The 115,075-nt window shown below is 60.4% G+C and carries 106 protein-coding genes (1 of these 106 cut by a window edge); 40 read left to right on the top strand and 66 right to left on the bottom strand.

Annotated features, from left to right (window positions below):
* From HGP14_RS18845 to HGP14_RS18835, 3 genes are all read left to right on the top strand, one after another.
* On the top strand, positions 1–972 hold the 3' portion of the coding sequence (locus HGP14_RS18845; protein WP_168831414.1) for a WD40 repeat domain-containing protein. 21 nt of this gene lie to the left of the window's left edge; the window shows 972 of its 993 coding nt (coding positions 22–993); its start codon lies beyond the left edge, outside the window; the stop codon is at positions 970–972.
* Between the two features lie 327 nt (positions 973–1,299).
* Positions 1,300–2,928 (top strand): phospholipase C, encoded by a 1,629-nt coding sequence (locus HGP14_RS18840; RefSeq protein ID WP_168831413.1) that lies wholly within the window; start codon positions 1,300–1,302, stop codon positions 2,926–2,928.
* A 22-nt stretch (positions 2,929–2,950) separates the two neighbouring features.
* A complete protein-coding gene (locus tag HGP14_RS18835) occupies positions 2,951–4,318 on the top strand; it encodes a cytochrome-c peroxidase (protein WP_246704507.1) in 1,368 nt (455 codons plus the stop codon).
* Positions 4,319–4,333: 15 nt separating this feature from the next.
* On the opposite strand, the gene HGP14_RS18830 is transcribed toward HGP14_RS18835, so the two are convergent.
* Positions 4,334–5,338 carry a serine hydrolase domain-containing protein gene (locus tag HGP14_RS18830; protein ID WP_168831412.1) on the bottom strand — a complete coding sequence of 335 codons (1,005 nt, stop codon included), beginning with the start codon at positions 5,336–5,338 and terminating at the stop codon, positions 4,334–4,336.
* Positions 5,339–5,478: 140 nt separating this feature from the next.
* Here HGP14_RS18830 and HGP14_RS18825 point away from each other — a divergent pair, with 140 nt between their 5' ends.
* The gene (locus tag HGP14_RS18825) at positions 5,479–6,435 is read left to right on the top strand and encodes an NAD-dependent epimerase/dehydratase family protein (RefSeq protein WP_168831411.1); all 957 of its coding nucleotides are present in this window, start codon (positions 5,479–5,481) and stop codon (positions 6,433–6,435) included.
* A 40-nt stretch (positions 6,436–6,475) separates the two neighbouring features.
* Here the strand turns inward: HGP14_RS18825 and HGP14_RS18820 are convergent, their stop codons facing one another.
* The gene (locus HGP14_RS18820; RefSeq protein WP_168831410.1) at positions 6,476–7,066 is read right to left on the bottom strand and encodes a GNAT family N-acetyltransferase; all 591 of its coding nucleotides are present in this window, start codon (positions 7,064–7,066) and stop codon (positions 6,476–6,478) included.
* A gap of 88 nt (positions 7,067–7,154) precedes the next feature.
* A complete protein-coding gene (odc2, locus tag HGP14_RS18815; RefSeq protein WP_168831409.1) occupies positions 7,155–8,288 on the bottom strand; it encodes an ornithine/lysine decarboxylase in 1,134 nt (377 codons plus the stop codon).
* Between the two features lie 532 nt (positions 8,289–8,820).
* Between odc2 and HGP14_RS18810 the strand changes: the two genes are divergently transcribed.
* The 3 genes from HGP14_RS18810 to HGP14_RS18800 all read left to right on the top strand — a co-directional run bounded on the left by HGP14_RS18810 (position 8,821) and on the right by HGP14_RS18800 (position 11,533).
* Positions 8,821–9,714 (top strand): LysR family transcriptional regulator, encoded by an 894-nt coding sequence (locus HGP14_RS18810; RefSeq protein WP_168831408.1) that lies wholly within the window; start codon positions 8,821–8,823, stop codon positions 9,712–9,714.
* Positions 9,715–9,818: 104 nt separating this feature from the next.
* Positions 9,819–10,460: a DUF1007 family protein gene (locus HGP14_RS18805; RefSeq protein WP_168831407.1), complete on the top strand. Its 642-nt coding sequence runs from the start codon at positions 9,819–9,821 to the stop codon at positions 10,458–10,460.
* On the top strand, positions 10,454–11,533 hold the full coding sequence (locus tag HGP14_RS18800) for a nickel/cobalt transporter (protein ID WP_168831406.1): 1,080 nt from the start codon (positions 10,454–10,456) through the stop codon (positions 11,531–11,533). Before HGP14_RS18805 ends, HGP14_RS18800 begins: the two co-directional genes overlap by 7 nt.
* Here the strand turns inward: HGP14_RS18800 and HGP14_RS18795 are convergent.
* The 4 genes from HGP14_RS18795 to HGP14_RS18780 all read right to left on the bottom strand — a co-directional run bounded on the left by HGP14_RS18795 (position 11,519) and on the right by HGP14_RS18780 (position 13,955).
* Positions 11,519–11,743, bottom strand: coding sequence for a hypothetical protein (locus HGP14_RS18795; RefSeq protein WP_168831405.1), 225 nt, complete (start codon positions 11,741–11,743; stop codon positions 11,519–11,521). The two genes, HGP14_RS18800 and HGP14_RS18795, sit on opposite strands and share 15 nt — an antisense overlap.
* Positions 11,740–12,429, bottom strand: coding sequence for a GNAT family N-acetyltransferase (locus HGP14_RS18790; RefSeq protein ID WP_168831404.1), 690 nt, complete (start codon positions 12,427–12,429; stop codon positions 11,740–11,742). Before HGP14_RS18790 ends, HGP14_RS18795 begins: the two co-directional genes overlap by 4 nt.
* Before the next feature lie 65 nt (positions 12,430–12,494).
* Positions 12,495–13,214 carry a tellurite resistance TerB family protein gene (locus HGP14_RS18785; protein WP_168831403.1) on the bottom strand — a complete coding sequence of 240 codons (720 nt, stop codon included), beginning with the start codon at positions 13,212–13,214 and terminating at the stop codon, positions 12,495–12,497.
* Positions 13,215–13,316: 102 nt separating this feature from the next.
* Entirely contained in the window at positions 13,317–13,955 is a 639-nt protein-coding gene (locus tag HGP14_RS18780; protein ID WP_168831402.1) for a 2-dehydro-3-deoxy-phosphogluconate aldolase, read from the bottom strand.
* Between the two features lie 152 nt (positions 13,956–14,107).
* Here HGP14_RS18780 and HGP14_RS18775 point away from each other — a divergent pair, with 152 nt between their 5' ends.
* The 3 genes from HGP14_RS18775 to HGP14_RS18765 all read left to right on the top strand — a co-directional run bounded on the left by HGP14_RS18775 (position 14,108) and on the right by HGP14_RS18765 (position 16,481).
* Positions 14,108–14,596, top strand: coding sequence for a CYTH domain-containing protein (locus HGP14_RS18775; RefSeq protein WP_168831637.1), 489 nt, complete (start codon positions 14,108–14,110; stop codon positions 14,594–14,596).
* A complete protein-coding gene (locus HGP14_RS18770; RefSeq protein ID WP_168831401.1) occupies positions 14,574–15,479 on the top strand; it encodes a CHAD domain-containing protein in 906 nt (301 codons plus the stop codon). The genes HGP14_RS18775 and HGP14_RS18770 overlap by 23 nt, the downstream gene beginning before the upstream one ends.
* A gap of 72 nt (positions 15,480–15,551) precedes the next feature.
* On the top strand, positions 15,552–16,481 hold the full coding sequence (locus HGP14_RS18765; RefSeq protein ID WP_168831400.1) for a rhodanese-related sulfurtransferase: 930 nt from the start codon (positions 15,552–15,554) through the stop codon (positions 16,479–16,481).
* Here HGP14_RS18765 and HGP14_RS18760 read toward each other — a convergent pair.
* From HGP14_RS18760 to HGP14_RS18735, 6 genes are all read right to left on the bottom strand, one after another.
* The gene (locus HGP14_RS18760) at positions 16,478–18,685 is read right to left on the bottom strand and encodes an EAL domain-containing protein (RefSeq protein WP_168831399.1); all 2,208 of its coding nucleotides are present in this window, start codon (positions 18,683–18,685) and stop codon (positions 16,478–16,480) included. The genes HGP14_RS18765 and HGP14_RS18760 overlap by 4 nt on opposite strands.
* 171 nt (positions 18,686–18,856) lie before the next feature.
* The gene (locus HGP14_RS18755; RefSeq protein WP_168831398.1) at positions 18,857–19,633 is read right to left on the bottom strand and encodes a MetQ/NlpA family ABC transporter substrate-binding protein; all 777 of its coding nucleotides are present in this window, start codon (positions 19,631–19,633) and stop codon (positions 18,857–18,859) included.
* Positions 19,634–19,703: 70 nt separating this feature from the next.
* Positions 19,704–20,372, bottom strand: coding sequence for a methionine ABC transporter permease (locus HGP14_RS18750; protein ID WP_168831397.1), 669 nt, complete (start codon positions 20,370–20,372; stop codon positions 19,704–19,706).
* The gene (locus HGP14_RS18745) at positions 20,362–21,429 is read right to left on the bottom strand and encodes a methionine ABC transporter ATP-binding protein (protein ID WP_168831396.1); all 1,068 of its coding nucleotides are present in this window, start codon (positions 21,427–21,429) and stop codon (positions 20,362–20,364) included. The genes HGP14_RS18750 and HGP14_RS18745 overlap by 11 nt, the downstream gene beginning before the upstream one ends.
* Positions 21,430–21,697: 268 nt before the next feature.
* Positions 21,698–22,246, bottom strand: a complete 549-nt coding sequence (locus tag HGP14_RS18740; RefSeq protein WP_168831395.1) for an NADPH-dependent FMN reductase — start codon at positions 22,244–22,246, stop codon at positions 21,698–21,700.
* A 48-nt stretch (positions 22,247–22,294) separates the two neighbouring features.
* Positions 22,295–23,668: a GH1 family beta-glucosidase gene (locus tag HGP14_RS18735; RefSeq protein ID WP_168831394.1), complete on the bottom strand. Its 1,374-nt coding sequence runs from the start codon at positions 23,666–23,668 to the stop codon at positions 22,295–22,297.
* 231 nt (positions 23,669–23,899) lie between these two features.
* On the opposite strand from HGP14_RS18735, the gene HGP14_RS18730 reads away from it, so the two are divergent.
* Complete coding sequence (locus tag HGP14_RS18730; RefSeq protein WP_168831393.1) at positions 23,900–24,301, top strand: DoxX family protein; 402 nt, start codon at positions 23,900–23,902, stop codon at positions 24,299–24,301.
* Between the two features lie 69 nt (positions 24,302–24,370).
* Here HGP14_RS18730 and HGP14_RS18725 read toward each other — a convergent pair whose 3' ends face one another.
* The 6 genes from HGP14_RS18725 to HGP14_RS18700 form a co-directional block, all read right to left on the bottom strand.
* Positions 24,371–24,754, bottom strand: a complete 384-nt coding sequence (locus HGP14_RS18725) for a hypothetical protein (RefSeq protein ID WP_168831392.1) — start codon at positions 24,752–24,754, stop codon at positions 24,371–24,373.
* A gap of 123 nt (positions 24,755–24,877) precedes the next feature.
* A complete protein-coding gene (locus tag HGP14_RS18720; protein ID WP_168831391.1) occupies positions 24,878–26,065 on the bottom strand; it encodes a Gfo/Idh/MocA family protein in 1,188 nt (395 codons plus the stop codon).
* 146 nt (positions 26,066–26,211) lie between these two features.
* Positions 26,212–27,264 carry a sugar phosphate isomerase/epimerase family protein gene (locus HGP14_RS18715; RefSeq protein WP_168831390.1) on the bottom strand — a complete coding sequence of 351 codons (1,053 nt, stop codon included), beginning with the start codon at positions 27,262–27,264 and terminating at the stop codon, positions 26,212–26,214.
* A 238-nt stretch (positions 27,265–27,502) separates the two neighbouring features.
* Positions 27,503–28,450 carry a substrate-binding domain-containing protein gene (locus HGP14_RS18710; protein WP_168831389.1) on the bottom strand — a complete coding sequence of 316 codons (948 nt, stop codon included), beginning with the start codon at positions 28,448–28,450 and terminating at the stop codon, positions 27,503–27,505.
* Between the two features lie 88 nt (positions 28,451–28,538).
* Positions 28,539–29,549: an ABC transporter permease gene (locus HGP14_RS18705; protein WP_168831388.1), complete on the bottom strand. Its 1,011-nt coding sequence runs from the start codon at positions 29,547–29,549 to the stop codon at positions 28,539–28,541.
* 75 nt (positions 29,550–29,624) lie between these two features.
* Positions 29,625–31,148, bottom strand: a complete 1,524-nt coding sequence (locus HGP14_RS18700; protein ID WP_168831387.1) for a sugar ABC transporter ATP-binding protein — start codon at positions 31,146–31,148, stop codon at positions 29,625–29,627.
* Between the two features lie 171 nt (positions 31,149–31,319).
* On the opposite strand from HGP14_RS18700, the gene HGP14_RS18695 reads away from it, so the two are divergent.
* Positions 31,320–32,351, top strand: coding sequence for a LacI family DNA-binding transcriptional regulator (locus HGP14_RS18695; RefSeq protein ID WP_168831386.1), 1,032 nt, complete (start codon positions 31,320–31,322; stop codon positions 32,349–32,351).
* A 153-nt stretch (positions 32,352–32,504) separates the two neighbouring features.
* Here the strand turns inward: HGP14_RS18695 and xylA are convergent, their stop codons facing one another.
* From xylA to HGP14_RS18670, 5 genes are all read right to left on the bottom strand, one after another.
* Complete coding sequence (gene xylA, locus HGP14_RS18690) at positions 32,505–33,815, bottom strand: xylose isomerase (RefSeq protein WP_168831385.1); 1,311 nt, start codon at positions 33,813–33,815, stop codon at positions 32,505–32,507.
* Positions 33,816–34,002: 187 nt separating this feature from the next.
* On the bottom strand, positions 34,003–35,457 hold the full coding sequence (xylB, locus tag HGP14_RS18685; RefSeq protein WP_168831384.1) for a xylulokinase: 1,455 nt from the start codon (positions 35,455–35,457) through the stop codon (positions 34,003–34,005).
* A gap of 17 nt (positions 35,458–35,474) precedes the next feature.
* A complete protein-coding gene (locus tag HGP14_RS18680; protein ID WP_168831383.1) occupies positions 35,475–36,500 on the bottom strand; it encodes a LacI family DNA-binding transcriptional regulator in 1,026 nt (341 codons plus the stop codon).
* A gap of 135 nt (positions 36,501–36,635) precedes the next feature.
* Positions 36,636–38,228 (bottom strand): DHA2 family efflux MFS transporter permease subunit, encoded by a 1,593-nt coding sequence (locus HGP14_RS18675; RefSeq protein WP_168831382.1) that lies wholly within the window; start codon positions 38,226–38,228, stop codon positions 36,636–36,638.
* A 22-nt stretch (positions 38,229–38,250) separates the two neighbouring features.
* Positions 38,251–39,477 carry an HlyD family secretion protein gene (locus HGP14_RS18670; protein WP_168831381.1) on the bottom strand — a complete coding sequence of 409 codons (1,227 nt, stop codon included), beginning with the start codon at positions 39,475–39,477 and terminating at the stop codon, positions 38,251–38,253.
* A gap of 149 nt (positions 39,478–39,626) precedes the next feature.
* Here HGP14_RS18670 and HGP14_RS18665 point away from each other — a divergent pair, with 149 nt between their 5' ends.
* From HGP14_RS18665 to lysS, 7 genes are all read left to right on the top strand, one after another.
* Entirely contained in the window at positions 39,627–40,304 is a 678-nt protein-coding gene (locus HGP14_RS18665; RefSeq protein WP_168831380.1) for a TetR/AcrR family transcriptional regulator, read from the top strand.
* 212 nt (positions 40,305–40,516) lie between these two features.
* The gene (locus HGP14_RS18660; RefSeq protein ID WP_168831379.1) at positions 40,517–41,266 is read left to right on the top strand and encodes a TerC family protein; all 750 of its coding nucleotides are present in this window, start codon (positions 40,517–40,519) and stop codon (positions 41,264–41,266) included.
* Between the two features lie 167 nt (positions 41,267–41,433).
* Complete coding sequence (locus HGP14_RS18655) at positions 41,434–42,192, top strand: DUF4239 domain-containing protein (RefSeq protein WP_168831378.1); 759 nt, start codon at positions 41,434–41,436, stop codon at positions 42,190–42,192.
* 103 nt (positions 42,193–42,295) lie between these two features.
* Complete coding sequence (locus tag HGP14_RS18650) at positions 42,296–44,065, top strand: SLC13 family permease (RefSeq protein WP_168831377.1); 1,770 nt, start codon at positions 42,296–42,298, stop codon at positions 44,063–44,065.
* A 72-nt stretch (positions 44,066–44,137) separates the two neighbouring features.
* On the top strand, positions 44,138–44,260 hold the full coding sequence (locus HGP14_RS36245) for a hypothetical protein (RefSeq protein WP_281408102.1): 123 nt from the start codon (positions 44,138–44,140) through the stop codon (positions 44,258–44,260).
* Positions 44,257–45,714, top strand: coding sequence for a glutamate--tRNA ligase (gene gltX, locus HGP14_RS18645; protein WP_168831376.1), 1,458 nt, complete (start codon positions 44,257–44,259; stop codon positions 45,712–45,714). The genes HGP14_RS36245 and gltX overlap by 4 nt, the downstream gene beginning before the upstream one ends.
* 15 nt (positions 45,715–45,729) lie before the next feature.
* Entirely contained in the window at positions 45,730–47,226 is a 1,497-nt protein-coding gene (lysS, locus tag HGP14_RS18640) for a lysine--tRNA ligase (protein WP_168831375.1), read from the top strand.
* A 57-nt stretch (positions 47,227–47,283) separates the two neighbouring features.
* Here the strand turns inward: lysS and HGP14_RS18635 are convergent, their stop codons facing one another.
* Entirely contained in the window at positions 47,284–47,949 is a 666-nt protein-coding gene (locus tag HGP14_RS18635) for a hypothetical protein (protein ID WP_168831374.1), read from the bottom strand.
* A gap of 178 nt (positions 47,950–48,127) precedes the next feature.
* Between HGP14_RS18635 and HGP14_RS18630 the strand changes: the two genes are divergently transcribed.
* The 7 genes from HGP14_RS18630 to HGP14_RS18600 all read left to right on the top strand — a co-directional run bounded on the left by HGP14_RS18630 (position 48,128) and on the right by HGP14_RS18600 (position 55,263).
* Positions 48,128–49,039 (top strand): LysR family transcriptional regulator, encoded by a 912-nt coding sequence (locus tag HGP14_RS18630; RefSeq protein WP_168831373.1) that lies wholly within the window; start codon positions 48,128–48,130, stop codon positions 49,037–49,039.
* A gap of 122 nt (positions 49,040–49,161) precedes the next feature.
* Entirely contained in the window at positions 49,162–50,322 is a 1,161-nt protein-coding gene (locus HGP14_RS18625) for an ABC transporter substrate-binding protein (protein WP_168831372.1), read from the top strand.
* Between the two features lie 180 nt (positions 50,323–50,502).
* Positions 50,503–51,489, top strand: a complete 987-nt coding sequence (locus HGP14_RS18620; RefSeq protein ID WP_168831371.1) for an ABC transporter ATP-binding protein — start codon at positions 50,503–50,505, stop codon at positions 51,487–51,489.
* Positions 51,486–52,454: an ABC transporter permease gene (locus HGP14_RS18615; protein WP_168831370.1), complete on the top strand. Its 969-nt coding sequence runs from the start codon at positions 51,486–51,488 to the stop codon at positions 52,452–52,454. The genes HGP14_RS18620 and HGP14_RS18615 overlap by 4 nt, the downstream gene beginning before the upstream one ends.
* Positions 52,444–53,259 (top strand): ABC transporter permease, encoded by an 816-nt coding sequence (locus HGP14_RS18610; protein WP_168831369.1) that lies wholly within the window; start codon positions 52,444–52,446, stop codon positions 53,257–53,259. The genes HGP14_RS18615 and HGP14_RS18610 overlap by 11 nt, the downstream gene beginning before the upstream one ends.
* Before the next feature lie 14 nt (positions 53,260–53,273).
* Positions 53,274–54,701 carry a gamma-aminobutyraldehyde dehydrogenase gene (locus HGP14_RS18605; protein WP_168831636.1) on the top strand — a complete coding sequence of 476 codons (1,428 nt, stop codon included), beginning with the start codon at positions 53,274–53,276 and terminating at the stop codon, positions 54,699–54,701.
* A gap of 67 nt (positions 54,702–54,768) precedes the next feature.
* Positions 54,769–55,263 (top strand): ester cyclase, encoded by a 495-nt coding sequence (locus HGP14_RS18600; RefSeq protein WP_168831368.1) that lies wholly within the window; start codon positions 54,769–54,771, stop codon positions 55,261–55,263.
* A 93-nt stretch (positions 55,264–55,356) separates the two neighbouring features.
* Here HGP14_RS18600 and HGP14_RS18595 read toward each other — a convergent pair whose 3' ends face one another.
* Positions 55,357–55,989, bottom strand: a complete 633-nt coding sequence (locus HGP14_RS18595; protein ID WP_168831367.1) for a YjbE family putative metal transport protein — start codon at positions 55,987–55,989, stop codon at positions 55,357–55,359.
* Positions 55,990–56,161: 172 nt separating this feature from the next.
* On the opposite strand from HGP14_RS18595, the gene HGP14_RS18590 reads away from it, so the two are divergent.
* Complete coding sequence (locus HGP14_RS18590; protein WP_168831366.1) at positions 56,162–56,335, top strand: DUF1328 domain-containing protein; 174 nt, start codon at positions 56,162–56,164, stop codon at positions 56,333–56,335.
* A gap of 14 nt (positions 56,336–56,349) precedes the next feature.
* Here the strand turns inward: HGP14_RS18590 and HGP14_RS18585 are convergent, their stop codons facing one another.
* Entirely contained in the window at positions 56,350–57,012 is a 663-nt protein-coding gene (locus HGP14_RS18585) for a DUF1345 domain-containing protein (protein ID WP_168831365.1), read from the bottom strand.
* A gap of 95 nt (positions 57,013–57,107) precedes the next feature.
* Positions 57,108–58,073 carry a transaldolase gene (tal, locus tag HGP14_RS18580; RefSeq protein WP_168831364.1) on the bottom strand — a complete coding sequence of 322 codons (966 nt, stop codon included), beginning with the start codon at positions 58,071–58,073 and terminating at the stop codon, positions 57,108–57,110.
* 316 nt (positions 58,074–58,389) lie between these two features.
* On the opposite strand from tal, the gene HGP14_RS18575 reads away from it, so the two are divergent.
* Positions 58,390–59,418 (top strand): sugar-binding transcriptional regulator, encoded by a 1,029-nt coding sequence (locus tag HGP14_RS18575; RefSeq protein ID WP_168831363.1) that lies wholly within the window; start codon positions 58,390–58,392, stop codon positions 59,416–59,418.
* On the opposite strand, the gene HGP14_RS18570 is transcribed toward HGP14_RS18575, so the two are convergent.
* Together HGP14_RS18570 and HGP14_RS18565 are read right to left on the bottom strand one after the other, a co-directional pair.
* Positions 59,409–60,281 carry a methylated-DNA--[protein]-cysteine S-methyltransferase gene (locus HGP14_RS18570; RefSeq protein ID WP_168831362.1) on the bottom strand — a complete coding sequence of 291 codons (873 nt, stop codon included), beginning with the start codon at positions 60,279–60,281 and terminating at the stop codon, positions 59,409–59,411. The genes HGP14_RS18575 and HGP14_RS18570 overlap by 10 nt on opposite strands.
* Before the next feature lie 69 nt (positions 60,282–60,350).
* Entirely contained in the window at positions 60,351–60,848 is a 498-nt protein-coding gene (locus tag HGP14_RS18565; protein WP_168831635.1) for a DUF2244 domain-containing protein, read from the bottom strand.
* 22 nt (positions 60,849–60,870) lie between these two features.
* On the opposite strand from HGP14_RS18565, the gene nth reads away from it, so the two are divergent.
* Entirely contained in the window at positions 60,871–61,650 is a 780-nt protein-coding gene (gene nth, locus HGP14_RS18560; RefSeq protein WP_168831361.1) for an endonuclease III, read from the top strand.
* Positions 61,651–61,669: 19 nt separating this feature from the next.
* On the opposite strand, the gene HGP14_RS18555 is transcribed toward nth, so the two are convergent.
* Entirely contained in the window at positions 61,670–62,383 is a 714-nt protein-coding gene (locus HGP14_RS18555) for a sulfate transporter family protein (protein ID WP_168831360.1), read from the bottom strand.
* A 228-nt stretch (positions 62,384–62,611) separates the two neighbouring features.
* Between HGP14_RS18555 and HGP14_RS18550 the strand changes: the two genes are divergently transcribed.
* Positions 62,612–63,466, top strand: coding sequence for a MurR/RpiR family transcriptional regulator (locus HGP14_RS18550; protein WP_168831359.1), 855 nt, complete (start codon positions 62,612–62,614; stop codon positions 63,464–63,466).
* A 9-nt stretch (positions 63,467–63,475) separates the two neighbouring features.
* Here HGP14_RS18550 and HGP14_RS18545 read toward each other — a convergent pair whose 3' ends face one another.
* The 9 genes from HGP14_RS18545 to HGP14_RS18505 form a co-directional block, all read right to left on the bottom strand.
* Positions 63,476–65,059 (bottom strand): FGGY-family carbohydrate kinase, encoded by a 1,584-nt coding sequence (locus tag HGP14_RS18545; RefSeq protein ID WP_168831634.1) that lies wholly within the window; start codon positions 65,057–65,059, stop codon positions 63,476–63,478.
* Positions 65,059–65,748, bottom strand: coding sequence for an HAD family phosphatase (locus tag HGP14_RS18540; RefSeq protein WP_168831358.1), 690 nt, complete (start codon positions 65,746–65,748; stop codon positions 65,059–65,061). The genes HGP14_RS18545 and HGP14_RS18540 overlap by 1 nt, the downstream gene beginning before the upstream one ends.
* A 92-nt stretch (positions 65,749–65,840) precedes the next feature.
* Positions 65,841–67,319, bottom strand: a complete 1,479-nt coding sequence (locus tag HGP14_RS18535; RefSeq protein WP_168831357.1) for a mannitol dehydrogenase family protein — start codon at positions 67,317–67,319, stop codon at positions 65,841–65,843.
* An 81-nt stretch (positions 67,320–67,400) separates the two neighbouring features.
* A complete protein-coding gene (locus HGP14_RS18530; RefSeq protein ID WP_168831356.1) occupies positions 67,401–68,399 on the bottom strand; it encodes an ABC transporter ATP-binding protein in 999 nt (332 codons plus the stop codon).
* 18 nt (positions 68,400–68,417) lie between these two features.
* Positions 68,418–69,248 (bottom strand): carbohydrate ABC transporter permease, encoded by an 831-nt coding sequence (locus HGP14_RS18525; protein WP_168831355.1) that lies wholly within the window; start codon positions 69,246–69,248, stop codon positions 68,418–68,420.
* A 1-nt stretch (position 69,249) separates the two neighbouring features.
* Positions 69,250–70,122 carry a carbohydrate ABC transporter permease gene (locus HGP14_RS18520; RefSeq protein WP_168831354.1) on the bottom strand — a complete coding sequence of 291 codons (873 nt, stop codon included), beginning with the start codon at positions 70,120–70,122 and terminating at the stop codon, positions 69,250–69,252.
* 137 nt (positions 70,123–70,259) lie between these two features.
* On the bottom strand, positions 70,260–71,570 hold the full coding sequence (locus tag HGP14_RS18515; protein WP_168831353.1) for an ABC transporter substrate-binding protein: 1,311 nt from the start codon (positions 71,568–71,570) through the stop codon (positions 70,260–70,262).
* Positions 71,571–71,716: 146 nt separating this feature from the next.
* Complete coding sequence (locus tag HGP14_RS18510) at positions 71,717–72,670, bottom strand: sugar-binding transcriptional regulator (protein WP_168831352.1); 954 nt, start codon at positions 72,668–72,670, stop codon at positions 71,717–71,719.
* A 137-nt stretch (positions 72,671–72,807) separates the two neighbouring features.
* Positions 72,808–73,386, bottom strand: a complete 579-nt coding sequence (locus HGP14_RS18505; RefSeq protein ID WP_246704514.1) for an exopolysaccharide biosynthesis protein — start codon at positions 73,384–73,386, stop codon at positions 72,808–72,810.
* A 262-nt stretch (positions 73,387–73,648) separates the two neighbouring features.
* Between HGP14_RS18505 and HGP14_RS18500 the strand changes: the two genes are divergently transcribed.
* Genes HGP14_RS18500 through HGP14_RS18490 form a run of 3 tightly spaced genes read left to right on the top strand, consistent with a single transcriptional unit; the run spans position 73,649 to position 76,605 of the window.
* Complete coding sequence (locus tag HGP14_RS18500; RefSeq protein WP_168831351.1) at positions 73,649–74,308, top strand: response regulator transcription factor; 660 nt, start codon at positions 73,649–73,651, stop codon at positions 74,306–74,308.
* The gene (locus tag HGP14_RS18495; protein WP_168831350.1) at positions 74,305–75,639 is read left to right on the top strand and encodes an ATP-binding protein; all 1,335 of its coding nucleotides are present in this window, start codon (positions 74,305–74,307) and stop codon (positions 75,637–75,639) included. Before HGP14_RS18500 ends, HGP14_RS18495 begins: the two co-directional genes overlap by 4 nt.
* A gap of 60 nt (positions 75,640–75,699) precedes the next feature.
* Positions 75,700–76,605: an ROK family protein gene (locus HGP14_RS18490; protein WP_168831349.1), complete on the top strand. Its 906-nt coding sequence runs from the start codon at positions 75,700–75,702 to the stop codon at positions 76,603–76,605.
* Here HGP14_RS18490 and HGP14_RS18485 read toward each other — a convergent pair.
* Positions 76,602–78,518, bottom strand: a complete 1,917-nt coding sequence (locus tag HGP14_RS18485) for a beta-N-acetylhexosaminidase (RefSeq protein WP_168831348.1) — start codon at positions 78,516–78,518, stop codon at positions 76,602–76,604. The two genes, HGP14_RS18490 and HGP14_RS18485, sit on opposite strands and share 4 nt — an antisense overlap.
* A 123-nt stretch (positions 78,519–78,641) precedes the next feature.
* On the opposite strand from HGP14_RS18485, the gene HGP14_RS18480 reads away from it, so the two are divergent.
* A complete protein-coding gene (locus HGP14_RS18480; protein ID WP_168831347.1) occupies positions 78,642–79,103 on the top strand; it encodes a hypothetical protein in 462 nt (153 codons plus the stop codon).
* Between the two features lie 38 nt (positions 79,104–79,141).
* On the opposite strand, the gene HGP14_RS18475 is transcribed toward HGP14_RS18480, so the two are convergent.
* The 4 genes from HGP14_RS18475 to HGP14_RS18460 form a co-directional block, all read right to left on the bottom strand.
* Positions 79,142–82,288 (bottom strand): efflux RND transporter permease subunit, encoded by a 3,147-nt coding sequence (locus HGP14_RS18475; RefSeq protein ID WP_168831346.1) that lies wholly within the window; start codon positions 82,286–82,288, stop codon positions 79,142–79,144.
* A gap of 27 nt (positions 82,289–82,315) precedes the next feature.
* Complete coding sequence (locus HGP14_RS18470; protein WP_168831345.1) at positions 82,316–83,455, bottom strand: efflux RND transporter periplasmic adaptor subunit; 1,140 nt, start codon at positions 83,453–83,455, stop codon at positions 82,316–82,318.
* Positions 83,456–83,493: 38 nt separating this feature from the next.
* Positions 83,494–84,111: a TetR family transcriptional regulator gene (locus HGP14_RS18465; RefSeq protein ID WP_168831344.1), complete on the bottom strand. Its 618-nt coding sequence runs from the start codon at positions 84,109–84,111 to the stop codon at positions 83,494–83,496.
* 146 nt (positions 84,112–84,257) lie between these two features.
* Positions 84,258–84,689 carry an OsmC family protein gene (locus HGP14_RS18460; protein WP_168831343.1) on the bottom strand — a complete coding sequence of 144 codons (432 nt, stop codon included), beginning with the start codon at positions 84,687–84,689 and terminating at the stop codon, positions 84,258–84,260.
* A gap of 234 nt (positions 84,690–84,923) precedes the next feature.
* Between HGP14_RS18460 and HGP14_RS18455 the strand changes: the two genes are divergently transcribed.
* Positions 84,924–85,322: a DoxX family protein gene (locus HGP14_RS18455; protein WP_168831342.1), complete on the top strand. Its 399-nt coding sequence runs from the start codon at positions 84,924–84,926 to the stop codon at positions 85,320–85,322.
* 73 nt (positions 85,323–85,395) lie between these two features.
* Here HGP14_RS18455 and HGP14_RS18450 read toward each other — a convergent pair whose 3' ends face one another.
* Entirely contained in the window at positions 85,396–86,055 is a 660-nt protein-coding gene (locus HGP14_RS18450; RefSeq protein WP_168831341.1) for an isoprenylcysteine carboxylmethyltransferase family protein, read from the bottom strand.
* 171 nt (positions 86,056–86,226) lie between these two features.
* On the opposite strand from HGP14_RS18450, the gene HGP14_RS18445 reads away from it, so the two are divergent.
* Positions 86,227–87,009: an SDR family oxidoreductase gene (locus HGP14_RS18445; RefSeq protein WP_168831340.1), complete on the top strand. Its 783-nt coding sequence runs from the start codon at positions 86,227–86,229 to the stop codon at positions 87,007–87,009.
* Here HGP14_RS18445 and HGP14_RS18440 read toward each other — a convergent pair.
* Positions 87,006–88,229 (bottom strand): adenylate/guanylate cyclase domain-containing protein, encoded by a 1,224-nt coding sequence (locus HGP14_RS18440; protein WP_168831339.1) that lies wholly within the window; start codon positions 88,227–88,229, stop codon positions 87,006–87,008. The two genes, HGP14_RS18445 and HGP14_RS18440, sit on opposite strands and share 4 nt — an antisense overlap.
* Before the next feature lie 141 nt (positions 88,230–88,370).
* On the opposite strand from HGP14_RS18440, the gene HGP14_RS18435 reads away from it, so the two are divergent.
* From HGP14_RS18435 to HGP14_RS18425, 3 genes are all read left to right on the top strand, one after another.
* The gene (locus HGP14_RS18435) at positions 88,371–89,192 is read left to right on the top strand and encodes an SDR family oxidoreductase (RefSeq protein WP_168831338.1); all 822 of its coding nucleotides are present in this window, start codon (positions 88,371–88,373) and stop codon (positions 89,190–89,192) included.
* A gap of 97 nt (positions 89,193–89,289) precedes the next feature.
* Positions 89,290–90,201, top strand: a complete 912-nt coding sequence (locus HGP14_RS18430; RefSeq protein WP_168831337.1) for an SMP-30/gluconolactonase/LRE family protein — start codon at positions 89,290–89,292, stop codon at positions 90,199–90,201.
* A 47-nt stretch (positions 90,202–90,248) separates the two neighbouring features.
* Positions 90,249–92,492, top strand: coding sequence for a glycoside hydrolase family 2 protein (locus HGP14_RS18425; protein WP_168831336.1), 2,244 nt, complete (start codon positions 90,249–90,251; stop codon positions 92,490–92,492).
* 24 nt (positions 92,493–92,516) lie between these two features.
* Here HGP14_RS18425 and HGP14_RS18420 read toward each other — a convergent pair whose 3' ends face one another.
* From HGP14_RS18420 to HGP14_RS18400, 5 genes are all read right to left on the bottom strand, one after another.
* A complete protein-coding gene (locus HGP14_RS18420; RefSeq protein WP_168831335.1) occupies positions 92,517–93,635 on the bottom strand; it encodes an ABC transporter ATP-binding protein in 1,119 nt (372 codons plus the stop codon).
* A 4-nt stretch (positions 93,636–93,639) separates the two neighbouring features.
* Positions 93,640–94,521: a carbohydrate ABC transporter permease gene (locus tag HGP14_RS18415; protein ID WP_168831334.1), complete on the bottom strand. Its 882-nt coding sequence runs from the start codon at positions 94,519–94,521 to the stop codon at positions 93,640–93,642.
* Positions 94,518–95,399 carry a carbohydrate ABC transporter permease gene (locus HGP14_RS18410; RefSeq protein ID WP_168831333.1) on the bottom strand — a complete coding sequence of 294 codons (882 nt, stop codon included), beginning with the start codon at positions 95,397–95,399 and terminating at the stop codon, positions 94,518–94,520. The genes HGP14_RS18415 and HGP14_RS18410 overlap by 4 nt, the downstream gene beginning before the upstream one ends.
* An 84-nt stretch (positions 95,400–95,483) precedes the next feature.
* Complete coding sequence (locus HGP14_RS18405; RefSeq protein WP_168831332.1) at positions 95,484–96,728, bottom strand: ABC transporter substrate-binding protein; 1,245 nt, start codon at positions 96,726–96,728, stop codon at positions 95,484–95,486.
* A gap of 365 nt (positions 96,729–97,093) precedes the next feature.
* Positions 97,094–97,864: an endonuclease/exonuclease/phosphatase family protein gene (locus tag HGP14_RS18400; RefSeq protein WP_168831331.1), complete on the bottom strand. Its 771-nt coding sequence runs from the start codon at positions 97,862–97,864 to the stop codon at positions 97,094–97,096.
* A 66-nt stretch (positions 97,865–97,930) separates the two neighbouring features.
* On the opposite strand from HGP14_RS18400, the gene HGP14_RS18395 reads away from it, so the two are divergent.
* Entirely contained in the window at positions 97,931–98,899 is a 969-nt protein-coding gene (locus tag HGP14_RS18395) for a lysylphosphatidylglycerol synthase domain-containing protein (protein ID WP_168831330.1), read from the top strand.
* On the opposite strand, the gene HGP14_RS18390 is transcribed toward HGP14_RS18395, so the two are convergent.
* The 14 genes from HGP14_RS18390 to HGP14_RS18325 form a co-directional block, all read right to left on the bottom strand.
* A complete protein-coding gene (locus HGP14_RS18390) occupies positions 98,849–100,381 on the bottom strand; it encodes a phospholipase D-like domain-containing protein (RefSeq protein ID WP_168831329.1) in 1,533 nt (510 codons plus the stop codon). The genes HGP14_RS18395 and HGP14_RS18390 overlap by 51 nt on opposite strands.
* Before the next feature lie 126 nt (positions 100,382–100,507).
* Positions 100,508–102,232, bottom strand: a complete 1,725-nt coding sequence (locus HGP14_RS18385) for an ABC transporter substrate-binding protein (protein WP_168831328.1) — start codon at positions 102,230–102,232, stop codon at positions 100,508–100,510.
* A gap of 80 nt (positions 102,233–102,312) precedes the next feature.
* The gene (locus tag HGP14_RS18380) at positions 102,313–102,594 is read right to left on the bottom strand and encodes a DUF2160 domain-containing protein (protein ID WP_168831327.1); all 282 of its coding nucleotides are present in this window, start codon (positions 102,592–102,594) and stop codon (positions 102,313–102,315) included.
* Positions 102,595–102,606: 12 nt separating this feature from the next.
* The gene (locus HGP14_RS18375) at positions 102,607–103,431 is read right to left on the bottom strand and encodes a carbohydrate ABC transporter permease (RefSeq protein ID WP_168831326.1); all 825 of its coding nucleotides are present in this window, start codon (positions 103,429–103,431) and stop codon (positions 102,607–102,609) included.
* A 14-nt stretch (positions 103,432–103,445) separates the two neighbouring features.
* Positions 103,446–104,312 carry a carbohydrate ABC transporter permease gene (locus tag HGP14_RS18370; RefSeq protein ID WP_168831325.1) on the bottom strand — a complete coding sequence of 289 codons (867 nt, stop codon included), beginning with the start codon at positions 104,310–104,312 and terminating at the stop codon, positions 103,446–103,448.
* Positions 104,313–104,314: 2 nt separating this feature from the next.
* On the bottom strand, positions 104,315–105,385 hold the full coding sequence (locus tag HGP14_RS18365; protein ID WP_168831324.1) for an ABC transporter ATP-binding protein: 1,071 nt from the start codon (positions 105,383–105,385) through the stop codon (positions 104,315–104,317).
* A gap of 8 nt (positions 105,386–105,393) precedes the next feature.
* Positions 105,394–106,473: an ABC transporter ATP-binding protein gene (locus HGP14_RS18360; protein WP_168831323.1), complete on the bottom strand. Its 1,080-nt coding sequence runs from the start codon at positions 106,471–106,473 to the stop codon at positions 105,394–105,396.
* Between the two features lie 44 nt (positions 106,474–106,517).
* A complete protein-coding gene (gene glpD, locus HGP14_RS18355) occupies positions 106,518–108,035 on the bottom strand; it encodes a glycerol-3-phosphate dehydrogenase (protein WP_168831322.1) in 1,518 nt (505 codons plus the stop codon).
* A 152-nt stretch (positions 108,036–108,187) separates the two neighbouring features.
* Positions 108,188–109,195 (bottom strand): ScyD/ScyE family protein, encoded by a 1,008-nt coding sequence (locus tag HGP14_RS18350; RefSeq protein ID WP_168831321.1) that lies wholly within the window; start codon positions 109,193–109,195, stop codon positions 108,188–108,190.
* Positions 109,174–109,851, bottom strand: coding sequence for a formylglycine-generating enzyme family protein (locus HGP14_RS18345; RefSeq protein ID WP_409527088.1), 678 nt, complete (start codon positions 109,849–109,851; stop codon positions 109,174–109,176). The genes HGP14_RS18350 and HGP14_RS18345 overlap by 22 nt, the downstream gene beginning before the upstream one ends.
* A gap of 79 nt (positions 109,852–109,930) precedes the next feature.
* On the bottom strand, positions 109,931–110,992 hold the full coding sequence (locus HGP14_RS18340; protein ID WP_168831319.1) for an ABC transporter ATP-binding protein: 1,062 nt from the start codon (positions 110,990–110,992) through the stop codon (positions 109,931–109,933).
* A gap of 5 nt (positions 110,993–110,997) precedes the next feature.
* Positions 110,998–111,855, bottom strand: a complete 858-nt coding sequence (locus HGP14_RS18335) for a carbohydrate ABC transporter permease (RefSeq protein WP_168831318.1) — start codon at positions 111,853–111,855, stop codon at positions 110,998–111,000.
* Positions 111,856–111,867: 12 nt separating this feature from the next.
* Positions 111,868–112,794 (bottom strand): carbohydrate ABC transporter permease, encoded by a 927-nt coding sequence (locus HGP14_RS18330; RefSeq protein WP_168831317.1) that lies wholly within the window; start codon positions 112,792–112,794, stop codon positions 111,868–111,870.
* 143 nt (positions 112,795–112,937) lie between these two features.
* Positions 112,938–114,200 (bottom strand): ABC transporter substrate-binding protein, encoded by a 1,263-nt coding sequence (locus HGP14_RS18325; protein WP_168831316.1) that lies wholly within the window; start codon positions 114,198–114,200, stop codon positions 112,938–112,940.
* Positions 114,201–115,075: the final 875 nt, after the last annotated feature.

Raw genomic sequence — 115,075 nt, 5'->3', positions numbered from 1 at the left:
GATCTCGACGGCCACATCCTGGCCGTCGAATTTTTAGGTGATGTTCCGTTCTTTGCGAATGCCAACGGCACGGTTCACCGGCTGGATGGCGGCGAGAAGGTTTCCGAAGCCCATCAGGGCGGCATGCTCACCTGCATCCGCGATCCCTACAGCGAAAGCCTGATTTCCGGCGGCGAAGACGGCAAGGTGCTGCGTATCGGCGCCGATGCAAGCGTCAGCGAGATTGCCAGCGCGCCGCGCAAGTGGATTTCGCAGGTCGCTGCGGGCCCTCAGGGCGCCATCGCCTATTCCTACGGCAAGAGCACATTCGTCCGTCTTTCCAACGGCGAAACGAAAGAATTCTCCGAAGAACGCACCGTCGAGGGCCTCGCTTTCGCACCGAAGGGCCTGCGCATTGCCGCAGCCCGCTATAATGGCGTTTCACTGCACTGGGTAGCGACGAGCGCCAAGCCGGTCGACCTCGAATGGAAAGGTGCCCACACCGGGGTTACGTTCTCGCCGGAGGGTAATTTCCTGGTGACGACGATGCAGGAAAATGCGCTGCACGGCTGGAAGCTCGAGGTCAAATCCAACAACGAGCCGCGCCACATGCGCATGACCGGCTATCCGGCCAAGGTGAAGTCGCTGTCCTGGTCCCCAAAGGGCAAGTGGCTTGCATCATCAGGAGCGCCGGCGGCGATCGTCTGGCCGTTCCAGGGTAAGGATGGCCCGATGGGCAAAGCTCCTCTGGAACTCGGCACGCGCGCCAACATTATGGCGACTGCGGTCAAGTTCCACCCGGCCGAAGACATCCTGGCAATCGGCTTCATCGACGGCATGATCCTTGCCGTGCGCCTCGCCGACAGCAAGGAAGCGTTGATCCGCCGGCCCGGCAAGGGCGCGATCACCTCGATGAGCTGGAGCAAGAACGGCAAGCTGCTCGCCTTCGCCTCCGAAGCCGGCGATTGCGGCGTCGTCGATATATCGGCCTGATTTCCCGGTAGCACCAACCCGGCGCGGAGTCCTCTCCGCGACGGCTTGCCCGGCCGCGGACGATTTTCCGAGGGCCTCGATGCGACATCTTGACCGATCCCGCGTGGCATAGTGTAGCACGCTGCCACCTGCGAAGGGTGCGGGAACGATGATTATTAAAATCATTTCAACCCGTTAGCCATTTCAAATCACTTGCACGCTGCTCCGCGAACAGCGCGAGGCTTTACGCAGCCGACACATGGCATTGATATCCACTGTCTGCCCGCGCCCTCCGGGACCCCCACCTGCGCGCGCGGGCTTTCGCTTTCACTGCAAGAGGATACGATAATGGTTCGATACTCGCGTCGGGTCGCGCTGGCCGCCGGCAGCGCAATAGCTCTCGTTTCGCTCTGTTCCACCGCGATCGCCGACACGGCGACGCCGAATACCGCGACCCCCATCAAGCATCTGGTCGTCATTTTCCAGGAGAACGTATCGTTCGACCACTACTTCGCGACCTATCCGAAGGCTGCGAATGTCGAGGGCGAGCCGAAGTTCGCCGCCGCCGCCGATACCCCGACGGACATCAACACGCTGGCCGCCGCCAACCTGCTCGACACCAATCCGAACAAGACCAACAGCGCGAATGGCGCCGATGCTGCAGGTCCCTTCCGTCTTGATCGGACCCAGGCCGCGACGCAATCGCAAAATCACGGCTACACTGCTGAACAGGCAGCCTATGACAATTTTGCCATGGACCTCTTCCCTGCCAATACCGGCCGCGGAACAAAGGGCGGGGCCGGCTCCTTCGGCACCAAGGGCCAGGTTATGGGCTATTATGACGGCAACACCGTCACAGCGCTCTGGAATTACGCTCAGCGCTACGCCATGAATGACAATTCCTTCTCGACCAACTTCGGCCCCTCGACGCCGGGCGCCTTGAACCTCATCTCCGGCCAGACCAACGGGGTCATCCTCCCGCCGGGCTACACGCTCGAGAAGGACGGTACCTATTCGAAGGGTAGGATCGTGCCGGACGGCAACGGCGGCTGGACCGCAATCAGCGACTTCGATCCGACGGGCGACGACTGCTCGGCCGGCCAGACGGCCCTGATGTACGGCAAGAACATCGGCGACCTCCTGAATGCCCGCAACATCACCTGGGGCTTCTTCGAGGGCGGCTTCGACCTGACCGCGACTAACAGCGACGGCACGACCGGCTGCAAACGCGCCACGACCTCGGACGTGACGAAGACGGCCAGCGCCGATTACATCCCTCACCATCAGCCGTTCCAGTACTATGCCTCGACGGCCAACCCGCAGCATAAACGGCCTTCCTCGGTCGGGGCGATCGGCACCGGCAATGACGGCGGCGCCAACCACCAGTACGACATGACCGATTTCTACGCGGCACTGAAGAACGGCAACCTGCCCGCCGTCAGCTTCCTGAAGGCTCCGGCGTACCAGGACGGCCATGCCGGCTATTCCGATCCGCTCGACGAGCAGGAATTCGTCACGACCGCCATCAACGCGGTCCAGAATTCTCCGGACTGGAAGGACACGGCGATCATCATCCTCTACGACGATTCCGACGGCTGGTACGATCACGCCCATGCCGTGGTCAATCCGTCGAATATTCCGGTGAAGGGCTATGACGTCCTGAACGACGGCGCCTGTGGCACGGGCGCCCCGCTGCCGGGCGTCGACGGCAAGCCGGCGCAGGGCCGCTGCGGCTACGGCACACGCCAGCCGCTGATCGTCATCTCACCATATGCGAAGACGAACTATATCGACCACACCCTGACGGACCAGACCTCCGTTCTGCGCTTCATCGAAGATAACTGGATGGGCGGCCAGCGCATTGGCGGCGGCTCCTTCGATGCCATTTCCGGATCGCTCGACAATATGTTCGACTGGTCTAACGGGAACGCCGCCAAGCTGATCCTCGACACGAAGACCGGCGAGCCGGCTGCCTGAAACAGAGAAGAGGAAAACGGCATTGTGCGGCATATCCTATCGACAGGCCGTTTCCCTGGTGGCGCTCGCGGGCATTTCGCTCGCGAGTGCAGCCATCGGCATGGCGAGCCAAAAGCTGGAACCGGCCGCGCAAGCCGGCGCGCCTGCACCGCTGAGTGCGGTTGCGCGGCTCGGTCAGAAAATGTTCTACGATCCGGCGCTATCGGCAAGCGGACAGATGTCCTGCGCCAGCTGCCACGACCCGACCAATCACTACGCGCCGGCAAACGATCGCGTGGTGCAGCTCGGCGGCCCTCATCTCGACCAGCCGGGACTTCGCGCGGTGCCGAGCCTGACCTACAAGGTGGCGACACCCCCCTTCTCCGTCGGGGCAGAGAGCGCTGCCGACGAAGCGGCTGAAGCTGCGCCGATGACCGAGGCATCCGGCGTATCGCTTGCCAATGCCCCCACCGCACCTGTCGGAGCCATGACTGCGCAGGCCGGCGTCAAGGCGGATTCGAGCGCCCCGGATCTGGTGCCACAGGGTGGCATGTTCTGGGATGGCAGAGCCGACTCGCTCCAAGAGCAGGCTACAGGCCCGCTGATCTCGCCCTTCGAGATGGCCAATGCGGATAAGGCTGCCCTCTACCGCAAGATCAAGAAAAGCTACGGCGACGAACTGTCTGCGCTTTTCGGGGCCGGAATTCTCGCCGATCAGGACATGGCGGTCGCCGAAGCCGGCTTCGCACTCGCGCGCTATCAGATCGAGGAGGCATCCTTCCATTCCTATTCGAGCAAGTACGACGCCTACCTGCGCGGAAAAGCCACGCTTTCCGAGGCCGAGATGCGCGGGCTGAAGCTTTTCGATGATCCGAAGAAGGGCAACTGCGCCTCATGCCATCTCGACAAGCCGACAGCCGACGGCCGCTTCCCCGATTTCACCGACTATGAATTCGAAGCGCTCGGCGCGCCGCGAAATGGAGCCATTCCAGCCAATGCCGATCCGCATTATTTCGATCTTGGCATATGCGGGCCGCTGCGCCACGACGATTATTCCGCGCAAGCGGCCAATTGCGGCCTCTTCAAGACCCCGACTCTCCGCAACGCCGCCGCGCGTCATGTCTTTTTCCACAACGGCGTCTTCCACACGCTGGACGATGTGGTCCGCTTCTACGTCAAGCGCGACACCAATCCGGAGACCATTTATCCGAAGGCTGCCGACGGAAGCGTGCTGAAATATGACGATCTGCCGGAGCAGTATCGCGCCAATGTCGACGTGATCGACGCACCGCTCGATCGCAAGCCCGGCCAGCAGCCTGCCCTTGGCGATGCGGAAATCGCGGATGTCGTCGCATTCTTGAAAACACTGACCGACGGCTACGATGCGGAGGCGCGGAAAGCAGGCAAATAGCCGGCGGTCTGCGGTTCATGTGTCCTGCACGCTGGAGATGATCTCCCCCAGAAGATCGTGCAACGCATCCCGATAGCCGTTTCGCGCCGATGGTCCGCTTTCCTGCGAGGTCATCACCACAGTCAGTTTGAGCGAAGGCACGATATAGAGCATCTGGCCGCCATAACCCCAGGCGAAATGCACGTTCTCGCCGCCGAGGCTCCGCTCGAACCAACCATAGCCGTAGGCATCACCGGAGAACCGGGAATTGGTGCGTGGCTGCCAGGACGCAACCACCCAATCGGCCGGAACGACTTGTCTTCCCTCTACTGTCTTGCCACCGTTGCGGTAGAGCTCGCCAAAGGCAAGCAGCGAGCGGGCGCTCATCGCCATCTGGTTTCCGCCAAGATAGATGCCCTGCGGATCGCGCTCCCAGGCTCCGATGCGGAAATCCGTCACCGGTCCAAGCCATTCCCTTGCCAGGGCAAGCGTTGGCTTGCCGCTTACCTTTGTGAGGATTGCAGACAGGAGATGGGTTGAAGCCGTCGAGTAAAGCATCCGCCCGCCAGGCTCGTCATCGAAAGGCTGGGAGAGTGCGAAGCGCACCCAGTTCCGGCTTGAAACCCAGCGTCCGTAGTTCGGTCCCGACATGCGGCCAAGGCCCGCCTGCATGGAGAGCAGGTTGCCGACGGTGATCTCGTTCAGCCGCGGATCGGGTGACTGCGGCAGGTCCGCCTTCAGGATCGGCGCGATCGTCTGATCCGGCCCCTCAAGCAGGCCTTTGCTGATGGCAATGCCGACAAGCGCCGAAATTATCGCCTTCGACGCCGACTTGATATTGGTCGATTCGGACGCCGTATGGCCACGATAACCGCGTTCGGCGACAACCCGCCCGTCCTTTGCAACGATGACCGTCTTCAGCGGTGTCAACGCCTGCCGCGTCTGGAGATTGTCGAGCAGTTCGCCCAGACGCTCCTCCTGCGCAATAGCGGCGAGCGGCATAAAAAAGATAACGGCGAAGACAACAAAAGTCCTGAGCATGCCCATCACCTAGTGCCGCCCAGTCGATAGATCACGGGTGGGACGAACCCTCTCACGCAGACGTGAAACTTTATCAGGCCCCTTGCAGGTGTCACCTACGGCACGACATAGTCCGGGCCGGATGAATGGAGGAAGAACCTATGGCACGCGTCGTCGTTATCGGAGCAACGGGTCACGTCGGTACCTATCTGGTCCCACGGCTCGTAGAGGCGGGGCACGACGTGATCGCGATCAGCCGCGGAAACGCCGAGCCCTATATGCCGCATGCGGCGTGGAAGAGCGTCGAGAAGAAGCAGATGGATCGTGCTGCGATGGAAAAGGACGGCAGCTTCGGACAGGCAATCCGCGCATTGAAGGCCGATATCGTCATCGACAAGATATGCTTTACGCTCGAGAGTGCGCAGCAGCTTGGGGAAGCCTTGAACGGCCATGTCGGCCATCTTTTGCACACCGGCACGATCTGGACCCACGGCCGTTCAGTTGCCGTGCCGACCCGGGAGGATGCGCCGAAGACACCGTTCGGCGAATACGGCATTCAGAAAAAGGCGATCGAAGACCATTTCCTGCGGGAGGCAAAGCTGCACGGCCTGCCCGTCACTCTGATCCATCCGGGCCACATTGTCGGTCGCGGGTGGGCACCGCTCAACCCGGCGGGGCATTTCAACCTCGCAGCCTTTGAGACCATCGCTCGCGGCGGTCAGCTCACGCTTCCCAATTTCGGGCTGGAGACGGTGCACCATGTTCATGCCGACGACATCGCCGCCCTCTTCATGGCAGCGATCGGCAACTGGCGCGCTTCAACCGGTGAAAGTTTCCACGCCGTTTCGGAGCAGGCGCTGACGCTGCGCGGCTACGCCGAGGCAATGTACCGCTGGTTCGGCCATGAACCCAATCTGGCGTTCAAGCCCTATGACGAATGGAAGAAGGATCAGACGCCGGAGGATGCGACGGCGACCTTGGAACATATTGCCCGCAGCCCGAACTGCAGCATGGAGAAGGCCCGTAATCTCCTGGATTTCCGGCCGCGCTACAGCTCGCTCGACGCGGTGCAGGACGCAGTCGGCTGGCTGATCGAGGCGGGCCGGATCGGCAGCTGAAAACAAAAGCCCCTCCCTTTGGAGGAGAGGCTTTCGCCGGTCAAGCAGCCTTCCGGGCCGGCAAGCTATGGAGCTTGCGCCCAGAGGGAACGATCATGCCCGCAGCACCGTCGAGCCAGCCTTCCGTCAGCTCAAGCGCAAGGAAACGCGCGCGCTCGAAGGGACCGGGCATGACGAGATGGCGAGCCTTGTCTGCGAAGAAGCCGAAGCGCTCGTAATAGGGCGCATCGCCGACGAGCAGGATCGCACCATGTCCACGGTTCTTGGCTTCGAGAAGCGCCGCACGCATCAGCGCCGAGCCGACACCTTTGCCTTCGAAGCTGGAATCGACGGCCAGCGGCCCAAGCAGCAGCGCATTGATCGGCGTGCCTTCGGTGTTGACGCCCGCTTCGATGTTCCAGAGGCGCACGGTACCGATGACATGACCGTCGCGATCACGTGCCACAAGTGCCAGTCCTTCTGCCGGAATGCGCCCGCGGCGGATCTTCTCCGACGACTTCTTGCGACGATGCGGCCCCATGGCACGATCGAGCAGGTTTTCACGGGCGACGACAACCGACGGCTTCTCGGAGTCGATGGTGAAGACATGAGGCGCAAAGAATGCGCGGACAGAATCAAGAACAGCGGCCATCTTGGCCTCCCGCACTCAAAACCGTTTCAGACGGTATCGACAGACTATTGTGAAGGTGCCGCCCCGGCTGGCTACGGGGCTGGCGATATCAGATGACGTAGGCCTTCAGCGGCTCGAAGCCGTTGAACGCGACGGCCGAATAAGTCGTCGTATAGGCACCGGTGCCTTCGATCAGGATCTCGTCACCGATCGAAAGGGAGATCGGCAGCGGATAAAGATTCTTCTCATAAAGCACGTCGGCCGAATCGCAGGTCGGGCCGGCGATGACGCAGGGCTCCATCTCGTCGCCGTCACGCTCGGTGCGGATCGGGTAGCGGATGGCTTCGTCCATGGTTTCGGCGAGACCGCCGAACTTGCCGATGTCGAGAAACACCCAGCGAGCAGCGTCGTTGTCCGACTTCTTCGAGATCAGCACGACTTCAGTCTTGATGACGCCGGCATTGCCGACCATGCCGCGGCCCGGCTCGATGATCGTCTTCGGGATCTGGTTGCCGAAGTGATCACGAAGGCTCTGGTTGATCGCGCGACCGTAGGCTTCTGCCGACGGAACGTCGCGCAGGTACTTGGTCGGGAAGCCGCCGCCCATGTTGACCATCTGCAGGTGGATCCCCTGCTTGGCGAGCTGGACGAAGACGCGCTTGGCATCGGCGAGGGCCGAATCCCAGGCATCGACCTTGGTCATCTGCGAACCGACGTGGAACGAGACGCCGTAGGACTCGAGGCCCAGCTGATGAGCATAGACGAGAACGTCGACGGCCATCTGCGGCACGCAGCCGAACTTGCGCGACAGCGGCCATTCAGCACCTTCGCCGTCCGTCAGAACGCGGCAGAACACGCGGGCGCCGGGAGCGGCGCGCGAGATCTTCTCGACTTCCTCATGGCTATCGACAGCAAAAAGGCTGACACCGAGCGCATGGGCGCGGGCGATATCGCGTTCCTTCTTGATCGTGTTGCCGTAGGAAATGCGGGCAGCGGTCGCACCGGCGTTGAGCGCCATTTCGATTTCAGCGACGGACGCGCAATCGAAGTTGGAGCCCATGTCGGCGAGCAGCTTCAGGACCTCAGGAGCCGGGTTTGCCTTGACTGCATAGTAGATCGCGCTGTCCGGCATCGCATGACGGAAAGCGGAGAAGTTGTCGCGCACGACGTCGAGGTCGACCACGAGGCAGGGACCGTCGGGACGTCGGGTTGCGAGAAAGTCGCGGATGCGCTGAGTGGTCATATCAATCCCTTTTCCAATTCCAGAGCTCCGGCAAAACACCGGAGGACAAAGGGCGATCAATCGCTCGCATAGGAACCAGCCGATGGAGACCCCGGAACCTTAGCAAGCGCTTGATAGCGCGAATGATGAATCAACGCCGCATAAGCGACATGGATCCGGCTTTGTCTGCCTTGGATTGGAGGGAGATTCCCAACCGCACTTCCGGCAATGAAGGTGTGCCTCTTCAGTAACCCCCGCTGATGGAAAGCAGGGAGAGAACAAAAAGGCCCGCACCGTCGTTGCTTCAGGCGTCCTCGCATTCTCCGGTTGGCCGGAATAGCGACTGGAGGGGTTAATTCCAGGTACCTTACCGATTTCCTCACCAATTCGAGGGTTCGGCGGACACCCATGGGCACGTGCGACTTTGGGCTGACCCGGAAGTAGGAATATTCGCCGTCATAATCAAGAGAAATTTTATGCTCCAACTCAAAAAAATAATTGAACGCGAATGGACAATTTGTTCAACGTTCTTCAACAGATATAGAGGATCGCCATGGACACCTTGACCCGCATACGTGCCTTCATCGATGTTGTGGAAGCAGAAGGCTTTTCCGCGGCCGCGAGGCGCACCGGCCGCTCCAAGGCGCTGCTCTCCAAATATGTGCGGGAGTTGGAGGATGACCTCGGCGCCCTGCTGCTCAACCGCACCACCCGCCAGTTCTCCATGACCGAGGCCGGTCACACCTATTACCGCACCGCCTCGGACATTCTGAAGGAGATCGACAATCTCGCCGATCTGGTCCGCGAGAACAACGCGCTGCTCAAAGGCCGGCTGAGGATTTCCGTACCGCGCACGTTCGTTGATGCGGATGTCGGGCAGTCGCTGATCGACTTTGCCAAGGAGAACCCCGACCTGCAGTTGGAAATCGCTGCTGACGACCGGTTTGTCGATCTGATCGAAGAGAGCTTCGACCTGGCAATTCGCGTCACGAAGCTCGAAGATTCAGGAATGATCGCCCGCAAGATCTCCGATTTCCGCGTGCATGTCTGCGCAACGCCTGAGTTCCTCGAGCGCTATCCGAATATCGAGCACCCGACGGACATTTCCAACGTTCCCTTCATCGTTGACACCAACTCGCGCACGCAGGCAAGCGTCCGTTTCTACAACCCGGACAGCACCTCGTTTGCGGTGGCTGTCTCGGGACCGATCGAAGTGAACAGCCCGCATGCGACATTGCGCGCGGCACTCACCGGTATCGGCATTGCGGTCATTCCGGACTTCATCGCTCGCAAGCCTATCGAGGACGGCCGCCTCGTGACGCTGTTCAATGACTACTTGCCCACGGATCGCGGGATTTACGCCGTCTACCCGCATCGGCGCTACCTGCCGGCAAAAGTCCGCATCTTCGTGGACTACCTCCAGGCCTGGTTCAAGAAGCACCCTTGAGGATCGCCTGAGGCACTTTGCCGCCTTGAGACCGGGTCCCAATTCCGTCCCATTCTCCGGCAAGAAGACACCATCCGATTTGGGCAGAGCGGTAACCCGACAAGATGAAAAAATCGATACTCCCGGTAGCCGCTCTGATCTCGCTTGCGCCGGCCGCGGCTATGGCACATCCGCATATATTCGTCGAAGCTCGGCTCGAAGTCGTTGCGGCGCCCGACGGCAGCGTCCAGGAGCTGCGGAACGTCTGGCGCTTCGACGAGATCTTCTCCTCCTCGGTCGTCATGGATTTTGACAAGAACACCGATCTGAAGCTGGAGCCGAACGAGCTCGCCGAGGTCGGCAAGACGGTCCGGGATTCACTGGCCGACTACGACTACTATATGAACCTGACAATCGACGGCAAAAACGTGACCGTGCAGAAGCCGGACATCATCCACGTCGACTACAAGGAAGGCCAGCTTCTGATGTTTTTCGCGGTGAAGCCCGCGGAGAAGATGCCTCTGAAGGGCAAGCTGACCTTCGGTGTCTACGACCCGACGCTCTATACCTCGATAGACTTTCCTACGGACAACGAACTGGTGCTGGTCGGCGACGGCTTCAAGAGCTGCAAGCAGGACGTGCTGCGCCCGGATGCGGACCAGGTGATTGCGGAGAACAAGCAGTCGCTGACGGACGCTTTCTTCAACGACCCGACCGGCACGAACATGTCCAAGCTCTTTGCCACCAGGCTGGAGGTCTCATGCTGAAACGGAGCGCCTCGCTTGCCCTTTCCGCAGCCGCGCTCGTGCTTCTTGCCATGACGAGTGTGGCGCATGCGCAGTCGCCGCTCGGCATTGGAACCGCAGAGCCGAGTTTCCAGCCGACGGGCGGGCCCCTGGCGCCGCTATTCCTCTATGTGAATTACGAACAGCAAGCTTTTTACCGTGCGCTGACAGGCGCGCTGAAAGCCATGCGCGAAGACCCGTGGCAGTTGACGTCGCTCATCGGACTTTCCTTTGCCTACGGTGTCTTCCATGCGGCCGGTCCCGGACACGGCAAGGCGGTCATCTCCTCCTACATGATCGCCAACGAGGTCGAACTGAGGCGCGGCGTGGTGATCTCCTTCATCTCCGCCTTCGTTCAAGGCGTGATGGCGGTGGCGCTCGTCGGCGGCGCCTGGCTGGTATTGCGCGGTAGCGGCATAACGCTGACAGAGGCGACGCACGCAATGGAGATCGCAAGCTTCGTGATGGTCATTGCCTTTGGCGTTTGGCTGCTCTTCCGTAAGCTGCGCTCGATGATCGGCGCTTTGCCGCAACGTCAAGCCGTGGCAACATCCGCAGGTCCGGTCAGCATGATGCTCGACTGGAAGGACAATGACAGCCGGGGCGAAGTGGACGCCTACGCCTTCGGCGAGAGCACCGCGCGCAAGGCGGGACATAAATTCATTTCCGGCATGGCCTGTGAAACCTGCGGCCGATCCCACGCGCCGGATCCGTCGCTGCTGGGAGCCGACAAGTTCAGTGTCCGGGAAGCCTGGTCGGCGATCGTTGCCGTCGGCCTTCGCCCCTGCTCCGGGGCGCTGCTCGTCATGACCTTTTCGCTGCTGAACGGACTCTATCTCGGCGGCATTCTTTCCGTGCTCGCCATGTCCCTCGGAACCGCGATCACCGTCGCGATCCTCGCAATCATTGCCGTTACCGCCAAGGGCACCGCCGTTCGCATCGCCGGCCGCGGCTCGGCAACGTCGGTCTGGATCGGCAATGCCATCGAAATTCTAGGCGCCGTGCTGGTGATATGCATGGGCGGGCTTCTGCTGGGCGCATCACTTCAGGGTTGAAGCTGAGCGCCCTTTATTGCGCTGGTAGCGAGCGCGCAGCCAGAAAATCACGAAGAAACCAAGGAGCAGGATCGCCCCGACAGCGAAGGCAAGCGCCGGCGAGTAATTACCGATCCAGAGAACGAGGGTCGGGAGGAAATAGATGACCAGGCCGGCACCCAGCAGAATGACGGCAGCAGCGATCGCCTGCGATCGGCTTTCCGGACTCATGCAAGCCTTTCCTTTTCAATGTCGGCGCGGATATCGTACAGGCGGCGTCGCTGCTTGCCTTCGCCATCGAAGTTATCCGGTGAAAGCCAGCTCTCGAAGGCCTCGTTGATCAGCGGCCACTCGCTATCGATCATGGAGAACCAAGCGGTGTCGCGGTTGCGGCGCTTGGAAAGCATGTGCTGGCGGAACACACCTTCGAAAGTGAAGCCGTAGCGCGCAGCGGTTGTCTTACTGGCCTCATTGTTGTTGTCGCACTTCCATTCGTAGCGGCGGTAGCCGAGGTCTTCGAAGACATGCTTGGCCATGAGATAGTGCGCTTCGGTCGAAAGCGGCGATCGCTTCATGTCCGCACCATGGGCCACACCGCCGACTTCGACGACGCCGTTAGCCGGATCAGCTCGCATGTAGTTGGCCATGCCGACAATCTTGCCTGCCGCATTGTCGCGGAAGACATGCGTCAGCCAGCCGCCTTTCTTGGCGTTTTCGAGCCAGGCGGCGAAATCCTCGATGCCGGTGAAATCGTCCTGCGCGAAGTAGAGGAGCAGCGGATTGATGCCCATGCCGCCGAGGCCATCCCAAAGCGCTTGAAGATGCTTCTCACGCACATAAGGCTCGACCGTTACATATCGTCCCTTCAGCGTCACATAGCCGGGCGCTGGCACCTTGAAATTCGATAGATCGCGCATGTTCACTCCCCTCTTCTCGAAGAGTGGATAGGCCAGCCGCCTTTGAAAGGCAACCGGTCACAATGTCACTGAGACAAGCTGATCTTGGCGGAGGAAACCGTTGCCTCGATATGATCCACAAGCGCATCCGCAAGGCCGAGACGGCCGGCAAGGAGATCGAGATAGCCGCGCTCGGCGCGCGATTCCGGCTCGATCGTCAGGCGCGAGGCCGTATAGAGTTCGACCTTCTGCTCCTCGGTCCTCGCGGCCGCAACCAGCGCATCGAGATTGGTCGGAGAGGCAAGTTCGCGTTCGATGAAGGATGCGGCTTCGCCGGTGACATCGGCAACCTTCATCTTGTCCATGATGAGCGCTTGCTCGGCATCGTCGATATGCCCGTCGGCCTTGGCCGCGGCGATCATTGCGCGGATCAGCACAAGGGCGAATTCGTTGCTGCCGGCGGGCGATTCCGGGCCGAAGCCGGATTCGGCGGGAGCTGACAATACGATCGGTGTCGAAGGCGAAGCCGGATCTGAAGGCTTGGCCGGCGCCTGACCTTCCTTGTAATTCTGATAGGCCTGGTAGCCAAGGCCGGCGATGGCAGCCAGCCCGCCGATCGTCAGCGCATTGCTCGCGATACCGCGGCCCGTCTTCGTTCCAAGAAGTACAGTCGCCAACGCGCCAGCCTTCCACGGATTGTCCTTGGCCAACTGGACAGCATCGCCTGCCCGGTCGCGGACGGTACCGCCGACGCCCGGAATTTGCGATCCTAGAAACTGGTCAAGAAGCTTTTTCGCGTCGAACATCCCTCGTCATCTCCCATTAGCGCCAGAGATGAAGATAGGAGGTCAGGCAGCAAATACAAATGCCGGCGGAAACCGCCGGCATCCCGGATTGAGGAAAAAATATCAGGCCTTCAATGCCGCCGCTTCGGAAGCGAGCTTCGTAATACCCGCCCAGTCGCCTGCAGCAACGAGTTCCTTCGGGGCGACCCAGGAGCCGCCGACGCAGACGACGTTTGGCAGTGACAAGTAATCATTGGCATTCTTCAGCGAAATGCCGCCAGTCGGGCAGAAGAGCGTGCCGGCAAGCGGTGAGGAGAGCGCCTTGAGATATGCGGCTCCGCCCGCCTGTTCGGCGGGGAAGAACTTCAGCACCTGATAGCCCTCTTCGCGAAGCGCCATGACTTCGCTTACCGTCGCAGCGCCCGGCAGCAGCGGAACCGACGACTGCGCCGCGGCGTCGAGCAGCTCCTGCGTGGCGCCCGGGCTGACGATGAACTTAGAGCCCGCGGCAACGGCCGCTTCCCAGTGCTGGGCGTTCAGGATCGTACCCGCGCCGACTTCAGCACCTTCGACTTCTTCCGCGACAGCGCGCACCGCATCGAGCGCCGCGGGCGTGCGCATCGTGATTTCGATTGCCTTCAGCCCACCGGCGACCAGCGCGCGCGCCAACAAAACGCCCGACTTCACGTCATCCACGATCAGGACCGGAACGACTGGCTGAAGTTTGAGGATGGAAAGGAGCTTTTCTGTCTTCTCGCCCATGGCCGGATGGTTCCTTTAAACGATTGAATTCGGGTTCCGAATACCCCCAGGAGCCATCGTTGTCGAGACAAATCGACCTCGGCAACAACACGGGTATCGCCACCGGGAAAATTACGCTACGGTACCTTCATCGTCACAAAAGGTTCACTGATATGGCGAAAGAGATCGAGCGGAAGTTTCTAGTACGCAACGACGGCTGGCATTCAAAGGCCGAGACGAGATCGATCCTCAGACAGGGTTACATCGCCTCGACGGACGATCGTTCTGTGCGGGTGCGCATTCTCGACGGAAAAAGCGCAAGATTGACGGTCAAGATCGGCCGCAGCACGGTTACCCGCGACGAATTCGAGTACGACATTCCCGTTTCCGACGCCGAGGAGCTGCTGCAAAGCGCCATCGGTTTGGTGATAGAAAAGACGCGCTACCGCGTGCCGCATGCAGGCTTCGTCTGGGAAGTCGACGTCTTTTCCGGTGCGCATCGAGGCCTCGTGATTGCGGAAGTGGAAATGAAGTCCGAAAAGGACGATCCCTCCCATCCCGCTTGGCTCGGACGCGAAGTTTCCGGCGATTTCCGCTACTCCAACCAAGCACTCGCGACCGAATTCGAGTACGATCAGGATGCCCTTTCGCATACGGCCTGACGCCGACTTCACCGATGAATTCCGCGATGCCGCCGGCAGGGAGCTGCGGCGGGCAATCGCCACGCTCGAGCAGCAGCCGGATGGCGCAGATGAGGCCATCCATGACTTCCGTAAGAATCTCAAGAAGGTGCGCTCACTCTACCGCCTCGTCGCCCGCGAGGTTCCCGATTTTCAGAAGCGCGAAAATGCGCGGCTCCGGGATGCAGCAAAATCGCTCTCCGCGATTCGCGACGCTGCCGCGCTGATCGGAACCGTGGAGTATCTGAAGGAGAAGGCGCGCAGTATGGAGGAGGCCGAAGCGCTCGGCCGCACCGTCGCCATCCTCGAAGCGCGTCGGGACTGGATGGCCGAGGCCGAAAGCGGCCTCGAGCAGAAGCTGCAGGAAACGGCGGACGTTCTGAAGGAGGCACGCGCCGCGCTCGACGACGTGTCCTTTAGCGGAAGCGGCAAGAAAGCTATCCGCCTTGTCGGCAAGGGCTGGCGGAGAACGGCCAGAAAAGCCCGTGCCGCAATTGCGAGATGTCACGACGAAGCATCCGCCGAAGCCTTTCACGAACTGCGTAAGCGCACGCAGGATTTTCGTGCTTATCACCGACTACTGACGCCGCTTTGGCCAGCTGCCATGAAAGCGCGCCGCGCAGACACGAAGGAACTTGTCGATATCCTCGGCCATGTGCACGACCTTGCGGTGCTCGGCGCACTGGTCGAAGCCGAGCCGCAGCTTTTTACACGAGACGACGACCTGTCGCGCCTGCTGGACAGCATCGCCCACCGCCAGCAGGAGGACAGGCGCGACTCACTGGTGAAAGCAGAGGCAGTCTTTGCCGGCAAGCCGGCCAAGGAAGCAAAGCACATCGAAGTGCTCTGGCGCGCTGCGGCGTGAAGCAAGCGGGGCTTCCTCCTGCGGCGCCGAAGGAGATTGCACCGCGAGACCATATTCTGTATTTCAGCGCCCATGACCGGCAGCATCAATCACACCAGTCCGTTCCTCGTGGCGGCGCTTTATCATTTTGTATCTGTGCCTCGCTTCGAGAGCCTGCGTGAGCCTTTGCAGGCGCTTTGCGAGGAAAACGGCGTGAAGGGCACGCTGCTTCTGGCGCATGAGGGCATCAACGGGACGATCGCCGGGCCGGATGCCGGCATCGACACAGTGCTTGACTATCTGCGGGCGCAGCCGGAATTTTCAGCGCTGGAGCACAAGGAAAGCCGGGCGTCCAAGATGCCGTTCCTGCGCATGAAGGTGAAGCTGAAGAAAGAGATCGTGACGATGGGTGTCGAAGATGTCGACCCCAACAAGGTCGTCGGCACCTATGTGACGCCGCAGGATTGGAATGCGCTGATCTCCGATCCCGACACCATCGTCATCGACACCCGCAACGACTACGAAACGGCGATCGGCACCTTCCGCGGCGCCGTTGACCCGAAGACGAAGACCTTTCGCGAGTTTCCCGAATGGGTGCGTCAGAACCCCGGTCTGCATAACAAGCCAAAGATCGCCATGTATTGCACCGGAGGCATCCGCTGCGAAAAGGCGACAGCCTTCATGAAGGAGCAGGGCTTCGACGAGGTATACCACCTCAAGGGCGGAATCCTGAAATATCTGGAAGAAGTTCCGCAGGAAGAAAGCCTATGGGACGGCGCCTGCTTCGTCTTCGACGAGCGCGTTTCGGTCGAGCATGGGTTGAAGGAAGGCGAGCACAAGCTTTGTCATGCCTGCCGCAATCCGATCACGGTCGAAGAGATCAGTTCGCCTCTCTTTGAAGAGGGCGTCTCCTGCAGCAACTGCTATCACACGCGCACGGAAGACGACCGGCTGCGCTACCGCCAGCGGCAGCATCAGATCGCGCTCGCCAGGAAGCGCGGGCAGAAGCACATCGGGACTTAAGCTGCGCTTGTCGCACGCCCCAAACGGTCGGGCCGACGGCCTTCTTCCAGCATCTCGGTGATCCTGTCCGCCGGCACCGGCTTGCTGAAGAAAAAGCCCTGCAGGCTATCACAGCCGAAGAGACGGACGGCAAGCGCCTGCTCTTCCGTCTCGATGCCCTCGGCTGTCACCGGAATGTTGAGTGAACGGGCAAGGGCAACTGTCGCCTGCAGCATTTCGCGCTGGCTGTCGCTTTCGGTAACGCCCTGGACCAGCGAACGGTCGATCTTGATGCGGTCGAAACCGAACTGGCGCAGATAGCCGATCGATGAAAAACCCGAACCGAAATCATCGAGCGCAATCTTGAGGCCGAGCGTCTTCAGCCGCTCGATGGACTGGCGTGTGCGCTGCGGGTTCTGGATCATATAGCCTTCAGTGATCTCCAGCGTCACGCGCTCTGCCTCGATGCCCGTCTGTTTAAGGACGTAGCGCACGTAGTCAGCAAAGGCCGGATTGCGGAACTGACCGGGGGAGACATTTACCGCCACGCGCAGTTCCGGCCATTGCTTGGCGGTCTCGCAGGCCTTGCGCAGCACGAAGAGGCCGAGCGCCTCGATAAGTCCGCTGGTTTCCGCAATCGGAATGAATATCTCTGGCGAGACCGGGCCATGGCCGGGGCGATTCCAACGCACCAGGGCTTCGACGCCATACATCTCGTGTGTGGAGGCATCGATCAGCGGCTGGTATACGAGCGTCAGATCGCCGGTGTCGATCGCCGTGCGCAGGTCGAGTTCGAGCGCATTGCGCTCCTCCCGGTCGGCATCCATGAGTGGATCGTAAAGCGTCATGCGCGCCCGGCCGGCTTCCTTTGCCTTGTACATCGCCAGATCGGCACGGCGGACCAATTCTTCGCGGCCAATCGCGCCGGCCGCAGACATCGCGATGCCGATGCTGGCGCCTACGACGACAACCCGGCGGCCAATTTCCAGTGGTTCGGCCAGGAAATCGAGTATCTGTTCCGAAAGCTGGAGAGCATCGGCGTTGCCGCCGTCGGACAGGAAAGCAATCGCGAATTCATCGCCGCCGATGCGAGCCAGAACCGCGCCTTCAGGTATCAGCATCCTGAGGCCCGCTGCAACCGCGCGGATCAACTGGTCGCCGGTGCCGTGGCCGTAGCTGTCGTTGACTTCCTTGAACCCGTCAAGATCAAGATAGAGAAGCAATACGCTCTTGCCGGTTTGCGTCGCCTCGGCAACGATCTCGTCGACGGCAAACCCGAGACCCTCGCGGTTCGAGAGCCCGCTCAGGCGATCGCGCAGCGCGTCCTCGCGAGCGCTGATTTCCTCCGCCTTGAGGCGGCGTCCGGCGAGCCAGCCAATGACGAGCAGCACGGCAAAAAACAGCCCGACAAGACCGAGCGCTTTGACAACCATTGGCCACACCTGTGCGTAGCCGATGTCGCCCGGGGAGCGGGAAACCCAAACGAGTTTGCCGAGCGCCCTTCCCGCCGCGTCATTGATTGCCACGGAATATTGCGCGTCGTACGTCGATGGCACCAGCTTCAAACCGGGGATGAGATAGGTCTCGCCGAGCGCTGCGATCTTTTTATCGGTCAGATGGCGCACAAGGATCAGATAGCGGCGCTGACCGGCTGGCACATCCAGAGTACCGAATTTCCCCCGCACGAGTGCAAGGCCAACCATGGCAACTCCGCGCTTCGTACCGACGAAGCCGACGGCCTCTGGCGACTGCAGACCGGCCGTCTTCACGCTATCGAACAGCGCCCAGAGGGACGGCGAGAAGAAATCGCTGAGCGCTTCCTTCATCGGCTGGCCGTTGCGATAGGCAATCAGCGGCTTCTTGTCGTCGCCAATGACGATCGTCATGTCGAAAAGCGGAGTGTCGGCGGACGCTTCACCGTAGTTATCGATCGTCCAAGCCATCCCATCCGCAGAATAGACATTGGCCACGGCATCGTTCCATGTCGAATAGTCGTTGAGCGTGGCGCCAAGCTGCTCCTGGACTGTCTTGATCGCGCCTGTCGTCGTCTCCCGCGAACGCTCGTCATCAAGAACGTTGGCGTTCTCGGCCACATGTGACAGCGCCGTCAGCACCATGACGGTCACCACTGCTACGATGAGCGCAAAGGAAAACAGGACACCTACGACGGTCGTATGGCGGCCGATCCCCGAATACTGGCTTTTCTGCCCAAAGAACGCAGGCATACATTGATCCTCAACCCTCGGGGACCTTGCCAGCCAAGGTTTCAAAAACGGTTAAAGCCGCAGCACGAGAATTGCTCAGCATGACTTTTTCAAATGCGAATTTTAAAAACGAAAAAGACCCTTCCCGCCAAGCGGGAAGGGTCAGATCAAGCCGGAAATTTAAGCTCTCGCTTACCAGCTGGCGATCACGGTACCCTTGAAGGTGTCAGCGATGAACTGCTTGACGGCATCGCTGTGATAAGACTCCACCAGGGTTTTGACCCAGGGCTGATCCTTGTCCTGACTGCGCACCGCAATGACGTTTGCATAGGGAGACTTTTCGCGTTCGATGGCGATCGCATCCTTCTTCGGGTTGAGGCCAGCTTCCAGCGCGTAGTTGGTGTTGATAACAGCGGCATCGACATCATCCAGCGAGCGCGGCAGCTGGGCTGCATCAAGCTCGGCAAACTCGATGTTCTTCGGGTTTTCGGTAATGTCGGCCGGGGTCACCTTCAATCCGGCATCCGGCTTCACCTTGATCAGACCCTTGGAGGCAAGGACCAGAAGAGCACGGCCGCCATTGGTCGGATCGTTCGGAATGCCGATCGTCGCGCCATCCTTCAGCTCGTCGAGGTTCTTCACCTTCTTGGAATAGACGCCCATCGGGGTGGTAATGGTGAGGCCGACGCTGACGATGTCGAAGCCGCGGTCGGCAATCTGGTTGTCTAGATACGGCTGGTGCTGGAAGGAATTGGCATTAAGTTCGCCGTCGGCCAGCGCCTGGTTCGGAACCACATAGTCGGAGAATTCGAGGATCTCGACGTCCAGGCCCTTCTTGGCTGCGATTTCCTTGACCTTCTCCATGATCTGAGCGTGCTCGCCGGGGGTCACGCCGACCTTAATGGTTTCCGCAAGCGCCGGGAAGGCGGCGAAGGCAGCGAGTGCGGCTGCGAGGATGAGCTTCTTCATGGATGTCTCCTTCAGTTATCGTTCAAACAGGTTGGCAAGCGGCCAGTCTTGGGAGGCTGGATTTCGGAAATCAGGTCTTACGGCTGCGCTTGTCGAAGCGGCGGGCGAGCGCATCGCCCGCGCTCTGGATGAGCTGGACGAGCACGATCAGCACCACGACGACAGCAAGCATCACTTCCGGCATGAAGCGCTGGTAGCCGTAGCGGATGCCGAGGTCTCCGAGGCCGCCGCCGCCAACCGCGCCGACCATGGCGGAATAACCGACCAGGCTGACCAGCGTGAGAGTGAGCGCCAGGGCAAGCCCGGGCTTGGCTTCGGCAAGCAGCACCTTGAAGACGATCTGCAGCGGTGTCGCGCCCATGGCGCGGGCAGCCTCAATCAAGCCCTTGTCCACCTCGCGGATCGCCGCCTCCGCAAGTCTCGCGACGAAAGGAATGGTCGCGATCGTAAGCGGCACGATCGCCGCATAGGTGCCTATCGAGGTGCCGGTGACGAGGCGGGTGAAGGGAATGATGGCCACGACGAGGATGATGAAGGGCGTCGAGCGCGCCGCGTTGACGATCGCGCCAATGACGCGGTTGCTGACGGGGGCCGGGAAAAGCTCGCCCTTGCCGCTGGTCGCCAGGAATACGCCGATCGGCAGGCCGATCAGCGAGCCGACGAGGCCGGAGATGGCCACCATCTGCAGCGTCTGGAGAAGCGCCTTGTAGAGCAGGTTGAAGAGCATATCAGGCGACATAGCCGAGCACCTCCGCAATGAGGCCATTCATTTCGAAGAATCTGTCCGCTTTCGCGGTGGTCGCATCATCGGCCGAATAGGCGATGATGAGCGAGCCATAGGGCTCTCCGCCGATCTCATCGACCGTGCCGGCGATGATATTGATGTCCGAACCCAATGTTTGAATAAGCTGCGAGATCAGCGGCTGTTCCGCGGTCGCGCCGAAGAAAGTGACACGCACGGCAACGCGCCCGCCCGCCGCCTTTTGCGGCTGCAGGCTGGATGCGAGCGCTGTCGGAAGCTTCGAGCCCGGGAGGCCGGCAAGAAGCGCCCGCGTCGTCGCATGTTGCGGCCGTGTGAATACATCGAAGGTGCGGCCGCGCTCGACGATAACGCCCCGGTCGATTACGGCGACGTCGCTTGTAACGGCTTTGACGACTTCCATCTCGTGCGTGATCAGAAGCACGGTAAGGCCGAGCTCGGCATTGATGCGCTTCAGCAGTTCGAGGATCGACTGGGTGGTTTCCGGGTCGAGCGCCGAGGTCGCTTCGTCGGAAAGCAAGAGCTTCGGCTGCGTGGCAAGCGCGCGGGCGATACCAACGCGCTGCTTCTGGCCGCCGGAAAGTTCGGCCGGATAGCGGTCGCGCTTGTCGGAAAGGCCAACGAGATCGAGCAGAGGCTCGACGCGCGCGCGGATGGCATCCCGATCGAAACCGGCGATTTCCAGGGGCAGCGCGACATTCCCGTAGGCAGTGCGCGAGGAAAGCAGGTTGAAATGCTGGAAGATCATGCCAACCGAACGGCGGAGAGCCCGTAGGCCGGCCTCATCCAGATCGGGCACATTGACACCGTCGACGATGACCTTGCCGCTTGTCGGGCGCTCCAGCCCATTGACAAGGCGGATCAGCGTCGACTTGCCGGCGCCGGAGCGGCCGATGATGCCGGTGATGGAGCCGCGCGCGACGGCAAAATCGACCGCGTCAACGGCGGTGAAGGATTTGCCTTCGGCGCCGAAGCGTTTCGATACATTCTCAAAGACAACGGCATTTGCGGCGGCGGGTTTGGGGTCGGGTTGCATCTATGCTCTCGAAGTTCAAAAAATCCTGTGCGCATCGAAGGGCCCAGGACAGGCGCTTGAGTCAGGCCGGCATTCGGTAGCGCATTCGGAACAGAGAGGCAGTCTTTAACATTGCAAAACCGTAACGTTCAATTTCATCCACGCATGGCAGCCATGCGCCGCGAAACGCCATATCTTATGGGCGGAATGATAGCGGATTAAACAGAGAGATTTTTTCTTTGAATTGAGCGCCGAAGAAAAAAGCCTCTCACTTCAGGAGAAACGCCATTCAGAAGGCGGTCTTCTCGATCGCTGCGCGGAAGGTATTCAGGGCAACCGCCAGAATTCCATCTTTCGCCGCAGCCATCAGCGCCTCTCGTTGCGCATCTGGCGTCTTGCCGAGAACCGGGACTCTCAGGAAAGCCTGCGGAATGATCGCAAAGGACATCGTCGTCAGTACCTCTTGCAGCTGTGACAGTACGAATTCGCCGCGATGCGAGGTGTGAGCGAGCATCAGCGGCTTGAACGGCACCTCGTCACGGGAGACCAGCCAGTCCAGAGCATTCTTGAAACCCCCTGGGATGCCATGCGCATATTCCGGACAGGCGACGATGACGCCATCTGCCGCGCGGACCTTCGTCGCAAACTCTTCGACGACCGCCGGCGTGCTCTCGCCTTCCCGATCAGGATTGAAGATCGGCAGGTCGCCGATCAGATCGCAGATTTCGATCGATATGCCCTCAGGCGCATGCTCGCTAAGGGCTTCCAGCAGCAGGCGGTTCGTCGAGGCCAGCCGCTGGCTGCCACAAAGCGCATAGAGTAGGATCGGCTTTTCCATGCGGTCCGGCTTACGCCTTCGCTTCGATTCGCGCCATCGGCAGTGCGGTCATGTCGTCTTGTGATTGCCCTTGGGAAACTGGCTCGCAAGCTCGCGATACCACTTGCCGCTCTTCTTGACGGTGCGCACCTGCGTTTCATAGTCGACATGGACTAGGCCGAAACGCATCTTGTAGCCTTCCGCCCACTCGAAATTGTCCATCAGGCTCCAGGCGAAATAGCCGCGCATCGGATAGCCATCCTTGATGAGATCGGCGACGACAGCAAGGTGATCGCTGTAATAATCGAGGCGCGGCTGATCGTCGACCTCCGCATTGACGATGCCCATGTTGTAGCAGGCCCCGTTTTCGGTGATGTAGCACTCCGGCAACTCGTAGCGGCGATAAAGATCCTCGACGACATTCTTCAGGCCCGGCGCATAGACTTCCCAGCCGATATCGGTCTTCACGTCGCTGACACGCGGCGCCTCAAGCGTCCAAGGAAAATCGCCGCTCCTGGCCGGATCGTCGCCAACGCGCAAAGGCGTGTAATAGTTGAGGCCCCACCAATCGAGCTTCTGGCTGATGATCTTCAAATCGCCGTCCTCGACCATCGGCATGCGATCGCCGAGCGCTGCCACGAACTCCGGCGGATATTCGCCCTTGAAGACGGGATCGAAGAAGGCACCATTGTGGAACTGATGCGCCCGCTCACCGGCAGCAAGGTCTGCCTCGCTCTGCGAACCTGGAATGACGGACATCGCGTTGAGCACTAGGCCCACCGGAACATTCGGCGCTTCGGACCGGACAGCTTCGACGGCGAGACCGTGGGCAAGGTTCATGGTGTGCATGGCATAGAGCGCTGCCTGCATATTACGTTCGCCCGGCGCATGGATGCCGTAAAGGTGGCTGAGCCAGACGATGCACCATGGTTCGTTGAACGTGGCCACGCTGTCGAGCCGGTCGCCAAGACGGCGCATGACGGTCTGGGCGTAGCGCTGATAGGCGTAAGCCGTCGAACGCGCCGTCCAGCCGCCATCTCCCATCAAGGTCAACGGCAGGTCCCAATGATAGAGCGTAGCGAAGGTCTTGATGCCGCGCGCCTTGCAGCCGTCGACCAGACGATCGTAGAAATCGAGGCCGGCTTCGTTCACCGGTCCGGTGCCGTCGGGAATAATGCGTGGCCAGGCAATCGAAAAACGGTACGCCTTCACACCCATCGATTTGATGAGATCGAGGTCCTCATCGAGGCGATTGTAGTGATCGCAGGCGACATCACCGTTCTGGCGGTTATAGACGCGCCCCGGCATGTTGCAGAAGGCGTCCCAGATGGACGGCTTACGCCCGTCGGCCCTTGAGGCGCCCTCGATCTGGAAAGCAGCCGTTGCAACGCCAAAGGTGAAATCGCCCGGAAAGCGAGCGGCAAGAAGCTTCGGATCGTACATCTGGAACCCCGTGGATTGCGGCATAGTGGCGGTTTAGCCAAGCATCGATGGCTTGTACAGACTAAACTGTAACGTTGCAGGTGCGCCATTCTCCGCTGGGCGATCGGCGCCGTGGAATCTGGCCGCGCCTCCAGCTATATCCGATAACGCTAATGTCAGCAGTCGTGATTTGTCATTCCGGCGACCGTCGATAGAGACGTCTCTGAATTCTTGGGGGATGAAAGGAATCCTATGCTCTCTTCGATCCATCTGCTGCAGCCCCATCTTCTCAGCGTGCTGCGCATCGTCTCGTCGTTTGTACTCTTCAGCTACGGAACGCAGAAGATCCTGCATTTTCCGGCCGCAGCGAGCGTTCCACCGGTCGGCTCGCTCCCATGGATCGCAGGGTTGCTGGAACTGACGCTGGGCTTCCTTGTGCTGGTCGGCTTCAAGACGCGCGTTGCAGCTTTCGTCCTCGCCGGCCTGATGGCTTTCGCCTATTTCATCGCGCATGCGCCGAAGAGCTTCTACCCGGCGCAGAATGGCGGCGTGGCCGCAATCCTCTTCTGCTTCCTATTCCTGTACTTCGTCGCGGCCGGTGCCGGTCCGTTCAGCATCGATGCGCTGATGAAGCGAAAGCAAGTGGCAGCCTAAAACAGTCTCGCACGATCAGAGGCGGCAGATAACTGCCGCTTCGATCATCCTAACGCCGAAGAAACGGCATCAAGGCTTCTGCGGGCTGTCCTTCAGCTTCACGGCCATGGTGACAGTGCCGCGCACGATGATGTCGTTTCGCGAGCCGCGATTGAGATCCGCGCTGCTCGTGAGATTGGTAATCTGGCAGCTCTCGGCCAGCGTCTCCAGAATGAGATCGCATTGCCCGCCGGCCATGACGTAAAATCCTTTCTGGGCCGCCTTGATCTGGTCGGCAAGTTCCTGCGCCGCGTCAACAGGAACCGACAAGGAGACAGTCGTCTGTACGTTCACCATTCCGGGAACGCGCTGGCCAGCATAGAAGTTGGGCACCCGATTGGGAACTTCCTGCGACAATGCCGGAAACGCTGCGAGCGCCAATGCACATGTCAGTAGTCTGGCAGAAGATTTCATGGGGTCTCTCCATCCGGTTGCACCCACTTCTGCCACGGCACTGTTAAACGATAATGAGCGCACTCCCTAAGATTGAAGAGAGTGCGCTCAAAAGTTGCATCAATCAGGCGATTGGCGCGAAGATCAGACCTTGACCCAGGCGCCGTTCCTCTTGGAGGAAGCAACGCAGGCCTCGACGAAGGCAACGCCCTTCACGCCGTCATCGACGGTCGGGTAGATGACGGCCTTGTCAACGGCCTTGCCTTTTTTCGCCGCGTGGATTGCGTGAGCGGCTTCGGTGTAGATGGTCGCAAAGGCTTCCAGATAGCCTTCCGGATGACCCGACGGAACGCGCGATACGCGGGCCGCAGCGGCCCCTGCTCCGGCGCCGCCGCGGGTGATCAGTCGCTTCGGCTCGCCGAACGGTGTGAACCAGAGATAGTTCGGATCGGCCTGAACCCACTCGATACCACCCTTGGTGCCGTAAACACGGACCTTCAGACCGTTCTCATGACCGGGCGCTACCTGACTGCACCAAAGCATGCCCTTGGCCGGCTTTTCCGAACTCTTGGCCTTGAAGCGCAGCATGACGTGGGCGTTGTCGTCCAGCCGGCGGCCCGGAACAAAGCTGTCGAGATCGGCCGCCAGACTGTCGAGCTCAAGGCCGCTGACGAAGCTGGCGAGGTTATAGGCATGCGTGCCGATATCGCCCGTCGAACCGCCGACGCCGGACTGCGCCGGGTCGGTGCGCCATGCCGCCTGCTTCTGGCCCGTCTGCTCGACCGCCTCGGTCAGCCAGTCTTGCGGATATTCCGCCTGCACGACGCGGATATCGCCAAGCTCGCCATTGGCAATCATTTCCCTGGCCTGACGCACCATCGGATAACCGGTGTAATTGTGCGTCAGCACGAAAAGCGCACCGCTTTCGTCGGCCACCTTCTTGAGCTTCTTCGCATCGGCCAGATTGGAGGTCAGCGGCTTGTCGCAGATGACATGCATGCCCCGCTTCAGAAACTCCTTGGCGGCGTCATAATGGACATGGTTCGGCGTAACGATCGAGACCGCCTCGATGCCGTTCTTCAGCTTCGCTTCGCGGATCGCCATCTCGCGATAGCTGGAATAGGTGCGCGACGGGTCGAGGCCAAGCTCACGGCCCGATGCGACCGCCTTTTCCGGCGTGGAAGACAGTGCTCCCGCAACGAGTTCAAACTTGTCGTCGAGCCGGGCAGCCATGCGGTGGACGGCTCCGATAAAGGCGCCGGCGCCACCGCCCACCATGCCGAGACGAATGCGCGGCTCGCGGGTCTGCTCGTCTTTGCTTTCGATTGTCATTATTTCCTCCTGAAATCTGATCGCTTGAAGACAAGTCCCCCTCTGCCCTGCCGGGCATCTCCCCCACAAGGGGGAGAGAACGCGCGGCAGCGCCGCGGCCAAAGCCCCTCCCCCTTGTGGGGAGGGGTTGGGGAGGGGACTGCTCTTTAAAGCCCTAGCATCCGCCTATTCGCAGCCTGGTCCGTGCCGCTGCCGGCGAAATCGTCGAACGCCTTTTCCGTCACGCGGATGATATGTGCCTTGACGAATTCGGCCCCTTCGCGCGCACCGTCTTCCGGATGTTTGAGGGCGCATTCCCATTCGACCACTGCCCAGCCGTCGAAGTCGTTCGCGGTCATCTTCGAAAAGACGGCGCCGAAATCGACCTGGCCGTCGCCCAGCGACCGGAAGCGGCCGGCGCGCTCGACCCAGCCCTGATAACCGCCGTAGACACCCTGCCGCCCTGTCGGATTGAACTCCGCATCCTTGACGTGGAACATCTTGATGCGGTCCTTGTAGATGTCGATGTTCTCCAGATAGTCGAGGCACTGCAGGACATAGTGCGACGGGTCGTAGAGCATGTTGGCGCGCGGATGGTTTCCGACGCGCTCCAGGAACATCTCGTAGGTGACGCCGTCATGCAGGTCTTCGCCGGGATGGATCTCGTAGCAGACATCGACGCCTTGAGCATCTGCGTGATCGAGGATCGGCTTCCAGCGGCGCGCAAGCTCGTCAAATGCGGTCTCGACGAGACCGGCCGGACGCTGCGGCCACGGATAAATGAAGGGCCAGGCGAGCGCGCCGGAGAAGGTGGCATGCGCCTTGATGCCGAGGTGTTTTGAGGCCGTCAGCGCCATCTTGACCTGCTCGACGGCCCACTCCTGCCGCGCCTTCGGATTACCGCGCACCTCGGGTGCGGCAAAACCGTCGAAGGCTTCGTCATAGGCCGGATGAACGGCGACAAGCTGCCCTTGCAGGTGCGTCGACAATTCGGTGACTTCCACACCGTTCTCGCGCGCCTTGCCGGCGAATTCGTCGCAATAATCCTTGGAGCTTGCGGCCTTCTTCAGATCGATCAGCTGGCCCGCCCAGGTCGGAACCTGCACGCCTTTGTAGCCGGTATCAGCGGCCCATTTGGTGATGGCATCCCATGAGTTGAAAGGCGCAACATCGCCCGCGAACTGCCCGAGGAACAAGCCCGGCCCTTTGATCGTCTTCATGTCAGAATCCTCCCTGATGTCGACCGTAAACGTTTATGGAGCCTTCTAGCGTACCCTTCGGCGGAATAAGGCGCCTCCACGGGCTTACGGCCGATGTCGCTGAAAAGTTGAAAGCAGTTGAAACTAATCATGCCTATCCGGAAGCCGCAAGAGGTACGTGCCGCATTGCGGAAACTCCTGACGATCAGACAAAGAAAATGCGCCCATCCTGTCGGATGGGCGCACCGGGATCAGATGATCAGAACGGAGAATCCGGGAAGTAGAAGTCCTTGGCATTGTCCTTGGTGACGAGCGTCGCGTCGAGGACGAAGGTGCCGCGAACCGGAACCTGGCCGTAGAGGCCGGCTGCCGTCAGTTCCATGGCCGTACCGACCATTGCCGGCGGATAGAGAACATCGACCGGGATCAACTTGTCGCCGTCCATGACCTTCTTGACCATGTCCTTGGAGCCGGCGCCGGCGACGACATACTTGATGTCGGTACGCTTGGCCTGCTCGATCGCCTGCAACACGCCGACAGCCATGTCGTCATCCTGGCACCAGACCACGTCGATCTTTGGATACTTCGTCAGGTAGTCCTGCATGACCTTGAAGGCATCGTCGCGGTTCCAGTTGCCGTACTGACGGTCGAGAACCTTGACCTTGGAGCCGGCAATGCCCTTGTCGAAGCCGTCCTGGCGCTGCTGATCGATCGGGATCGGCAGACCGCGGATGACGACGACTTCGGCGTCCGGCGTCTGCGCAGCGATGTACTTGCCGGCGACTTCGCCGAGCGCCGGGTTGTTTCCAGCAACGTAAAGGTCGCGGACGGAGTCGTCGTTGGTCGACGGCGCGCGGTCAACGAGAGCGACGTATTTACCCTTGCCCTTGACTTCCTTGATGGCGTTGACGAGCGGATCCGGATCCGACGGCAGGATGACGAGGGCATCGATGCCCTGCGTGTCAAGATCCTGCACCGCGTTCGCCTGGCTGGCGGCATCCGGCGAGGTCTTGACGATGACGTTCAGGCCCGGATGCTGTTCCATCAGCTTCTTGGCGATGCGTTCGGCATGGAACACGACGCCCGAGGTCCAACCATGGTCGGCGGCCGGAATGGACACGCCGATGGTGAACTTCTTATCCTGTGCGTATGCGGTACCGGCAAGGGTGACGGCCGCAACCGCAAGACCCAACATGAGTTTGCGCATTCTATTTCCTCCCAATAAACGTCAGGGACTTTTCCTACCGTCAACCGGACGCCCTGTGATCCCGGCTAATTTCTGAAGTCGGTCCGGCCTATGCTTTCCGGACCAGCGAGCGCTGCACCAGCATGGCGATGATGATGATCGCACCCTGGATCGCACCGATGAGATATTCGCTGATGAAGTTCGACAGCAGCATGATGTTGCCGACGAGTTCGAGAATGAAGGCACCACAGATCGTGCCCCAGACACGGCCGGCACCGCCCTTCAGCGCCGTGCCGCCGACAACGACGGCGGTGATAGCCTGCAGCTCCCACAGAATGCCCGTCGTTGCCGAGGTCGATCCGAGGCGTGGCACGCAGAGCAGCACAGCGATGGCGACACAGAGCCCCTGGATGACGAAGGCAATGGTGCGCACGCGATTGACCGCAATGCCGGAATAGCGCGCGACATCGCTGTTGGAACCGACAGCAACGACGTGGCGACCGTAGCGCGTGCGATAGAGAATGAAGGCCGCAACCGCCGTGACCGCCAGGATTACGACGATCGGCACCGGCACGCCGAGAATGCTGCCAAAATAGGCTGGACGGTAAAGCGTCTGGATGTCGGGCGAGCGCAGCGTAATCGCCCCGCCCTGCGAGAGCCAGGTTGTCAGGCCGCGATAAATACCCATGGTGCCGAGAGTGGCAATGAAAGGCTCGATCCTGCCGACCGTGGTGATCAGGCCATTCGCAAGTCCGCAGAGCGCGCCGGCAACGAGCGTGAATAGGAGCGCAGCGGCCAGCATCAACGTCGGATCGGCAATCACACCGGAATTCATCAACAGGATCATCAGACTGGCGACGAAGGCCACCATCGAGCCAACGGAAAGGTCGAGATCCCCCGCAGAAATGACGAAGGTGGCGCCGACAGCAATGATGGCTATGAAGGCGCAGCGCGTCGCGACATTGGCAAGATTGGTGATGCCGATGAAGTTCGGATTGACCAGCGCGCCCACGATCAGCAGCAATATCAGGGCTGCAAAAGGCGCAATGGCCCGCAGGTCGATATCCCGCCAGGGCCGACGCCTGATCTCCCTGGTCTCCTCGTTCACACTCGTCTCCAAACCAACCTCCCGCCCAAAATTCGATGGGCATCATATCTGCGCGGCGCGCCAAGCGCAGCCGCCTCCCCGCCAGCGTCAGGCGGCTTTCTTCTTCAATCCGGCGGCGTAGCGCATGATCTCCTGTTCGGAGATCTCGTCGCCTTCGAGCACGCCGACGATCCGTCCCTCGCGCATCACGGCGACCCGTGTGCAGAGGCCGATCACCTCAGGCATCTCCGAGGAGACGACAATGATCGACCGTCCGTCGCGCGCCAGCGCCGAAATGAAATGATAGATCTGCTGCTTGGTGCCGACATCGATGCCGCGCGTCGGCTCGTCGATGATGATGATTTCGGGCTCGGTCTCCATGACCTTGGCAAGCAGCAGCTTCTGCTGGTTGCCGCCCGACATGCGGCCGGCAACGATATTGGTATCGCGAACGCGGATATCGAAGCGCCGCCGCGCCTTGGCGAGCGCCTTCGCCTCGCTGCTCGGGCTGAGATAGCCGTGCCGCGAATGCTGGCCGAGCGACTGCAGCGTCAGATTGGTCATCATGCCGGAGCGCAGGAGCAGGCCCTTCGATTTGCGATCCTTCGTCATGTAGGCAAGCCCGGCGCGATTGGCGGCATGCACATCGCCCGACGGAACCGATTCACCGCGAATGTGGACCTCTCCCGAAGCACGGCTGCGAAGCCCGGCAATCGCCTCCATCAGCTCCGTACGACCGGAGCCGATCATGCCTGAAAAGCCGATGATCTCACCCTTGCGAACCTCGAAACTGGCATCCTGAACATAACCCGTCGACACGCTTTCGACCCGGAGGACGACTTCCTCGTCGACGTTGGGCTCCACCTTGGTGGGATAAAGACTTGAGAGCTCGCGCCCGACCATCAGCTGCGCAATCGACTCGCCGTCGAGCATCGAGGTGGGGGCCGTCTTGACCCACTGACCATCGCGCAGCACGGTCACGCGATCGGTGATTTCCATCACCTCGTCGAGCTTGTGAGACACGAAGATGAAGCTTGTGCCCTTGTCGCGCAGCTTGCGCACCTGCCGGAACAGGAAATTCGTCTCTTCGCGCGACAGCACCGCCGTCGGCTCGTCCATGATGACGACGCGCGCATCGCGGCTGATTGCCTTGGCGATTTCCACCATCTGTTTATCGGCGATCGACAATGTGCCGATGATGGCATTCTCGTCGACGTGCGAACCCAGGAGATCGAGTGCCTTGCGGGTCTCGGCGCGCATGTACTTGCGATCGAGCACGCCGAAATGTGTGACTTCGCGGCCGAGGAAAAGGCTCTCAGTGACCGTCAGATGTTCGGCGAGATTGAATTCCTGATGGATGAGAACGATGCCCAGCGCTTCGGCCGCGCCGTTGGCCGGCAGCACGACCGGCTTGCCGTCGAGCAAAATCTCACCCGAGCTTGGCTGCTCGAAGCCGGACATAACCTTGACCAAGGTCGACTTGCCCGCGCCGTTTTCACCCATCAAAGCATGGATTTCGCCGGCGCGCAGATCGAAATTGACACTGAAGAGGACTTGCACGCCGCTGAACGACTTGCAGATGCGCCGCGCGGACAACACCACAGGCGCGGTGTCGACTGGATCCACACTCATTGATTGGCTTCCTCCCCTGCGGCTCCCATCCGCTTGAGGCCATATGTAAACCTTTACACGACGCATGTAAAGGTTTACATCATTGTTGCACACAGATCTGCCGACCCCGGCGTTTGACCTCCCGGCAAGTCTGTGTAGTGTCGCGGCGAAGGCATCCCAAGGCAGGACGCAGTGTCGAATTCTACGCCCGCAACCATAGAAGACGTCGCTCGGATCGCCGAGGTTTCGATCGCGACGGTATCGCGGGCAATCCATATGCCGGAAAAGGTCGCGAACTCGACACGCCTGAAAGTCAATCAGGCGATCGCCATCACCGGCTACACCACGAATGCCATGGCCCGCAGCCTGCGGCTCGGCCGGTCGAACATGATTCTCGTGGTCGCCCCCGATATCGGGGACCCGAATTTCTCCAACATTCTCGTCGGCCTTGAGAATGAAGCCCGCGCCCATGGCTACGGCATCCTGATCGGCCATACGCAGAACGATGCCCAGCGCGGCCTCGAGTATCTGAAATTCCTGAATTCCAACCAGGCCGCCGGGCTGATCCTCTTTACCGGCATCCTGCCTTTCGGCCATCAGACGATGACCGCCCGTCTGCCGCCAAGCGTCGGCGTCTTCGAACCGGTTTTCAATGGCGGCATCCCTTATGTCGGCGTCGACGATGTGGAAGGCGCCCGAAAAGCGGTCGATCTGCTGCTTGCCGAGGGCCACCGCAACATTGCCTTCATCGGCGATTCGCGTACACGCCTTGCCTATAGCAGGCGGCGTCAGGGCTATGACGCCGGGCTCGATGCAGCGGGGGTTGCGCCCGAAATGCGCATCATCCTCGAAGGCGACGGGACCCTAGAAAGCGGCCGTCACGCCGTCGAGCAGCTTTTCATGCGCGACACACTGCCGACCGCCTTCATGTGTGTGAACGACCAGACGGCGATCGGCGTGATGATCGGCCTCGGCGCCCGCGGCTACGACATTCCGACGGACTTCTCGGTGACGGGCTTCGATGACGTGCCACAGGCCGTCTTCATGTCGCCGCCGCTCACCACCATCCGCCAGCCGCGAACGGCGATCGGCAAGCAGGCGATGGCGCTACTTCTGGAATTTCTCTCCGACGGTCAGCCGGCGGAGACTGAAATCCTGCTGCGTCCGGATCTTGTGGTGCGCAATTCGGTCGGCGCACCGTCGCGGCGATGGACAAAACGCTGACATCGGCTAGCGGGATAGTCCCGGCGCGAATAGCACCCGCGATTGCATTTATTTCACCCGCTTGAATGTCCACTTCACGACGTATTCGCCGCTTCGCTTCAGCGAAAAGCCGGGAAGCCTTCGCTTCCCGACCCTCCTCCAATCAACCGCCGATCAAACGTAGCGGTTGACGATATTTTCCAGCAGTTCCTGCTTGCCGGACTTCGGCTGCGGATTGACGTCTTTGTTTTCAACCCAGTGAGCAATCTGTTCGAGCGAGTATTCGCCGCGGAAGAGCTTCTGGCCTTCGGCCGAATCCCAGCCTGCATAGCGGTCGGCAAGCGGCTTCGAAAGGGCCTTGTCCTCGACCATCTTGGCGGCGGCCTTGAGACCGCGGGCGCAGCAATCCATGCCGCCGATGTGGCCGATCAGTAGGTCTGCCGGATCGAGCGACTGGCGGCGCAGCTTCGCATCAAAGTTCGTGCCGCCGGTGGTGAAGCCGCCGTTCTGCAGAACCTGGTAGTAGGCGAGCGCCATTTCCGGCACATTGTTCGGGAACTGGTCGGTATCCCAGCCGGACTGGTAGTCGTTGCGGTTCATGTCGATCGAGCCGAAGATGCCGAGCGCGCCAGCAAGCGCCAGCTCGTGCTCAAAGGAATGGCCGGCGAGGATTGCGTGGCCCTGCTCGATGTTAACCTTCACCTCGTTTTCGAGGCCGTGCTTCTTGAGGAAGCCGTAAACGGTCGCGACATCGTAGTCGTACTGGTGCTTGGTCGGCTCCTGCGGCTTCGGCTCGATGAGGATCGTGCCCTTGAAGCCGATTTTGTGCTTATACTCGACGACGAGATTGAGGAACCGGCCGAGCTGATCGAGCTCGCGCTTCATGTCTGTGTTGAGCAGGGTCTCATAGCCTTCGCGTCCGCCCCACAGAACGTAGTTCTCGCCGCCGAGCTTCTGCGTGGCGTCAATGCAGGTCTTCACGGTTGCAGCGGCGAAAGCGAAGACGTCCGGATCCGGGTTGGTGGCCGCGCCGCTCATGTAGCGGCGATTGGAGAAGAGGTTTGCCGTACCCCAGAGCAGTTTGACGCCGGTGGCGGCCTGCTTTTCGGCGAAGTAGTCGACGATCTCGTTGAGGTTTTTCGTGTTCTCGGCGAAGTTCTTGCCTTCCGGGCGCACGTCGGCGTCGTGGAAGCAGTAGAAGGGCGTGCCGAGAAGCTGGAAGAATTCGAATGCGACATCGGCCTTCAGCTTCGCCGCCTTCATCGTGTCTTCGAACCACGGGCGCAGGAAAGTCTGGCCGCCAAACGGATCGCCGCCCGGCCAGGTGAAGGTGTGCCAGTAGGCGACGGCAAAGCGGAGATGGTCCTCCATGCGCTTGCCGAGGACGATCTCATCCGGTTGGTAGTAGCGGAAGGCCAGCGGATTGGTGCTGTCCGGGCCTTCATATTTCACTTTCTGGATATCGCCGAAAAATCCGGTGCTCATGACCATGTCTCCTTGGGTTCAATTTGTTGTTCTGCCGTGCGGCGCCCCCTCATCCGCCTGCCGGCACCTTCTCCCCGACGGGGAGAAGAGACTCGCTGCAGCGTTGCGATCCCTTCAGAGGCACACACTGCGGACTCCCCCTCTCCCCTCGGGGAGAGGGTAGGGTGAGGGGGTGGCCCAATTCCGTTCAGCCCGCCAAGGACTTGATCGCCGGGTAAAGCGCACGGTAGCGCTTGTAGGCATCCTCGTAGGCAGCGCTCAAAGCCGTGACCGGCTCGATCGTCCCTGCCGTCTTTGGCGGCGCGCAGATGGCAACCGGGTCGGCGCCGCTGGCGGCAATGAGGCCGAGACGGGCGGCACCGAAGGCCGCGCCGAAATCGCCGTCCGCAGGCAGGTCGACCGGAACACCGAGCGCAGTCGCAATCGAGGCGAGCCAATAGCGCGAGCGCGAGCCGCCGCCGATGGCAGTCACGCGTGAAATGTCGGTTCCGGCCGAACGCAGCGCCTCGAGATTGTCGCGGATGGCGAAGGATACGCCTTCCAGCACCGCCTGCGTCAGCACAGCACGGCTGCTCTCGTGCTCGAGGCCGATGAAGGCGCCGCGGATGACGGCATCGTTGTGCGGCGTGCGCTCACCGGAAAGATACGGCAAGAAAGTGACGCCCGATGGGGCCCTCAATGTCTCGCCGAGTTCAGTGGTCAGATCCGCCGCCGACTTGCCGGTGACGCCGGAATGCCAGTTCAGCGCATCAGTGGCCGACAGGATGACGCCCATCTGGTGCCAAGTGTTCGGCAGCGCGTGGCAGAAGGCATGCACGGCACTTTCCGGCTTCGGCAAATAGGAGCCGTTCGCCGCGAACAGAACGCCGGACGTGCCCAGCGATACGAAGGCAGCACCGTGACTGACGGTACCCATGCCGCAAGCCGAAGCCGCATTGTCCCCTGCCCCGCCGGCCACAACCACACCGCCGGTGATGCCCCATTTGGCGGCAAGTTCAGTGCGCAGCTTGCCTCCCTGCTCCGTGCCTTCGACAAGAGTCGGCATCTGCTTTTCGTCGAGATTGGTGGCGGCGAGCAGTTCAGGCGACCATTTGCGCTTGCCTGTATCGAGCCAGGACGTGCCCGCCGAATCCGACATTTCCGACATGTGCTCGCCGGTCAGCCAGAGACGTAGGTAATCCTTCGGCAGCAGCACCCAGCGAACCTTGGCGAAAATTTCCGGCTCGTTCTTGGCGACCCAGGCGAGTTTAGGCGCCGTGAAACCAGGAAAAACGATATTGCCGGTGAGCTTGCGGAATTTTGGATCGGCATCGAGCGCTGCCGCTTCTTTATAGCTGCGGGTATCGTTCCAAAGAATGCAGGGGCGCAGCACTTTGTCGTCAGCGTCGAGCAGCGTCGCACCGTGCATCTGGCCCGAAAGACCGATGCCCTTCACTGCAGCAAGCTCCTTCGGGTGCTTCGCTTTCAGACCTGCAACCGCTTCCTCCGTTGCCCGGATCCAATGCGAGGGTTCCTGCTCGGACCAGCCCGAATGCGGGCGGGAGACGTCCAGCGCACCGTTCGCCGAGCCGATGATCTTCTGATCACCGTCGATGAGCATTGCCTTGACGCCCGAGGTTCCAAGATCGAGACCCAGATACATGTCATTCTCCCTTGCCGTTACGGCAAATTATCCTTCAGGAATATGTCCAGACGGATGCGCTCCTGCGCGTCGATGACGGCGAGGCCGTCGGCCTTGGCCTTGAGGACCCGGATGGCGCTGCGCACTTCGTGGCCGGCGTCCTGATTGAGCACCGCATCGATTGTGCCGTCGATCAGCGCGGCGCGTGTATGGACTGTCAATTCATGGGCGACGACCGTCACGCGCCGGTCCGTGCCCTTGCCCTTGAGCGCCTTGATGAGACCACGATTGCCGGCGCCCAGGCTGTAGACGCCGATCACCCGTTGATGCCTGGACAGCGCATCGGCGACCATCATATGCGCCATCTCCGGATCGTCGCGCCCTTCCAGGACCGGCAGAATGGAAAGCTTCGGAAACTCCTGCGCAATTAATGCCGCAAAGCCTTCAAGCCGCTCGCGATGATCACGCACCAGCATGGATCCGGCGAGCACAGCCACCTCACCTTCGGCATCGCCGAGGAAACGGCCAAGCAGACGCGCCGCTGTTCTCCCTGCGGCGATGTTGTCAACGCCGGCATAGTGATGGCGGCGCGACCCGGTGAGGTCTGAAACCAGCGTCACGACAGGAATGCCGTCATCTACCAGCTTGTCGACTGCGGCGACCACTCCCGGCGCGTCGGTGGCGACAAGGGCGATCCCGGCGGGGCGTTCGTCCGCGAGTTTATCCAGCGCTGCTACCAGAGCGGCCGGGTCGAAGGCTGCAACTTCAACCGTCCGGATGTCGGTACGTTCGACCGGCGAGCGTTTGATCGCGTCCCGGATTTCGGCGTGCAAGCCGTGCATAAAGGAATTGTCCGAAGAGGGCAGGATGAAGACCAGCGGATAGGTGCGGCCCTTTGCAAGGTTGGCGGCCGCAACATCGCGGACATAGTCGATTTCGCGGATGGCCGTTTCGACCTTCTCACGCGTGATGCGGCGCACGCCGGGGCGCTGGTTCAGAACGCGATCGACTGTCGCAAGACTAACCCCCGCCGCAGCGGCGATGTCGTGAACCGTAGGCCTCATCATCTCCTCCTGACGAGACCTTTAGCGCCAAATTTGATGTACGTAAATCAAAATCTTCGACCAGGGCCGATCCCTTATGCAGAACGACCGGCTTTGGTGTCCCAAGCCGGCCGTTACCTCATTTACTCGAAGGGCTCAGTGGCCTCCGCCACCACCACCGCCGCCGGGAGCCGCGGGCTTGTTGATCATCGCGACGCCAAAGATCATAGCCACGAAAAGCAAGGTGAGGAGCAGGAACACGTCGCTGAAGGAGAGAATGATTGCCTGCTTCGTAGCAAGGCCCACCATCTGCTTGATCGCCACCGAAGCCCCATCCATTCCATAGGAATTGAAGTTGGCGGCCATGTTGTTCATTTGGTCAATTGCGGTCGGATTGCCCCAATCGAGGTTTTCACGCAGACGCTCGTAGTGGACGTCCTGACGGGTCGTAAGCAGGGTGTTGATCACCGCAAGGCCAACGGCGCCGCCAAGGTTTCTCGTCAAATTGAAAAGCCCGGAGGCTCCCCGCATGCGGGCGGGCGGCATCGTGCCAAGGGCGATGTTGTTGATGGGCACCATGCACATCATCAGGCCGAAGCCGCGCAGAATCTGCGGAATGAAGAGCTCGTAGAAATCCCAGTCCGCCGTCAGATGCGTCATGATGAAAGTGCCGGCCCCGAAGCTGACAAAGCCGATCGCCATCATCAGGCGCAGGTCCATCTTCGTCGACAGCCGGCCGGCAATCGGCGCCGTGAAGAACATCGCCAGGCCGGAGACGAACATCGTCTCGCCGATCATCAGCGAATCATAGCCGCGGATGCGCCCGAGATAGACCGGGTAGACATAGGTCAGGCCATAAAGCCCGATGCCCATGACGAATGAGAACACCGAACCAAAGGCAAAATTCCGGTTGGTAAAGGCCCGAAGGTCGACGACAGGGAAATCATTGGTGAAAGCGCGATAGAAGAAGACGATCGCACCGACGGCGGATGCCACGGCACCGGCGACGATATAGCTGTCCTCGAACCAGCCGTTCGAATTGCCTTCCTCCAGCACATATTCCAGCGCACCAAGGAAGACGCCCATGGAGATGAGGCCCCACCAGTCGAACTTCTTGAAGAGCGAGAGTTCCGGCTTGTCGAAGTCGATGAAATTCCAGGTGACCGCCGTGACGACGATGCCTGGAATGACGTTGACCAGGAATAGCCAGTGCCAGGAGAAAGCATGGCTGAGATAGCCGCCGACGGTCGGGCCGATGGTCGGCGCAAGAGTGGCGATCAGGCCGATGATCGGCGAGACGATGCTGCGCTTCGACGGCGGAAAGATGGTGAAAGCGGCCGCGAAGACCGATGGGATCATGCCGCCGCCGATAAAACCCTGGATGGCGCGGTAGACGATCATCTGATCGATGTTCGTCGCAGTCGCGCAGAGCACGCTCGACAGCGTGAAACCGGCCGCCGAGATGGCGAAAAGGTAGCGTGTCGAGATGATACGCGCGAGCGTACCCGACAGTGGAATCATGATGACTTCGGCAATCAGGTAGGATGTCTGCACCCAGCCGATCTCGTCCGACCCCGCGCTGAGGCCAGCCTGGATTTCCGCCAGCGATGCGGAGACGATCTGGATGTCGAGGATCGACATGAACATGCCGAGCACCATTGCGAAGAATGCAATGAGCTTGCGGGGATCCATGTGTTCCTCAGCGCGAGCGGCCGGAACGGTTCCTGCTGTTGCGGTCGTCGCGGCCATTGGCCCTACTCCGGCTGGCTGATCACTTGGCTGCCTGCTCCGCATCCGGCGCCGTGCGGGTATCGACGTCGACGACGACGCTCAGGCCCGCACGCAGACGGCCACTGTCAAGCGCATCCTGAGGCAAGGCGATGCGGACCGGCACGCGCTGGATGATCTTGGTGAAGTTGCCCGTGGCATTTTCCGGCGGCAGCAGCGAGAAGACCGAGCCGGATGCCGGCGAGATCGACTCAACGGTGCCGACGATCGGATGATTGTCGTAGGCATCGACATGAACGTTGACCTTCGAGCCGGGAACGAGATGCTGGATCTGCGTCTCCTTGAAGTTCGCGTCAATATAGAGCTGGCGAACCGGTACGAGCGCCATCAACCGCTGGCCGGGCGAGACGAGATCGCCTTCCTGAACCGAGCGGTTGCCAACGACCCCATCATACGGAGCCTTGAGGACCGTGAAAGACAGGTCGCGAGCGGCCTTGTCACGCGCCAGCTCGAGGGTGCGGACGGAGCCCTCGGCTTCCTTGCGCTGCGCCTCTAGGATGGTGATGTTGGCTTCGGCAGACTTGATGTTTGCATCACCGCCGATCAGATTGGCCTTGGCCTGATCAAGAGCAATATTGGCGTTATCGAGTTCAGCCGTCGTGCCGACCGACTTCGCCTGAAGGTCCGCTTGGCGCTTCTGAGTGATCGTGGCACCGCGAACGGCAGCCTCGAGAGCAACCTTGGAAGCCTGCGCCTGGGCGAGCGCGGCCTTGGCGCCCTCGATCTGCGCATCGATGCGGCTCAGCGACAGCTTTTCGGTGGCGATCTGGGCTTCCGCCTGATCGAGCGCGTTCTGGTAGTCCCCGTTGTCCAGCGTGGCGAGCACGTCGCCGGCCTTGACCTGCTGGTTGGCGACGACGTTCACCTTGGCGACATAGCCGGTGACCTTCGGCGAGATCGTCGCGATATCGCCTTCGATATAGGCGTCATCTGTCGAGACCATGAAGCGGCCGTTCGTCCACCACTCGTAGCCATACCATCCGCCTCCCGCCAGGATGGCCAGCACGATGATCGGCAGCACGAAACTACGCCGCTTCTTCTTTTCTTCGGGCTTTCCCGCAGGCGTCGCTTCTGCGGCCGGCAGCTGCGGCGTGTCGCGAGCCTCCGCGGTAGGGGCGCCCGCGGAGGCTGCTGCTTCCCGCTCGGCCACATCGGCTTCGGCGGAATCGCTAACAATCCGTGCTACGTTGGTCTTCTGACTGGACGACATAAGAAAGTCCGCATAGTTAGGTGACAATCGAACTGAACGGTTCGGTTCAGTTGACATAGAGCGTTTTTGCAGTCATATCAAGCTATATCGAACCAGGTGGTTCGATTTTGTTAAAGAATCGTCGCAGTTGCGAACGTAGTTAAAAAGCAATGACCGAAGTATCGAAAGGTTCCGTCGTCGAATCCCATGCCACAAGCGGCAGATGGGCAGCAGGAGAGGATCCGGCAAAGCGCAGGCAGATCCTTGAAGGCGCAAAGCGTGTCTTCATGAAACTCGGCTTTGATGCCGCGAGCATGAACGACGTCACGCGCGAGGCGGGTGTTTCAAAGGGAACACTTTATGTTTACTTCGCCAACAAGGAAGAGCTGTTTGCGGCGATGATCGAAAGCGAGCGCGCCGCCTTTGTCGCCGCGCTGCGCGGGGCCCTTGAAGAGCACGACGACGTCGAAGAAGGCCTTTATGACTTTGGATTGAGCTTCATCTCCCATGTGACGGACGAGAAGGTGATTACCGCCATGCGCACCGTGCTTGGCGTACGCGAACGCATGCCCGTGCTCTGTCAGCGTTTCTTCAAGGGCCCGGAAAACCTTCGCACGGTCCTGCACGACTATCTGAAACGCTATGTGGACGCAGGAAAGCTGAAGATCGACGATCTCGATCTTGCCGCAGGGCAATTCCTCGATCTTGCGAGCGGCAGCTTCTTCAAATTCCGTCTCTTCGGCAGCATGCCGGAGCCGCCTTCCAAGCTCGAGATGGAGCGTGTTATCTCCGGCGCCATTCGCGTCTTCATGGCCGCCTACGGCGTTAGCCGGCACGACGCTTCTTGAGGGCGGCGCTCTCGACGGTCAAATAACAATTGCGACCGGTTTCGCGCTCGTTGAGAGCGCGACGCACCCTTTGATCCGCGCACCGGCATGCGCATCATGGAGAATGGTGAAGGAATAAAAGCTTCCCCGCTTTCGTATACTCCCCTGCGCGCTTGTTTCCTGGCGCCTTCACCTTACATTGCGGCGTCTTCGGCGCGAGGGGAAATACGCATATGCAAGATATCATGATGCTTATTCAGGACCCGGCCGCCTGGGTTGCTCTTGTGACGCTGGTTGTCATGGAAGTCGTTCTCGGCATCGACAACCTCATCTTCATTTCCATTCTTACCAACAAGCTGCCGGTCGAACATCGTGAGAAAGCGCGCAAGGTGGGCATCGGTCTTGCCCTCATCATGCGCCTTGCGCTGCTCGGCACCATTGCCTGGATCATCCAGCTCACCACGCCGGTCTTCGAGGCTTTCGGTCACGGATTCTCCTGGAAGGACATGATCCTGATCGCCGGTGGTCTTTTCCTTGTGTGGAAGGCCACGAAGGAAATTCACCACAACGTCGATCCGCAAGAGCACGACGAGGATTTCATTGCGAGCTCGGCGACGACCGGCTTTGCGGCGGCCATTGGTCAGATCCTGCTGCTCGATCTGGTCTTTTCGGTGGATAGCATCATCACCGCGGTCGGAATGACCCCACATCTGCCGATCATGGTTGTCGCGGTCATCGCTGCCGTGACGGTCATGCTGGTCGCCGCGACACCGCTCGCCAACTTCATCGAGAGGAACCCCTCGATCGTCATGCTGGCGCTCGCTTTCCTGCTGATGATCGGCATGACGCTGATCGCAGACGGCATGGGCTTCCATGTGCCGAAAGGCTACGTCTATGTGGCCATGGCGTTCTCCGCGTTGGTCGAAATGCTGAACATGTTTGCGAGAAACGCCCGAAGGCGAAAGAAAGCCAGCGGGCATTGACGAACTGTTCGAAAGGCGCGGCATAGACCGCGCCTTTTCATTTTCGCTCAGCATTCCGGCAAGTTCCTTGTGATGTCTCCTTGTGGCCGCAGCTCTCGGCAACGGCATGGTGCCAAATAGATGCAAAACAGCTAATTTGCATGAGCGGCGGCGCGGGGGGAGGAACAATGATGCGGGAAGTGTTTGTGGCGACCTCGGTGTTCGCCTGCCTCATGATCGCTTCGCTCGGAGCGCTCCTGAACTATTCAAAATTGCCCGCGCGTCACCTTCAGGAAGAAACGAACACGGTCGTCAGGCTGGTCGCCAATATCTTCGTGGTTATGACATCCCTTGTGTTCAGCCTGATGATAAACTCGGCGAAGAATACCTTCGAAAGCATCGACAACAACGTTCACGCCTTCGCAACCGAGATTATTCTTCTCGACCGCACGCTGCGCGCCTACGGCATGGAGGCCGATCAGGCGCAAGAGAGGCTCATTATATATGTGGAAACCGCATTGACCAATCCGGCCCGCATTGACGATACGCTTGTCAGGGGCGATCGGGCGTCCGAACAGGTTTTGAACGCCGTAGGCGATAGCTTGTCGGCGATGAGGCCGACTGATCCCGGACATGTCGCGCTGTGGAACGATGCGCGCCAGCAATTCCAGAGAATCGTCGAGCAGCGATGGGATATCATCGAGCAGTCGGCAGGCGTCATCCCCCTGCCGCTCATCTTTATGCTCTCGGCGTGGCTCGTGTTGATCTTCGCGAGCTTTGGCTACCGCGCACCTAGAAATATGATTGTCATCTCGATGTTTCTGGTGTCCGCGCTGTTGATTTCCGCTTCGCTTTATCTCGTTCTCGATATGGACGTTCCTTTTACGGGAATAATCGAGATTTCCGACGCGCCGCTCCAACGGGCGCTTGCCGAATTGCAGCACTAGAGTAACTTTGACCATGCCGTGGCATTGAACAAGCACCCAGGCATCACAGTTCTATCAGAAGGTGGATTTGGTTCCACCGATCGATTCCAAGGGTTGGAGCGGCATGACGACCCCTCAGATTCTTGCCTTCGGCATTATCGGCCTGATGATGGCGGTCTTCATCTGGGATCGCTTCCGTTACGACCTCGTTGCCTGTTGCGCGCTGGTATTGGCCATTGCGGTCGGCATTGTCCCTGCCGACAAAGCCTTTTCCGGCTTCAGCGACGATATCGTCATCATCGTCGGCAGTGCGCTGGTGGTCAGTGCAGGCGTCGCGCGATCCGGCAGTGTCGACAAAGCCATCAAACGCTTCTTTCCGAACCTCAACAAACTGCACTTGCAGCTGGCGCTTCTTTTGATCGTCGTCGCCGTGCTCTCCGCCTTTATCAAGAACATTGGGGCGCTCTCGATCATGATCCCGGTCGCCTTTCAGTTCTCCAGAAAAACCGGCAAGTCGCCCTCGCTCTACCTGATGCCAATGAGTTTCGCGGCGTTGCTCGGCGGCCTGATGACGCAGATCGGCACCTCACCGAACATTGTGGTCTCGAGGCTGCGCGAGGAGATCACAGGCACTCCCTTCACGATGTTCGATTTCACGCCGGTGGGTGCAACGTTGACCATCGTCGGCGTCGTTTTTCTCATCTTCTTTCATTGGCTGGTCCCTGAACGGGAAAACGAGAACCCCTCGCTGCACGAGGCGCTCGATCTCAAGACCTATTTCTCAGAGGCGACCGTGGTCGAAGGTTCCGGCCTCGATGGCAAACCGCTTAATGAGATGCTGCAACTTGGCGACGGCGAAGTCGTGGCAACGGCGATTCTTCGCGGCCACTCCCGCGTGTCGCCTTTTCCGGATATTGCGCTCCAGGCCGGCGACACGATCCTGCTTGAGGGAAGACCGGAAGCGCTCGATCGTGTCGTCTCCAACGCTAAGCTGAAGCTTTCGGGCAAACAGACGCCAGAAATCAAGACGGGAGGCGACGTCACGTCTATCGAAGCGGTCGTATCAGCCGAATCGACGCTGATCGGCTGGTCGGCGCGTCAGCTTTCGCTCTTCAACCGGCGACGCATCAACCTGCTCGCAGTAAGCCGCCATGGCCACCGCCTGACGGAGCGGTTGAGCGAGGTGAGGCTACAGGGAGGCGACGTGCTCGTGCTGCAGGGCAGCCGCAGGAACCTGCCGGCCTTTCTGCAGGAATTCGCCTGCCTGCCGCTTGCGCAGCGTGACATCCTGCTTGGCACGCAACGGCGTGCCTATCTCCCGCTCGTGATCCTCGCCGCGGCCATGGGCGTAACGGCCGTCGGGCTTGCCCCGGTTCCCGTGGCCTTCTTCTGCGCGGCGCTTGCCATGGTCGTGTTCCGCGTCATTCCTCTGGCCGAGGTATATAAATCCCTCGATGGTCCGATCCTCATCATGCTGGCAACCCTCATTCCCGTCTCCGACACCCTGAGGACGACCGGCGGCAGCGAACTGATCGCCGGATGGCTCGGCCACTTCGCTGCTCAAATGCCGCCCTACGGAGCGCTGGCGCTGATCGTCGTGACGGCGATGGCAGTAACGCCCTTCCTCAACAACGCGGCGACCGTGCTCGTGATGGCGCCGATCGCGGCGAGCTTTGCACATACGCTTGGATACAGGCCGGAAGCCTTCCTGATGGGCGTCGCCATCGGCGCGGGCTGCGATTTTCTCACGCCGATCGGCCACCAGTGCAATACGCTCGTCTTCGGCCCGGGGGGATACCGCTTCAGCGACTATCCGCGCCTCGGCCTGCCGCTCTCCTTCATCATCATCATCGTCAGTGTGCCGGCGCTGCTCTACGTCTGGCCGGTGCGCTAGGGTCGACTGACCCATTTTCCTTGACGTACGCGGTTGAATATGGCCTTAAGGCCAGCAAACGGACAATCGGACATGAAATGGGCGGAATGCCCTGATCCGGCCGGTTTCCTGATCCAGTTATCTGCATTCTTCCCGCCGAACGCCGCTTTTTCCAATGAAAGCCGTCCGGCATTCATTGACGGGCACATAAAATGACAGCTTCCGGCGTCCGCGTCCGCATCGCTCCCTCGCCGACCGGCGAGCCGCATGTCGGCACCGCTTACATTGCACTCTTCAACTATCTTTTCGCCAAAAAGCATGGCGGCGAGTTCATCCTGCGCATCGAGGATACCGATGCCACGCGCTCCACGCCGGAATTCGAAAAGAAGGTGCTGGACGCGCTGAAATGGTGCGGCCTAAAGTGGTCGGAAGGTCCGGATGTCAGCGGCCCCTACGGCCCTTATCGCCAGAGCGACCGCAAGCATATCTACGGCGAGTATGTCGAAAAGATCGTCGCCGCCGGCCATGGCTTCCGCTGTTTCTGCACGCCCGAGCGTCTGGAAAAGATGCGCGAGGCGCAACGCGCCGCCAACCTGCAGCCAAAATATGACGGCCACTGCTTGAACCTTTCGGCGGAAGAGGTCACCTCGCGCATGGCGGCCGGCGAACCGTCGGTCGTGCGCATGAAGATCCCGACCGAAGGCTCCTGCAAATTCACCGACGGCGTTTACGGCGACGTGGAAATCCCGTGGGATTCCGTCGACATGCAGGTGCTGCTGAAGGCCGACGGCATGCCGACCTACCACATGGCAAACGTCGTCGACGACCACCTGATGAAGATCACCCACGTCGCACGCGGTGAGGAGTGGCTCGCCTCGGTTCCGAAGCACATTCTGATTTATCAGTATCTCGGCCTTGAGCCGCCGGTGTTCATGCACCTGTCGCTGATGCGCAATGCCGACAAGTCGAAGCTGTCGAAGCGCAAGAACCCGACCTCGATCTCGTACTATACGGCGCTCGGCTACATCCCCGAAGCGCTGATGAACTTCCTCGGCCTGTTCTTCGTCCAGATCGCCGAAGGCGAAGAGCTGATGACGATGGATGAGCTTGCCGGAAAATTCGACCCGGACAATCTTTCCAAGGCGGGCGCGATCTTCGATATCCAGAAGCTCGATTGGCTGAACGGCCGCTGGATTCGTGAGAAACTGTCGGAAGAAGAGTTCCAGCATCGCGTCCTGACCTGGGCAATGGAAAACGACCGGCTGAAGGCGGGTCTGGCACTCTCCCAGTCGCGCATTTCCAAGCTCGGCGAGCTGCCTGATCTGATGGGTTTCCTGTTCAAGTCCGACCTCAACCTCGAACCGTCGGCCTTCGCGAAGATCAAGTCGCCGCCGGAAGAGATTCTGGAGATCCTCAACACCGTGCAACCGGACCTCGAGAAGATCCTCGAATGGAACACCGAGTCGATCGAGGCCGAGCTGCGTGCCGTCGCGGACCGCATGGGCAAGAAGCTGAAGGTGGTCGTCGCGCCGCTTTTCGTTGCCGTCTCCGGCTCGTCGCGCTCGCTGCCGCTCTTCGATTCCATGGCGATCCTCGGTCGCGCCGTCGTGCGCCAGCGCCTGAAACTGGCATCGCAGGCAGTCGCCTCTCTCGTCGGCCCGAAGAACTGAAGCGGACCTTTGCACATGACTGACAAGACCGAAACCGCCACCCTCTCCTCCGACGCGACGGAAGTTCGCGCTCAGAAACTGAAGCTGCTGCGCGAGCAGATCGGCGAAGTCTATCCGGCCCATTTCCACCGGACCACGACGAACGCAGAACTTGCCGCGAAGTACGAGGGCTTGGAACCCGACGTTGAAACCCAGGACGTCGTAACGGTCGCCGGCCGCGTCTATTCCTCGCGCAATTCCGGCATGTTCATGGATCTCCGTGACGCCTCGGGCAAGATTCAGATCTTCAGCCACAAGGACGTCACCGGCGAGGAGGCCCGCGCGCTGCTGCCGATGATCGACATCGGCGACATCATCGGCGTGACCGGCATTGTTCGCCGCACCAAGCGCGGCGAACTGACGATCAACGCGCAGCAGATCACCATGCTGACGAAGTCGCTGCTGCCGATGCCAGAGAAGTGGCACGGCCTCTCCGACATCGAGCTGCGTTACCGCAAGCGTCACCTCGACATCATGACCAACGAGGAATCGAAGCTCCGCTTCCAGCAGCGCTCGAAGATCGTCTCCGGCATCCGCCGCTTCATGGAGAACGACGGCTTCATGGAGGTCGAGACGCCGATGCTCCATTCGGTCTATGGCGGCGCCACCGCCGAGCCGTTCAAGACCCATCACAACACGCTGAAGCTCGACATGTATCTGCGCATCGCGCCGGAACTGTTCCTGAAGCGCACCCTGGTTTCCGGCCTCACCGACAAGGTCTTCGAGATCAACCGCAACTTCCGCAATGAAGGCGTTTCGACAAGGCACAATCCTGAATTCACGATGATGGAGTGCTACTGGGCCTATGCCGATTACGAGGACATCATGGACCTCGTGGAGCGCATGTTCGCGGAACTAGCGACGAAGATCCACGGCACGACCGAGTTCAAGTTCCAGGACAAGGAACTCTCCTTCAAGGGACCATTCCGCCGCGTGCCGATGCCTGATGCCGTCAAGGAAGTGACCGGTATCGACTTCCTGGCGATCAAGACCGACGAAGAGGCGCGCGCCGCTGCAAAGGCCGCCGGCTTCGAAGTCGAGAAGGATTGGACCTGGGGCGAATGCCTTGCCTTCATCTTCGAGGAGAAGGTCGAGGCAACGCTGATCCAGCCCGCACACGTTACGCACTTCCCGAAGGACATTTCGCCCTTCGCCAAGGAAGTGCCGGGCGAGCCGCGCCTGGTCGAACGCTTCGAGACCTACTGCAACGCCTGGGAACTCGGGAACGCCTTCTCGGAACTCAATGATCCGGAAGAACAGCGCAAGCGCATGGTCGAACAGCTCGAGCAGGCGCATGCCCGCGGCGAAAAGGAAAAGCAGCTGGACGACGAATTCCTCGATGCGATCGACCAGGGTATGCCGCCCGCAGGTGGCCTTGGTATCGGCGTCGATCGGTTGGTGATGCTGCTCACGGATTCGCCCTCGATTCGCGACGTGATCCTCTTCCCGGCGCGCCGAGCAAAGGCGGACTGAAGTCCAGTCACGAATGCAAGGACGCCGGCGGATCGCCGCCGGCTCTTGCCGTCGAGATCAGTGGCCGGAAGCCGGGGCTGCCCTGGCGCCCTCTTCTGGAAAACCTGCTTCCGCGGCTGTCTTCTTACTCTCGCCTGTGGTCGACGCGACGGCCGTCGGGTCGATGCAGTCGGAGCTTTCCCTTAAGGACGCGCTCAGCGCGTGGATCTGATCCTCTGGCAGATCGATGCGCTCGCCGAAGAAAAGACCATTGGCGCTCGCTTGACCGTCATAGTAGCGGACGGTGTAGGGCTTGTCGTCGACGCCTTCGATCATCTTATCGGGGTGCGGAATATAGACCACATTCGCGCCGATCGCCCGGCCGCGCATGTCCGACCGCAGCGTCGGCCCGTTCTGATCGAGAACGACGACCTGCACCAGATCGGGTTTTTCCTGCTGATAGACGGCCTGCGCCACGCGAAGCGCGGTCTTCACGCGCGTCACGCCGTCGGTCGGTTCCGTCTTGATGTATTTGCGAATCCAGACGTGATCCTGCTTCTTGATCGTCACCAGGTTGACATCGGTGCACGAGACACCGTCCGCCTCCTCCAGAGACCGGACGAGAATATTGTCCCTGCCGATGTAAAGCGCCGCGCCGCCGGACGCGCCCGTAAGCAGGGCCAATCCGCCGATCACGATCACCAATTTCCGGGAGGGCCGGAAGATCCGCAGCAAGGCCTTCACGCCAACTGCTCCGCCATCGCACAAACTCCAACGCAATACATGGAGCAATCCTAGCCGGCCGGCGTTTCGGAATACTTAAGCGACGGTCCGGAATATGTATCGAATTGAACCAAAGACCAAAAAAGGTCCGCCCCTCGGCAAGCTTGCCACCATCCGCTTAGCCATGCTCTAAACGCGCATGGCCTTCACGCTTCGCCAGATCCAGTATTTCGTCGCCGTCGCCGAACAGGGTTCGGTGACGCGGGCGGCGCAGAATTTGTCGATCTCGCAGTCGTCGGTGACGGAAGCGCTGAAAGAGCTGGAGAACGATCTCGGCGTCGAGCTCTTCGAGCGGCATCCGCGCGGTTTGACGATCACCCATAACGGCCACCAGTTCCTCCGGCATGCAACCAAAATTCTCGCCACGGTCTCGGATGCGCGCACTAGCTTTTCCGGCCAGCAAAGCGAGCTCTCCGGTACATTGAACATCGGCGTCACGTCGCTGGTCGCGGGCTACGTGCTCTCCGACCTGTTGGCGCGATATCGTCGCGCCTGCCCCGGCGTGGGAGTGAGCGCAATCGAGGACAACGGCAGCTATCTGGAACATCTGCTGGTCGGCGGCGAACTCGACGTCGCCGTCATGGTCATATCCAACCTGCGCGACCGCATGGCATTGCAGGCGGAAATCCTTGAAACCTCGCCCTATCGTCTCTGGCTGCCGATGGGCCATCCGCTGGTATCCGCCGACATCATCTCGGTTGCCGACATCGCGCGCGAACCACTCATTATGCTGACAGTCGACGAAATCGAAGAGAATACCGGCAAGTTGCTTTCAGCGCTCGGAGCCCGCCCGCATGTCGCCTTCCGCACGCGCTCAGTGGAAGCGGTGCGTAGCCTTGTCGCGACCGGCGCCGGCGTTGCGCTGCTTCCCGATCTTGTTTACCGGCCGTGGTCGCTTGAAGGCGACAGGATCGAAAGCCGCGACGTCTCCGGTTCACTGCCGGTCGTGCAGGTCGGGATGGTCTGGCGCAAGGGCTCGAGCCTGCCGCAGGCCGCCCGCGATTTCGTCGGCATTGCGGAAAGCATGCGCTCCGGGCGCATACGTTCATAGCCATCGGAATTTCCGATATCGGGGTTCTGATAAATGAATTTGCGAAAGCGGAGTTTTCGTCGCACCTTTTGAACGGGAACAAAATGCCGCAGCCAAGCGGCACTAAACCGGGAGACAGGGCGATGAAGAATCTTTTGAAATCCTCCACAGCCGCACTCGCGTGCCTGAGCTTTGCAACGCAGGTGATTGCCGCCGAACCGCTGAAAGAACTGGGCAAGGGCGAGGGCGCGGTCAGCATCGTCGCCTGGGCGGGCTATATTGAACGCGGCGAGACCGACAAGAATTACGACTGGGTCACCGACTTTGAAAAGCAGACCGGCTGCAAGGTTTCGGTGAAGACGGCGGCGACCTCCGATGAAATGGTGGCGCTGATGAACGAGGGCGGCTTCGACCTCGTCACCGCTTCGGGCGACGCCTCGCTCCGCCTTGTCGCCGGAAAGCGCGTCCAACCGATCAACACCGACTTGATCCCGAGCTTCAAGAACGTCGATGAGCGCTTGCAGAACGCTCCCTGGAACACCGTGAACGGCGTGCACTATGGCGTTCCCTATCTCTGGGGACCAAATGTGCTGATGTACAATACGGAGGTCTTCAAGGATAAGGCCCCGTCCAGCTGGAAGGTTGTCTTCGAGGAGGAAACACTTCCCGACGGCAAGTCCAACAAGGGGCGCGTCCAGGCCTATGACGGCCCGATCTATATCGCCGATGCTGCCCTCTACCTGATGGCGCACAAGCCGGACCTCGGCATCAAGGACCCCTACGAGCTCAACGAAGATCAGTACAAGGCGGCGCTCGACCTGCTGCGCGGCCAGCGCAAGCTCGTCTCGCGTTACTGGCATGACGCGATGATCCAGATCGACGACTTCAAGAACGAAGGCGTCGCTGCTTCCGGGTCCTGGCCATTCCAGGTCAACCTGATGCAGGCCGACAAGCAGAAAATTGCTTCAACCTTCCCGGAGGAAGGGGCCACCGGCTGGGCTGATACCACCATGCTTCACGCCGACAGCGAGCACCCGAATTGCGCCTACATGTGGATGGAGCACTCGCTGTCAGCGAAGGTTCAGGGCGACGCCGCCGCTTGGTTCGGCGCCGTTCCCTCCGTACCGGCGGCCTGCAAGGGCAACGAACTGATGACCGATTCCGGCTGCAACACCAACGGCTTCGATCACTTCGACAAGATCAAGTTCTGGAAGACGCCGACGGCCAAGTGCACCAGCGAGAGCGAATGCGTACCCTATCACCGCTGGGTATCGGACTATATCGGCGTCATTGGCGGGCGGTAAATAACAGAAATCCCCTCCCCAACCCCTCCCCACAAGGGGGAGGGGCTATAGGCGGCACCGTCTCATTCCTTTCGTTCGCGATGGGGGTTCGAAAGGCGCGGCAAGTTAAGCCCCTCCCCCTTGTGGGGAGGGGCTGGGGAGGGGTCTTACTATGCAGAACTGTGATACTCGGAGCCACCAATGACACCCGCTGTCCGTTTCCAAAAGGTCTCGCGCCATTTTGGCCAGGTTCGCGCCGTCGATCGCGTCGATCTCGAAATCGCCCCGGGCGAATTCTTCGCGATGCTCGGCCCTTCCGGCTCGGGCAAGACGACCTGCCTGCGCCTGATCGCCGGCTTCGAGCAGCCGACGGACGGACATATCGAGATCTTCGGCGAGACGGCCGGCGGCGTTCCGCCTTACCGGCGCAACGTTAATACCGTCTTTCAGGATTACGCCCTCTTCCCGCACCTCAATGTTGTGGACAATGTCGCCTACGGGCTGATGGTCAAGGGCATCGACAAGACAGAACGCACCAAGGCGGCGGAACAGGCGCTGGAACTGGTGAAGCTCCCCGGCTACGGCACCCGCCGTCCCGCCCAGCTTTCCGGGGGCCAGCGGCAGCGCGTGGCGCTCGCCCGTGCGCTGGTCAACAAGCCGAAGGTGCTGCTGCTGGACGAACCGCTGGGCGCACTTGATCTAAAGCTGCGCGAGCAGATGCAGGAGGAGCTGAAGAGCCTGCAGCGGGCGCTCGGCATCACCTTCGTCTTCGTCACCCACGATCAGGGCGAGGCGCTTTCCATGGCCGATCGCGTCGCCGTCTTCAACAATGGCGGCATCGTCCAGGAGGGCACGCCGCAGGATATCTATCGCCGCCCGAAGACCCGCTTCGTCGCCGATTTCGTCGGTTCCTCAAACGTCATCGCACCGGATCTGATGACCTTGCTCGGCGGCGAGAAACGCTGGGCGAGCCTGCGCCCCGAAGCGATCCAACTTTCTGGCAACGGGGTCGAGGCGAAGATCGAAAACACCAGTTTTCTTGGCGCCGCGACGCGCCTTACCGTCGACATCAAGGGCGCACGCCTGCACGTCACCCTGCCCGCCGGAACGCATGTACCTACTGTCGGCGCGACCGTGCGCCTCCTCTGGCAGCCGGCCGACGTGCACTATATGGACGACGCGGCATGACGACGCTGACACTGACAAAGCCCGTCGGCGCGACCTCGATCCTGCCCGGACGCGGCGGTTTCTTCGGCAGGCTGTCGGACGCTTTCTGGCGTCATCCGAACCTGCTGCTCCTCCTGATGCTGACGCCGCCGCTACTCTGGCTCGGCGTCATCTATGTCGGCTCGCTGGTCGCGCTCCTTCTGCAGAGCTTCTTCTCGATTGACGATTTTTCCGGTCTCATCAACTACGAATTCACGCTCGCGACCTACGCGCAGCTTCTGAACCCCACCAATTTCGACATCATCGTCCGCACCGTCGTCATGGCGGCCATGGTCACGATCGCCTCTGCCTTCATCGCCTTTCCGATCGCCTATTACGCCGCACGCTATGCTCAAGGGAAATGGAAGGCCTTCTTCTATCTCGGCGTCATGCTGCCGCTCTGGTCGAGTTATCTGGTCAAGGTCTACGCCTGGAAGCTGGTTCTGGCGAAGGAAGGTATCCTGACCTGGATTTTCGCCAAGCTGCACCTCTCCTGGCTGCTCGACGGCGTTCTCGCCCTGCCCGTGGTCGGCGGCAATTCGTTGTCGGTCAGCTATCTCGGGACCTTCATCGTCTTCGTCTATATCTGGCTGCCCTACATGATCCTGCCGACGCAGGCCGCTCTCGAGCGCGTCCCGGCAAACCTGATCGAAGCCGCGTCCGATCTCGGCGCCACGCCGCAACAGACCTTCCGCACCGTGCTGTTTCCGCTGGCGCTACCCGGCATCGTCGCGGGCTCCATCTTCACGTTCTCACTGACGCTCGGCGATTACATCATCCCGCAGATCATTGGCTCCTCGCGCCTTTTCATCGGCCAGGCGGTCTATGCACAGCAGGGTACGGCCGGCAACGTACCGCTCGCCGCCGCCTTCTCCGTCGTGCCGATCGTCATCATGGCCATTTATCTCTGGCTTGCAAAAAAGCAGGGGGCTTTCGATGCGCTCTGATCGCCACCGGACATCGCCGCTACTGCTGAAGATCGCCGCCGCCGGCGGGCTGCTCTTCCTGCACCTGCCGATCCTGCTGATCTTCGTCTATGCCTTCACCACCGAGGAAAAAAGCTATCAATGGCCGCCGCCGGGGTTCACGCTGCAGTGGTTGGGCATCGCCTGGAACAGGCCGGACGTCTGGGCCGCCCTCGGGCTTTCCTTGCAGGTCGCCTGCATCGCGACCGCGATCGCGCTGGTGCTCGGTACGCTCTGCGCTGCCGCCGTCAGCCAGACGAAGTTCTTCGGCCGCGAAGCGATTTCGCTGCTCGTGATCCTGCCGATCGCGCTACCGGGCATCATCACCGGCATTGCGCTGCGCTCGGCCTTCAGCCTGTTTGACATCCCGTTCTCGGTCTGGACGATCGTTCTCGGTCACGCCACCTTCTGCGTCGTGGTCGTCTACAACAATGCCGTTGCCCGCTTCCGCCGCACGTCGGGCTCGCTGATCGAAGCCTCGATGGATCTCGGCGCCGACGGCTTCCAGACATTCAGGTATGTCATCTTGCCGAACATCGGCACGGCGCTTTTGGCCGGGGGCATGCTCGCCTTTGCGCTGTCCTTCGACGAGGTCATCGTCACGACCTTCACCGGCGGCCAGCAATCGACGCTGCCAATCTGGATGCTGGAGGAGCTCATCCGCCCGCGCCAGCGACCGGTCACCAACGTGGTCGCCATGGTCGTCGTGCTCGTCACTTTCCTGCCGATCCTGGCAGCCTACTACCTCACTCGCGACGGCGATCAGATCGCCGGAGCAGGCAAATGAAAAGGGAGAACATCATGGACACCGCGATGCTGATTGGATCTCGTTTCGAAGCGGGCACGGAGACGGAAGAGCGCATCTTGAACCCGAAGACGGGTGAGACCGTGCTGAACCTACCGGAAGCCTCGCTCGGCCAGATCGACGCCGCCGTCGAGGCGGCCGAAAAGGCATTCATGAGCTGGTCGCAGACGACACCCGCCGAGCGCTCCGGCTATCTTTTGAAGATCGCCGATGCGATCGAGAAGGAGGCGCAGGGTTTTGCTACGCTGGAAGCCTTGAACTGCGGCAAGCCCATCAACGCCGTGCTGAACGATGAAATCCCGGCGATTGTCGATTGTTATCGCTTCTTCGCCGGCGCCGTCCGCAACCTGCACGGCCCGGTCGCCGGCGAGTATCTGCCGAACCACACCTCGATGATCCGCCGTGACCCGATCGGCATCGTCGGGTCGATTGCACCGTGGAACTATCCGCTGATGATGATGGCCTGGAAGCTCGCGCCAGCGATCGCCGGCGGCAACACCGTCGTCTTCAAGCCGTCCGAACAGACACCGCTGACCGCACTGAAGATGGCGAAGCTCCTTGCCGACATCCTGCCCCAAGGCGTTGTCAACGTCATCCTCGGCCGCGGCGAAAGCGTCGGCAACGCGCTGATCAATCATCCGAAGATTTCGATGATATCCATCACGGGCGACGTCGCAACCGGCAAGAAGGTGCTCCAGGCGGCCGCCAAGACCGTCAAGCGCACGCATCTGGAGCTCGGCGGCAAGGCACCGGTCATCGTCTTCGACGACGCCGACATCGAGGCGGTCGTGTCAGGCATCCGCACCTTCGGTTACTACAATGCCGGCCAGGACTGCACCGCCGCCTGCCGCATCTATGCCGACGCCAAGGTCTACGACAAATTCGTCGCCGACCTCACCTCTGCCGTTTCGAGCATCAGGTTCAACCAGGCCGACGACACCGAAAACGAGATCGGTCCATTGATCTCCAAGCGCCAGCGCGATCGCGTCGAAAGCTTCGTCGCGCGGGCCTCAGAACACAAGCACATGGAAATCACCACCGGCGGCGAGATCTCCGGCGACAAGGGCTTCTTCTATGCTCCCACGGTCGTTGCCGGCGCGACGCAGGACGATGAAATCGTCCGTCGCGAGGTTTTCGGCCCTGTCGTTTCCGTCACCCGTTTCACCGATGTCGAGGACGCGGTCACCTGGGCGAACGACAGCGATTACGGCCTTGCCTCGTCCGTCTGGACCAAGGACATCAGCCGCGGCATGAAGACGGCCGCACGCCTGCAGTATGGCTGCACCTGGATCAACACGCACTTCATGCTCACCAACGAGATGCCGCATGGCGGCCTGAAGCAATCCGGCTACGGCAAGGACATGTCGGTCTACGCACTGGAAGACTACACCGCCGTCCGTCACGTCATGATCAACCACGGCTGATCCGTGCGCCGGGCGGAACCGTCCGGCCGCAAACCAAACGAGGAACAACATAAAAAGGGGAACCAAAATGAAACGTCGTACCATTCTTGCCGCCTTGGGCGGCATCTGCCTCGCCTCGACGCTTACAGGAATACCAGCCTACGCGGCCGACCAGACACCGATCGCGGTCGTCGAACAGTATCTGGCCGCATGGAACGCCCACGATGCCACCAAGGCCGCTGATCTTTTTGACGAAAAGGTCAGCTATTACGACGCGTCAGTCGGCAAGCCCACCGTCGGCAAGGCGGAGGCCAAGGCCGCGGTGATCGACAATTTCATGACCGCGGCGCCGGACCTCAAATGGGTGATGCGCGGCGATCCAATCGTCAGTGGAAACAGGGTTTCCTTCGAGTGGACCTTCTCGGGAACGAATAGCGGCGCTTGGGCGGATGGAACCCCGGCAACCAACAAGTCCTTCTCCTTCGATGGCGCCTCGGTCTTCGTTATAGAAAACAATGCGATCAAGCAGCAGTCGGACTACTACGATGCCCTTGGCCTCTACAAGCAGCTGGGTTTGATGTAACGCCCCGATGCCTGAGACGGCGACACCCCTTCGAAGGGTGCCGCCAACGGCCCGCTGGGCCGCACCTGCCGTTCCGTCTTTCAGCCTGAAGCTTCAGGCGGCATGGCCATAGAGGGCCAGCAGCTGTTCGCTGCCGTGCCACACCATGTCGAGCGCCACATAGACGATGATCGCAAGGCCGATCCAGCCGATCCACTTGAAGCGCTCGAGGAGCTTCGCGACGACGTTCGAAGCGAGCCCCATCAGCAACACCGAAAGGATGAGGCCGAAAATCAGCGCATTCATATTCTCCTTGGCGGCGCCCGCAACGGCAAGCACGTTGTCGAGCGACATGGAGACATCGGCGAAGATAATTTGCGCGATCGCCTGCCGGAAGAGCTTCGGTTTCACATGCGGGTCATGGCCGGAAGCATCGCCGGCATGCGCTTCCTCCTCTGCCGCCGACAGCAATTCCTTGCCCATCGTCCAGCAGATCCACAGGAGCATCAGTCCACCGGCAAGCGTGATGCCGGTAATCGCAAGCAGCTTCGCCGCGGCCACGGCGAAGACGATGCGGATGACTGCTGCGGCCGCGATGCCGACGGCAATCGCCTTGCCGCGCAGCTCGCTGACAAGGCCGGCGGCGGCCATGCCGATGACGATCACATTGTCCCCCGAGAGCAGGAGATTGATCATGATCACTTCGAAATAGGCGGAAATGGTATGCTGGTCCAGAAAGGCGGGCATGGAAAAGGCTTTCGTCGATGGGGCAAATCGATGTCCATCCCTTGAAACAGATCGCTCGAACTTTGGAAAGCCCCAATATGATAATTTGAGGAACGCCGTTCCGTTTTAAACGATTTGGAACAATTTCCCGTCTGCCGCGTAGCTTCTGGGACAAACGCAGAGGACAAACACCATGCTGAAATGGGCCCTGATATTCTTGGTAATTTCGCTGATCGCCGGTTTCTTCGGTTTTTCCGGCATCTCCGCGGCCACCGCGACAATCGCGCGCGTGCTCTTCGGTATTGCTCTCGTTATCTTCTTGATCTTCCTGATCCTGGCGCTGCTAGCGGGACAGGCGATCCTATAGTCCGCAAGGTTTGCCTATAACAGGCTCGCCCCGACATTGATCGCGAGCGCCAGGATCGTCGTGTTGAACAGAAACGACAGTACGGCGTGGAGCAGCGTGATCTTGCGCATCGTCACGGAAGAGACGGCAACATCTGCCGTTTGCGCCGCCACGCCGATTGTGAATGAGAAGTAGAGGAAATCCCAATAGACCGGCTCTTCAATCCGATCGGGGAAGATCAGCCCATTTCCCTGTTCGCTGTAAAAGCGATGGGCGTAGTGGATGGTGAAGAGCGTATGGAGGAACACCCAGGAGATAAGAATCGTGACGACCGCCTCGCCGGCTTTGGCCAACGCGATACTCGGCGCCGCGTTCTTGATGGAATGCAGCTCGAGACCGATACCGGCGATGCTTGCAACTGCCGCCGCGATCGACAGGAACAGCACGAGGGTGTCGGAGAAATCCAGATCCTCCGCACGCTTCCTGATATCCGCAACCGTTGCTCGAAGCATTCTTCTCCAGCTGATGCCGATGAAGACCATGGCCGCGACGCTCCAGCCGATCAGAACATGGTCGGCGCCCACGCGTACGGAGTTCAGGACCAGAAAAGCGGCAAGGCCGGAAATAAAGGCGATAATGACGCTCGAGTGCCGGGTGACAGAGGTCACCGTTAAGCCGCCCTGGTCGTCATCCGCCATGGATTTTCTCCGGCCCCGTTGCCATCGATACTAATAGGAAAATGGCGCGGCCGCTCTTGGCGGACGCGCCATTCCAGGCGTCTCATGCGAACATCTTAGGCGGCAGCGAGCTGCAGTTCCTTGCGAACCATTGCACGAAGCACCCCTAGGTCCTTGGCGAAAGCACGGATGCCTTCGGCAAGCTTTTCGGTTGCCATGGCATCTTCGTTCATCAGCCAGCGGAAAGTCTTCTCGTCGATTTCGATCTTCGGCTCGGCCTTCTTCGCTTCCGGCGAGAGCCTGCGCGCAAGCGTGCCCTGATCGTTTGCAAGTTCATCGAGCAATGCCGGGCTGATCGTCAGGCGATCGCAACCGGCCAGCGCTTCGATTTCGCCGACATTGCGGAACGAAGCACCCATGACGATCGTCTTGATGTCGTGCGACTTGTAGTAATTGTAGATCTCACGGACCGACTGAACGCCCGGATCCTCTTCCGCAGTGTAGTCCTTGCCGGTCGACTTCTTGTACCAGTCGAGGATTCGACCGACGAAGGGCGAGATGAGGAAGACCTTCGCGTCAGCGCAAGCAATCGCTTGAACTTTGGAGAAGAGAAGCGTCAGGTTGCAGTCGATGCCTTCCTTCTGCAGCACTTCCGCAGCCCGGATCCCTTCCCAGGTGGAGGCAAGCTTGATCAGGATGCGATCTTTCTCGATGCCACGTTCCTTGTAGGCGGCAATGATGGCGCGCGCCTTGGCGATGGATGCTTCCGTATCGAAGGAGAGGTCTGCATCGACTTCCGTCGAAACACGGCCGGGGACGAGCTTCGACAAAGCGGCGCCGACGGAAATCGCCAGCCGATCCGCAACGGCGGCCGCGACCACATCGGTATTTCCGCCCTGCTTCTTTCCCCAGGCGACAGCTTCCTTGACCGCATCGGCAAACATGGGCGTGCCGAGCGCCTTCAGAACGATGGTCGGGTTGGTGGTGCAATCCACCGGCTTCAGGCGCGCGACGGCCTCGATATCGCCGGTATCGGCGACAACCGTGGTCATTTCGCGGAGTTGGTCAAGCTTGGATGTCATGGTCAAATTCCCTTGTGAACTCGAACTGCTACCTTGCGCTGCGAACCGGCGCGAGCTCCGGTAATTGAGGTAATCTACGGACAGACGATTTGCATGCAATAGGCGGAAGGCGACCCGTCACTTTCCGCGCCTATACATTGCCTTACCCGAACGAGTACGACTTTGTCAGGAGCGACTATCATCGTTTCGTCAATCGAAAGTCAAGGACATTTGTGCATTTCAATTGACATAAGTGTCACGCGCGTCATTATCGCCGGCACCGGGCTCTTCTTCCTTCTCGAAGGGTAATTAGGGTCGAATTCGCACGGGAGAAGATGTGGTCAAGCTGAAACGCGGCACGCACACGGCCTACTCCGAAGCCTCGTCTCTGAGGCTGCGCGCCGCGTGGCTATACTACAATCAGGGCCTGACGCAGAAGGATGTCGCCGAACAGCTCGGCATCAGCCGAACCACCGTCATCCGCCTGCTCGACGAAGCGATGAAGCGTAGCGAGGTGCAGATCTGGATCAACGATTCGATCGGCGATTGCGTCGAGTTGTCGGTGAAGCTGGAGAGGGCCTACGGGCTCGACGAGGCGATCGTCGTTCCCGCTCCAGCGCGTTGCGACGCCGAGAGCCTGGCGAAAAACGTCGGCCTCGCCCTTGGCCAGTTCCTGTCCGAAGCAATCCCGGACGATTATACGATCGGCGTCGGCTGGGGCCGCACGATGACGGCTTCGCTTTCGAGCTTCCGGCCACCGCGCCGCGTCAATTGCAAGGTCGTCTCGCTCCTCGGCGGCATTGTCGCAGTGCATCAAACGAACCCGATCGACTATACGTGGCGGCTCGCGAGTCAGCTTGGCGCGGAGTGCTACATGTTCCTCTCGCCGCTGCTCGTCGACTCGGTCGAGACCAAGCGCAACCTGATCGAAAAATGCGGGCTCGACGCGATCTATCGATTGGCCGAAGATCTCGATCTCGCGATCGTCAGTTGCGGGGACATCGGTCCTCATTCGACGTCGCTGTCGGAAGGCTGGATTTCCAAGACGGAACTGCAGCAGCTGATCGATGCCGGCTGTGTCTGCGACACGATGTTCAATTTTCTCGACGAGGACGGCAACACCGTCGATCACTCGATCAACAGCCGCGTCATGTCGGTCGATCTCGATACGCTGAAGAACGCCAGGCACATCGTACTCGCCTCGGGCGGCGCGCATCGCGCCGTCGCCATTCGCGCCACCATAAGGCGCATCGGCTGCAATACCCTGATCACCGACGAGAGCGCAGCCAGGGCGCTGCTGGAGTTGACGGAAACCGCACAGCTTGCGTCTTCTCCCCGGCGAGGAGAGGAGAACCCTCAGGCCTGACCGGCTTCCCAGCCAAGCATTGCCCGCTTTCGGGTGAGGCCCCAGTGATACCCCGTCAGCGCCCCGCTCTTGCCGACGGCACGATGGCATGGCACCACGAAGGATATCGGGTTGGCGCCGACGGCAGCGCCTACAGCACGCATCGCCTTGGGACTGCCGATATCGTTCGCAATATCGCTGTAGGTCACAGCCTTGCCGAACGGAATCTTCAAGAGGCTTTCCCAGACGCGCACCTGAAAATCCGTACCAATGAGCACGACGCGCAGCGGCTGTTCGACAGACCACTCGCCCGGATCGAAGATGCGCTCGCAATAAGGCGCCGTCGCCTGCCGGTCCTCGACATATTCGGCATTCGGCCAGCGGCAGCTCATGTCTTCAAGACAGGCAGCCTCGTCGCCAAGATCGCTGAAAGCAAGGCCGGCAAGGCCGCGATCGGTCACCATGACCAGTGCGACGCCGAACGGCGACTGGTGGAAGGCGTAGCGGATCGTCAGGCCACCACCGCGTGCTTTCCACTCACCCGGCGACATCGCCTCATGGGTGACGAAGAGGTCGTGAAGACGGCTCGGGCCGGAAAGGCCCACTTCGATCGAGGTTTCAAGCAGCGGCATGTTTTCCTGGCGCAGCAGCCGCTTTGCGTGGTCGAGCGTGACTGCCTGCAGGAACGCCTTTGGCGAAAGCCCGGCCCAGCGGGTAAAGGTCTTCTGGAGTTGCGTCGGCGATTGGTTGAGCCGCGCGGCTATCGCCTCCAGCGACGGCTGGTCGCGATAGTCCTCGGTGATGAGTTCGATGACCTGACGCACGGTCTCGTAGTCGGGACCTTCCGGCGTGATGTCTCTGTTCAGGTTTGCGATCATATTCATCGTTCTTCTCCTTGTAACAAGGAGATAGTCAAGAGGACGGCTGCAAGCCACCCGTTTCTTGCGGCACGTTCAAATGCGCTGCTTGACCGTTGCGAGCGCGCCCTTGAAGGCTCTGGCGAAGCTTTCGCGGTCATCGGGATTGAGGAAGGAGCCGATATCCGTCCGCCGGCCCTCGCCGAAAATATGCATGGAGAGAATGCCGATCTCCTGATGGCGGCGCACTAGGAAGCGCGCCCAGAACGGATTGAAGTGATGCTCCACCATTCTCCCGGAAGGCGCAAATTTTCGGATCGCGACATCGGTGCGCGAAACCGTCACTTCCTCGCGCGCCTTTCCGGAGCGATAGTTAAGCCAGAAGGCACCGTAAAGCAGGGCGAAATCCAGCCCGAAGAAGAAGCCGATCGGCCAAGCCCCGGTGACGATAAAGAACATCCCGTACATGAAGCAGACAGCACCGGAAAGCAGAAGCAACACCCTGAAGCCCTTGCGCCCGAGCGACCGGTAAGGGAAAAGTTCGGCTGCAAAAACAGGCTTGTCGTTCGCCCTCTCGGCGTTGCTTTCTGTCATGGCCGATGAGTATAGATTGTCCATGTCCGAACCGAAACTCAAATCCGCCCGCAAAGCTCCGCAAAACTCAAAAGTGATCACCCGCGGCAAGACGGCCGCCGTGCGCACCGTATACTCGGAAGCCGAGCGCGAGGAGATATTCCACCGGTTCTCGATCCAGCGGCCGGAGCCGAGGGGCGAGCTGGAGCACACCAATCCGTTCACGCTTGTCGTGGCCGTCGCGCTCTCCGCCCAGGCGACCGATGCCGGCGTCAACAAGGCAACGCGGGCGCTCTTCAAGGTGGCAGATACACCGGAAAATATGCTGGCGCTCGGGGAGGAACGCCTCCGCGACTACATCAAGACGATCGGCCTTTACCGCAACAAGGCCAAGAACGTCATGGCGCTTTCGCAGATGCTGATCGACGAATTCGGCGGCCAGGTGCCACAGACCCGCGATGAGCTCATGCGCTTGCCGGGCGTGGGCCGCAAGACCGCCAATGTGGTTTTATCGATGGCCTTCGGTCAGGCAACCATTGCGGTGGATACGCACATCTTCCGGATCGCGAACCGCATCAAGCTGGCGCCGGGAAAGACGCCGGATGAGGTGGAAGGGCGCCTGATGAAGGTGATCCCCAAACACTATCTCTACCACGCCCACCACTGGCTGATCCTGCATGGCCGCTATACCTGCAAGGCTAGGCGGCCGGAATGCGAGCGCTGCGTCATTGCCGATCTCTGCAAATCGCCGGAAAAGAGCTGCGATATACCGGCACCGCTGGTCGAGCTACCGGCACAGGTAATCGGCGAGGCCGTCGAGTAAGGCGCCCATCCTCGATGGTCTACCGGCGAAAGCCCATATCCTTCTGGGAGACCAATTTATAAAGGTGCACCATCATGCCCGCTGCAAAGAGCGGCGTCAGCAAGTTGAGGATGGGGATCGCCAGAAAAACGGCGATCACCAAGCCACCGAGGAAGACCGTCGACGCGTGCTTTACCCTGAACAGCCGCGCCTCCTCCGGCGGGCGGAAGCGCATCGCCGCAAATTCAAAAAACTCGCGCCCGAGCAGATAGCCGTTGACCAGGAAAAAGGCGATCAGGTTCACGCCCGGAATGAACAGCAGGAGGAGCGCGACGATATTGCCGGCGATCACCACGCCCAAGAATTTGAGCGAACTGGCAATTGCCGGGCCGAGCGGCATCGCCGTGCCCGGGGCGTCTTCCGGATAGTCCCGTCTCTCCACGACTTCCGCGACGTCATCGAGAAACAGGCCGGCGATCAGTGCGGTAACCGTTGACAACAGCAGCGCAAGCCCCAGCGCAAGACCGATGCCTGCAAGAATTGCGAAGACGAAACTCAGCCAGCCAGCCCAATCCGGCATGTCCGGAAAGAAACCGGCTACCCAGGGAAACAGAAAGGTTATGAACAGGCTTCGAAGCAAGAACCAGAGGCCGACCAGAACCAGGATCGTAAGTCCCAGCACCTTCCAGAAAACCGAACGGGTCTCCCGTGCGAAGAGATTGGCGAACGAAAGGCGCGCGGCATCGAGGATCATTCTTGGCATCTCCGTTGTGCCTGCGCATGTAGGAATCTCAACGTCTGACCGCAAGCGGAAATAAATTCATGCAAGAAGGGAAAACTTGTCTAAAATAACACACTAATATATAGTTTTAGATAACCGAGATAAACTGAACCTGACACGCAGCTTCCGGAAATAGTTGCAAACGGCAAGTCTCGCCATAGCGCATCCGAGAAATGCTTCTGGGAGGTCGGGGAGGCCGACGTGGAGGATTTTGTTCAGAAGCTTAGAAATTATGTGAAGTCCGGCACACCGGCTGAGCGGCGGATCGCAAAATACTTCACCGAGCACCTGAATGACCTTCCTTTCGAGACTGCCGCCTCCGTCGCCGATCGTCTTGACCTTAGCCCGATGACGGTGGGCCGATTTCTGCGCGCGCTCGGCTACCAGGGCCTCGACAGCGTCAAGGTCCATTTTCGCGAAACCGCCGTCACCTCTCCTACCCAGCTTCAAACATCCCTCAGCGAGTTGCAGACCGATGCCTCGGACGGAAAGCCGCTTGCGCTGCTCGTCACCGAGCAGATCCAGGCGCTGCATCACCTCTACCATCTGACCGCACAGACGCACTGGTCCGAAGCTGTCGCGATGATCGGAGCGGCGCGTGAGGTTTTCATTGCGACGCATGTGCGGCTCGCCGGGATCGCTGCGCACTTTGCCCAGCGGCTGATACGCTCCCGCGATGGCGTCCATGCGCTGGACGGTTCGGGAAGCCGTTTCGCGGAGCTCTTCGCACGGCAAAGCGGCGAGGGCGCCCTTCTGATTATTGTCGATTGCCGCCGCTTCGGCAGAGCGCGCCTCTTGGCAAGGACGGCCCGGCGCTTCGGTTACAAGGTCGTGCTGATCGCCACTGAAAACAACGACTGGCTGCCGGATCAGACCAACATTATGCTGACATTACCGCCTGCCCGCTCGCCCGATGACGATAACCTTCCTCCGCTCGTCGCTCTGCTCGACTGTCTGTCGGAATCCGTCATCATAGCGGCGGGTGAAGAGGCCATCGAGCGCAGCCGCCGGATGCTGGAATTCGGAACGATTCTCGGAGAAAGCGGCAGCCACTAGGGTCAGGACCTAGTTCATTGCTTCCAGTTCGGCCCGGTGGCGGTACATGGCGAGGAACCGCCGGTATTCACGATCGTACATCGCCTGTTTCGCCCCATCCGGCACCCGCTCCTCGCCGCCCGGGTACATTGCATAGCCGGCCGCCGCGAGGTCCTTGTGCAAGCCGCAGGCAACGGAGGCCGCGATCGCGGTGCCCAGCAAGACGGCCTCGTTCATCTTCGGCACCACGACTTTGCAGCCCGTCGCATCCGAATAAAGCTCCATCAGTACCGGGTTTTTCACATGCCCGCCCGCCATATGCAGCGTGTCGGGCGCGTAGCCATATTCCTTCATCTTTTCGAGAATATGCCGGGTTCCAAGCGCAATGCTGACCGCGGTGCGCCAATAAAGCGCGCAAAGCCCATCGAACGAGGTATCGAGGGTCATGCCGCTGATGACGCCAACCGCGTGCGGATCGGCAAGCGGCGAGCGGTTGCCATGGAAATCCGGCAGCACGAAAATACGCGCGCCGAACGCGTCCCCCTCCTCGGCGCGCAGTTGCGCAATGCGAGACACGATCTTCTGATGCAAGGCCGCTGTCGGCTCGCCGCCTGCCGCATGCATGCGCACGATATGGTCGAGCAGCGCCCCCGTCGCCGATTGCCCGGCCTCGACAAGCCACAGATTCCTGAAGACCGCCTCGTAATAAGGCCCCCACATCCCGTGACTTGGCTTGAGTTCGCGTGAGAACGAGACGATGCAGCTCGAGGTCCCTGCGATGAGCGCGAGTTGATGCTCCAGCCTTGACGGATCGCCCGCATATCCCGCAAGCGCGCCCAGCGCCCCCGCATAAGCGTCGATCATGCCCGCCGAAACGTGGCAATCCGTCGTCAGTCCGAGAGCCGACGCGGCTTCCTCCGTGAGCGTGCCGACGCTTTCGCCAACTGGCGTCGTCCTGTCAGGCAGGCGACCGCGCTCCTGCAGGTCTTCCAAGCCGATCTGCTTCAGAAAGTCCTGCTGCCAACCCGTTTCAGTGTGCGCAAGATAATTCCACTTCGCCGTCAATGTGCAGCGCGAGCGTGCAAGCGAGCCGGTTGCCTTCCAGGTCATGAAATCGGCAAGATCGAAGAAATAGCCCGCTTTCATCCAGGTGCCCGGCAGCTGTTTCTTCAGCCACATCAGCTTCGGCATCTCCATTTCCGGTGACATGAAGTGTCCGGAATGCTCGAGAACCGCATGCGCGGTTGCCGTGCAGAAATCGGCTTCTTTCAGCGCTCTATGGTCAAGCCAGACAATCGTGTCGAAGCGTCGTTCCCCACCGGTCGAAACGCTGATCTGCTCGCCATCGACATCGCGGACGACCAGCGAGCACGTGGCGTCGAAACCGATTGCGCCAACTGACGCAGGTGACACGCCCGATTCGCCCATCGCTTTGCGAACGGCAATGCAGGCTGCAGACCAGATGTCTTCGGAATCGTGTTCGGCGTGGTTTTCGCGCGGCCGGTTCATGATGATCGGATGTTCGGCCTTGCCCAGCAGGCGGCCGTGAGCGTCGAAGACGCCGGCCCGCGCGCTGCCGGTGCCGACATCCACCGCAACCACATGATCATGCATCAAGGATGTGCCCCATCCAGGTTTCGTTTCTGGATAAGGTGTATCAAATCCGGCATTGCGTCAAACACGCATTCAGGAGAAAGCCTATCGAGTTCAGCACGATAACCGGCAAAATTGGCATGCGAGCCGCCGGTAAAGGCAAAAACCGTCATGCCCGCAGCCTTGGCCGCCTCGACGCCCGCCGGGCTATCCTCGATCACAAGGCAATTCTTCGGATCGACATGCATTTCGCGCGCCGCATGTAAGAAGAGATCCGGCGCCGGCTTGCCATTCTTCACCATCGAGGCGCTGAAGATGTTCGGCAGCTTGTTGATGAGCCCGGTGACGGTGAGCGACAGCCGGATGCGCTCGACCTGGCTCGACGAGGCAACACAGCAGGGGATGCTGAGCGCGTCGATCGCCGCGCCTACGCCGTCGATCGGCTTCAGTTCGCGCCGGAACCGCGCATAGAGATCAGTGCGGATCTGCTCCAGAAATTCACTTCCGGCATCGACCTGATACTGACTCTTCATTGTCTCGATGACGGTGGCCAAGCTCTTGCCGAGGAAGCGTCCATAGACCTCTTCCTCGGTGATCTGCACGCCGAGATCGTTCATCGCCTTGACGAGAACGCTGACCGAAATCGGTTCGCTATCAACGAGAACGCCGTCGCAATCGAAGATGACCAGGCGTGTTTCATCATCAGCCATGGAAGACCAACCAGGTTTCGGTTCGGATGCAATCGCCCCGCCTGTATGCGAGGGCGGATCGACGGCGGCAGAACTGCCGCCATACTGATTTCCTACACTGCAAGTTTACCGTCGAGATAGAGCTGCAACGTCTCGCGCGTGCCCTTTTCCCACAGCGTTTTCAGGGCATGTGCGAAGCGTTTGCGGAAGAGCTCGGATTTCGCGACTTCGCCGAAGATGTCGTCGAACACCAGGAAGGCCATCGGATCGTCCTTGGCCTTGAGCGCTGCCGCATGCAGGCGGTCCGCGCTGGCGTCGTTGAAAACGATCTCCTTGCCACTGTCCGTCTTGCCCGCGAAATAACGGCACCACAAAGCCGAGACCAGCGATAGGCCAACCACATCCTTGCCCTGCCGCAGATTGTCGAGCGTCGAAGGCAGGATAAATTTCGGCTGACGGTTCGATCCGTCCTGCGCCAGACGCGGAATGGTGTCGGCGATCTTCGGGTTCAGAAGGCGGCACTCGATGAGGGCGAAATAGTCCTGCAGCGAGGTATTCGGTACCGGAGGCACGATCGGAATGATCTCGTCGTTTTCGAGCTTGGCTAGGAAGGCGCGGATCAGCGGATCTTCCATTGAGTCGTGAACGAAGTGGATGTCCATCAGCGCTGCCGGATAGGCGATCGCCGCATGGCCACCGTTCAGGATGCGGATCTTCATATGCTCGTAGGGCGTAACGTCCGGCACGAAGGTGACGCCAGCCTTTTCGAGTGCCGGCCGGCCAGCTGTGAACTTGTCCTCCAAAACCCACTGCTTGAATTCTTCGCAATAGACCGGCCAGTTGTCCTCTATGCCGAAGGCGTCCTTCAGCAGGTCGATCTCGCGCTGCCCCGTCGCCGGCGTGATGCGGTCGACCATGGCATTCGGGAAAGCGACGTTTGCCTTGATCCATACCGCGAAGGCCGGATCGGAAAGCTCTGCCGTTCCCACGACGGCGTTTGCGGTCACCACGCCGTTGTGCGGAATGTTGTCGCACGACATCACCGTAAAGGGCGCGATGCCCTTTTCCTTTCGAGCCTTGAGACCGGCAACGATCAGGCCAAAGACGGTCTTCGGCTCGGAAGGGTTCTGCCCGTCCGCGGCGATCGCCGGATGGCGCGGATTAAACTTGCCCGAGGCGTCAATGAAATAGCCGCCTTCGGTGATCGTCATCGAAACAATGCGGATTGCAGGATCGGCGAGCTTGGCGATGATCGCTTTGGCATCACCGACCGGCAGAATGTCGACCATCGGGCCGGTGACACGCGCAGCTGTCCTGTTGTTATCCTGCTCGACCACCGTCGTCAGAAAGTCCTGCGCGGCAAGCTTCTCGCGCATTGCCGCATCCGACGGCAGCATGCCGGCGCCAATAATTGCCCAGTCGTGGTCCTGACCTTGGTTGAAAAGATCGTCGAGATAGATCGCCTGATGGGCGCGGTGGAAATTGCCGACGCCGAAGTGCAGGATGCCTGCCTTGAGCGAGGCTCGGTTATAAGCCGGGATGGCCGCCGTCTTGGCGGCATCAGGGAGCGTCGCCAGCGATATTTTCGTCATGTTTCAGTCCTCTTGAGGTCTCGCGAGGCGGATTCAGCCGCCCTGCTCTCGGCAAACCGGACGCCCCACCCGGCCTTCGCCTTAGATGGCAAGACCACTCTCGTTGAATTTGTGGACGCGCGCCTTGTCCGGCGTCAGGTAGACAATGTCGCCGGCACGCGCCGCGAAATCGCCGCCACCGCGCGCCGTCACCGATCCGATCCCATCGACGTCGATATACAGGAAAGTGTCGGAGCCGAGATGCTCGGCGACGATGACCTTGCCTTTCCAGCCGCCGCTTTCCGTCGAGAGCAGCACATGCTCCGGACGGACGCCGATCGTATGCGCATTCAGCGCGGCCGCGTTCTTACCGGTGATGAAGTTCATCTTCGGCGAGCCGATGAAGCCGGCAACGAAAAGATTACGGGGAGTCTTGTAGAGCTCCAACGGCGAGCCGACCTGTTCGATATTGCCGCGGTTCAGGACGACAATCTTGTCCGCCATGGTCATGGCCTCGACCTGGTCGTGGGTGACATAGACCATCGTCGTCTTCAGCTGCTGGTGCAGCTCGCTGATTTCGATGCGCATGTTGACGCGAAGAGCAGCATCGAGGTTCGACAGCGGCTCGTCGAAAAGGAAGGCCGAAGGCTGGCGTACAATTGCCCGGCCGATCGCGACACGCTGCCGCTGACCGCCGGAAAGCTGGCGCGGCTTGCGCTCCAGATAATCAGTCAGGTTCAGGACGCGTGCGGCTTCGCCCACCTTCTTGTCGATCTCGGCCTTGTCCATGCCCGCCATTTTGAGAGGAAAGGCAATGTTGTTGCGGACGCTCATGTGCGGATAAAGCGCGTAGGATTGGAACACCATCGCAAGACCGCGCTCGGATGGCGCCTTTTCGGTCGCTTCCTTGCCGTCGATAATGATCTTGCCGCCGGTGACATCCTCCAGCCCGGCGATCAGCCGCAGCAACGTGGATTTGCCGCAACCCGACGGACCGACGAAGACGACGAATTCGCCGTCCTTGATTTCGAGATCGATCGAAGGGATGACCTTGGCATCGCCGAAGACCTTCGAAACTTTCTGAAGGGTAATGCTGCCCATGTTTGTCTCCCTGTCGTCTTATTTCACTGCGCCGAAGGTCAGGCCGCGGACCAGTTGTTTCTGCGAGAACCAGCCAAGGATCAGGATCGGCGCGATCGCCATTGTCGATGCTGCCGAAAGCTTGGCGTAAAACAGGCCTTCCGGGCTGGAATAGGAAGCGATGAACGCCGTCAGCGGCGCGGCTTTCGAGGCGCTGAGGTTCAGCGTCCAGAACGCTTCGTTCCAGGCCAGGATGATGTTGAGCAGCAGCGTCGAGGCGATGCCCGGCACCGCCATCGGCGTCAATACGTAGATGATTTCCTTGGCGAGTGACGCCCCGTCCATACGGGCAGCCTCAAGGATCTCGCCGGGGATTTCCTTGAAATAGGTATAAAGCATCCAGACGATGATCGGCAGGTTGATCAGCGTGAGGATGATTACCAGGCCAATGCGGCTGTCGAGCAGGCCGGAATTGCGAAACATCAGATAGATCGGAATCAGGGCGCCGACCGGCGGCATCATCTTCGTCGATAGCATCCACATCAACACGTCTTTGGTGCGCTTGGTCGGCGAGAAAGCCATCGCCCAGGCGGCCGGGATCGCAATGAGGAGGCCAATGAGCGTCGAGCCGAAGGAGATGATCACCGAGTTCATGAAGTGGCTGAGGTAATTCGAACGGCTCTGCACTTCCGCATAGCTCTCCGTCGTCCAGTGGAAGAAGAGGAACTGCGGCGGCGAGGCGATGGCATCCGCTTCCGTCTTGAAACTGGTCAGGAACGTCCAGAGGATGGGGAAGAAGATCAGGATGCCGAGCGTCCAGGCGATCGCCGTCATGATGAGCTTGCGTTGAGTGGTGACTTTTCTTGCCATCTCAAGCCTCCAGATTCTTGCCGACAAGGCGGACAAGGAAGAGCGCGACGATGTTTGCGAGGATGACCGCGACGATACCGCCCGCCGAAGCGCCACCGATATCGAACTGCAGAAGCGCCTGGGCATAGACGAGATAGGTGAGGTTGGTGCTCTGCGTGCCCGGGCCACCGTTGGTCGTGACCAGGATTTCAGCGAAGACCGAGAGCAGGAAGATCGTCTGGATCAAGATTACCACGGTGATAGCGCGGGCCATGTGCGGAAGGATGATACAGATGAATCGAGAAACCGCACCGGCACCGTCCATTTCCGCGGCTTCCTTCTGCTCTTCGTCGAGCGACTGCAGCGCTGTGAGCAGGATAAGCGTTGCGAAGGGTAGCCACTGCCAGGCGACGATCAGGATGATGGAAAAGAGCGGCGCTTGCGCCAGCCAGTCGTAGGGCTGCAGACCGATCGCCTTGGCGATATAGGCAAAGAGCCCGTTGACCGGGTTCATGAACATGTTTTTCCACACGAGAGCCGCAACCGTCGGCATGACGAAGAACGGCGCAATCACCAGGATGCGCACGATGCCCTGGCCGTAGATCTGCTGGTCGAGAAGGAGCGCAAAACCGATGCCCCCGACAACGGTGATGATCAGCACGCCGAGAACAAGCAACAATGTATTGACCAGCGCCGAAAAAAAGGCCGGATCCGTCAGGAAGTATTGGTAGTTGAGGAACCCGACGAAGGTCTCCATGCCCGGGCTGAGCAGGTTGTAGTTCAGAAGCGAGAAATAGATCGTCATCACAAGCGGAACGATCATCCAGGCGAAGAGCAGCACGACGGCGGGAGCCATCATCAGGCGCGCTGCGGAGCGGGTGTGTAACGTTGCCATGGCAATTACCGATCCTGACTTAAGGGGCGAACGGCTGCAGGGCAGCTGAGAAAAAAGAGGCCGCCGACGCAATTCGGGCAATTCGGCGGCCTAGGTTGAGCGGGACGTCAACGATCCCTACCCGTCTCAGGAGGTTATTATTTGATATAACCAGCCTTGGTCATTTCGCGGGTCGCCAGCTGCTGGGCGCTCTGCAGGGCCTGGTCGACGGACACCTGGCCGGCAAGAGCAGCCGAGAACTGCTGGCCGACGGCCGTGCCGATGCCCTGGAATTCCGGGATCGCCACGAACTGGACGCCTACATAAGGTACCGGCTTGACGGTCGGCTTGGTCGGATCCGCGGAGTTGATGCTGTCGAGCGTCATCTTCGCGAACGGAGCAGCCTTCTGGTATTCCGGATTGCTGTAAAGCGAGGTGCGCGTGCCGGGAGGTGCGTTCAGCCAACCATCCTTTTCGGCGACGAGGTTCGTGTAGTCCTTGCTGGTTGCCCAAGCGATGAACTTCTCTGCAGCTTCAGACTTCTGCGAGCCTGCCGGGATGGCGAGGTTCCAGGCCCAGAGCCAGTTGCCGCGCTTGCCGAGGCCCTTGTCCGGAGCCAGTGCGAAGCCGACCTTGTCAGCCACCTTGGATTCCTTCGGGTTGCTGACGAAGGAGGCTGCAACGGTTGCATCGATCCACATGCCGCACTTGCCGGTCTGGAAGAGCGCCAGGTTTTCGTTGAAGCCGTTCGAAGAAGCACCCGGAGGGCCGGCTTCCTTCATCAGGTTGACGTAGAAATTCAGCGCGTCCTTCCACTCGGGCTGGTCGAACTGCGGCTTCCACTGCTCATCGAACCAGCGTGCGCCGAAGGAATTCGACATAGCCGTCAGGAAGGCCATGTTTTCACCCCACCCGGCCTTGCCGCGCAGGCAGATGCCGTAAATTTCCTTATCCTTGTCGGTGATCTTCTTCGCAGCGTCCGCGATGAAGTCCCAGGTCGGCGCGTCGGGCATCTTCAAGCCGGCGGCGTCGAAGAGATCCTTGCGGTACATGACCATGGAGCTTTCGCCATAGAACGGAGCCGCATAGAGCTTGCCATCCTGGCTGATGCCGCTGCGGATTGCCGGCAGCAGGTCGTCCACGTCATAGCTCGCGCCGAGATTGTCGAGCGGCAGGAGCCAGCCCTGCTTTGCCCAGATCGGAACTTCGTAGGTGCCGATCGTTAGCACGTCATACTGACCGCCCTTGGTCGCGATGTCGGTCGTAACCTTCTGGCGCAGGACGTTTTCTTCGAGGGTTACCCACTCGAGATCAATATCGGGATTCTTTTTCTTGAAGTCGTCCGTCAGCTTCTGCATCCGGATCATGTCGCCGTTGTTAACGGTCGCGATCGTCAGCGTTTCGGCCGAAGCAATCCCCGCAAACGCCAGAGCTGAGCAGGCGCCCAGCAGTAATGTTCTCAATGTCATATCTTCCTCCCAGAAGATGAGTGTGAGCATTCGCTTTGCCCATGAGCAATTACTCACCAGAGGACGTCAAATGTCAATTGGGAATCGTTGCTGCGATCGCTAACGAAAAGCGCAGGGCGTTGATTCAAAAGTGAAATAATTTTTGCTCAGGCGTTGAGCAAAAACTCGGCGGCTTCTTCATCAGTGATCAGGGCGTTGACTTGACGCCCGACGACTGCTGCTCTTATCGCCTGGAACTTCCGCTTGCCTTTGGCAATTCCGATGACGGTCGACGTCTCACGCGAAGGAATGGGCGCGGACGCGACGCGTTCGTTGATCGGATTGTCAAGCAGTTTGCCATTTCCGTCGAAGATCCAGCCGCAGATCTCGCCGACTGCTCCTTCGCGCATCAGCTCGATCATCTCGTCCTTCGCGAGGAAGCCGTCGACGCAAAGCGGACCATCCGTGCCGAGTTCGCCGATACCAACGAAGGTGACGTCCGCCTGGGCGCTGATTTTCAGGGTCGAGCGCACCAGTTGCTGACCGTGGAGCAACTCGCGCTCCTCGGCCGAAGACGCGAGCACCGGCAGCGGCATTGGAAAATGCCGGGCCTTCACCGCATCCGCCATGCTGAAGATGACGTTGTAATAAGCAGCCGAACCATCCGGCGTGATATTGCCCGTCAGCGATACGATTCGATGGTTGGGGCATTCGATGGTCGGGAGCTGATCGACGGCTGCCTTCAGCGTGCGGCCGGTCCCGATGGCGAGCACGATCGGATCGGGCCGTCTCAGCCAGCGCTCGATCTCGGCTGCCGCTGCTTCTGCGATGCCGACGGTGGTCGACGAAGCCCCGGGATCACTCGGCACGATCTCCACATGCTTGAGGTCGAATTTCTCACGCAGCTCGTAGCCGAGTTCCAGACAGGCGGCGATCGGATGATCGAGCCGCACCTTGATGAGCCTTTCGGCAACGGCAAGCGACACCAGGCGCTGGGCAGACTGCCGCGAGATCCCCATGGTAGAGGCAATCTCATCCTGCGTACGGCCAGCGACATAGTAAAGCCAGCCAGCGCGCGCCGCATCGTCCAGCCGTCCCGGCGTCTCTGTTCGTTTTGCCATCGAGTTCTACCGTAAAAAATGATCCGGCTTTATGCCGGACGAGTAATTCGTTGTGTCTGTTTACGCTAGATCAGAACAAAATTGGGCAGATGTCGAGTGCGTTGAGAAAATGCCATGCCCTTTGCGCGAAAATCTGTTCATGCAAACAAGTTCGTGACGAAGAAGATGCCAGCCTTGACGAGTCCGTAGGTCACACCGCTGACGATGATCAGCGAAACGACGGCCGTTGTCATACCGAACAATGAAAACAGGCCGTCCCTCCCCAATATGGCGAAGGCAAACAGGCAGATGGAAAAGGCCGGCAGGATATTGCCGAGCGGGATCGGCAGCGTGAGCACGATCGCAAGCAGGAGACAGATAAAGCCTGCGAAATATTCGGCCGGCGGTTCCACAAGAAATGAAAGCCGCGGATTCAGCATCCTCTCGGCAAACACAACCCAGCGGTGGATGCGTGCAACCACGCCCTCGAAATCCTCGCGCTTCATCGACCGCCGGGCAATCACCTTCGGCAACCACGGCCTGAGGCCGAATGTCAGCTGCGCGGCGAGCAAGAGCAGCGGTGCGCCAAGGATCGCAGATGTTCCTGGCGGCGTAGGCACAAGATTCGGCAATGCCAGGATCAGCATGAGGGCGCCGGTCGCGCGGTCACCCATCACCTCGAAGAAATCGCCGATCGAAATACGCTGGCGGTTTTTGTCGCCTGCAAGCTGCCGCAGGATGGCCGAAAGCCGCGGCGCCCCGAGGCGCGGTTTCCTGGCAAACCGCCTGCGAAAGTTTCTTATTCCTTCGATTGTCATAGTTTCCGGCTTGCCGAGTTCCGGCATGTATCATCCAAGTTTGAATCCTCCTCGTGGAATACGCCGCCATCATGGCTATGGCGACTCCTGATCGCAGCCATCGCATTAACATTTTTCGCCCCCATGCCTCGCTTGACCCTCGAGTGCAGGCGGCGCTAGAGCTTTTCTCAGGAGAAACCGCGTGCGAATTCTGCTGATTGAAGACGACTGGATGATCGGAGAAGCGGTACGCGATCATGTCGGCGCGTCCGGGCACGCGATCGACTGGATGCGAAAGATCGGCGACGCACAGGCCGCTGCAGCCTCCGTCGATTATGGTCTCATCTTACTCGATCTCCAGCTTCCAGACGGCACAGGCATCGACTTTCTGAGAAGGCTGCGCGCCAAGGGCACGACGACACCCGTGATTATCCTCACCGCGCGCGACCAGATCTCCGACCGCATCGAAGGACTGAACGCCGGCGCCGACGACTATCTCGTCAAACCGTTCAATCTCGGAGAATTGGAGGCGCGCATCATGGCCGTCGCCCGTCGCTACAGCGCCAATCCGCGGCCGGTCATCCGTATTGCCGATATCGAGATCGACCGGCCGCAACACAAGCTTGCCGTCGCCGGCGAGGTGGTCGTGCTGACGAGCCGCGAATGGGCAGTTCTCGATCTACTCACCGCTCGCCCCGGCGCGATCGTACCGAAGGACCGGATCGAGGAAGCGCTTTACGCCTTCGGCTCGGAGATCGAAAGCAATACGGTCGAAGTCTACGTCAGCCGGCTGCGCAAGAAGATTGGCCGGGACAGGATCAAGACCGCCCGCGGCATCGGCTACACCCTGGCGGAAGCATGAAACGCGAACCCAGCATCGTCGCTCCGCTCATTCTGGCGCTCACGGGCGTCGTGGTCGTCTTCTGGCTCGTCGCGATCGGGCTCGGCATTGGGGTGATTCAGGGAGAAGTCGACGAGCTTTTCGACAGCGCCCAGCGGGAGGCAACCGAGCGTCTTCTGGCCCTTATCGTCGATGACCTCAACCAGCGCGACCAGGCCGATTTCCCCAGCGTCCCAACCCTCAACACTGCCACCAGCCGTGAATATCTGACCTATCAGGTGCGTGACAGGGACGGGAATGTCGTTCTCCGTTCGCACGATGCCTCGCCGAAGCCTTTCGATGCACCGCTCGCGCGCGGCTTTCACGACAACGATCGCCAGCGGATCTATACCGAAGCGACGGCCGACGGCACGCTCTTCATGCAGGTTGCGGATCGTTTCGCCAATCGTCGCGAGGCGGTGCGCGAAAGCGCCGTCACGCTGCTACTGCCGCTGATTGTGCTGATCCCGGCGAGCATTTTTGCGATCTGGTTCATTGTGGGCCGGGCGTTGAAGCCGATCGAAGTCCTGCGCCGCGAGATCGCCACCAAGGACAGCGGCAATATGGCGGCGGTCGACGAAGGCAGGTTGCCGAAGGAAATCAAACCGATTGCTCGCTCCGTCAACCTGCTTCTCGGCCGCCTCCGCTCTGCGCTCGAAGCGGAGCGGGAATTTAGCGCCAACAGCGCTCATGAACTCCGTACGCCGATTGCCGGTGCGCTGGCGCAGGTAGAGCGCCTGGCCGAAGAACTGCCGGACAACGCTGCCAGGACGCGCGCGCGGCAGATCGAAAACTCGCTCGTCAATCTCGGCCGCCTGGCCGAAAAGCTGCTGCAGCTTTCGCGAGCCGAAGCAGGTATCGGCGCAAGCGACACTGTCACGGACCTTCGCCAGGTGCTCGAAATGATCGTTGGCGACTACCAGCGCGATAGCCGCACCAACGGGCGGCTCAGCTATACGGCCACCATCGGGGCAACGCTTCTCCGCAGTGCCGATATGGATGCTTTCGGCATCGTGATGCGCAATCTAATCGAAAACGCACTTCTGCACGGCGATCAGGACCTGCCCGTCAGGATCAGCCTCGATGAGGTCGGGACCATCAGGATCGTCAACGGCGGCGCTGCTATCGAGGAAGTTGATCTTGCCGTCCTCAAGAAGCGCTTCCGGCGCGGTTCAACCGGCGCATTGGGATCAGGCCTGGGTCTTGCGATCTCCGACCGCATCGTTTCCCAGATGGGCGGCACACTGGAACTTTTATCGCCGGCAAGCGGCGAGACATCGGGCTTCGAGGCGCGGGTGAGCTTGCCGGCATAAGGCTTGCAAATCTGCGCCAAGGGTGCGAGCACACGCGAAAACTTGGAGGCGGCAGGCAGCATGATCATCTCATTCGACATCGGCGGTTCGGCAATCAAAGGCGGCATTGCCCGCTCGGAAACAGACATCGTTCCGCTAGGCCGCCGCCCGACGCCAAAAGATGATTTCGCCGCATTCGTCGAGACGATCCGCAGCTTCATTAACGAGACCGGCGAAACGCCCCTTCGCCTTGCCTTCTCGATCGCCGGCGTCGTCGATCCCGATACGCAGCGGCTGACCTGCGCCAACATTCCCTGCATTCATGACCGCAACCTCGCCGCCGATCTTGAGGCCGAACTCGGCTTTCCGGTGCTGATCGCCAACGACGCCGATTGCTTCGCCATGGCGGAAGCCGAACTCGGCGCCGGCCGCGGCCACCGTATCGTTTTCGGCGCAATCCTTGGCACCGGCGTGGGAGGCGGCCTTGTTTCGGACGGCAGGCTCGTCAATGCTTCCGGCGGCTTTGCCGGCGAGTGGGGCCACGGACCAATCCTCGCTTCCGAAGCCGGAACGCCGCCCGCGAAAATCCCCGCCTATCCCTGCGGCTGCGGCCAGAAGGGATGCGTCGATACCGTCGGTGGCGCGCGCGGCCTCGAGCGTCTGCATAAGACGCTGCACGACCTCGAATTCTCCAGCGAGGAAATCATCGCGCAATGGCAACGAGGTGAAGAAAAGGCGATACGCACGATCGGCGTCTATACCGATCTCGTCGCCTCGCCCTTGGCGCTGACGGTCAATATCACCGGCGCGACGATCGTGCCGGTCGGCGGCGGGCTGTCGAATGTCGAGCCACTACTTGCCGAACTCGACAGGGCCGTGAGGAGCCGCATCCTGCGCAAATTTGACCGCCCGCTGGTGGTGCGCAGCGAATGCCGCATCGAGCCGGGATTGATTGGCGCGGCACTGTTGGGGTTGAAGGCGCTCTAAAGCTTCGGCCACATCCTGACGATCGCGGCAAAGCGCTGCCAGTCCTTGCGCAGGCAAGGCGTCCAAGCCGCTTCCGCGACTGCAGGAAGCCGCGGAAAGACCAGCCGGTTGAAATAGGCCCGGGAGACGAAATTCTCGCCCCAGATACAGGCTTGGATACCGCGCACCCGGTCTCTCAATTCCTCGGGCAATTCGCCCTCGGCCTCGTAAGCATAGGTCTTTTCCGGCGGCGTGAAGCCGCCCCAGCTTGCGCCCGGCTCACCCCAGGCTTCCGACTGCGCCATGTCGAGATAGTAGGCCTGTGCCGGCGTCATGACCACGTCGTAGCCCTCGCCCGCCAGTTCGATGCCGGCCTCAGCCTTTTCCCAGGCCATCAGCAATGTGCCCTCACGCTCGACGCCGCCGCCATGCGAGACCTCATTCCAACCGGCGAGCTTCTTGCCGCGCTCCGAAAGCATGTCCTTGATCCGTCGTAGGAAATAGGACTGCAGCTCGGCCGTGCCCGCGAGCTTTTCCCGCTCCATCAGCGCCTTGCAGAGCGGCGAGGCAAGCCAGGAATCATGCGCGACCTCGTCGCCACCGATATGGATGTAATCGGATGGAAAGAGCCCCCGCATCTCGTCGAACACCTTGCCGAGGAATTCGTAGGTGAAGTCGATCGCCGGATTCAGCGCATTGTTGGGATAGCCCTGCACCGAGCGGTAGCCGTCCGGCGCCTCCTGCCCGTCGACAAGCTGCGGCAGGGCAAAGAGCGCCGCCGTGCTGTGCCCGGGAATATCGATCTCCGGCACGACTTCGACGTGAAGCGCGCCGGCATGAGCAACGATCCGGCGGACATCGTCCTGGGTATAATAACCCGAACGCGGTTCAGCGCCGTCGCCGAGCTGCGGCACCAGAACTTCATCGGGCCCCCGCCTTGCGCCGATCTCCGTGAGCTCGGGATAGGCCTTGATCTCCAGCCGCCAGGCTTCGTCGTCAGTCAAATGCCAGTGGAAGATGTTGAGCTTGTTCCAGGCGAGGATGTCGATCAGCCGTTCGACATCCGCGACCGGATAGAACTGGCGGGAGACATCGAGGTGGCAGCCGCGCCAGTCGTAGCGAGGCTGGTCGGCAATGTCGCCGAAGGCGGGAAAGTTGAAAACATCAGGCTGTCGCCGCGCACCGTGCAGCAGTTGCGCAACGCTGACAAGCCCGTAGAACCGCCCCACCGCATCATCGCTCGCCAGAATAATCTCATCGGCCGTAAAGCGCAGCTCGTAGGCCGAGGGCATGATCGAGGATTCCGCCTTGAAGCGGATCGGCCGGCCACTCTGAGCCGGCTGCAGTGTGAAGGGCACGTTATCCGTCGGGAATAGCCGCTGATAGAGCGCCAGCACGTTCGCCACGGCCCTGATATCCTCCACACCCGACCCCGCTGCCGGGTAAAGCGCGACGGGCGGCACTCCGTCCGGCCGCAACGATAGCGACAGCGGCCAGGGCAGCAGCGAATAAGGCTCCGTCACCTCGCCCTTCGGCAAAAGCTCCGAAAGCTCGCCGAGGTCTGCGCCCTCCATCATCAGGTCGCCAAAGCTGACGGGCACGTGCCGGCCATCGCCGAGAGTAAGGTAGGCGGACATGATACCGGCCGTGGCGTGCTTTGGCGCGTGAGTGAGGCCTTCGACCGAAAACTGCCAGCTTTGGCCGGGCGCGATGCTCAGCCCCTCAGGCGGTGCGAATTCGTGGAAATTCGCCACGCGCCGCTTCAGCGTGGCGCCTTCGGCCGCGTGCTGATCCGCCACGCGCGTCATCGACGTATAGACCAGCGAGAAGCCTGAAAGCGTTCCGCTGGAAAGGTTGAAAAGCGTGAAGGTGAAGCTTCCGAAGGAGCCCGCCATCGGGGTCCAGCTTGCTTCGAGACGATAATCGGCGGTCATCTTCCCTCCCTAAATCACCTGCTGAAATACATAGCCCGGATTGCCGCCGGAAGTCTTCCCGCCGATTGACTTTTCGGCCTCGACGGGGCCACATCCCGCGGTTTCAACGAGATCCGATCTGCCATGAGAGACCCATTCAAGAACCCCTTCCCCGCCTCGGACGAGGCTCGGCACTCGATCTGGGAAATGCTCGTGCACCGCGATATCGATGCTTTCCTCGCCGCCGATTGGAGCAAGGTGGATGACGATTTCATCGAGGAAGGCTTCATCGGCATCGATGGCCGCAGGGAGGCCAATCCGGATCATTGGCGCCTCAATTTTCCGACGCTTGCAGCCTACCGGGACGAGTGGCTGCGTCAGGCGCAGGATTTCCAGAGGCAGACGTTTGCCGAAGATCCGCGAACCGCAATCTTCACCGCAACGACCCTGGAAGACATCGAGATCAATGGCGATGTGGCGCTGGTGCGCAAGAAATTCGACGGCAGCATCCTGCGCGCCGACGGCGAACGCGATCGCTGCCGCAAGCATGACGGCCGATGGAGGATCGCCGGCTTCACTGGTTACCTTCCGAACCCGATGGGCTGACTGGAAATGAAAATGGCGCGGTTTGCACCGCGCCACTTTCACTCGGCTGCCAACGCCGGCGGATGATGGACATCCGCCTCTTCCTGGTTGGCATTGGCATATTCGCCCTTTGCATGTTTCGCCTTCGGCTCACGCCCGAAGAACAACGCGTAGCCTGCGGGCAGCACGAGAATGGTCAGCACTGTTGCGACGAGAATGCCGCCCATCATCGCGTAGGCGAGCGGCCCCCAGAAAACGCCGCGCGAGATCGGGATAAGGGCGAGAACCGCCGTCAGTGCCGTCAGCATGATCGGCCGGAAACGGCGCACCGCCGCGCCCACGATCGCCTCCTGCCGGTGCATGCCCGCCTTGATGTCCTGGTCGATCTGGTCGACGAGGATGATCGAGTTGCGGATGATGATACCGAGCAGCGCAATGACGCCGAGGATCGCCACGAAGCCGAAGGGTGCGCCGCTGATCAGCAGCGCCGAGGCCGCGCCGATGATACCGAGCGGACCGGTGGCAAAGACCAGCATCGCCTTGCCGAAATGCTGGAGCTGGGCCATCAGCAGCACCATGATGACGACGAGCATGATCGGCGCCTTGGCGGCGATCGAAGCCTGGCTTTCGGCCGAATCCTCGGCCCCGCCCTGGATTTCGATCTTGTAGCCGGCCGGCAGGCTGTTCCGCAGATCCTGCATATCGGCATACATCTTCGTCACGACGTCGTTCGACTGCACGCCGTCCGGCAGCGTCGCACGCACGGAGATGGTGGGGAGGCGGTCGCGCCGCCATTCAATGCCCTGCTCCATGACCGGCACGACCTTGGCGATCTGCGAGACCGGCACGAAGCCGCCGAAATCCGTCGGCACATAGACCGAGTTGACGGCCGACAGCAGTGCACGGTTCGCCTCCGGCTCGCGGGCGACGATCGAGACCGTCTCCTCGCCGTCGCGGAAATCGTCGAGCGGCGCGCCGGACATGGCGGTCTGCAGCATCTGGCGGACGCGCTGCGAGGTGACGCCGAGTGCGCGGGCACGATCCTGGTCGATCACCAGCTTCATCGCCGGCACCTGCTCCAGCCAGTCGTCATGGACAGCGCCGAGCAACGGGTTCTGCGTGAAGCGCTCCTTCACCTGATCGGCGATCTTGCGCACTTCCGCTCGGTCCGGACCCATGACGCGCATCTGCACCGGCCAGCCCGTCGGCGGGCCGAGGAACAGGCGGTCAACCTTGCCGCGGATCGACGGGAAATCTTCCGTAAGGATCGTACGCAGCTTGATGATCAGCCGCTCGCGCGCCGGCTCGTCATTGGCCATGATGAGAAGCTGGGCGTAGTTCGGATTGCGGAGTTGCTGGTCGAGCGGCAGGAAGAAGCGCGGCGCGCCCTCGCCGATATAGGTGGCGATGAACTTCTTGTCCTTGTCGTCCATCATCTTGGCTTCGAGCGCCTTGGCCTGCGTCTCGACGTCCTTGATGCTCGCACCTTCCGGCAGCCAGAGATCGACAAGGATTTCTGGCCGCGAGGACTGCGGGAAGAAGTTCTGCGGAATGAACTGGAAGCTCCAGAGGCTTGCAACGAAGGTGCCGAGCGTCAGCGCAATCACGATGATGCGGTGGCGCACCGCCCAGCCGACCGTGCTGCGCAGGCCGCGATAGAAGCGCGTGTCGAATACGTCGTGATGCTCGCCGGCATGATGGCGCTGCTTCAGGATCATGTAGCCGAGCCACGGCGTGAAATAGACGGCGACGAACCAGGAGACGACGAGCGCGATACCGACGACGTAGAACAGCGTGCGCACATATTCGCCGGCCGTCGATTCCGCAAAACCGACCGGGATGAAGCCTGCGGTGGTGATCAGCGTACCCGTCAGCATCGGGAAGGCCGTCGAGGAATAAGCGAAGCTCGCCGCCTCGATCTTGACGAGCCCCTCTTCGAGTTTTCGTTCCATCAGCTCGACGACGATCATCGCGTCGTCGACGAGCAGGCCAAGCGCGATGATGAGCGCCCCGAGCGAGATGCGCTGCAGATCGATGCCGAGCTCGTACATGATGGCGAAGGTTGCAGCCAGCACCAGCGGAATGGCAATGGCGATGACGAGGCCCGAGCGCCAGCCGATCGACAGGAACGACACGATGAGCACGATCACCAAAGCTTCGCCGAGCGCATGCATGAACTCGCTGATGGCATCGGTCACGACGTCGGGCTGGTTGGAGATCTGGTCGACGGAAACGCCGTAGGGCAGCGATCCCTCGAAGCGCTGGTAGGTCGCCTCGACATCCTTGCCGACATCGGTGACCTTGAAGCCCTTGGCCATGACGACGCCGACCTGCACGCTTTCATGTCCGTTGAAGCGGTATTTGCGCTGGTAGGGGTCTTCGAGACCGGAATAGACGGTGGCGATATCGCCGAGGCGCGTCACCTGGTTGCCTGAGCGCAGGCGCAGTTCGCGGATGTCTTCGACCTTGTGCAGGTTGCCTTCGACGGAAATGCGCACGGAGCGCACGCCGGTATCGACGGAGCCCGCAGGATCGACGGCATTCTGCCCCTTGATGGCATTCTGCAGATCGACGATCGTCAGGCCGCGCTCGGCGAGCGCCTTGGATGAGACGTCGATATAGATCTTCTCAGGCTGGTCGCCGATGATCACGGCCTTTTCGACGCCCGGCGTCGTCAGCAGCATATCACGCGCCTGAATCGCGAACTTCTTCAGCTCCGGATAGGTGTAGCCGTCGCCGCTGATCGAGTGCAGCGTGATGAAGGTATCGCCGAATTCGTCGTTGAAATAGGGACCGCGCAGCCCCTGCGGCAGGTCTCCGGAAATATCGTCGACCTTCTTGCGCACCTGATAGAAGGCGTCGGCCACTTCAGCCGCATCCGTGTCGCCCTTTACCTGCACGGTGATGATCGTGCTGCCGGCGCGCGTATAGGACTTGACCCAGTCGAGATGCGGCGTTTCCTGCAGCTTGCGCTCGATCTTGTTGGTGACCTGGTCCTCCATGTCCTGGATGGAAGCGCCCGGCCACAAGGCCTGCACGACCATGACGCGGAATGTGAAGTCCGGGTCTTCCTTCTGGCCCATGCGCATCAGCCCGAGCACGCCGGTGATGATGATCAACCCGAAGAGGAAGCGCGCAATGCTCGGATGGCCGATCGCCCAGCGCGACAGGTTGAAGGGGCGCTTTTCAGTGGTGTTGGCGTCCATGGCGGTGGTCCCTCTCCGAGACAGCATCTACTGAATTGCGGCGGCGGGCTCGGCGGAAGCCGACTGCTGACCCGGCACCATGACCTTCAGGTTCTCGGTCATGAACTGCGTGCCCGCGGCAACGACGAGATCACCGGCCTCCAGGCCGCTCGTGATGTTGACGCCGTCGCCGGTGAAATCGGCAACATCGATTTCGCGGGCGTGGACGGTCGACGCGCCGCGGTCGACGACCCAGACGAACTTCTTCCCGTCCTTGTCCGCAAGGGCACCCAAAGGAACCGCTACATAAGGATTGGAATTCGTGACGTTCGCCTCGATCGTCGCCGTCATACCCAGCAGGACACGCGGATCGCTGGGGAGGCTGACACGGACGGAAAAGGTCCGGGACTGCTGATCCGCGCTGCCTGAAACTTCGCGCACCTTCCCGTCCAGTACGAGCTTACTATCTGACCAAAAGGTTGCCTTCACGATCTTGCCGGGCTTGAATTCGGCGATATCGTTTTCCGGCACCGCGATCTGGACCTCCTTCTCGCCATCGATGGCAACGGTTACGACCGGGGTACCGGAAGCCACGACCTGACCCGAGTCCGCATTGATTGCGGTCACAATGCCGTTCTGGTCGGCCTTCAGTTCGGTGTAACTCACCTGGTTCTTCGCCTGATCGAGCGAGGAGACCGCGGCATCGCGCGTCGAGACAGCCTGGTCGTAGGAAAGCGCCGCCTGTTCGAGCTGCGATTTGGAGGCAACGCTCTTATCGAAGAGCTGCGCGGCACGTTTGTTGGCAAGGTCTGCCGTCTGCACACCTTTTTCGGCCGCCGCCAGATTCGCTTCCGCTGTCTTTGCCGCGAGCTGATAGTCCGTGGCATCGATGCGCGCCAGCATATCGCCCGGCTTCACATGCTCACCGATATCGACGAGGCGCTCGGTGATCTTACCGCCGACGCGGAAGCCGAGGTTCATTTCAACGCGCGCCTTTACGGCACCGGAATAGTAAAGCGCACGTGTTTCGCCAGCCTTGGCAATCTCCACGACCTTGACGGGGCGGATGATTTCCTTCGTTTCGGCCTTCTTCTCTTCGCCACTGCACCCGGCAAGGCCGAAAGTGATCGCGCCGACAAGCGCTATGCTGAAAACAGACGGCAGCCTGCGTGTCTTAAGCGAAACCATCTTCCCACTCCTGATCGTTTCGTGTGATTCCTGACTGTCTAACGGTCAGACTGTTTCAAAGCCCTGATCGAAAATTCGATCAGTTCGTCCACCGTTGCCCGGTTGGTTTTGGCGAGACATTGCGCCACCATCTGCGGATGGCAGAGATTGACCGTCGCAGCCCCGAAGCAGCGGGATGCGACGACTGGGTCCTGCTCGGCGAATTCGCCGGCCTCGATGCCCTCGCGGATGATCTCCGCAATAAGGTCGTGAATGCTGTCGATGTGCGTTTCGATAACGTGCCAGTCGCGCTCGATGGCGACGATGACCATCTCGTGCACCTTCTCTTGGTCGAGCATGGTATCGAGCGTCATCTGATACTGGCCACGCACGTAGCGGCGCAGCCGTTCAGAAGCGCTTTCGGGCAGATGGCGGATGTCGAAGGCCATCTTGTAACTCGTCTCGAGCATGCGGCCGCAGATTGCCTGATGGATCTCAACCTTCGAAGCAAAAAAGCGATAGATATTGGCCGGCGACATGCCGAGGTCGCGCGCCACATCGGCAACCGTCGTCTTGCTGTAGCCATAGTGACGGAAAAGCCGATCAGCCGCATCGAGAATGCGGGTCACATTCTCCTGGCGGCTTTTCTCCAGAGTGCTGTCTGCCAACTCATCCATGCGTTTCAAAGGCCTTACTTACGACTGACGATTTTTGAATTTCGTCAGTCGTAAAACATCATATGTCAGCTGTCAATATTATTCGGGCACATAAAAAATGCCGCGGCCCGAGGCACGCGGCATTGAAAGCCAGAAAATAAGGGAAATCAGCCCAGTTTGACCTCAAGCGTGATCGGCACGGCGGAAAGCGCCTTGGAGACAGGGCATCCGGCCTTGGCCTTATTGGCGAGTTCCGTGAATTTCTCTTGATCGGCGCCGGGAACATTGCCTGTCAGCGAAAGATGGATCGCCGTGATCGCAAAGCCATTTTCGACGCTTTCAAGCGTCACCCTCGCTGTTGTCTCCATTCTCTCGGCCGTAAGCCCCGCCTCGCTGAGGATCAACGACAGCGCCATGGTGAAGCAGCCGGCGTGGGCCGCGCCGATCAGTTCTTCCGGGTTGGTGCCCTGAACGCCTTCGAAGCGGCTCGCAAAGCCATAGGGATATTCCTTTAGTGCGCCGCTCTGTGTCGATATCCGTCCCTTGCCATCCTTGAGACCACCGGACCACTGGGCCGAACCTGTACGATTGATCTGCATGCCGTCCTCCTGTTTGATCGACTGTCCTCGAAAACGGCCCTGGCCGCTTCCTGCCGCAAGAAGGCTGAAGCCTCCCCGAGCGGCAATATAAGGCTCTATCCTCGGAAGGCGACGGTCGCATAAAAATCTGAGCTTCGTTCAAGGGGGGCGCATCGAGCCGCCCTTTTTTCTTGCAGGTGTAGGAAGCAGCGCGCGGTATCCGTCATAGTGAAAGCTCACAAGGGGAGATTTCAAATGACCAGAGCACTTGCAGTGATCGTCGCGCGCATCATCTTCAGCTTCGTCTTCTTCATGGCGGCAGGCTTCAAGTTTGCCGACATGGGCGCAACCGCAACCTACATTGCCTCCGCTGGCTTTCCGATGGCGGGTTTTCTCGCCTGGGTCGCAGCCTTCTTCGAACTGGCCCTGGCGCTCGCCTTGATAACCGGCGCCTTTTTTACGGAAGCAAGCCTGCTTGCCGGCATCTACGTGATCTTCCTGGCCTTCGCCTTTCATGGCCCCTCGCGCTGGGCGAACAATCAGGCAGAATTCGGCTTCTTCATCGACCACTTTACCTTCTTCGCCGGGCTCCTGCTTGCCGCCGTGCATGGACCGGAAAAATGGGCGATCTATCGCAATCTGGTGAGGCTTTAGGCGCGCCGCTCAGGCTCATTGGCACCGCATCGCACCGAGCGCCGGCTCGATGCGGCCCGAATGCTCTCTGCGGTCAGTAGAGACCCGGTATCAACCGCCAGGTTCGCTGGCGGTAGGCAGCATATTCTTCACCGAATTGCGATTCGAGAAGCGCTTCCTCTGCTCGAATGCGTGCAATCAGCGGCACGAGCATCAATGCTGTAAGGCCAATTCCGATAACCGAGCGAAACGCCAGAGCCCAACCGAGGGTGCTGACCAGCAGGCCGAGATAGCTGGGGTTGCGGATGATGCGGAATACCCCGTCCGTCACGAGCTTGTGGTCGGGCTGAATGGCAACGAGACCGCTGAACCGGCGCCCGAGCGTGAATACCGGCCAAAGCCGCAACGCCCCACCCACTGCAAAGAGGATAACGCCGATCCAGCGGATGACAGCGCCGTCGATCGTCCAGACATCGATCCGGTCCATATAAGCCGGCAGATAAGCGATCAAGACGCCAATTACCGCGAAGGCCGTCAGCACCCAGCGGTTGGAGCGGTCTTCCCTTACGCCGGCACTCAGGTTTCCGCTGCTGAAAAGTGCGGCGATGGTGAGCGCGAAGAGGACAACGGTCAGCGCGACCAACGGCGGATGGGAAAAAAATGCTGCAAAACCACCCCAGCCCAGAATGGCGAGCGCCAAGTAGGCGCCACTGCCGATGATTGCCAGCAGCATCAATGTGAACGTCGGTCTCATGATTGCGATCTCATCATCCCCGAGAGCGAAAGTCCGTATAGCACAAGAGCTCGTGGCTGAAATCTGCTCCTTCGCAATCGCAAAATCAACAAGCCGCACCGCCGGTTGCTCCACTGGAACCAAGCACCGCGTTCGAACATTACCTAGCGCGAAAGCAACGAGGATTGGCATATGGAACTTCAGGGAAAGATTGCATTGGTCACCGGCGCCGGTTCCGGCATCGGAAAGGCGACGGCCCTCAGGCTGGCCGCGGAAGGCGCCAAGGTGGGCGTTTTGAGCCGCACCGGCAGCGAAGTCGAGGAAACCTGCGCCGAAATCCATTCCGCAGGCGGCGAGTCGATTCCGCTGACTGCCGACACCAGCGATGAAGCCCAGATGCGTCACGCAATCGAAAAGCTCGTCACCAAATTCAGCCGCATCGACATCGTCGTAGCCAATGCCGGCATCAACGGTGTTTGGGCGCCGATCGACGACCTGAAGCCGGAGGAGTGGGACAAGACGATCAACGTCAACCTGCGGGGAACCTACCTGACGCTCCATCTCACCGTCCCGCACATGAAGTCGAATGGCGGCGGCTCGATCATCGTCGTCTCCTCGATCAATGGTACGCGTACCTTCACGACTCCGGGAGCAACCGCCTATACGGTCACGAAGGCCGGTCAGGTCGCTATGGTGCAGCAGCTTGCGCTGGAACTCGGCAAGCACGGGATCCGCGTCAATGCGGTCTGCCCGGGCGCCATCGACACGAATATCGATGAGAACACCAGGAGCCGCCGCCGAGGGGAAACGGAAATCCCGGTCGTCTGGCCGGAAGGCGAGATTCCGATTACGGGGGGAGAAGCGGGGCAAAGCGAGGACGTCGCCGAAGCCATCCTGTTTTTTGCCACCGACCGCTCGCGCCACATCACCGGTACACCGATCTGGATAGATGGCGGCCAGGGGCTGCTTCGTTAGCCTGAACCACCCAGTTGCGCAGTCTCGAGCGTATAGAGCTGCTGCGCCCGCTTGACGCCGCGAAGCGCGTAGCGGCCAATGCAGGCAATGCCGGCGCGCTCGGCATCCGGAATAGCCGCGGCAAAATCCGATGACATCAGCACGTTGAGATCGACCGACCGGCAGACTGAAGCAATCCGGCTGACCTCGTTGACCGCTGGACCAATAACCGTGAAATCAAGCCGCTCCTGGCTACCGATATTGCCGTAGAACACATCGCCGATATGGAGGCCGAGATAGACGTCTGTTGTCGGGCGGCCGTCCACAATGCGTGCAGCATTGAGCGTCGCGAGCTTTTCCCGCAACGATCTTTCTGCGCGCAGCGCCGCGTTGCAGGCGTCGGATGGCTCCTCCGCCTTGAAGATCGCAAGCACGCCATCGCCGATAAGTTTCAGTACATCGCCACCTGCCTCATGGATCGCTGAAATCACTGCTTCGCCATATTCGTTAAGGAATGGCAGGATTTCTTCGGGTGGCGCGTTGTCCGATATCTTGGTGTAATTCAGAAGATCGGAGAACCAGAGTGCCGCCGAAATCCGCTCGGACTTGCCCCGGCTGATCTTGCCTTCCATCACCTGCCGCGCAGCATCCTTGCCGAGGTAAACCTCCGCAATCGTCCGCGCGATCCTGCCGAGGGCTATGCATTTGATTGCGAGCCCCAGAATGGGCACGAGCTTTCGGAGAATGCTCAGATCCCGGTCGGAAAAGCCTTCCGGATGCTTGGTAGCGAAATGCGAGAAGAAGCAGTCCATCTCGCCGATCGTGCCTTCCTTGGCGAAACGATGGACGAGCGCCACGTAATCCGTGTGGCCTGCTTCGAGCAGCTTGTCGAGCATATTGAAATCGATGGGATCGCCGAAGCCGATGCGGCGGCGGACTTCGTTTTCATTCCCCGACCATAGATAATAGAAAGCCGAGCGCTGCCAAGTAGAGAGCGCCTCGCCTTCGCCGCTCGGACCATATTCGAATTCGCTCTCGATTTCCGACTCGCTATCCCAGCGAAAGGCGCGTCCCTCGTGCACCGGATGCAGCGTGTCCATAAGCGCCATCCCGCGGTCCAGCGGCAAGCCCGCTGCCCGGCACGCAACACAGAATCCGGACAGCAGCTCGGATTCCGAGGTTCCTTTCAGGCCCTGTTCCGTGAGCCAGGCTGCAATCGTGCCGATATCGCTCTTATCCATGGCCTTCACTTTCGCTTCAATCGAAGCTGTAGCTCCATTTCGCGGCTCAAGGAAGACTTTGGTGGTCGGCAACATTAAGGGCCTCGCCCCCAGAGGGGCAATTCGCATATCATCACCATGCATCAATGAGGGAGGAATCTGATGACCACGGACCACAGCCGCCTCGACGGCAAGATCGCAATCATCACCGGCGGCACGCAGGGGCTTGGCGCCACCATCGCCCGCCTTTTTGCCGAGCGCGGCGCGAAAGGCATCGTCATCTGCGGCCGCAACGAACAGAAGGGCAAGGCGAAGGCCGAGGAGATCTCCTCAAAGACCGGAACCAAGGTCGTCTACGTCAAGGCGGATCTTGAGAAGGTCGAAGACGCGCAGAATGTGGTGCGCGCCTGTGACGATACCTTCGGCCGGGTCGATGCCCTGGTCAACGCCGCAGCCATCACCGATCGCGGCACAATCCTCGACACCAGCCCGGAGCTTTTCGACCGGATGTTCGCGATCAATGTCCGCGCGCCGTTCTTTCTGATGCAGGAAGCCGTCAAGATCATGCGCCGCGAGAAGATCGAAGGCACCATCGTCAACATAGGGTCGATGTCCGCCAAGGCCGGCCAGCCCTTCATCGCCGCTTATTGCGCATCGAAGGGTGCGCTGGAAACACTGACGAAAAACACGGCTTACGCGCTGCTGCGCAACCGAATCCGCGTCAATGGCCTCAACATCGGCTGGATGGCGTCGGAAGGCGAGGACCGCATCCAGAGGGAATACCACAACGCGCCCGACGACTGGTTGGCCAAGGCGGCAGAAACTCAGCCATTCGGCCGCCTCGTCGACCCCGAAGAGGTCGCCCGCGCCTGCGCCTACCTCTCCTCGGCAGAATCCGGCCTGATGACCGGTTCTGTCATCTGTTTCGACCAGTCGATCTGGGGCGCATATGACGGCTCGCCCCATCCTGCAACACCTCTCTGAAAAATCACAGGCGCCCGGCGGATTTGACACGCCGGGCTCTGGAACCCGTTGCCGTTTCTGTTTACGAAATACTCAATGGTTAGGGAGGAGCCAAGCAGTGTCGGAAGATACGCTCTATGACATCCGTGATGACCGTTTCAGAAACCTGATTGCAGGCAGCGCGAGGCTGGAGGAGCTTTATACGGGCTGCCGCTGGGCGGAAGGCCCTGTCTGGTTCTCCGATCTCAATTGCCTGATCTGGAGCGATATCCCCAACGAGCGGATGCTGCGCTGGATGCCAGATGGCGGCGTTTCGGTTTTTCGCTCGCCATCGAACTACGCCAACGGCAACACCCGCGATCGCCAGGGCCGTCTCATCTCTTGTGAACACGGCGGCCGCCGCGTCACGCGTACGGAGCCCGACGGCAAGATCACCGTGCTCGCCGACAGCTACCAGGGCAAGCGCCTCAACTCGCCGAACGACGTCGTCGTGAAGTCCGACGGCTCGATCTGGTTCACGGACCCGAGCTACGGAATAAAGTCGGACTATGAGGGGCACAAGGCAGAGCAGGAACAGGATACACGCAATGTCTACCGCATCGATCCGCACAGCGGAAAAGTCGAAGCGGTGGTTACCGATTTCATCCAGCCGAACGGCCTTGCTTTCTCGCCTGACGAAAAACAGCTTTACATCGCCGACTCCGGCTCTGCCGCGCATGACGTGCCGCGTCATATCCGTGTCTTCGACGTTGTCGACGGCAGGAGACTGACCAACAGCCGCTATTTCTGCTCGATCGACAACGGCATACCGGACGGCTTTCGCTTCGACACCGACGGCAATCTCTGGAGCAGTGCCGCCGACGGCGTCCATTGCTTTGCGCCGGATGGCACGTTGCTCGGCAAAATCAAAGTGCCGCAGACCGTCTCCAACGTCGTCTTCGGCGGCCAGAAGAAGAACCGCCTCTTCATCACGGCGACGCAGTCGCTCTACTCGATCTATACCACGACGAATGGCGCGCAATATCCGTAAGCGGCTTTGCCGGCCGAACCAATAGACATGCTTGAGAGGAGTCCGGGATGCGGTCCGTCGTCTCGTTCAATGAATCATGGAGTTTCCACGAGGGTTTCGGCCAGCGGCTGCTCGATGCCTTCGACGGCACGAGGAGCGTTAGCCTGCCGCACACTGCCGTCGAGCTGCCCTTCAACTATTTTGACGAGACGCTTTATCAGCGCGCTTTTACCTATCAGAAGATCTTGCGCTGGCTTCCAGAATTCGAAGGACGCGAGGTATCGATCGTCTTCGACGGCGCGATGGCCGACAGCGTGGTCTATCTGAACGGCGAACAGATCGTTGCTCACAAGGACGGTTACACGCCATTCGAGGCCCGCCTCACCGGCAAGCTCCTCCCAGGCGACAATCTGATCACTGTGAAGATCGACGGCAGCGAGAATCCGGCTATCCCGCCCTTTGGCGGCCGCATCGATTACCTCACCTATGCCGGCATCTATCGCGACGCCTGGCTCAAAGTCACCGGCGCGGTTTCGATCAGCAACATCAAGATCGAAACCGCAAACGTACTTTCCGACGCCAAATCAGTCAGCGTCCGCTGCCATCTCGCCAATCCGCAGAGTTCCGGCTTTATCGGCACCGTCACCGGTTCGTTGAAGGATAGCTCCGGCACCGTGATTGCGACCGCAACCGCCGATACGACGGGCGAAGATGTGACGCTTTCCTTCGAAGACCTGACGGACATTCTGCTCTGGGATATCTCCAGCCCCACTCTTTACGAAATCGTCGTTGACCTGAAAACCAGCCATGGCTCGGACAGGCTGTCTTCGCATTTCGGATTCCGCACCGCCGAGTTCACGCCGGAGGGCTTTCTGCTCAACGGTGCACCGCTGAAGCTGCGTGGCCTGAACCGCCATCAGTCATTTCCCTATGTCGGCTATGCCGCCGGACGCTCGGCGCAGGAGCGCGACGCCGACATCATGAAGTCGGTGCTGAAGTGCAATATCGTCCGCACCTCGCACTACCCGCAGTCGAAATGGTTCCTGGATCAGTGCGATCGCATCGGTTTGCTGGTCTTCGAAGAAATCCACGGCTGGCAGCACATCGGCGATCTCGAATGGCAAAAGGAATCGATTGAGAACGTTCGCCGCATGATCGAACGCGACTGGAACCATCCTTCGATCGTCATCTGGGGCGTGCGCATCAACGAGTCGCTGGACAGTCACGACTTCTATACCGAAACCAACCGTCTTGCCCGCGAACTTGACCCGACACGCCAGACCGGCGGCGTCCGCTACCTCACGGACAGCGAGCTGCTCGAAGACGTTTACACGATGAACGACTTCATCCTCGGCAACGAGGAATTACCCGGCGCCAATCGACCGCGCACTGCGCTTCGCAGGCAGCAGGAAAATACCGGTCTCGATCGCAAAGTGCCGTACCTCATCACCGAGTTCAACGGCCACATGCACCCGACCAAGATCTACGATCAGGAGGCGCGTCAGGTCGAGCACGTCCGGCGGCACCTCGAAGTGCTGAACGCCGCCTATGGCGACCCGGACATTTCAGGCGCAATCGGCTGGTGTATGTTCGACTACAATACCCACAAGGACTTCGGCTCCGGCGACCGCATTTGCTATCACGGCGTGCTCGACATGTTCCGCGAGCCGAAATTCGCAGCCTACGTCTATTCCAGCCAGTGCGATCCGTCCGACGAGATCATCATGAAACCCGTAACCTTCTGGGCGCGCGGGGAACGCAATATCGGTGGAGTTCTGCCACTGATCATCCTTACCAACTGCGATGAAGTCGAATTGAAATACGGCTCGCTTATAAAGCGCATTGGCCCGGATCGCGAAAACTATCCGCACCTGCCGCATCCGCCCGTGGTGCTGGACCATCGCCATTTTACCGCGGATGAACTTGGCACATGGGGCCTTGAGTGGCTCGACGGTGAATTCACGGGGTATATCGATGGCCAGCCAGTCGCCAGGCTGCGGCTTGCCGCCGATCCGCTGCCGATGACGCTCGAAGTGGTGGCCGATAGCACCTCGTTGAAAGCGCGCGAACGCGACACGACGCGGGTGGTCATCCGAGCCTTGGATCAGTACGGCCAGCGGCTGCCCTTCCTGCACGACAACGTCGCGCTGCACGTCGACGGTCCTGCCAGGATCGTCGGTCGTTCCATCGTTCCGTTGCAGGGCGGTACGGCCGGCTTCTGGCTGGAGGCGACCGGGCTTACGGGCAGCATCACGGTCGAGGCAATCACCTCCCGTTTCTCACCAGTCACCTTGCATGTAACGGCCGTCTGATAGAGCCTTTCTAGGCCCTCGACGTCACGCGATCCGGAGCTGGCTTTCCGGATCGAAGAAAACCGCCTTGTCGAGATTGAAGGCAAGGCGCGTGCTCTGCCCCGGCTGAATGCCGGCATCGGCACGCAGCCGCGCTACGACCGACTTGCCGCCGAGCTTCGTCACCGCAAAAGTGTCCGAGCCCGCCGGTTCGACGACCTCGATCGGGCAATCGCCCTCCGCCAGCGACTTCGCCTTGCGGTCTGCGCCATCGGGATCGGTCAGGGCTTCCGGGCGAATGCCGAAGATGACCTTCTTGCCGGCATAGGAGGTCAGGCTGTTGTTGCCGGCAGGGACCGGCAGCTTCAGCGCCGCGGCGTTCGGCCGGTCGAGCGAGACCTGCAGCCCCCCGGTGTCGGAACTTTCCAGTGTCGCGTTCAGGAGATTCATGGCTGGCGATCCCATGAAGTCAGCCACGAAAATATTGGCCGGCCTGTTGTAGATCTCGGCTGGCGTGCCGAATTGCTGCAGCACGCCATCCTTCAGCACGGCGATCTTCGTCGCGAGCGTCATCGCCTCGATCTGATCGTGCGTGACATAGACGATTGTCGTCTTCATGCGCTGGTGCAGCCGCTTGATCTCGGTGCGCATGTCGACGCGCAGCTTCGCGTCGAGGTTGGACAGCGGCTCGTCAAAGAGGAAGACCTGCGGGTGGCGCACCAGCGCGCGCCCCATTGCAACGCGCTGTCGCTGGCCGCCGGAAAGCTGGCTTGGCTTGCGGTCGAGCAGATGACCGATCTGCAGCATGTCGGCCACTTCCTTGATGGCCCTTTCGCGCTCTTCCTTCGGCACTTTGCGGATTTCCATGCCGAAGGCGATATTCCCGGCAACCGTCATGTTCGGGTAGAGCGCGTAGGACTGGAACACCATCGCGATGTCGCGCTGCGATGGTGCGAGCCCCTCAACCGAGCGGCCGTTGATCGCAATGTCGCCGGACGTGATCGGTTCTAGGCCAGCGATTGCGTTCAGCAGCGTGGACTTGCCGCAACCGGACGGGCCGACCAGCACCAGGAAGCCGCCCTTTTCGATTTCGATATTGATGTCCTTCAGGATCTCGATAGAGCCGTAGGATTTGCGCAGGTTGGAGATCTTGAGAAACGACATGAGGCTATCCCTTGACTGCGCCCGACATCAGGCCGCGCACGAAATAGCGGCCGGAGACGATGTAGACGACGAGTGTCGGCAGGGCGGCGAGGATCGCGCCCGCGAAGTGAACATTGTATTCCTTGACGCCGGTGGATGACGACACGAGATTGTTGAGAGCCACCGTCATCGGCGTCGAATAGGGCCCGGAAAACGACGCGCCGAACAGGAAGTCGTTCCAGATATTGGTGAACTGCCAGATGACGGACACCACAATGATAGGCGCCGACGACGGCAGCAGGATGCGCCGGAAAATCTGGAAGAAGGTGGCGCCGTCGATCTGCGCCGCGCGCACGAGTTCGGTCGGGAACGCTTCATAGTAGTTGCGGAAATAAAGCGTTGTGAAGCCAAGGCCGTATATCACGTGCACCATGATCAGACCCCAGATCGACCCGGCCAAACCAAGTATGCCAAGGATGCGGGCCATCGGGATGAGCACGATCTGGAACGGAATGAAGCAGGAGAGCAGCAGCATCCCGAAGAAGATGTTCGAACCCGGGAAGCGCCATTTCGTCAGCACATAGCCGTTCAGTGCGCCCATGATCGTCGAGATCGCCACCGCTGGGATGACCATGAGGATCGAGTTGATGAAGAAGGGCCTGAGCCCCGTCGGCTGCACGCCGACCTGCGCCGTCGACCAGGCAGATATCCACGGCTCGATGGTCCAGACCTGCGGCAGGTTCAGCATGCCGCCCTGCCGGATTTCATCCAGCGGCTTGAAGGAATTGACCACCATCACATAAAGCGGCAGCAGGAAATAGACGACGAAGAAGATCAGCGCCGCATAGATTAAAGCCCGGGTCAGCCGGTTATGCGACATCACGTTCTGCGGGTTTGGCGTGCTCATCGGCTGCTGCCTCCGCGGATTTCCGAATAGAGATAGGGAATGATGATCGAGAAGATCATGGCCAGCATGATAATCGCCGACGATGCGCCGATGCCCATCGAATTGCGAGTGAAAGTATAGGAATACATGAAGGTCGCGGGAAGCTCCGTCGCCTGCCCCGGCCCCCCGCCGGTCAGCGCGATGATCAAGTCATAGGCCTTGATCGCCAGATGCGCGAGCACGACGAAGGCCGAAAGAAACACGGGCCGCATCAGCGGAATGATGATCCTCCGGTAGATCGTCACGGTCGAGGCGCCGTCAACCTGGGCTGCCTTGATCATCTCGTTGTCGACACCGCGAAGGCCGGCGAGAAACATCGCCATGACGAAGCCGGACGACTGCCACACCGCCGCGATCACCACGCAGTAGATGGCGTAATTGCGATCCTTGATCCAGTTGAAGGAGAAGCTTTCCCAGCCCCAGAGATGCATCGTGTTCTCAAGGCCGATACCGGGATCCAGGAACCATTTCCATGCCGTCCCGGTGACGATGAAAGAGATCGCCATCGGATAGAGATAGATCGGCCGGATCAATCCTTCCCCGCGGATCTTCTGATCAAGCAGGATCGCAAGGAACAACCCAAGCACCGAGCAGATGATGATGTAGAGCGAAGCGAAGATCGCGAGATTGCTGATCGCGAGCCACCAGTGCGGCAACGCCCAGAGCCTCTGGTAGTTGATGAGGCCCACGAGATTGTAGGACGGCAGCATCTTGCTGTCGGTCAGCGACAGAAAGCCGGTATAGGCGATGAAGCCATAGACGAAGATCAGGACGATGAGGAAACTTGGCGCGAGCACCAGTTTCGGCAATATCTCCTGCAATCGGTTGCGACTGTACATGGTCTGGCGTTACCGTCGAGGTGGTCTGTCCGGAAGAGGCCCGGAGCAGTACCGCTCCGGGCCATGAGGGCCTATTTTGGCCTGTTACTTCGCAGCAGCGACGGCGGCGGGCAGTTCCTTGATCGCTTCATCCGGCGTCAGTTCGCCGTTGTACACGCGGTTGACGACGTCATAGACCGCGTTCTTCACTGCCGCCGGTGCACCGTAACCGTTCGACATGGAGCCCATCAACGTGCCCTTGTCGCTGGCTTCCTTGAGGTCTGCGATTGCCTTTTTGCCACAAGCGTCGAAGTCCGTATTCGGGACGTCGGTGCGTGCAGGAGCCGACCCCTTGACAACATTGAAGGCGGACTGGAAGGACGGGCTTTCGATGGCGGATGCCATCTGCAGCTGTGCGGGCACCTTGTCCTGTGCAATTTTGAACATCGCAAACATGTCGGAGTTAAACGTTACGCTCCCTTGGGTGCCGGGGAAGCGCATGCAAACGAAATCGGTGCCGGGGACCTTCTTGGCCTTTATGAATTCGCCCTTTGCCCAGTCGCCCATCATCTGCATACCGGCCTTGCCCTCGATAACCATGGCAGAATCGAGGTTCCACTCGCGGCCGGAGAAGTTGTCGTCGACATAGGACCGCAGCTTGGTCAGGCGGGTAAAGGCTTCCTTCATCTTGTCGCTGCCCAACGCGGCAGGATCGAGATCGTTAAAGGCTTGTTTGTAGAAATCGTTGCCCAGCGAAAGAACGACGGAGTCGAACATCGTTGTCGCGTTCCAAGCGTTGCCGCCGCCAACTATCGGGACAATCCCCTGAGCCTTGAATTTGTCGAGCAGTGCAATCAGCTCATCCCAATTCGCCGGCTCCTTGCCGCCGGCCTTGTCGAGCGCGGCCTTGTTAATCCAGATCCAGTTGGTCGAGTGAACGTTGACCGGCGCGGCGATCCAGTGGCCGTCATATTTGGAGAAATTCTGCAGCGCCGCCGGAATGACCTTGTCCCAGCCTTCCTTGGCGGCAGTATCGTCGAGATTGCCCAGTGCGCCTTCCTTGGCCCAGTCGACGATGTCAAAACCGAGCATCTGCACCGCCGTCGGGGCATTGCCCGATGTAACGCGGGCGCGCAGGACGGTCATCGCTTCGGAGCCGCCGCCGCCAGCGACCGGCATGTCGGTCCAGCCGATGCCTTTCGTTTCCAAATCCTTTTTCAGCACGTTAAGAGCCGCGGCTTCCCCGCCGGATGTCCACCAGTGCAGAACTTCGACGTTTTCGGCTGCGTAAGCTGCCGTACCCGCCATCATAACGGCAGCAACGGCTGCCGAGCCCAAAAACTTGCGCATGATATCCTCCCGTTCGCAAGTCAGCGGCGAGACCCTCCTCGTCCGCCGTGATGTCTCCCGCAGTTGAAGCGGCAAACATGCCCCGCAACTCCCATCGCGGTTGATAATTTAAAACGATATAAAAGCAGCGGCGTCAAGTCTTTCTCGCGATGCAAGAAAAATCAAATGCCATGCTAAGTCATTGAAAAACTTTTACTCACTCAAAACTTCAGGATAAAATCCGTTTCCCTGCGAGAGGACGGAAGAAGGGAGCGTTTCACGGGTGTGATTTTTGGCTGGCGAGGCGCTCGGATGCATACTCGCATGCATCAACCATCCGCATGCCGGAACCCAGTTTCCGCAGAGACCTCGCATCGACTTTCCGATCACCTGAGCGCTGTAGCCGGCGAGACGCTGACCAATAAAGGGAGATGGTCGGAGGCACGGCGCGCGAGCGGTGTCGTCGGCACGATCGCGGATGTCACATCAAGTCCATCGGATACAAAAATATGATCGATGCGCAGAACCGGCAGCCGCGAAGGGTAGGTCGCGCGCGGACGCCGGGCGGCGAGCAGATGTGCATCGCGGAAATGGCGTGCCAGCATTTTGTAGGCCGGCGATAACGGAATGGCATTGAGGTCGCCACAGATGATCGCTGGCGCAGCTTGGAAGTTGGCACTTCCGATCCATTCCTCGCCGAGCAGCGCCGTCGCCTGCCGCGCCCGATCAATGCGGCGCAGACCAAGATGCGTGTTCAATAGGTTCAAATGGGCTCCGGCCAAGTCGACTTGAACCCATATCGCTCCGCGCATCTCGCCAACGGAAGGCAACCGCCCAGCTTTGATCAACCGGGTGGGCAGGGCTGTCAAAATGGCATCGCCGTATTTCTCCTCCTCGACATGCAGCGCCGGATGAAAATGGGCTTCCATCTTCAAGAGTGAGGCGATCATATGGGCCTGGTCGACGCCGCCCGTGCGTTTGCGGCCGACATCCAGCTCCTGCAGGGCAATGATATCGGCGCCTGTTTCCGCGATCACATCGGCGATCCGCGTCGGCTCTATTCGCCTGTCCGTGCCGATGCAGCTATGCACATTGTAGGTCAGGATTTTCAGTTCGCCGCCAGCTTGCTCCGGCAAGACAGAAGAGAATGTGCTCATGTCCGGGGGAACTTGCTTTCGGCCTGTTTCGTTCCATCCGCGGAACTCCAACGAAACGGGACATGCATGTCTGCAAAGCGAGCGCTCATCAATGCAACCCTCGTTCTCGGCCTCCTGCTGGCCGCTTACCTGCTCTACAGGGTCTTCAGCCGCTACACACTGAGCGAAGTCGTGGAGTCGATCCGCGCGATACCCGGCCTCCGCCTTATCGCGGGCCTTGGCTTTGCAGCCGGTTCCTATGTCTGTCTTACCGGCTTCGACTGGCTGGCACTCCGCTACGCTGGAAAACCGCTGCCCTATCCGAAAGCCGCCCTTGCCTCCTTCACCAGTCTCTCGATCGGGCATAACCTTGGTTTCGCCGCGCTGAGCAGCGGCGCTGTCCGTTACCGTTTCTATTCACGGGCCGGCTTGAATGCCGAAGAGATTGCCAAGGTCATCCTGTTTTGCGGCCTGACCGTGGGTATCGGCCTATCGGCGCTCGCCGGCCTCGCCTTGCTCTTCAACCCGCAGGACGCTGCAAACCTCCTCAAGCTCAACCGGGCCGGACTGTTCAGCCTCGGCCTCGCCTGTCTCGGCTTTCCCGCTCTCTACCTCGTGCTTTCCGCGACCCTGCGCGCCCCTTTGCATCTGAGGAAATGGAGGTTTGAAATGCCAAGCCTGAAGATCGCGTTTGGCCAGGTCTTCATCGGCACGCTGAACTTCATCTTCGTCGCAGCCTGCCTGCGTCAGATGCTGGTGGCCCAGGGAAACGTAAGCTTTGTCCAAACGGCGACGGCCTATGTGCTTGCCAACCTCGCGGTCCTCACCACGCACGTACCAGGAGGTCTGGGTGTCCTGGAAGCAACAATCAGCCACGTCCTGCCCGGGGCCGCTTCCATAGGCGCTCTGGTCGCCTTCAGGATGATCTATTTCCTGCTTCCATTGCTGATCGGCCTCCCAGTTTTCGCGATCAGCGAGGTCGTGTTCCACAGGCGCAAGAAGGTGTCAGAAGATAACGCTGATCAGCCGGCCGATGCGCAGACGCAGCTTCTGTAGCAGCCAATAGGGCCGGCGGGGGTCAACGAGGGCGGTCCCGATCATCGGCGATGTCTGGCCTCGGAAGACATCGACCGCAAAATGGCGAAGACCTCTTTTGCGGAAATTCAGTGCCTCTAGGGTAGCGAGCAGCGATCGCCTCTCTCTTTCCATGTCGCGCACCGCCTCCGGCGTGGCATCGAGATGCTCGGCAATCAGCCGGTACCGGAGCGACGCTATTGCCCGCCGGTGAACGTCGCTTTCGGCCTCGATTGCCAGGTCACATTCCGTATCGAGCCCCTCCGAACGGTTGTTGAGATTGGACGAGCCGATTCGAATGAAATGATCATCGACGATGACCACCTTGGAATGAATGATGACCTCCTGCTCGCCATCTTGCCCGTCCGGCACTACCGGGTACATCACGCGCAAGCGGTCATGCCGGTCGATGCGTTTGAGCCTGCGGATCAACCGGTCGCGGTTGTTGCCCATTGTCAGCTTTTCGATAAGGCCGTGCGAGCTCTTTGTGACCAGAACGGCAATCTCCGGGCCATCAGCCTCTCTGAGGCGTTTCGCAATCGCCCGCGCTACGCCGAAAGAGGCGAGATATTGCGTCTCGATATAGATGTATTTCTTCGCTGCATTTATGGCATCGCGCGTCAGGCGGAAGGCTTCGAAGCGCCCGCGTTTGCCAATCAGTCCCGGCTCTGTGAGTGCAATGGCTGCCTTCACATGCTCCATCTCCGGGGGGATCGCAGGCGGCCATGGCACGGCTCCCTCGGGAGAGGCTACGATCGCCTCACCAGTTGCCTGTTTCCATCGCCGCCGGCACACCTCGCCGATCAGTCGCCCAGCTTCGCCGGAAATCATCGCCTGCATGTCGTGCACTGGACCGTAAGGCACCCCATCGGGCGTCTTACGATGCGGGTTGTCGACGCGATGGTCCGGCTCGTCCCAGCGCCGGGCCGTCAGATCTATACCGCCGAGGAAGCCGACGCTGTCATCGACGGAAACCAGCTTTTGATGGTGGCAGCCACGCAACGGGTGCCGCAAGTCGAAACGCAGGTTGATCTGAGGGTGTGCAGAAAAGTCGCTTTCCTTGAAGAGCTTCAGTGTCTTGCCGGAATAGATCGGCCCCATGCCCCAGACCAAAATCCGGATCTGTAGCGAGGGGTTATCGTCCGCAAGTTCCAGCAGGAGCTCACGAAGTGTCTGTGAGCTTGCATTTGGTCTCAACCGGATATCGGGATCAAAATCCCAGCCGATGATCCAGATCGAATGTCTTGCCTGTCGCACAGCCTGATCAAGCGCGGCGAAATAGGTTGCGCCGTCAACCAGAAAGGCCGCCTTGTCCGCCCTGCCCACACGCCAGGCGTTTCGGCCCTGGCTGACGATACCGTCCGGTACGGCGGGGGGGACTGCGCGGCGGCGAGCGACCGTGGTAATGTAATCAATTGCTTTGGCTGACCTGCGGTTATCGGAAATGGCTCGAAAATCCGTCATTTTCTATCCAGCACAATCGAATTGGATGCGCTGAATAACTCCACAGTCGCTGGACTTGTTCCCTTGCGGTACAAAGCTTGTGACGCGGGCCGGAAGCCTCGTTCCCCCGGCCCGCTCCGATGACGATCAGTTCGACTGCCAGCTCTTGACCAGTTCGTCGTAGTTGATCGTGATCGGCTTCTCTTTCTCGTTCTCGACCTTCAGCTGCGGAGCGAGATTGCCTTTTCCGGCGGCATCCTTGTTCCAGTATTCGAGATCATGCTCTTCGGCGAGCTTCGGACCAATGTCGCCTTGGACCTTTGCTCGTTCCAGGCGCTGCAGCACCTTTTCCTGCTCGGAGCAAAGCGAATCCATCGCTTCCTGCGGCGTCTGAGCCCCAGTTGCCGCCTCACCGATCGCCTGCCACCAGAGCTGGGCGAGCTTCGGGTAGTCAGGCACGTTCGTGCCGGTCGGCGACCACTGCACGCGGGCCGGCGAGCGATAGAACTCGATCAGACCGCCGAGCTTCGGCGCACGCTCGGTGAAGCTCTTGTCGCGGATCGTGGACTCGCGGATGAAGGTCAAGCCGACATGGCTCTTCTTCACGTCCACGGTCTTCGAGGTGACGAACTGGGCATAGAGCCAAGCTGCCTTGGCCCGGTCGTCAGGCGTCGACTTCAGGATCGTCCAGGAACCCACGTCCTGATAGCCGAGTTTCATGCCATCCTTCCAGTATACGCCGTGCGGGCTCGGCGCCATGCGCCATTTCGGCGAGCCGTCCTCATTCACCACCGGCAGGCCGGGCGCGACCATGTTGGCGGTAAAGGCGGTGTACCAGAAGATCTGCTGGGCGATCTGTCCCTGCGCCGGCACCGGGCCGGACTCGGAGAAAGTCATCCCCTGGGCTTCCGGCGGCGCGTAGGCCTTCAGCCAATCGAGATATTTTTGGAGCGAATAGACCGCCGCCGGGCCGTTGGTGTCACCGCCGCGCGCCACGCACGAGCCGACCGGCCGCGAGTTCTCGTCGACCTTGATACCCCATTCGTCGACCGGCAGACCGTTCGGCAGACCCTTGTCGCCGTTGCCGGCCATTGAGAGCCAGGCATCGGTGAAGCGCCATCCGAGCGACGGGTCCTTCTTGCCATAGTCCATGTGGCCATAGACCTTTTTGCCGTCGATCTCGCGGCCGGTGAAGAACTCGGCGATGTCCTCGTATGCAGACCAGTTGACCGGAACGCCGAGATCGTAGCCGTACTTAGCCTTGAAGTCGGCCTTGTTCTTCTCGTCGTTGAACCAGTCGTATCGGAACCAGTAGAGGTTCGCGAACTGCTGGTCCGGCAACTGGTACAGTTCCTTGTCCGGAGCCGTCGTAAAGCTTGTGCCAATGAAGTCGGCGATGTCGAGGCCGGGGTTGGTGACGTCCTTGCCTTCATTCGCCATCCAATCGGTCAGGGAGCGCGCCTGCAGGTAGCGCCAATGCGTGCCGATTAGGTCGGAGTCGTTGACATAGGCGTCGTAGATGTTCTCTCCCGACTGCATTTGCGTCTGCAGTTTCTCGATCACGTCACCTTCACCGATGATGTCATGGGTAATCTTGATGCCCGTTATAGCGCTGAATGCCGGCGCCAGAACCTTCTGCTCATAGCTGTGGGTTTCGATGGGCTCGGAAACCACCTTGATCTCCATCCCGGCGAAAGGCTTCGCCGCATCGATAAACCACTGCATTTCCTTTTCCTGATCGGCGCGGGAAAGCGTCGAGAGATCCCCGATTTCCTTGTCCAGAAAGGCTTTCGCCTCATCCATCCCCGCGTAAGCGGAGCCGGCCATGGCCAGCAAAATGCCTGCTGTTGTCGCTAATAGATGCCTTCGCATAATATCCTCCCAGAGTTGCGATTGCATTTGCACGTCTCAGGCGGCCAGACCTACCCCCGGCCATCTGTATCTCCTTGCCGTCACACGTAGCGGAATACGCCGAGGGCGTAGACTACGGAGAGGGCAAGAGCCCACCACAGGTTAGGCCCCACAAGGCCCAGCCATGCGAGATGAATGAATGCGGCGCCGAGCAGCGAGACGAAGAGGCGGTCCCCGCGCGTCGTCTCGAAACGCAGGATGCCGACCCGCGGGGAGCCTCCCGGCGCAAAATATTCCCAGATGCTCATGCCGATCAGCAGCAACAGGATCGTCAGAAAGAACAACGCTGTCGGCAACGTCCACGCCATCCAGGAAAAGTTCATATCCAGCTCCCCTCAAACGCGCCCGAGCGCGAAACCCTTGGCGATGTAGTTCCGGACGAAATAAATGACGAGCGCACCCGGCACGATCGTCAGCACGCCGGCTGCCGCCAGAACACCCCAATCCATGCCGGCCGCGGAAACGGTGCGGGTCATGATCGCCGAAATCGGCTTTGCGGCCGTCGTCGTCAGCGTGCGGGCAAGCAGCAGTTCGACCCACGAAAACATGAAGCAGAAGAAAGCGGCGACGCCGATGCCGCTGGCAATCAGCGGCATGAAGATCTTCACGAAGAAGCGCGGGAACGAATAGCCGTCGATATAGGCCGTCTCGTCGATTTCCTTCGGCACGCCCGACATGAAGCCTTCGAGGATCCAGACCGCCAGCGGCACGTTGAAAAGGCAGTGCGCCAGGGCAACCGCGATATGCGTGTCGATGAGGCCGAAGGCCGAATAGAGCTGGAAGAAGGGAAGCGCGAAAACCGCCGGGGGAGCCATCCTGTTTGTCAGCAGCCAGAAGAACAGATGCTTGTCGCCGAGAAAGCGGTATCGCGAGAAGGCGTAGGCCGCGGGGAGGGCCGCCAGCACCGATATCACCGTGTTCATCACGACATAGATGATGGAATTGATGTAACCTCTGTACCAGGATGGGTCGGTGAAGATCACCGCGTAATTCCGTATTGTCGGGTTCAGCGGCCAGAGCGAGAAGGTGCCGGTGATCTCGGCGTTCTCCTTGAAGCTCATGTTGATCAGCCAGTAGATCGGCAGCAGCAGAAAGAGGATGTAGAGCGTCGAAACGATCCAGGAGAAGTTGCCGGCAGGTTTGTATTTCTTGGCTTTCATTTTCCCCTCCCTCCTCACGAATTCGCGTCGCTGCTGGTCATCACCGTGTAGAAAATCCACGAGAGCAGCAGGATGATCAGGAAGTAGATAATCGACATCGCGGCGGCAGGCCCGAGGTCGAACTGGCCGACCGCGATCTTCACGAGATCGATCGAGAGGAATGTCGTGGAATTGCCGGGACCGCCACCGGTGACGACGAAGGGTTCGGTATAAATCATGAAGCTGTCCATGAAGCGCAGCAGCACGGCAATCAGCAGCACGCGCTTCATCTTCGGGAGCTGGATATAGCGGAAGACCGACCAGCGCGAGGCGCCGTCAATCTTCGCCGCCTGGTAATAGGCCTCCGGGATCGAAACGAGACCAGCATAGCAGAGCAAAACGACGAGGCTCGTCCAGTGCCAGATATCCATGACGATGATTGTGATCCAAGCGTCGATGGGATCGCGAACATAGTTGTAGTCGAGTCCCATCGCCTCCAGCGTGTGGCCGAGCAAGCCGATGTCCACACGGCCAAAGACCTGCCAGATCGTGCCGACCACGTTCCACGGGATGAGCAGCGGAAGCGCCATCAGCACCAGGCAAATCGGAACACCGATGCCCTTTTTCGGCATGTTGAGCGCGATGAAGACGCCGAGCGGGATTTGAAGCATCAGGATGATGAAGGAAAACAGCAGGTTTCGCTGCAGCGCCGCCCAGAAACGCTGGGAATGCAGGATCTCCTCGAACCAGTCCGTGCCGGCCCAGAAGAACTCGTTGTTACCGAACGTGTCCTGAACGGAGTAATTGACCACCGTCATCAGCGGAATGACGGCGGAAAATGCGACCAGCAGCAATACCGGCAGGACGAGAAACCACGCCTTGTTGTTCCAGGTCTTGTCCACGGTCAGCCCTCCCTGCCGATACGCCATGAATCGGCGTAGATGCTGATGGCGTCCGGATCGAAGCTGACCCGCGCGTCTACCGGGATCTCTGCATCCTCCGGCACGACGATCGCGATCGGCTGATCGGCAAATCGGGCGCGAACGATCTTCTGCCTGCCGATATCCTCGACTTTTGAGATCGCGACGGGCATGCCCTGCCGTCCGAGGCGGATGAATTCCGGGCGGATGCCAAGTTCGATTTTGGCCGCCCCATTCGTCTTGGGCGCGTAGCTGAGATTGAGTGTCTCGCTGCCGACCTTGACTTGATTGCCGGTGACTTTAGCCGGCATGAGGTTCATGCCCGGCGAGCCGATGAAATAACCGACGAAAGTGTGGCTCGGACGCTCAAAGAGCTCGGCCGGGGTGCCGATCTGCACAATCTCTCCTTCGTACATGACGACGACCTTCTCGGCGAAGGTCAGCGCCTCCGTTTGATCATGCGTCACGTAGACCATCGTGAAGCCGAACTGCTTGTGCAGCCGCTTCAACTGCGACCGCAGCACCCATTTCATGTGCGGATCGATGACGGTCAGCGGTTCGTCGAAAAGGATCGCATTGACGTCGTTTCGCACCAGACCGCGTCCAAGCGAGATCTTCTGCTTCTGATCCGCCGTCAGCCCGCGGGCCTTGCGCTTGGCCCAATCGGCGAGATCGATCATCTCGAGCGTTTCGCGAACGCGACGGTCGACCTCCTGTTCCGGAACACCGCGGTTGCGAAGCGGAAAGGCGAGATTGTCGTAAACCGTCATCGTGTCGTAGATGACGGGAAACTGGAAAACCTGCGCAATGTTGCGGGCCTGCGTCGAAAGCATGGTCACGTCCACGCCGTCGAACAGGATGCGTCCGTGCGATGGCTGCAGCAGGCCGGAGATGATATTGAGGAGCGTCGTCTTTCCACATCCCGATGGTCCGAGAAGCGCATAGGCGCCGCCGTCGGTCCATTCGTGATCGACTTCCTTCAGGGCATAGTCGTTGTCCGTCTTCGGGTTCGGCCCGTAGGCATGACGGATGTGATCGAGCGTAATCCGTGCCATTTTACCCCCTATGCCGCCAGCCGCGCGGCAGCGATGGCGCGGCCGTCTTCGCCGAAGGCCAGCAGATGACGCGTGTCCAGAAACACGTCGAGATCCGTATCCGGCTCGATGTCGTGAATGCCATGCTCCAGCATCACCCAGCGCACCCCGCCGTAATCCAGATGCACGAAGCTTTCGGAGCCGGTAATTTCCGAGACCTGCGTCTTGGCGCGCAGCCTGGGCGCGTCCGCGGTCTGCGGCGTCAAGGAAAGATGATGCGGGTGAAATGCGATGGTGACCGGACCTTCTCCCATCGTCGCGAGGTGCGCCGGCACGGGAATGCCAATCTGGCCGTTGTGCTGAAAGCTCGCGCCGGTCTTGGACACGGAGATAAAGTTCAGCGGCGGGTCGGCGAAGGTCTTGGCTGTCACCAGATCGGTCGGCCGTCGATAGACGGAGATTGTAGGACCGAATTGCGTGATGCGTCCCTGATGCAGGGTGGCAGTGTTGCCTCCGAGCAGCAAAGCCTCCGAAGGCTCCGTCGTCGCATAAATGAAGATCGCGCCCGACTGGGAGAATATCTTCGGCAGTTCCTGGCGCAGTTCCTCGCGAAGCTTGTAATCGAGATTGGCGAGCGGCTCGTCGAGAAGCACCAGGTCCGCATTCTTGACAAGGGCGCGGGCAAGCGCCGTTCTCTGCTGCTGCCCGCCTGAAAGGTTGAGCGGCGTGCGCTCAAGATAGGGCGTCAGCTTCAGGAGCTCCGCCGCCTTGCGCACTTCCGCGTCGATCGTCTTCGCGTCCCGGCCGGAGATCCGCAACGGCGAGGCGATATTCTCATAGACCGACAATGCGGGGTAATTGATGAACTGCTGGTAGACCATTGCGACGTTGCGTTTCTGCACCGGCACGCCGGTTACATCGACGCCATCGAAATGGATGGAGCCGCTGGTGGGCCGATCGAGCCCGGCCATGAGACGCATCAGCGACGTCTTGCCGGAGAGCGTCGGCCCCAGCAGGACGTTCAGCGTACCGCGTTCAAGTGTCAGATCGGTCGGGTAGATATGGTATTCACCCCCCACCGTCTTGGTGGTATTGCGCAGTTCAAGCATTCCGTTCCCGTGCCTCCTCACAACGGGGACGACATGCCGCTTGTTCACCCTGCCAGTTGCGCAGGGATCGCGGCCATGTACTCCTCCAAATTTTTCACCTCGTCCTTTGCCAGATATAGCCCTTTCTTGGAGCGCCGCCACAGGACGTCTTCGGCGGTGATGGCCCATTCGTGCTGGACGAGATAGCCGACCTCGGCCTCGTAAAGATCGGATCCGAAGCAGCGGCCGAGGTCTCCAAGCGATCGCGCCTGCCCGAGCAGCGCGCTGGCGCGGGTGCCGTAGCGGCGCGTCAGCCTGCGGGCATGCGGATCGGCCAGGAACGGATAGGCTGCCTTGAGCGTCGCGACCTGCGCCTCGTAACCCTGCACCGGAAAGTCGCCGCCCGGCAGATGGCTGTTGGCCGTCCACGGCGCGCCCTTTTCGCCGATCGCCGCGCCGATCTTTTCCAGCGCATGTTCCGACAGCCGCCGGTAGGTGGTCAGCTTGCCGCCGAAGACGTTGAGCAGCGGTGCGGCACCGGCCTCGCCCTCCACCTTCAGCACGTAGTCGCGCGTCGCCTCCTGCGCCTTCGAGGCGCCGTCGTCATAGAGCGGCCGCACCGCCGAATAGCTCCAGACGATATCTTCCGGCTTCACCGGCTCGTTGAAATATTCGCTGGCGGCGGCGCACAGATAATGGGTCTCCTCTTCGGAGATCCTGACTGCCTGCGGATCGCCGTTATAGTCGCGATCGGTGGTGCCGATCAGCGTGAAATCCTCCTCGTAGGGAATGGCGAAGATGATGCGGTTGTCGGGGTTCTGGAAGAAATAGGCGCGCGGCCCCTCGAACTTCTTCCGGACGACGATGTGGCTGCCCTGCACGAGGCGCACATGCCGGGCCTCGTTCTGACCGAAAGCGGCGCGCAGCAGCTGATCGACCCAGGGACCGGCGGCATTGACCAGCATGCGGGCCCGATGCCGGCGGTTCTCGCCGGTCAGCATGTTCATGCTGTCGATCTCCCACAGGCCGCCCTCGCGGCGGGCCGAGACCACCTTGGTGCGCGGCAGGATCAGCGCGCCGCGGTCGGCGGCATCGCGGGCGTTCAGCACCACCAGCCGGGCATCGTCGACCCAGCCGTCGGAATATTCGAAGGCCTTGGCAAACACCGGCTTCAGCGGCTGGCCGGCCGGATCGCGGCGAAGGTCAAGCACCGCCGTCGGCGGCAACAGCCGGCGGCCGCCGAGATGGTCGTAGAGGAACAGCCCGAGGCGGATCAGCCAGGCCGGGCGGACGCCGCCCTTCTGGTAGGGCAGCACGAAGCGCAGCGGCCAGATGATGTGCGGCGCCATCGCCCACAAGACCTCGCGCTCCATCAGCGATTCGCGCACCAGCCGGAACTCGTAATGCTCGAGATAGCGCAGCCCGCCATGGATCAGCTTGGTCGCCCCCGACGACGTCCCCGAGGCGAAATCGCCCATCTCCGCCAGCGCCACCGCATAGCCGCGCCCCGCCGCATCCCGCGCGATCCCGCAGCCGTTGATCCCGCCCCCGATCACGAATAGGTCGTGATGTCCTTGGCCCACTCTTCCCCTCCCCGTGCGCCGGATTCGACTTGTGCCTGCGCGCAATTCGAAACCGATTGAAGTAGAAATGAAAACTATTCGCGTGTCAAACGAATGTTCTTGGATCAACGGGTGCGGCAGAGCGCGCCGGCAAATTAGCCGCCGGTCGCTGGTCAGCGCTGAGCTTCGTCGGTCAGAAAATGGAGGTTGCCGCCGAGCTCGGAAACGACGATCCGCCGCTCGTCCCAGACGAGAACGGATACTGGCCGGGTCAGGCCGTCGAGAATGATCTTGCGGTCGCCTGTCGTTTTGCCAAGCTTCAGCAACCGCCCGCTACCCTTCCCGAAACCTTCTTTCTGGTCGTATGTGCCATGTTCGAGGACAAGCATCTCCCCATCGCTGTCGAAGGCGACACTCACGGGCGCATTCAGTCCTTCGACCTCAAGCTGCGGCCTTGGCGCATTGCCGGCTTCGGGAAGGGAAACGACCTTGCCGGCACCGGCAAGGAAAGGAAAGCCGCCGAACAACGTAACATAGAGGCGCCCATCGCGAAGGGCGATGCCGGTCGGCACCGCGTCGACCTCATAGCTGTCGCCCTTGGCGAACTCGGTCGGCGAAAGGCTGCGGAGTGTCGTGGCAGCCTGTGCCAGGCGACCGAATGTCGTGAGCGTGCTTTTCCGGCCGTCCGCCTCCACGCGTTCGACACTGTTTCGCGCGGAGTCGATCACGTAATAGGTTCCGTCCGAGACGATCAAATCGAATGGATTCCAGAAATCGCTATTGATGACACGGGCCTGGCCATCGAGGTCGACCGCAACGAGAGCGTGGTCAAACTGATCCTCATCGGCATCGGCCGGCTTCCATCCCTGGGCAACGACATAGGCATCGCCGGCGCGGACGACTCGATAGGGCCCGGTCGGGTCGCCAATCACGTCAGGGCCATGCTGAAATATCGGCCCGAAGGGAACAAGCTTGCCATCTCCGCCGCGGCTGTAGAGCCGGCCGCTGGCGAGATCGCTGACGAGCAAGTCCTCGCCATCGCGAGAGAGGCCGGCGAAGGCCGCGCCCGGCATGTTGAAGGTCTCGAGCTTATAGCCGGGTGCAACCTTCGGCTCTGCGCCGGCACCGGCTGCCAGGAACAGAAGACCTGCGGCAATAATCAAGGCGCGGAACGGACGCATCGGAAACCACCATTACCGGAGAAACGGAATTCGGGATCATAGGCGAGGCGATAGGTCGTCGTAAGGTGCTTTGGATCGCTGTTCCACGAGCCTCCGCGAAGCACACGATAGGACCCAACGCTTCCTATCGGCGGGCCACCTTCGTACGGAGCGTAGAGGTCGCCCGTCCATTCCCAGACATTGCCAACAAGATTGAGGACGCCCTCGGTACTTGCGCCGTCAGCGAAGGAGTCAGCCGGCGCGGTCATGGGATACCCGTCGCGCGCATCGGCGGAGCAGCAGGCATCGGTCCCGGAATTTGCCCGCGTAGGGTCCGGCGGAGCTTCGCCCCACGGATACCGGCCGCCCTTCGTCCCTCGTGCCGCCCTCTCGTATTGCTGCTCGGAAGGGAGAGCCAGTCCGTAGTGGCGGCAAAAGGCGTCGGCGTCCACCCAACTCACCCCGACAACCGGCCGGTCGTCCAACCCCAGGATCGGGTGAGTTGCGTAGAAGGCGGACCGGTGCCCGGTGGCGTCGACGAAACTTTGGTATTGCCGGTTCGTGATCTCGGTGCGATTGATCGCGAAGGCTTGGCCTTCCAGCACGCGCCGCGGGCGTTCGTTTTCGGGGCCGTCATCGCGGCCGAAGAGGAATGCGCCGGCGGGAATCTCAATCAACGGATTTCCAGCAATGGGGCCGACATCGGTCGCCCTCGCATGAGATGCGAGGGCGATTGCTAGCGCTGCACCGAGCAGGCTAGAAATCAATGCGAGATTGCGTCTCTCCATCGAACAAAAACACCCGATCCGTGACAACCCTGATACCGATTTCTTGATCGATCTGACCGGCGAAATGCTTGTCCGCGCGCAAGGTCATGAGGCGTCCGCCCAACCGGACGCTGACAAGCGTGCTCTCGCCGGTAAGTTCCACCGAATAGATCGGCGCGACCAGATTGACGCCGGGGTCCCCGGCTTCGGCGACATGGACGTCTTCCGGACGGACTCCGAGGACAGCGCCGGAGAGGTTCACCCCGCCAATGCCCTCCACCCTTAGGCCGTCGCTGACGAACAAACCGTCACTGACGTCTCCCGGAATAAGGTTCATCGGCGGCGAGCCGATAAATCCGGCAACGAAGAGGGTGCGCGGATCGCTGTAGATTTCCCGCGGCGTCCCGAGCTGCTCGATCACGCCCTTGTTCATCACCGCCACGCGGTGGGCAAGCGTCATCGCTTCTATCTGGTCGTGGGTAACGTAGATGGTCGTGACCTGCAGCTCGTGCTGAAGATGCTTCAGTTCGGCGCGCATCTGGGTGCGGAGCTTGGCGTCGAGATTGGATAGCGGCTCGTCCATGAGAAAGACCCGCGGGGTGCGCACGATCGCCCGGGCAAGCGCTACACGCTGGCGCTGGCCACCGGAAAGTTCCTTCGGCAGCCGCGACAGCATCGTGTCAAGTTCCACCCGCCGTGCGACCTCGGCGATGCGTCGCTTGCGTTCCTCGAGCGGCACTTTGCGTATCTTCAGCGGATAGCCGATGTTCTCCTCGACCGTGAGATGCGGGTACAAGGCATAAGACTGAAAGACCATCGCGACGTCGCGATACTTGGGCAGAACGCCGTTGATGCGGTCCGAGTCGATGTAGATGTCGCCGGAGGTTGCTTCCTCGAGACCCGCGACCATACGCATGGTCGTCGTCTTGCCGCAGCCGGAGGGCCCGAGCAGAACGAGAAACTCCTTGTCTTTGATTTCGAGGTTGAAGTTGGCCACGGCGAGGAATTCGCCGAACTTCTTGTACACATTCTTGAACGTGACGGACGCCATCGGTTTCAGCCTTTGACGGCGCCCAGGGACAATCCCCGGACGAGGTGCTTCTGGACGATCAGCGCGAAGACGATGATCGGAACGCTGGCGAGGAAGCCGGCGGCGCTGATCTCGCCCCAATGAGTGGTGTATTGGGTGACCCGGCCGGAAATTCCAACCGGCAGCGTCATCGACCGCTCCGTCTGGGTCAGGATCAGCGCGAGCAGGAATTCATTCCAGGAAAGAATCAGGCTGAAGATCGCCGTTGCGGCGATGCCGGGCCGCGCCAGCGGAAGGGCGATCCGGAGAAAGGCCCCCCAGCGCGTGTCGCCATCGACCATCGCGGACTCCTCGAGTTCGGGCGGAAGATCCTGGAAGTAACTCTTCATCATCCAGGTCACGAAGGGCAGGTTGAAAGCGGTGTAAGCGACGACGACGGCGAGTTTGGTGTTCAGCAGGTTGAAGAAGTTGAAGAAGATGAACAGCGGTATGATCGTCACGATCGGTGGCATCATGCGTGTCGACAGGATCCAGAACGAGATCTGGTAGCGCCACCGGCCCGGGTACTGGAAGCGGGCCAGGGCGTAGCCGGCCATGGTGCCGAACACCAGAGAGACGATTGTCGTCGCCACGGCGATGATCAGACTATTGAGGGCGTAGATCAAGAACGGCTGCCCGATGAAAGCCGCTTCATAGTGCTTGAGGGTCGGCGGAAAATCGAACCACACCGGCGGCACAGCGAAGATGTCGATGTCGAGCTTGAATGAATTCTGGGCGAGCCAATAGACAGGAAAGATGGTGATGAACAGCGCGAATGCCATTCCGAGATAGGCCAGCATCCGGAGCATCTCTTCACCGATTCGATGCCGTGCGCGGGTTGCCATACGGTGTCCTCCTCAATCCACCAGCCGCAACCGCTTGATGAACCAGGTGCTGAAGCCGACCGTTACGAACAGCACCACCAGCGAGATCGCCGCCGCATAGCCAATGTCGACGAATGTGAACGCGACCTTGAAGATATAGAGGCTGAGTGTCTCGGTTGCCCCTGCCGGGCCACCCACGGTGAGAATGAACACCAGATCGAACAGCCTGAGCGCATCCATGATCCGCAGCAGCAGGGCAATGGCGATCACCGGCTTGAGAAAGGGTATGGTCAGGTCCCAGAACTGGCGCCAGGCCGAGGCGCCGTCAACCTGCGCGGCCTCGTAGGGTTCGGTCGGCAGGCTTGCCAGCCCGGCCAGCATCAGCAGAAAAATGAACGGCGTCCATTCCCAGACGTCTGCTGCGATGATCGTTGCCATCGCGAGGTTGACATCGCCGGCCCATGCCTGGGCGGGCAATCCGAGGCGATACATCAACTCGTTGAGGACGCCGAATTGCGGCTGATAAATGAGCTTCCACGTCAGCGCCACGGCGATCGGCGGAATCATCATGGGCACCAACAGGATTGTCTTGAGGAAATTCAGCCGGCGAATGTATTTGTCGAAAAGCAGGGCAAGGCCGAGGCCGAGGAGAAATTCAAGCGTTACCGCGATGCTGGTGAACACCACCGTGTTCTTGACGGCGAGGTGAAGTTCCGGATCGCTGAGCATCCGCACGAAATTGCCGAGCCCGACGAACTCGCGAGGCACACTCGGGTCAGGACTGACCCTTTGTACCGCCGCGGTAAACATGTAGACGGTCGGAAACAGCGTCAGCCCGGCGAGGAGCAGCAGTGCGGGCGCCAGCATGAGGATGCGCAGGTGACGCTCTGCCCATTGCTCCAGACCGCCACCACCCGGTCGAAGCTGCGCGGCCAATGCGCCGCTTTCGGACCTCACCATCAGCCCCTCCTATGAGCTCCTCCCCGGCGCAGTTGCCGTCTTTTTGCGGGCGGGGTCCGCAAACCCCGCCCACCCTCAGGCTGCTCCCCTCCTGCATAATTCCCGGGATCCGAACCGACGGTCCTCATGGACGTACACGCGCGTTAGTACATGTTCGTAATTTTCGAGACCGATTCCTGCGCGTTCTTCAGGGCCTCGTCCGGGGTGATCGTGCCCGCAACAGCTTTGGAAAGCTCGATGCCGAGTGCGTTCTCGATCTCAGGCCACTTGGGATGGCGCGGCCGCGGCGTCGAGAAGTTGATCGCCTCCATCAGCGTCGGGTAGTGCCGGAATTGCGGCTGCGACGTCAGTTCGGGATCCGTAAACACCGAGAAGCGGACCGGCGGATTGCCGCGCGTGGCGGAAATCTTGATCTGCTCCGGCGAGGTCGCCCAGTTCATGAAATCGAAGGCTTCCTGTTTGTTCTTCGAAGCCGACATTATGCCCATGGTCCAGTGACCGATCTCCGATGAGCCGGCGTGCGTGCCTGCCGGCATCGGCGCGTAGGAGATCTTGCCAACCACCTGGCTTTGGCTCGGGTCTTCAAAGGTGGCGACCCAGTTCGGCCAGTTGATCGACGAGGCGGCAACGCCCGACGTCATTGCACGACCGACATCCTCGGGCGCGAAGCTTTCGACGCCCTTGGGCGAGATCCCCTTCAGCGTCATGAACATCGTCATCGCCTCCTTGGCTTCCTTGGTATCAAGGGTCACCTTGGTGCGGTCGGCATTGAAGAGGTTGGCGCCATACGACCACAGGAGCGGCATGAAATCGGCGACCACGTTGTTGCCTTGACCGCCGCGGAATACGTAGCCGTAGAAACGTCCTCCGCCGGCGTCGGTGATGGACTTGGCTGCCTTGTAAACATCGTCCCACGTCTTAGGCGCGCCGGATACTCCGGCCTCTGCGAACTTTGCGCCGTCATAAAAGAACATCTGCGCATTGCCGACATAGGGAATGCAGACGAACGGGCCGGTATTGTACGGGTTGCGGCAAACCGCCAGCGACTTTGCCAGGAAGTCGTTGTCGGGGCCTGGAACTCCAAGCTTGGCGAAGTAGCCGCTGAGATCCTCGAGATGGCCATTTTCGGCGAAGAATGGGATCCACGGATCGTCCATCAGCACGATATCGAAAGCGCCCGATTTTGTCTGGCCGGCATTCGCTGCTTTCTCGAAAACGTTGGCGTAGGGCGCCTGGACGATTTCGACCTTCGTGCTCTTCATTTTGGCGTAGTCGGCGGCTGCGGCTCTCAGGCCGTCGCCCTCGCTGCCGGAGGGCACGAGGATGGTGATGTCAGCCCAAGCGGTTCCATTGATCGCAAGTGCGGACGTCGCAATAGCCAAGGTGAGAAACAATTTGCGAAGCATTGTACACCTCCCGATTAAAGCCGTTATCCAGAGGCCCTTCTGATGAGGACCTCACCGTTCCCGGCATGGCAGAAAATGCTACTGGGATACCCCCGCGAACGCTGCTACGACGATTTGAACGCCGAGCGCCTCTACTCCCCGAAACCGCGTTCTTCTGGAATTAATCTAACACATCAGGCGCTTTATTCAGAGATGTATATTAGCATTACCCTGATTTAACCCTCATGGCCGACGCCAGTCTTCCGAACCAGAAATCCGGCCTGCCCGGAGGCGATATGCCGCGGCTCAGACGATGTCACGGATCCGCCATGACCAGCCGGCCGCAGATGTCACCCCTCGCGAACGGTTGCTATCTAGGAGGTGATGCGAATTTTAAGAAGACAAATCGGATTCGTGCGTTCTCCCCATTGCTAGAGCGCCTGTTTCGGCGGCTGCTGCGGCACGGCTTGTTGAGGAAGGCAAGGCAAAAATCCGGAGCTGAACCGTATTCGCCTCTGGAAGGCTCCGCTTGGGATAGCCGGTCCTGACAAGCCATCGGTGCTCGATTTCATTCGGAGGGGTGGTGGTCGGCGAAACGCCTGCGCCGTTGACCGTGACGTGGAACGCAAAAGCCCGCCTACGCGGCGGGCTTTTGCGGATATGATCGTTGTGCTTGTTTGCGGTTGCCGGATTTGACCCTGCGGCCTTCAGGTTATGGTGGGCTTTGCGAACGACGAGCTACCATCGCCAACGAAGATGAAGTCTTCGCGCCGGCGAAACGCCTGACGCGCCGTTGACCGCGCCCTGGAACGCAAAAGCCCGCCTAACCGGCGGGCTTTTTGCGACTATGATCGTTGTGGTTGGTTGCGGGGGCAGGATTTGAACCTGCGGCCTTC

The sequence above is a fragment of the Rhizobium sp. P32RR-XVIII genome, from assembly GCF_012641395.1.
Classification (GTDB): Bacteria; Pseudomonadota; Alphaproteobacteria; order Rhizobiales; family Rhizobiaceae; genus Rhizobium.
Note: the sequence above shows the minus strand (reverse complement) of the source record. Positions and strands in the feature narration are given on the sequence as shown.

Coding starts and splice junctions, on each gene's coding strand:
- HGP14_RS18770 (WP_168831401.1), top strand. CDS start 14,574: ATGCCCTTTCGCATACGGCCTGACGCCGACTTCACCGATGAATTCCGC.
- HGP14_RS18775 (WP_168831637.1), top strand. CDS start 14,108: ATGGCGAAAGAGATCGAGCGGAAGTTTCTAGTACGCAACGACGGCTGG.
- HGP14_RS18420 (WP_168831335.1), bottom strand. CDS start 93,635: ATGTCGTTTCTCAAGATCTCCAACCTGCGCAAATCCTACGGCTCTATC.
- HGP14_RS18820 (WP_168831410.1), bottom strand. CDS start 7,066: ATGGCCGCTGTTCTTGATTCTGTCCGCGCATTCTTTGCGCCTCATGTC.
- HGP14_RS18615 (WP_168831370.1), top strand. CDS start 51,486: ATGACGACGCTGACACTGACAAAGCCCGTCGGCGCGACCTCGATCCTG.
- HGP14_RS18735 (WP_168831394.1), bottom strand. CDS start 23,668: ATGTACGATCCGAAGCTTCTTGCCGCTCGCTTTCCGGGCGATTTCACC.
- HGP14_RS18780 (WP_168831402.1), bottom strand. CDS start 13,955: ATGGGCGAGAAGACAGAAAAGCTCCTTTCCATCCTCAAACTTCAGCCA.
- HGP14_RS18670 (WP_168831381.1), bottom strand. CDS start 39,477: ATGTCGTCCAGTCAGAAGACCAACGTAGCACGGATTGTTAGCGATTCC.
- HGP14_RS18760 (WP_168831399.1), bottom strand. CDS start 18,685: ATGCCTGCGTTCTTTGGGCAGAAAAGCCAGTATTCGGGGATCGGCCGC.
- HGP14_RS18340 (WP_168831319.1), bottom strand. CDS start 110,992: ATGGCGTCCGTCACGTTCAAGAATGTGTACAAGAAGTTCGGCGAATTC.
- HGP14_RS18535 (WP_168831357.1), bottom strand. CDS start 67,319: ATGACGAAAATATCGCTGGCGACGCTCCCTGATGCCGCCAAGACGGCG.
- HGP14_RS18485 (WP_168831348.1), bottom strand. CDS start 78,518: ATGACCGCCGATTATCGTCTCGAAGCAAGCTGGACCCCGATGGCGGGC.
- tal (WP_168831364.1), bottom strand. CDS start 58,073: ATGACATCCAAGCTTGACCAACTCCGCGAAATGACCACGGTTGTCGCC.
- HGP14_RS18410 (WP_168831333.1), bottom strand. CDS start 95,399: ATGTACAGTCGCAACCGATTGCAGGAGATATTGCCGAAACTGGTGCTC.
- HGP14_RS18625 (WP_168831372.1), top strand. CDS start 49,162: ATGAAGAATCTTTTGAAATCCTCCACAGCCGCACTCGCGTGCCTGAGC.
- HGP14_RS18490 (WP_168831349.1), top strand. CDS start 75,700: ATGATCATCTCATTCGACATCGGCGGTTCGGCAATCAAAGGCGGCATT.
- HGP14_RS18520 (WP_168831354.1), bottom strand. CDS start 70,122: ATGGCAACGTTACACACCCGCTCCGCAGCGCGCCTGATGATGGCTCCC.
- HGP14_RS18540 (WP_168831358.1), bottom strand. CDS start 65,748: ATGGCTGATGATGAAACACGCCTGGTCATCTTCGATTGCGACGGCGTT.
- HGP14_RS18555 (WP_168831360.1), bottom strand. CDS start 62,383: ATGATCCTCGATGCCGCGCGCCTTTCGTTCGCCAATCTCTTCGCACGG.
- HGP14_RS18790 (WP_168831404.1), bottom strand. CDS start 12,429: ATGCGCGATCTATCGAATTTCAAGGTGCCAGCGCCCGGCTATGTGACG.
- HGP14_RS18610 (WP_168831369.1), top strand. CDS start 52,444: ATGCGCTCTGATCGCCACCGGACATCGCCGCTACTGCTGAAGATCGCC.
- HGP14_RS18525 (WP_168831355.1), bottom strand. CDS start 69,248: ATGGCAAGAAAAGTCACCACTCAACGCAAGCTCATCATGACGGCGATC.
- HGP14_RS18590 (WP_168831366.1), top strand. CDS start 56,162: ATGCTGAAATGGGCCCTGATATTCTTGGTAATTTCGCTGATCGCCGGT.
- HGP14_RS18620 (WP_168831371.1), top strand. CDS start 50,503: ATGACACCCGCTGTCCGTTTCCAAAAGGTCTCGCGCCATTTTGGCCAG.
- HGP14_RS18715 (WP_168831390.1), bottom strand. CDS start 27,264: ATGAAGACGATCAAAGGGCCGGGCTTGTTCCTCGGGCAGTTCGCGGGC.
- HGP14_RS18840 (WP_168831413.1), top strand. CDS start 1,300: ATGGTTCGATACTCGCGTCGGGTCGCGCTGGCCGCCGGCAGCGCAATA.
- xylB (WP_168831384.1), bottom strand. CDS start 35,457: ATGTATCTGGGTCTCGATCTTGGAACCTCGGGCGTCAAGGCAATGCTC.
- HGP14_RS18350 (WP_168831321.1), bottom strand. CDS start 109,195: ATGCGTCCGTTCCGCGCCTTGATTATTGCCGCAGGTCTTCTGTTCCTG.
- HGP14_RS18465 (WP_168831344.1), bottom strand. CDS start 84,111: ATGGATGAGTTGGCAGACAGCACTCTGGAGAAAAGCCGCCAGGAGAAT.
- HGP14_RS18745 (WP_168831396.1), bottom strand. CDS start 21,429: ATGCAACCCGACCCCAAACCCGCCGCCGCAAATGCCGTTGTCTTTGAG.
- HGP14_RS36245 (WP_281408102.1), top strand. CDS start 44,138: ATGAAATGGGCGGAATGCCCTGATCCGGCCGGTTTCCTGATCCAGTTA.
- HGP14_RS18725 (WP_168831392.1), bottom strand. CDS start 24,754: ATGAAATCTTCTGCCAGACTACTGACATGTGCATTGGCGCTCGCAGCG.
- HGP14_RS18335 (WP_168831318.1), bottom strand. CDS start 111,855: ATGGCAACCCGCGCACGGCATCGAATCGGTGAAGAGATGCTCCGGATG.
- HGP14_RS18750 (WP_168831397.1), bottom strand. CDS start 20,372: ATGTCGCCTGATATGCTCTTCAACCTGCTCTACAAGGCGCTTCTCCAG.
- HGP14_RS18810 (WP_168831408.1), top strand. CDS start 8,821: ATGGACACCTTGACCCGCATACGTGCCTTCATCGATGTTGTGGAAGCA.
- xylA (WP_168831385.1), bottom strand. CDS start 33,815: ATGAGCACCGGATTTTTCGGCGATATCCAGAAAGTGAAATATGAAGGC.
- HGP14_RS18570 (WP_168831362.1), bottom strand. CDS start 60,281: ATGAATATGATCGCAAACCTGAACAGAGACATCACGCCGGAAGGTCCC.
- HGP14_RS18450 (WP_168831341.1), bottom strand. CDS start 86,055: ATGAGACCGACGTTCACATTGATGCTGCTGGCAATCATCGGCAGTGGC.
- HGP14_RS18455 (WP_168831342.1), top strand. CDS start 84,924: ATGACCAGAGCACTTGCAGTGATCGTCGCGCGCATCATCTTCAGCTTC.
- HGP14_RS18655 (WP_168831378.1), top strand. CDS start 41,434: ATGATGCGGGAAGTGTTTGTGGCGACCTCGGTGTTCGCCTGCCTCATG.
- HGP14_RS18830 (WP_168831412.1), bottom strand. CDS start 5,338: ATGCTCAGGACTTTTGTTGTCTTCGCCGTTATCTTTTTTATGCCGCTC.
- HGP14_RS18380 (WP_168831327.1), bottom strand. CDS start 102,594: ATGAACTTTTCCTGGATGGCGTGGACGTTGCCGACAGCGTTGTTCTTT.
- gltX (WP_168831376.1), top strand. CDS start 44,257: ATGACAGCTTCCGGCGTCCGCGTCCGCATCGCTCCCTCGCCGACCGGC.
- HGP14_RS18740 (WP_168831395.1), bottom strand. CDS start 22,246: ATGGAAAAGCCGATCCTACTCTATGCGCTTTGTGGCAGCCAGCGGCTG.
- HGP14_RS18805 (WP_168831407.1), top strand. CDS start 9,819: ATGAAAAAATCGATACTCCCGGTAGCCGCTCTGATCTCGCTTGCGCCG.
- HGP14_RS18765 (WP_168831400.1), top strand. CDS start 15,552: ATGACCGGCAGCATCAATCACACCAGTCCGTTCCTCGTGGCGGCGCTT.
- nth (WP_168831361.1), top strand. CDS start 60,871: ATGTCCGAACCGAAACTCAAATCCGCCCGCAAAGCTCCGCAAAACTCA.
- HGP14_RS18530 (WP_168831356.1), bottom strand. CDS start 68,399: ATGGGCAGCATTACCCTTCAGAAAGTTTCGAAGGTCTTCGGCGATGCC.
- HGP14_RS18800 (WP_168831406.1), top strand. CDS start 10,454: ATGCTGAAACGGAGCGCCTCGCTTGCCCTTTCCGCAGCCGCGCTCGTG.
- HGP14_RS18825 (WP_168831411.1), top strand. CDS start 5,479: ATGGCACGCGTCGTCGTTATCGGAGCAACGGGTCACGTCGGTACCTAT.
- HGP14_RS18325 (WP_168831316.1), bottom strand. CDS start 114,200: ATGCTTCGCAAATTGTTTCTCACCTTGGCTATTGCGACGTCCGCACTT.
- HGP14_RS18515 (WP_168831353.1), bottom strand. CDS start 71,570: ATGACATTGAGAACATTACTGCTGGGCGCCTGCTCAGCTCTGGCGTTT.
- HGP14_RS18445 (WP_168831340.1), top strand. CDS start 86,227: ATGGAACTTCAGGGAAAGATTGCATTGGTCACCGGCGCCGGTTCCGGC.
- HGP14_RS18700 (WP_168831387.1), bottom strand. CDS start 31,148: ATGAGTGTGGATCCAGTCGACACCGCGCCTGTGGTGTTGTCCGCGCGG.
- HGP14_RS18470 (WP_168831345.1), bottom strand. CDS start 83,455: ATGGTTTCGCTTAAGACACGCAGGCTGCCGTCTGTTTTCAGCATAGCG.
- HGP14_RS18665 (WP_168831380.1), top strand. CDS start 39,627: ATGACCGAAGTATCGAAAGGTTCCGTCGTCGAATCCCATGCCACAAGC.
- HGP14_RS18660 (WP_168831379.1), top strand. CDS start 40,517: ATGCAAGATATCATGATGCTTATTCAGGACCCGGCCGCCTGGGTTGCT.
- HGP14_RS18330 (WP_168831317.1), bottom strand. CDS start 112,794: ATGGTGAGGTCCGAAAGCGGCGCATTGGCCGCGCAGCTTCGACCGGGT.
- HGP14_RS18650 (WP_168831377.1), top strand. CDS start 42,296: ATGACGACCCCTCAGATTCTTGCCTTCGGCATTATCGGCCTGATGATG.
- HGP14_RS18375 (WP_168831326.1), bottom strand. CDS start 103,431: ATGAAAGCCAAGAAATACAAACCTGCCGGCAACTTCTCCTGGATCGTT.
- HGP14_RS18565 (WP_168831635.1), bottom strand. CDS start 60,848: ATGACAGAAAGCAACGCCGAGAGGGCGAACGACAAGCCTGTTTTTGCA.
- HGP14_RS18675 (WP_168831382.1), bottom strand. CDS start 38,228: ATGGCCGCGACGACCGCAACAGCAGGAACCGTTCCGGCCGCTCGCGCT.
- HGP14_RS18460 (WP_168831343.1), bottom strand. CDS start 84,689: ATGCAGATCAATCGTACAGGTTCGGCCCAGTGGTCCGGTGGTCTCAAG.
- HGP14_RS18475 (WP_168831346.1), bottom strand. CDS start 82,288: ATGGACGCCAACACCACTGAAAAGCGCCCCTTCAACCTGTCGCGCTGG.
- HGP14_RS18630 (WP_168831373.1), top strand. CDS start 48,128: ATGGCCTTCACGCTTCGCCAGATCCAGTATTTCGTCGCCGTCGCCGAA.
- HGP14_RS18785 (WP_168831403.1), bottom strand. CDS start 13,214: ATGTTCGACGCGAAAAAGCTTCTTGACCAGTTTCTAGGATCGCAAATT.
- lysS (WP_168831375.1), top strand. CDS start 45,730: ATGACTGACAAGACCGAAACCGCCACCCTCTCCTCCGACGCGACGGAA.
- HGP14_RS18480 (WP_168831347.1), top strand. CDS start 78,642: ATGAGAGACCCATTCAAGAACCCCTTCCCCGCCTCGGACGAGGCTCGG.
- HGP14_RS18605 (WP_168831636.1), top strand. CDS start 53,274: ATGGACACCGCGATGCTGATTGGATCTCGTTTCGAAGCGGGCACGGAG.
- HGP14_RS18710 (WP_168831389.1), bottom strand. CDS start 28,450: ATGCGCAAACTCATGTTGGGTCTTGCGGTTGCGGCCGTCACCCTTGCC.
- HGP14_RS18510 (WP_168831352.1), bottom strand. CDS start 72,670: ATGGCAAAACGAACAGAGACGCCGGGACGGCTGGACGATGCGGCGCGC.
- HGP14_RS18425 (WP_168831336.1), top strand. CDS start 90,249: ATGCGGTCCGTCGTCTCGTTCAATGAATCATGGAGTTTCCACGAGGGT.
- HGP14_RS18400 (WP_168831331.1), bottom strand. CDS start 97,864: ATGAGCACATTCTCTTCTGTCTTGCCGGAGCAAGCTGGCGGCGAACTG.
- HGP14_RS18585 (WP_168831365.1), bottom strand. CDS start 57,012: ATGGCGGATGACGACCAGGGCGGCTTAACGGTGACCTCTGTCACCCGG.
- HGP14_RS18405 (WP_168831332.1), bottom strand. CDS start 96,728: ATGCGCAAGTTTTTGGGCTCGGCAGCCGTTGCTGCCGTTATGATGGCG.
- HGP14_RS18545 (WP_168831634.1), bottom strand. CDS start 65,059: ATGCATGATCATGTGGTTGCGGTGGATGTCGGCACCGGCAGCGCGCGG.
- HGP14_RS18385 (WP_168831328.1), bottom strand. CDS start 102,232: ATGCGAAGGCATCTATTAGCGACAACAGCAGGCATTTTGCTGGCCATG.
- HGP14_RS18440 (WP_168831339.1), bottom strand. CDS start 88,229: ATGGATAAGAGCGATATCGGCACGATTGCAGCCTGGCTCACGGAACAG.
- HGP14_RS18600 (WP_168831368.1), top strand. CDS start 54,769: ATGAAACGTCGTACCATTCTTGCCGCCTTGGGCGGCATCTGCCTCGCC.
- HGP14_RS18680 (WP_168831383.1), bottom strand. CDS start 36,500: ATGAGGCCTACGGTTCACGACATCGCCGCTGCGGCGGGGGTTAGTCTT.
- HGP14_RS18395 (WP_168831330.1), top strand. CDS start 97,931: ATGTCTGCAAAGCGAGCGCTCATCAATGCAACCCTCGTTCTCGGCCTC.
- HGP14_RS18595 (WP_168831367.1), bottom strand. CDS start 55,989: ATGCCCGCCTTTCTGGACCAGCATACCATTTCCGCCTATTTCGAAGTG.
- HGP14_RS18360 (WP_168831323.1), bottom strand. CDS start 106,473: ATGCTTGAACTGCGCAATACCACCAAGACGGTGGGGGGTGAATACCAT.
- HGP14_RS18495 (WP_168831350.1), top strand. CDS start 74,305: ATGAAACGCGAACCCAGCATCGTCGCTCCGCTCATTCTGGCGCTCACG.
- odc2 (WP_168831409.1), bottom strand. CDS start 8,288: ATGACCACTCAGCGCATCCGCGACTTTCTCGCAACCCGACGTCCCGAC.
- HGP14_RS18390 (WP_168831329.1), bottom strand. CDS start 100,381: ATGACGGATTTTCGAGCCATTTCCGATAACCGCAGGTCAGCCAAAGCA.
- HGP14_RS18365 (WP_168831324.1), bottom strand. CDS start 105,385: ATGGCACGGATTACGCTCGATCACATCCGTCATGCCTACGGGCCGAAC.
- HGP14_RS18720 (WP_168831391.1), bottom strand. CDS start 26,065: ATGACAATCGAAAGCAAAGACGAGCAGACCCGCGAGCCGCGCATTCGT.
- HGP14_RS18795 (WP_168831405.1), bottom strand. CDS start 11,743: ATGAGTCCGGAAAGCCGATCGCAGGCGATCGCTGCTGCCGTCATTCTG.
- HGP14_RS18755 (WP_168831398.1), bottom strand. CDS start 19,633: ATGAAGAAGCTCATCCTCGCAGCCGCACTCGCTGCCTTCGCCGCCTTC.
- HGP14_RS18415 (WP_168831334.1), bottom strand. CDS start 94,521: ATGAGCACGCCAAACCCGCAGAACGTGATGTCGCATAACCGGCTGACC.
- HGP14_RS18435 (WP_168831338.1), top strand. CDS start 88,371: ATGACCACGGACCACAGCCGCCTCGACGGCAAGATCGCAATCATCACC.
- HGP14_RS18730 (WP_168831393.1), top strand. CDS start 23,900: ATGCTCTCTTCGATCCATCTGCTGCAGCCCCATCTTCTCAGCGTGCTG.